Origin of the sequence: Pseudonocardia asaccharolytica DSM 44247 = NBRC 16224 (genome assembly GCF_000423625.1) — a bacterium.
GTDB lineage: Bacteria > Actinomycetota > Actinomycetes > Mycobacteriales > Pseudonocardiaceae > Pseudonocardia > Pseudonocardia asaccharolytica.
Genome location: NZ_AUII01000002.1, coordinates 230687 through 346029, shown reverse-complemented (window position 1 = coordinate 346029; position 115343 = coordinate 230687). Strand labels below are relative to the sequence as shown.

General features: G+C 71.6%; 99 protein-coding genes and 7 pseudogenes (2 of these 106 running past the window's edge). 54 read left to right on the top strand and 52 right to left on the bottom strand.

What is annotated here, in order from left to right:
• The 4 genes in view from G567_RS26620 to G567_RS0103725 are tightly spaced (at most 52 nt apart) and all read right to left on the bottom strand, a layout consistent with a single transcriptional unit that may run on beyond the window.
• Positions 1-1614 carry the 5' portion of an MFS transporter gene (locus G567_RS26620; RefSeq protein WP_084795821.1) on the bottom strand. The gene continues 219 nt to the left of window position 1, outside the view, so 1614 of the gene's 1833 nt are visible here — the first part of the coding sequence; it begins with the start codon at positions 1612-1614; its stop codon lies off the left edge, out of view.
• Positions 1615-1665: 51 nt separating this feature from the next.
• On the bottom strand, positions 1666-2814 hold the full coding sequence (locus tag G567_RS0103735) for an acyl-CoA dehydrogenase family protein (RefSeq protein WP_186814189.1): 1149 nt from the start codon (positions 2812-2814) through the stop codon (positions 1666-1668).
• Between the two features lie 2 nt (positions 2815-2816).
• Entirely contained in the window at positions 2817-4832 is a 2016-nt protein-coding gene (locus tag G567_RS0103730) for an ATP-binding protein (protein WP_028928913.1), read from the bottom strand.
• A gap of 52 nt (positions 4833-4884) precedes the next feature.
• On the bottom strand, positions 4885-6459 hold the full coding sequence (locus G567_RS0103725) for a carboxyl transferase domain-containing protein (RefSeq protein ID WP_211223844.1): 1575 nt from the start codon (positions 6457-6459) through the stop codon (positions 4885-4887).
• A 222-nt stretch (positions 6460-6681) separates the two neighbouring features.
• On the opposite strand from G567_RS0103725, the gene G567_RS0103720 reads away from it, so the two are divergent.
• The 6 genes from G567_RS0103720 (at position 6682) to G567_RS0103695 (ending at position 14068) form a co-directional block, all read left to right on the top strand.
• Positions 6682-7929 carry an ATP-grasp domain-containing protein gene (locus G567_RS0103720; protein WP_028928911.1) on the top strand — a complete coding sequence of 416 codons (1248 nt, stop codon included), beginning with the start codon at positions 6682-6684 and terminating at the stop codon, positions 7927-7929.
• Positions 7926-9725 carry an IucA/IucC family protein gene (locus G567_RS0103715; RefSeq protein ID WP_028928910.1) on the top strand — a complete coding sequence of 600 codons (1800 nt, stop codon included), beginning with the start codon at positions 7926-7928 and terminating at the stop codon, positions 9723-9725. The genes G567_RS0103720 and G567_RS0103715 overlap by 4 nt, the downstream gene beginning before the upstream one ends.
• Entirely contained in the window at positions 9722-11539 is a 1818-nt protein-coding gene (locus tag G567_RS0103710; RefSeq protein WP_028928909.1) for an IucA/IucC family protein, read from the top strand. Before G567_RS0103715 ends, G567_RS0103710 begins: the two co-directional genes overlap by 4 nt.
• Positions 11536-12771: an alanine racemase gene (locus tag G567_RS0103705; protein WP_028928908.1), complete on the top strand. Its 1236-nt coding sequence runs from the start codon at positions 11536-11538 to the stop codon at positions 12769-12771. Before G567_RS0103710 ends, G567_RS0103705 begins: the two co-directional genes overlap by 4 nt.
• A 90-nt stretch (positions 12772-12861) precedes the next feature.
• Positions 12862-13530 carry a hypothetical protein gene (locus tag G567_RS35925; protein WP_028928907.1) on the top strand — a complete coding sequence of 223 codons (669 nt, stop codon included), beginning with the start codon at positions 12862-12864 and terminating at the stop codon, positions 13528-13530.
• The gene (locus G567_RS0103695) at positions 13427-14068 is read left to right on the top strand and encodes a winged helix-turn-helix domain-containing protein (protein WP_245585531.1); all 642 of its coding nucleotides are present in this window, start codon (positions 13427-13429) and stop codon (positions 14066-14068) included. The genes G567_RS35925 and G567_RS0103695 overlap by 104 nt, the downstream gene beginning before the upstream one ends.
• Here the strand turns inward: G567_RS0103695 and G567_RS26615 are convergent.
• Positions 14044-15534 carry a sensor histidine kinase gene (locus G567_RS26615; protein ID WP_147200967.1) on the bottom strand — a complete coding sequence of 497 codons (1491 nt, stop codon included), beginning with the start codon at positions 15532-15534 and terminating at the stop codon, positions 14044-14046. The two genes, G567_RS0103695 and G567_RS26615, sit on opposite strands and share 25 nt — an antisense overlap.
• 126 nt (positions 15535-15660) lie before the next feature.
• Here G567_RS26615 and G567_RS0103685 point away from each other — a divergent pair, with 126 nt between their 5' ends.
• The 4 genes from G567_RS0103685 to G567_RS0103665 all read left to right on the top strand — a co-directional run bounded on the left by G567_RS0103685 (position 15661) and on the right by G567_RS0103665 (position 18927).
• Positions 15661-16278 (top strand): SACE_7040 family transcriptional regulator, encoded by a 618-nt coding sequence (locus tag G567_RS0103685; RefSeq protein WP_051232208.1) that lies wholly within the window; start codon positions 15661-15663, stop codon positions 16276-16278.
• A gap of 139 nt (positions 16279-16417) precedes the next feature.
• On the top strand, positions 16418-17062 hold the full coding sequence (locus G567_RS26610) for an AmiS/UreI family transporter (protein ID WP_051232206.1): 645 nt from the start codon (positions 16418-16420) through the stop codon (positions 17060-17062).
• A gap of 33 nt (positions 17063-17095) precedes the next feature.
• Entirely contained in the window at positions 17096-18349 is a 1254-nt protein-coding gene (gene fmdA, locus G567_RS0103675; RefSeq protein WP_028928904.1) for a formamidase, read from the top strand.
• 323 nt (positions 18350-18672) lie between these two features.
• Positions 18673-18927 (top strand): hypothetical protein, encoded by a 255-nt coding sequence (locus G567_RS0103665; protein WP_028928903.1) that lies wholly within the window; start codon positions 18673-18675, stop codon positions 18925-18927.
• Positions 18928-18935: 8 nt separating this feature from the next.
• On the opposite strand, the gene G567_RS0103660 is transcribed toward G567_RS0103665, so the two are convergent.
• The 9 genes from G567_RS0103660 to G567_RS0103620 all read right to left on the bottom strand — a co-directional run bounded on the left by G567_RS0103660 (position 18936) and on the right by G567_RS0103620 (position 31454).
• Positions 18936-22595: a hydantoinase B/oxoprolinase family protein gene (locus tag G567_RS0103660; protein WP_211223833.1), complete on the bottom strand. Its 3660-nt coding sequence runs from the start codon at positions 22593-22595 to the stop codon at positions 18936-18938.
• Between the two features lie 51 nt (positions 22596-22646).
• Positions 22647-24296: a chaperonin GroEL gene (groL, locus tag G567_RS0103655; protein ID WP_028928901.1), complete on the bottom strand. Its 1650-nt coding sequence runs from the start codon at positions 24294-24296 to the stop codon at positions 22647-22649.
• 16 nt (positions 24297-24312) lie between these two features.
• On the bottom strand, positions 24313-25338 hold the full coding sequence (locus G567_RS0103650; RefSeq protein WP_028928900.1) for an NAD(P)-dependent alcohol dehydrogenase: 1026 nt from the start codon (positions 25336-25338) through the stop codon (positions 24313-24315).
• A complete protein-coding gene (locus tag G567_RS0103645) occupies positions 25335-26096 on the bottom strand; it encodes an iron-sulfur cluster assembly protein (protein WP_028928899.1) in 762 nt (253 codons plus the stop codon). Before G567_RS0103645 ends, G567_RS0103650 begins: the two co-directional genes overlap by 4 nt.
• Positions 26093-27118, bottom strand: a complete 1026-nt coding sequence (locus G567_RS0103640; protein ID WP_028928898.1) for an amidohydrolase family protein — start codon at positions 27116-27118, stop codon at positions 26093-26095. The genes G567_RS0103645 and G567_RS0103640 overlap by 4 nt, the downstream gene beginning before the upstream one ends.
• 71 nt (positions 27119-27189) lie before the next feature.
• The gene (gene mimD / locus G567_RS0103635) at positions 27190-27546 is read right to left on the bottom strand and encodes a propane 2-monooxygenase effector subunit MimD (protein WP_028928897.1); all 357 of its coding nucleotides are present in this window, start codon (positions 27544-27546) and stop codon (positions 27190-27192) included.
• Positions 27543-28643: an aromatic/alkene monooxygenase hydroxylase subunit beta gene (locus G567_RS0103630; RefSeq protein ID WP_028928896.1), complete on the bottom strand. Its 1101-nt coding sequence runs from the start codon at positions 28641-28643 to the stop codon at positions 27543-27545. Before G567_RS0103630 ends, mimD begins: the two co-directional genes overlap by 4 nt.
• A 36-nt stretch (positions 28644-28679) precedes the next feature.
• A complete protein-coding gene (locus tag G567_RS0103625; protein ID WP_028928895.1) occupies positions 28680-29732 on the bottom strand; it encodes a 2Fe-2S iron-sulfur cluster-binding protein in 1053 nt (350 codons plus the stop codon).
• Positions 29733-29825: 93 nt separating this feature from the next.
• Positions 29826-31454, bottom strand: coding sequence for a ferritin family protein (locus G567_RS0103620; RefSeq protein ID WP_211223843.1), 1629 nt, complete (start codon positions 31452-31454; stop codon positions 29826-29828).
• Positions 31455-31689: 235 nt separating this feature from the next.
• Here G567_RS0103620 and G567_RS0103615 point away from each other — a divergent pair, with 235 nt between their 5' ends.
• Positions 31690-33480, top strand: coding sequence for a sigma-54-dependent Fis family transcriptional regulator (locus G567_RS0103615; protein ID WP_051232204.1), 1791 nt, complete (start codon positions 31690-31692; stop codon positions 33478-33480).
• A gap of 9 nt (positions 33481-33489) precedes the next feature.
• Here the strand turns inward: G567_RS0103615 and G567_RS0103610 are convergent, their stop codons facing one another.
• The 3 genes and pseudogenes from G567_RS0103610 to map all read right to left on the bottom strand — a co-directional run bounded on the left by G567_RS0103610 (position 33490) and on the right by map (position 36335).
• Positions 33490-35103: an acyl-CoA synthetase gene (locus G567_RS0103610; protein WP_028928892.1), complete on the bottom strand. Its 1614-nt coding sequence runs from the start codon at positions 35101-35103 to the stop codon at positions 33490-33492.
• A 181-nt stretch (positions 35104-35284) separates the two neighbouring features.
• Positions 35285-35461: pseudogene (locus G567_RS37020) on the bottom strand (DUF222 domain-containing protein); the annotation flags it as partial.
• A gap of 97 nt (positions 35462-35558) precedes the next feature.
• Complete coding sequence (gene map, locus G567_RS0103605; RefSeq protein ID WP_028928891.1) at positions 35559-36335, bottom strand: type I methionyl aminopeptidase; 777 nt, start codon at positions 36333-36335, stop codon at positions 35559-35561.
• Between the two features lie 65 nt (positions 36336-36400).
• Here map and G567_RS26605 point away from each other — a divergent pair, with 65 nt between their 5' ends.
• Positions 36401-36730: a helix-turn-helix domain-containing protein gene (locus tag G567_RS26605; protein WP_051232202.1), complete on the top strand. Its 330-nt coding sequence runs from the start codon at positions 36401-36403 to the stop codon at positions 36728-36730.
• A 56-nt stretch (positions 36731-36786) separates the two neighbouring features.
• Positions 36787-37092: a MerR family DNA-binding protein gene (locus G567_RS26600; protein WP_051232199.1), complete on the top strand. Its 306-nt coding sequence runs from the start codon at positions 36787-36789 to the stop codon at positions 37090-37092.
• On the opposite strand, the gene G567_RS34735 is transcribed toward G567_RS26600, so the two are convergent.
• The gene (locus G567_RS34735; protein WP_161631664.1) at positions 37075-37320 is read right to left on the bottom strand and encodes a DUF2795 domain-containing protein; all 246 of its coding nucleotides are present in this window, start codon (positions 37318-37320) and stop codon (positions 37075-37077) included. The genes G567_RS26600 and G567_RS34735 overlap by 18 nt on opposite strands.
• 215 nt (positions 37321-37535) lie before the next feature.
• On the opposite strand from G567_RS34735, the gene G567_RS0103585 reads away from it, so the two are divergent.
• Positions 37536-39029: a SulP family inorganic anion transporter gene (locus G567_RS0103585; protein WP_028928889.1), complete on the top strand. Its 1494-nt coding sequence runs from the start codon at positions 37536-37538 to the stop codon at positions 39027-39029.
• 32 nt (positions 39030-39061) lie between these two features.
• Here G567_RS0103585 and G567_RS32755 read toward each other — a convergent pair whose 3' ends face one another.
• The 3 genes from G567_RS32755 to G567_RS0103565 all read right to left on the bottom strand — a co-directional run bounded on the left by G567_RS32755 (position 39062) and on the right by G567_RS0103565 (position 42479).
• Positions 39062-40270: a glycosyltransferase family 2 protein gene (locus tag G567_RS32755; RefSeq protein WP_051232198.1), complete on the bottom strand. Its 1209-nt coding sequence runs from the start codon at positions 40268-40270 to the stop codon at positions 39062-39064.
• A 247-nt stretch (positions 40271-40517) separates the two neighbouring features.
• Positions 40518-41234 (bottom strand): hypothetical protein, encoded by a 717-nt coding sequence (locus G567_RS33870; RefSeq protein ID WP_028928888.1) that lies wholly within the window; start codon positions 41232-41234, stop codon positions 40518-40520.
• Positions 41235-41312: 78 nt separating this feature from the next.
• Positions 41313-42479, bottom strand: a complete 1167-nt coding sequence (locus G567_RS0103565; RefSeq protein ID WP_028928887.1) for a pyridoxal phosphate-dependent aminotransferase — start codon at positions 42477-42479, stop codon at positions 41313-41315.
• A gap of 145 nt (positions 42480-42624) precedes the next feature.
• Between G567_RS0103565 and G567_RS0103560 the strand changes: the two genes are divergently transcribed.
• Positions 42625-43998: a type I glutamate--ammonia ligase gene (locus G567_RS0103560; RefSeq protein ID WP_147200970.1), complete on the top strand. Its 1374-nt coding sequence runs from the start codon at positions 42625-42627 to the stop codon at positions 43996-43998.
• On the opposite strand, the gene G567_RS0103555 is transcribed toward G567_RS0103560, so the two are convergent.
• Positions 43992-45701: an SDR family oxidoreductase gene (locus G567_RS0103555; protein ID WP_028928885.1), complete on the bottom strand. Its 1710-nt coding sequence runs from the start codon at positions 45699-45701 to the stop codon at positions 43992-43994. The two genes, G567_RS0103560 and G567_RS0103555, sit on opposite strands and share 7 nt — an antisense overlap.
• Positions 45702-46334: 633 nt before the next feature.
• Here G567_RS0103555 and G567_RS0103550 point away from each other — a divergent pair.
• Together G567_RS0103550 and G567_RS0103545 are read left to right on the top strand one after the other, a co-directional pair.
• The gene (locus G567_RS0103550) at positions 46335-47477 is read left to right on the top strand and encodes an RNA-guided endonuclease InsQ/TnpB family protein (protein ID WP_028928884.1); all 1143 of its coding nucleotides are present in this window, start codon (positions 46335-46337) and stop codon (positions 47475-47477) included.
• A gap of 19 nt (positions 47478-47496) precedes the next feature.
• Positions 47497-48789: a multidrug effflux MFS transporter gene (locus tag G567_RS0103545; protein ID WP_084795815.1), complete on the top strand. Its 1293-nt coding sequence runs from the start codon at positions 47497-47499 to the stop codon at positions 48787-48789.
• A 14-nt stretch (positions 48790-48803) separates the two neighbouring features.
• Here G567_RS0103545 and G567_RS0103540 read toward each other — a convergent pair whose 3' ends face one another.
• Entirely contained in the window at positions 48804-49346 is a 543-nt protein-coding gene (locus tag G567_RS0103540) for a PadR family transcriptional regulator (protein WP_028928882.1), read from the bottom strand.
• A 107-nt stretch (positions 49347-49453) separates the two neighbouring features.
• On the opposite strand from G567_RS0103540, the gene G567_RS0103535 reads away from it, so the two are divergent.
• Together G567_RS0103535 and G567_RS0103530 are read left to right on the top strand one after the other, a co-directional pair.
• Positions 49454-50821, top strand: coding sequence for a carotenoid oxygenase family protein (locus G567_RS0103535; protein ID WP_028928881.1), 1368 nt, complete (start codon positions 49454-49456; stop codon positions 50819-50821).
• A 78-nt stretch (positions 50822-50899) separates the two neighbouring features.
• Positions 50900-52777 (top strand): ABC transporter ATP-binding protein, encoded by a 1878-nt coding sequence (locus G567_RS0103530; protein ID WP_211223842.1) that lies wholly within the window; start codon positions 50900-50902, stop codon positions 52775-52777.
• 148 nt (positions 52778-52925) lie between these two features.
• On the opposite strand, the gene G567_RS0103525 is transcribed toward G567_RS0103530, so the two are convergent.
• Positions 52926-53414 (bottom strand): bifunctional nuclease family protein, encoded by a 489-nt coding sequence (locus G567_RS0103525; RefSeq protein WP_028928879.1) that lies wholly within the window; start codon positions 53412-53414, stop codon positions 52926-52928.
• Between the two features lie 374 nt (positions 53415-53788).
• Here G567_RS0103525 and G567_RS35920 point away from each other — a divergent pair.
• Positions 53789-54059, top strand: a pseudogene (locus G567_RS35920) (uL11 family ribosomal protein); the annotation flags it as partial.
• Here the strand turns inward: G567_RS35920 and G567_RS0103510 are convergent.
• Positions 54005-54826 (bottom strand): IclR family transcriptional regulator domain-containing protein, encoded by an 822-nt coding sequence (locus tag G567_RS0103510; protein ID WP_028928878.1) that lies wholly within the window; start codon positions 54824-54826, stop codon positions 54005-54007. The pseudogene G567_RS35920 and the gene G567_RS0103510 sit on opposite strands and share 55 nt — an antisense overlap.
• Positions 54827-55026: 200 nt before the next feature.
• Here G567_RS0103510 and G567_RS0103500 point away from each other — a divergent pair, with 200 nt between their 5' ends.
• The 7 genes from G567_RS0103500 (at position 55027) to pcaD (ending at position 60854) form a co-directional block, all read left to right on the top strand.
• The gene (locus G567_RS0103500; RefSeq protein ID WP_028928877.1) at positions 55027-55605 is read left to right on the top strand and encodes a flavin reductase family protein; all 579 of its coding nucleotides are present in this window, start codon (positions 55027-55029) and stop codon (positions 55603-55605) included.
• A gap of 54 nt (positions 55606-55659) precedes the next feature.
• Positions 55660-57234, top strand: a complete 1575-nt coding sequence (locus G567_RS0103495) for a 4-hydroxyphenylacetate 3-hydroxylase family protein (RefSeq protein WP_028928876.1) — start codon at positions 55660-55662, stop codon at positions 57232-57234.
• Positions 57235-57253: 19 nt separating this feature from the next.
• A complete protein-coding gene (gene catA / locus G567_RS0103490; RefSeq protein ID WP_028928875.1) occupies positions 57254-58099 on the top strand; it encodes a catechol 1,2-dioxygenase in 846 nt (281 codons plus the stop codon).
• 84 nt (positions 58100-58183) lie between these two features.
• Positions 58184-59305, top strand: coding sequence for a muconate/chloromuconate family cycloisomerase (locus G567_RS0103485; protein ID WP_028928874.1), 1122 nt, complete (start codon positions 58184-58186; stop codon positions 59303-59305).
• Between the two features lie 13 nt (positions 59306-59318).
• On the top strand, positions 59319-59606 hold the full coding sequence (gene catC / locus G567_RS0103480; protein ID WP_028928873.1) for a muconolactone Delta-isomerase: 288 nt from the start codon (positions 59319-59321) through the stop codon (positions 59604-59606).
• Positions 59603-60088: a nuclear transport factor 2 family protein gene (locus G567_RS0103475; RefSeq protein ID WP_028928872.1), complete on the top strand. Its 486-nt coding sequence runs from the start codon at positions 59603-59605 to the stop codon at positions 60086-60088. The genes catC and G567_RS0103475 overlap by 4 nt, the downstream gene beginning before the upstream one ends.
• 4 nt (positions 60089-60092) lie before the next feature.
• Positions 60093-60854: a 3-oxoadipate enol-lactonase gene (pcaD, locus tag G567_RS0103470; protein WP_028928871.1), complete on the top strand. Its 762-nt coding sequence runs from the start codon at positions 60093-60095 to the stop codon at positions 60852-60854.
• Here pcaD and G567_RS26585 read toward each other — a convergent pair.
• Both G567_RS26585 and G567_RS37015 read right to left on the bottom strand, forming a co-directional pair.
• Positions 60855-61271: pseudogene (locus G567_RS26585) on the bottom strand (SDR family oxidoreductase); the annotation flags it as partial.
• Between the two features lie 131 nt (positions 61272-61402).
• Positions 61403-61501, bottom strand: a pseudogene (locus G567_RS37015) (helix-turn-helix domain-containing protein); the annotation flags it as partial.
• A gap of 157 nt (positions 61502-61658) precedes the next feature.
• Between G567_RS37015 and G567_RS0103460 the strand changes: the two are divergent.
• A complete protein-coding gene (locus G567_RS0103460; protein WP_028928870.1) occupies positions 61659-62375 on the top strand; it encodes a Mut7-C RNAse domain-containing protein in 717 nt (238 codons plus the stop codon).
• 3 nt (positions 62376-62378) lie between these two features.
• Here the strand turns inward: G567_RS0103460 and thpR are convergent, their stop codons facing one another.
• Complete coding sequence (gene thpR / locus G567_RS0103455; RefSeq protein ID WP_051232195.1) at positions 62379-62933, bottom strand: RNA 2',3'-cyclic phosphodiesterase; 555 nt, start codon at positions 62931-62933, stop codon at positions 62379-62381.
• Between the two features lie 250 nt (positions 62934-63183).
• Here thpR and G567_RS26580 point away from each other — a divergent pair, with 250 nt between their 5' ends.
• Together G567_RS26580 and G567_RS0103445 are read left to right on the top strand one after the other, a co-directional pair.
• Positions 63184-65214 carry an ATP-dependent Clp protease ATP-binding subunit gene (locus tag G567_RS26580; protein ID WP_051232193.1) on the top strand — a complete coding sequence of 677 codons (2031 nt, stop codon included), beginning with the start codon at positions 63184-63186 and terminating at the stop codon, positions 65212-65214.
• A 113-nt stretch (positions 65215-65327) separates the two neighbouring features.
• Positions 65328-66287 (top strand): ABC transporter substrate-binding protein, encoded by a 960-nt coding sequence (locus G567_RS0103445; protein ID WP_147201334.1) that lies wholly within the window; start codon positions 65328-65330, stop codon positions 66285-66287.
• A 10-nt stretch (positions 66288-66297) separates the two neighbouring features.
• Here the strand turns inward: G567_RS0103445 and G567_RS26575 are convergent, their stop codons facing one another.
• From G567_RS26575 to G567_RS36575, 6 genes are all read right to left on the bottom strand, one after another.
• Positions 66298-67122 carry an ABC transporter ATP-binding protein gene (locus G567_RS26575; protein ID WP_051232191.1) on the bottom strand — a complete coding sequence of 275 codons (825 nt, stop codon included), beginning with the start codon at positions 67120-67122 and terminating at the stop codon, positions 66298-66300.
• On the bottom strand, positions 67119-68207 hold the full coding sequence (locus G567_RS0103435) for a FecCD family ABC transporter permease (RefSeq protein WP_028928867.1): 1089 nt from the start codon (positions 68205-68207) through the stop codon (positions 67119-67121). Before G567_RS0103435 ends, G567_RS26575 begins: the two co-directional genes overlap by 4 nt.
• A complete protein-coding gene (locus G567_RS0103430) occupies positions 68204-69238 on the bottom strand; it encodes a FecCD family ABC transporter permease (RefSeq protein WP_028928866.1) in 1035 nt (344 codons plus the stop codon). The genes G567_RS0103435 and G567_RS0103430 overlap by 4 nt, the downstream gene beginning before the upstream one ends.
• A gap of 239 nt (positions 69239-69477) precedes the next feature.
• The gene (locus tag G567_RS0103425; RefSeq protein WP_028928865.1) at positions 69478-70278 is read right to left on the bottom strand and encodes a class I SAM-dependent methyltransferase; all 801 of its coding nucleotides are present in this window, start codon (positions 70276-70278) and stop codon (positions 69478-69480) included.
• Between the two features lie 56 nt (positions 70279-70334).
• Complete coding sequence (locus G567_RS31750) at positions 70335-70802, bottom strand: acyl-CoA dehydrogenase family protein (protein WP_161631663.1); 468 nt, start codon at positions 70800-70802, stop codon at positions 70335-70337.
• 481 nt (positions 70803-71283) lie between these two features.
• Positions 71284-71418, bottom strand: a complete 135-nt coding sequence (locus G567_RS36575) for a hypothetical protein (protein ID WP_281169637.1) — start codon at positions 71416-71418, stop codon at positions 71284-71286.
• Positions 71419-71652: 234 nt separating this feature from the next.
• Between G567_RS36575 and G567_RS0103410 the strand changes: the two genes are divergently transcribed.
• Positions 71653-72408 (top strand): ABC transporter permease, encoded by a 756-nt coding sequence (locus G567_RS0103410; RefSeq protein WP_028928863.1) that lies wholly within the window; start codon positions 71653-71655, stop codon positions 72406-72408.
• Positions 72409-72437: 29 nt separating this feature from the next.
• Here the strand turns inward: G567_RS0103410 and G567_RS0103405 are convergent, their stop codons facing one another.
• Positions 72438-73610, bottom strand: coding sequence for a pyridoxal phosphate-dependent aminotransferase (locus G567_RS0103405; RefSeq protein WP_028928862.1), 1173 nt, complete (start codon positions 73608-73610; stop codon positions 72438-72440).
• Between the two features lie 343 nt (positions 73611-73953).
• On the bottom strand, positions 73954-74457 hold the full coding sequence (locus G567_RS0103395; RefSeq protein ID WP_028928861.1) for a DoxX family protein: 504 nt from the start codon (positions 74455-74457) through the stop codon (positions 73954-73956).
• Between the two features lie 241 nt (positions 74458-74698).
• On the opposite strand from G567_RS0103395, the gene G567_RS0103390 reads away from it, so the two are divergent.
• On the top strand, positions 74699-75796 hold the full coding sequence (locus tag G567_RS0103390) for a lysylphosphatidylglycerol synthase transmembrane domain-containing protein (protein WP_028928860.1): 1098 nt from the start codon (positions 74699-74701) through the stop codon (positions 75794-75796).
• Position 75797: 1 nt separating this feature from the next.
• Here G567_RS0103390 and G567_RS0103385 read toward each other — a convergent pair whose 3' ends face one another.
• Positions 75798-76199 (bottom strand): hypothetical protein, encoded by a 402-nt coding sequence (locus G567_RS0103385; protein ID WP_028928859.1) that lies wholly within the window; start codon positions 76197-76199, stop codon positions 75798-75800.
• A gap of 71 nt (positions 76200-76270) precedes the next feature.
• The gene (locus G567_RS0103380; protein ID WP_028928858.1) at positions 76271-77317 is read right to left on the bottom strand and encodes an alpha/beta fold hydrolase; all 1047 of its coding nucleotides are present in this window, start codon (positions 77315-77317) and stop codon (positions 76271-76273) included.
• Positions 77318-77445: 128 nt separating this feature from the next.
• Between G567_RS0103380 and arfA the strand changes: the two genes are divergently transcribed.
• A complete protein-coding gene (gene arfA, locus G567_RS0103375) occupies positions 77446-78924 on the top strand; it encodes an arabinosylfuranosidase ArfA (protein WP_028928857.1) in 1479 nt (492 codons plus the stop codon).
• A 43-nt stretch (positions 78925-78967) separates the two neighbouring features.
• Here the strand turns inward: arfA and G567_RS0103370 are convergent, their stop codons facing one another.
• Together G567_RS0103370 and G567_RS33855 are read right to left on the bottom strand one after the other, a co-directional pair.
• A complete protein-coding gene (locus G567_RS0103370) occupies positions 78968-79372 on the bottom strand; it encodes a type II toxin-antitoxin system VapC family toxin (protein WP_028928856.1) in 405 nt (134 codons plus the stop codon).
• Positions 79372-79659 (bottom strand): type II toxin-antitoxin system Phd/YefM family antitoxin, encoded by a 288-nt coding sequence (locus G567_RS33855; protein WP_147200893.1) that lies wholly within the window; start codon positions 79657-79659, stop codon positions 79372-79374. The genes G567_RS0103370 and G567_RS33855 overlap by 1 nt, the downstream gene beginning before the upstream one ends.
• A gap of 342 nt (positions 79660-80001) precedes the next feature.
• Between G567_RS33855 and G567_RS0103360 the strand changes: the two genes are divergently transcribed.
• The 3 genes and pseudogenes from G567_RS0103360 (at position 80002) to G567_RS35915 (ending at position 81356) form a co-directional block, all read left to right on the top strand.
• Positions 80002-80409, top strand: coding sequence for a YciI family protein (locus G567_RS0103360; protein WP_028928855.1), 408 nt, complete (start codon positions 80002-80004; stop codon positions 80407-80409).
• Positions 80410-80414: 5 nt separating this feature from the next.
• Positions 80415-80864: pseudogene (locus G567_RS26560) on the top strand (DUF6596 domain-containing protein); the annotation flags it as partial.
• Positions 80865-81068: 204 nt separating this feature from the next.
• On the top strand, positions 81069-81356 hold the full coding sequence (locus tag G567_RS35915) for a helix-turn-helix domain-containing protein (RefSeq protein WP_307724116.1): 288 nt from the start codon (positions 81069-81071) through the stop codon (positions 81354-81356).
• Between the two features lie 108 nt (positions 81357-81464).
• On the opposite strand, the gene ltrA is transcribed toward G567_RS35915, so the two are convergent.
• On the bottom strand, positions 81465-82868 hold the full coding sequence (gene ltrA / locus G567_RS0103345; protein WP_245585519.1) for a group II intron reverse transcriptase/maturase: 1404 nt from the start codon (positions 82866-82868) through the stop codon (positions 81465-81467).
• A 388-nt stretch (positions 82869-83256) separates the two neighbouring features.
• Between ltrA and G567_RS26550 the strand changes: the two genes are divergently transcribed.
• Together G567_RS26550 and G567_RS35910 are read left to right on the top strand one after the other, a co-directional pair.
• The gene (locus G567_RS26550) at positions 83257-83967 is read left to right on the top strand and encodes a transposase family protein (RefSeq protein WP_307724115.1); all 711 of its coding nucleotides are present in this window, start codon (positions 83257-83259) and stop codon (positions 83965-83967) included.
• A gap of 240 nt (positions 83968-84207) precedes the next feature.
• Positions 84208-85167, top strand: coding sequence for an AraC-like ligand-binding domain-containing protein (locus tag G567_RS35910; RefSeq protein WP_028928852.1), 960 nt, complete (start codon positions 84208-84210; stop codon positions 85165-85167).
• Between the two features lie 37 nt (positions 85168-85204).
• Here G567_RS35910 and G567_RS32730 read toward each other — a convergent pair.
• The 5 genes and pseudogenes from G567_RS32730 to G567_RS0103305 form a co-directional block, all read right to left on the bottom strand.
• Positions 85205-86371, bottom strand: a pseudogene (locus G567_RS32730) (molybdopterin molybdotransferase MoeA); the annotation flags it as partial.
• A gap of 14 nt (positions 86372-86385) precedes the next feature.
• Positions 86386-87372: an NAD(P)/FAD-dependent oxidoreductase gene (locus G567_RS0103325; protein WP_028928850.1), complete on the bottom strand. Its 987-nt coding sequence runs from the start codon at positions 87370-87372 to the stop codon at positions 86386-86388.
• Positions 87372-87683, bottom strand: coding sequence for a ferredoxin (gene fdxA, locus G567_RS0103320; RefSeq protein ID WP_028928849.1), 312 nt, complete (start codon positions 87681-87683; stop codon positions 87372-87374). Before fdxA ends, G567_RS0103325 begins: the two co-directional genes overlap by 1 nt.
• A gap of 76 nt (positions 87684-87759) precedes the next feature.
• The gene (locus G567_RS0103315; protein WP_028928848.1) at positions 87760-89916 is read right to left on the bottom strand and encodes a molybdopterin-containing oxidoreductase family protein; all 2157 of its coding nucleotides are present in this window, start codon (positions 89914-89916) and stop codon (positions 87760-87762) included.
• A 408-nt stretch (positions 89917-90324) separates the two neighbouring features.
• Positions 90325-90566 (bottom strand): annotated as a pseudogene (locus G567_RS0103305) (aldehyde dehydrogenase family protein); the annotation flags it as partial.
• A 161-nt stretch (positions 90567-90727) separates the two neighbouring features.
• Between G567_RS0103305 and G567_RS0103300 the strand changes: the two are divergent.
• Positions 90728-92374: an AMP-binding protein gene (locus G567_RS0103300; RefSeq protein ID WP_037055597.1), complete on the top strand. Its 1647-nt coding sequence runs from the start codon at positions 90728-90730 to the stop codon at positions 92372-92374.
• Positions 92375-92395: 21 nt separating this feature from the next.
• On the opposite strand, the gene G567_RS0103295 is transcribed toward G567_RS0103300, so the two are convergent.
• Positions 92396-92878 (bottom strand): methyltransferase family protein, encoded by a 483-nt coding sequence (locus G567_RS0103295; protein ID WP_051232249.1) that lies wholly within the window; start codon positions 92876-92878, stop codon positions 92396-92398.
• Positions 92879-93158: 280 nt separating this feature from the next.
• Between G567_RS0103295 and G567_RS0103290 the strand changes: the two genes are divergently transcribed.
• Positions 93159-94355 carry a luciferase domain-containing protein gene (locus G567_RS0103290; RefSeq protein ID WP_051232183.1) on the top strand — a complete coding sequence of 399 codons (1197 nt, stop codon included), beginning with the start codon at positions 93159-93161 and terminating at the stop codon, positions 94353-94355.
• Between the two features lie 186 nt (positions 94356-94541).
• Here the strand turns inward: G567_RS0103290 and G567_RS0103285 are convergent, their stop codons facing one another.
• From G567_RS0103285 to G567_RS0103275, 3 genes are all read right to left on the bottom strand, one after another.
• Positions 94542-95213, bottom strand: coding sequence for an HAD family hydrolase (locus G567_RS0103285; protein ID WP_028928842.1), 672 nt, complete (start codon positions 95211-95213; stop codon positions 94542-94544).
• Positions 95214-95280: 67 nt separating this feature from the next.
• Positions 95281-96381 carry an LLM class flavin-dependent oxidoreductase gene (locus tag G567_RS0103280; RefSeq protein WP_028928841.1) on the bottom strand — a complete coding sequence of 367 codons (1101 nt, stop codon included), beginning with the start codon at positions 96379-96381 and terminating at the stop codon, positions 95281-95283.
• A 61-nt stretch (positions 96382-96442) separates the two neighbouring features.
• On the bottom strand, positions 96443-97987 hold the full coding sequence (locus tag G567_RS0103275; protein WP_028928840.1) for a PucR family transcriptional regulator: 1545 nt from the start codon (positions 97985-97987) through the stop codon (positions 96443-96445).
• 178 nt (positions 97988-98165) lie between these two features.
• On the opposite strand from G567_RS0103275, the gene G567_RS0103270 reads away from it, so the two are divergent.
• The 10 genes from G567_RS0103270 to G567_RS0103225 all read left to right on the top strand — a co-directional run bounded on the left by G567_RS0103270 (position 98166) and on the right by G567_RS0103225 (position 109885).
• Complete coding sequence (locus G567_RS0103270; protein ID WP_028928839.1) at positions 98166-99164, top strand: LLM class flavin-dependent oxidoreductase; 999 nt, start codon at positions 98166-98168, stop codon at positions 99162-99164.
• Between the two features lie 40 nt (positions 99165-99204).
• Positions 99205-100281, top strand: coding sequence for an S-methyl thiohydantoin desulfurase family protein (locus G567_RS0103265; RefSeq protein WP_028928838.1), 1077 nt, complete (start codon positions 99205-99207; stop codon positions 100279-100281).
• Positions 100274-101839, top strand: coding sequence for a hydantoinase/oxoprolinase N-terminal domain-containing protein (locus tag G567_RS0103260; RefSeq protein WP_028928837.1), 1566 nt, complete (start codon positions 100274-100276; stop codon positions 101837-101839). The genes G567_RS0103265 and G567_RS0103260 overlap by 8 nt, the downstream gene beginning before the upstream one ends.
• 21 nt (positions 101840-101860) lie before the next feature.
• Positions 101861-102733 carry an FAD binding domain-containing protein gene (locus G567_RS26545; protein ID WP_051232181.1) on the top strand — a complete coding sequence of 291 codons (873 nt, stop codon included), beginning with the start codon at positions 101861-101863 and terminating at the stop codon, positions 102731-102733.
• Between the two features lie 5 nt (positions 102734-102738).
• Positions 102739-103206, top strand: a complete 468-nt coding sequence (locus G567_RS0103250) for a (2Fe-2S)-binding protein (protein ID WP_028928836.1) — start codon at positions 102739-102741, stop codon at positions 103204-103206.
• A complete protein-coding gene (locus G567_RS0103245) occupies positions 103203-105524 on the top strand; it encodes a xanthine dehydrogenase family protein molybdopterin-binding subunit (protein ID WP_028928835.1) in 2322 nt (773 codons plus the stop codon). The genes G567_RS0103250 and G567_RS0103245 overlap by 4 nt, the downstream gene beginning before the upstream one ends.
• Positions 105521-107914, top strand: a complete 2394-nt coding sequence (locus G567_RS0103240; RefSeq protein WP_037055594.1) for a xanthine dehydrogenase family protein molybdopterin-binding subunit — start codon at positions 105521-105523, stop codon at positions 107912-107914. Before G567_RS0103245 ends, G567_RS0103240 begins: the two co-directional genes overlap by 4 nt.
• Positions 107911-108786 (top strand): FAD binding domain-containing protein, encoded by an 876-nt coding sequence (locus G567_RS0103235; protein ID WP_028928833.1) that lies wholly within the window; start codon positions 107911-107913, stop codon positions 108784-108786. The genes G567_RS0103240 and G567_RS0103235 overlap by 4 nt, the downstream gene beginning before the upstream one ends.
• Entirely contained in the window at positions 108783-109259 is a 477-nt protein-coding gene (locus G567_RS0103230; protein WP_028928832.1) for a (2Fe-2S)-binding protein, read from the top strand. Before G567_RS0103235 ends, G567_RS0103230 begins: the two co-directional genes overlap by 4 nt.
• Before the next feature lie 71 nt (positions 109260-109330).
• Positions 109331-109885, top strand: coding sequence for a YybH family protein (locus tag G567_RS0103225; protein WP_028928831.1), 555 nt, complete (start codon positions 109331-109333; stop codon positions 109883-109885).
• 262 nt (positions 109886-110147) lie between these two features.
• On the opposite strand, the gene G567_RS0103220 is transcribed toward G567_RS0103225, so the two are convergent.
• Positions 110148-110735: a hypothetical protein gene (locus G567_RS0103220; protein ID WP_028928830.1), complete on the bottom strand. Its 588-nt coding sequence runs from the start codon at positions 110733-110735 to the stop codon at positions 110148-110150.
• Between the two features lie 639 nt (positions 110736-111374).
• On the opposite strand from G567_RS0103220, the gene G567_RS33850 reads away from it, so the two are divergent.
• From G567_RS33850 to G567_RS0103205, 4 genes are all read left to right on the top strand, one after another.
• The gene (locus G567_RS33850; protein WP_161631662.1) at positions 111375-111758 is read left to right on the top strand and encodes an ATP-binding protein; all 384 of its coding nucleotides are present in this window, start codon (positions 111375-111377) and stop codon (positions 111756-111758) included.
• A 257-nt stretch (positions 111759-112015) separates the two neighbouring features.
• Positions 112016-112957, top strand: a complete 942-nt coding sequence (locus G567_RS31730; RefSeq protein ID WP_051232174.1) for an amidase — start codon at positions 112016-112018, stop codon at positions 112955-112957.
• Positions 112958-113300: 343 nt separating this feature from the next.
• A complete protein-coding gene (locus G567_RS35075; protein ID WP_169338702.1) occupies positions 113301-113474 on the top strand; it encodes a hypothetical protein in 174 nt (57 codons plus the stop codon).
• 971 nt (positions 113475-114445) lie between these two features.
• Positions 114446-114748, top strand: coding sequence for a BMC domain-containing protein (locus G567_RS0103205; protein ID WP_028928829.1), 303 nt, complete (start codon positions 114446-114448; stop codon positions 114746-114748).
• A gap of 41 nt (positions 114749-114789) precedes the next feature.
• Here G567_RS0103205 and G567_RS0103200 read toward each other — a convergent pair whose 3' ends face one another.
• A protein-coding gene (locus G567_RS0103200; protein WP_245585518.1) for a helix-turn-helix domain-containing protein crosses the window boundary here: on the bottom strand, positions 114790-115343 show its final stretch. The gene runs 1660 nt beyond the window's last position; only the last 554 of its 2214 coding nucleotides appear in the window; the start codon falls outside the window, past its right edge; the stop codon is at positions 114790-114792.

Below are 115343 nucleotides of genomic sequence, written 5' to 3'. Positions count from 1 at the left end.
CGAGGCGATCTGCGCCCACGGGTGGCCGTCGTCGCCGGTGACCTTCCGCACCACAACCAGCTGCGTCCGGTCACCGGTGGTCGGGAGGTTGAACCACAGCTCCTCCCCGTGGGCGCGCATGATCTCGTATCGCACTCGGACGTAGGACACCAGATCGTCCCAACTTGCCACCGTCGGCTCCTCCCGGTCGTCGAGCCGGACCGTACCGCTCTGCCCCGGTCGCGTATACGCGGGCATCCGCCGCCATACCAGCACGGCCGCCGCCGTGCAGACCGCCGCGGCAACGAACACCGCGGCCCGGAAGCCGTCGACCAGCCCCCGATCACCGTCGACGAGGATCTGGCCGTGCGCGGCGATCGACGCGGTCGTCGTCAGCGCCACGCCGAGCACCGCACCGAGCTGGCGGGCCTCGGTGACCACGCTCGCCGCGAACGCCCGGTGTGCGGCGCCGAGCGTGCGCAGCGGCCCGATGCTGGCCGGGGTGAACACCATGGGCCGGGCCAGCGCGAGCACGAGCAGCCCCGGGATGAGCGCCGCCACCCCGCCGAGGCCGGCGGCCCAGCCCAGCGCGGCGAGGCCCACCGCGGCCAGCACCAGCCCCGGCAGCACCAGCGCCCGCGGTCCGCGCCGATCGGCGAGTCGTCCGGTGTGGATCGACAACAGCGGCGTGCCCAGCCCGGCCACCGCGATCACGACACCGGCCCGCAACGCGTCGAGCCCCAGCCCGTGCTGCAGGTACAGCGCCAGGGACACGGTGGCGCCGAAGACCGCGAACTGGATGGCGAACAGCGCGGCCACCGAACCGGCCAGCATCCGGTCGCCGAACAGCCGGAAATCGATCACCGGGTGCCTGCTGCGCCGCTGGCTCCAGCCGAACAGCCCGAGCACGGCCAGCCCGCCCGCGATCGGCGCGATCGCCGGCGTCCCGAGGTCCGCGACCCCGACGACCCCGACGACCAGCGCGGCGAGGCCCACCAGCAGCAGCCCGATCCCGGGCCAGCCGACCGGCTGCGCAACCGACTCCCGCGAGGGGGTGATGTACCGCCATCCGAGCACCAGTGCGAACACCACCACGGGCAGGTTGACCAGGAACAGCCACCGCCAGCCGACCGTCAGCAGCGCCCCGGCGAGCAACGGGCCCAGCACGAGCAGCGTGGTGCCGCCGGTGGACAGCACACCGATCGCCCAGCCGCGCCGGTCGTCGCCGACGGCGCGGCTCGTGGTGCTCAGCGCCAGCGGCTGGACGATCGCCGCGCCGATGCTCTGGACGAACCGGGCCGCGAGCAGCAGTCCGAGCGTCGGTGCCGCCGCGCACAGCGCCGACCCCAGCCCGAAGACGGCCAGCCCGCCCAGAAACACCCTCCGTCGTCCCCAGTGATCGGCCAGTCTGCCCGCAACCGCCATGAACACGGCCATCGCCAGCAGGTAGCCGGTGATCGTCCATTGCAGCTCGTCGAGCAGTGCTCCGAACTCTCGCCCGATCGCGGGCAGGGCGACGGTCACCGCGGTCTGGTCGAAGAACACCAGCGCGTTCGCCGACAGGGTGCAGGCCAGCACGCGATGGCTGTGGCGCTCCAGCGACCGCCACCCGTCCGCTCCGGTCCGGCCGCCCATCGCGTGCCCCCGTCGTGAGCCGAGGTACCGGTGGGGACGCGGACTGCCCGGTCAGAGGCCCAGTAGCCGGGCGATCAGCATCTTCTGCACCTCGGAGGTGCCCTCCCCAATTTCCAGGATCTTGGCGTCGCGGTAGAAGCGGCCGACCGGGTACTCGTTCATGAATCCGTAGCCGCCGAAGATCTGGGTGGCGTCGCGGGCATTGTCCATCGCCGCGTTCGAGGCGACCAGCTTGGCAATGGCCGCCTCCTTCTTGAACGGCTCACCGCGCAGCATCTTGGCCGCGGCGGCGTAGTAGGCCAGCCGCGCGGTGTGCGCCCGGGCCTCCATATCGGCGATCTTGAACTGGATCGCCTGGTAGGCGCCGATCTTCTGGCCGAACGCCTCGCGCTCCTTGGCGTAGCGGATGGACTCGTCGATACAGCCCTGGGCCAGCCCGACCGAGAGCGCGGCGATCGCGATCCGGCCCTCGTCGAGGATGGACAGGAACTGCGCGTAGCCGCGGCCGCGCTCGCCGAGAAGGTTCGCCGCGGGCACCCGGCAGTCGTCGAAGAACAGCTCGCGGGTGTCGGAGGCGTTCCAACCGACCTTCGAGTACTTCTCCGACACCCGGAAACCCGGGGTCCCGGCCGGGACCATGATCGCCGAGATCTCCTTCTTGCCGCCCTCCCGCTCGCCGGTGATGGCGGTGACGGTGACGAGCGAGGTGATATCGGTGCCGGAGTTGGTGATGAAGCACTTGGAGCCGTTGATCACCCATTCGTCGCCGTCGAGCCGTGCCGTGGTGCGGGTGGCGCCGGCATCAGAGCCGCCGCCCGGTTCGGTGAGCCCGAACGCGCCCAGCTTCTCGCCCGCGGTCAGCGCCGGAAGCCATTTGCGCTTCTGCTCCGGCGTGCCGAAGCGGTAGATCGGCATGGCGCCCAGCGAGACCCCGGCCTCCAGGGTGATCGCGACCGAGGAGTCGACCCTGGCGAGCTCCTCGAGGGCGAGGCACAGCGCGAAGTAATCCCCGCCCATGCCCCCGTACTCCTCGCTGATGGGCAGGCCGAACAGGCCCATCGCGCCCATCTTCGCCACCAGGTCGTAAGGGAACTCGCAGCGCTCGTAGTACTCCCCGATGACCGGGGCGACCTCCTTGTGCGCGAACTGCTCCACGGTCGCCCGCAGCGATTCCTGCTCCGTGCTGAGCTCGAAGTCCATGATCACTCCATTTCCGAAATGTGCTCGACGACGGCCAACACGGCGTCCTTCGCGACGGTTCTGCCCGCGCGGGCGCGCAGCTCGCGGACCACCCCGTCGACCGGGGCGGTGAGCACGTGCTCCATCTTCATTGCCTCGACGACGACGAGCCGCTGACCGGCGACCACGTGGTCGCCATCGGCGACCTCGACGACGGTGACCGTGCCGGGCATGGGCGAGAGCACGGGCCCGCCGGCGGCGGCGTCGGCGTGCCGGGCGGCCTCGAGCGGCTCCTGTTCGCGGAGGGCCCACGCCTGCCCGTCCCGGGCCAGCCACAGCGTGGCCCCGTCCTGCGCCACCGCATAGGCCCGGGTGACATTCCCCCGGGTCACGAGGCACTGTGAGTGCGCAACAGTGTTGGAACACTGTTGCGCGCTCACAGGAGAGAAGGGGGCGTCGCCGACCGAGACCTCGGCGGCATGGGCCCGCCCGCGGACCCGGACCTCGGCCGGCTCGTGGCCGGCCACGAGCATCCGCCAGGTGGTCACGGCGGGCTCGCCGATCCGCCAGCCGCCCGGCACGTCGAACGGGTCGACCATCGGCCCGGCGGGCTCCAGCCGCGCCAGTGCGTGCAGGGCGGCGGCGACGAGCACGTCGTCGGGCAGCCCCCCGGCCACCAGAGCGGCTGCCCTGCGGCCGACGAGCCCGGTGTCCAGCCGTCCCGCGCGGACGTCGGCGTCGGCGAGCAGCGCGCGCAGGAATCCGATGTTCGTGCCCAGCCCGAGCAGGACCGTGTCGCCCAGCGCGGTGTCCAGCCGCCGCAGCGCCTCGTCCCGGTCGGCGCCGTGGGCGATCACCTTGGCGAGCATCGGGTCGTAGTCCGAGCCGACGATGCCACCCGCCGCGATACCGGAGTCGACCCGGACTCCCGGGCCGCCGGGCTCGCGCAGCGCCAGGATCCGGCCGCCGGTGGGCAGGAAGCCCGCGGCGGGGTCTTCGGCGTAGATCCGGGCCTCGACCGCATGTCCGGTGAGCTCGACGTCGTCCTGGGTGATCGGCAGCCGCTCGCCCGCGGCGACCCGCAGCTGCAGCTCCACCAGGTCCAGTCCGGTGACCATTTCCGTGACCGGGTGCTCGACCTGCAGCCGGGTGTTCATCTCCATGAAGAAGAACTCGTGGTCCTCTCCACCCGCCCCGGCCTCGACGATGAACTCGACGGTGCCGGCGCCGGTGTAGCCCACCGCGCGGGCCGCCTCGACCGCCGCGGCCCCCATCCGTTCCCGCTGCGCGGGCGTGAGCAGCGCCGACGGCGCCTCCTCGACGATCTTCTGGTGGCGCCGCTGCAGGCTGCATTCGCGCTCGCCGAGATGCACGACGTTGCCGTGGACATCGGCCATGATCTGGACCTCGATATGCCGCGGCGTGGTGATCAGCCGCTCGACGAGCAGCGTGTCGTCCCCGAAGGAGCCGCGTGCCTCACGTCGCGCGCTCGCGATGGCGTCCGCGAGGTCGTCGGCGCGATGCACCGCACGCATCCCCTTGCCACCGCCGCCCGCGCTCGGCTTGAGCAGCACCGGGAAGCCGACATCCTCGACGGCGAGCGCGAGCTCCGCGTCGGACAGCCCCGCTCCGTTCGAGCCGGGCACGACCGGGACGCCCGCCTTGGCCACGGTCGCCTTGGCGCGGATCTTGTCGCCCATCGCCTCGATCGCGGCGGCCGGCGGGCCGACGAACACGATCCCCGCCTCCTCGCACGCGGCCGCGAAGGCGGTGTTCTCGGAAAGGAAGCCGTATCCAGGGTGGATCGCCTGCGCCCCGGTGGCTCGCGCCGCGTCGATGACGGCCGGGATCGACAGGTAGCTCGCGGCCGCGGCGGCCGGGCCGATCCGGACGGCGACGTCGGCGGCGGCGACGTGCGGCGCATCGGCGGTGTCGCCGTCGGAGTAGACGGCCACGGACCGGACGCCCATGGCGCGCAGCGTGCGGATCACCCGCATCGCGATCTCGCCGCGGTTGGCGATCAGGACGGTGTCGAACATGCGAGGCTCCTGGGCGGGACGGGGGCGGGAGTGGGCACGGCGCGAGCGGGCGTCACATCCGGAAGACGCCGAAGGCCGGATCGCCCAGCGGGGCGTTCGCCGCCGCCGACAGGGCCAGCCCGAGCACCGTGCGGGTGTCCGCGGGGTCGATCACGCCGTCGTCCCACAGCCGGGCCGTCGAGTAGTAGGGATGGCCCTGTGTCTCGTACTGCGCTCGGATCCGGTCCTTGAACTCCTCCTCGGGCTCCGGATCGTTCGGCGAGCGGACGGTGGACAGCACCATCGCCGCCTGTTCGCCGCCCATCACCGAGATCCGCGCGTTGGGCCACATCCACAGGAACCGCGGCGAGTACGCCCGCCCGCACATGGAGTAGTTCCCGGCGCCGAAGGACCCGCCGATGATCACCGTGAACTTCGGGACCCGGGTGGAGGCCACTGCCGTGACCATCTTCGCGCCGTGCTTGGCGATCCCACCCGCCTCGTACTCACGGCCGACCATGAATCCGGAGATGTTCTGCAGGAACACCAGCGGGACCCCGCGCTGGTCGCACAGCTGGATGAAATGCGCGCCCTTGAGCGCGGACTCGGCGAACAGGATCCCGTTGTTGGCCACGATCCCGACCGGATGGCCGTGCAGCCGGGCGAAGCCGGTGACCAGGGTCGTCCCGTACTCGGCCTTGAACTCGTGGAACCGGGACCCGTCGACGATCCGGGCGATCACCTCGCGCACGTCGTACGGGGTCCGCGAGTCGGTCGGCACCACGTTGTAGAGCTCGGCCGGATCGGCCTGCGGCTCCTCGGTGGGCCGCACGTCCCACGGCCGCGGGGCGCGCGGGCCCAGCGTCTCGACGATGGAGCGGACGATCTGCAGCGCATGCGCGTCGTCGGCGGCGAGATGGTCGGTGACCCCGGAGACCCGCGAGTGCAGGTCGCCGCCGCCCAGCTCCTCAGCGCTGACGACCTCGCCGGTGGCGGCCTTCACCAGCGGCGGCCCGCCGAGAAAGATCGTCCCCTGGTTGCGGACGATCACGGCCTCGTCGCTCATCGCGGGCACGTACGCGCCGCCCGCGGTGCACGAGCCGAGCACCGCGGCGATCTGCGGGATGCCCAGCCCGGACATCGTGGCCTGGTTGTAGAAGATCCGGCCGAAGTGCTCGCGGTCGGGGAAGACCCGGTCCTGCTCGGGCAGGTAGGCGCCGCCGGAGTCGACGAGGTAGATGCACGGCAGCCGGTTGTGCAGGGCCACCTCCTGCGCGCGCAGGTGCTTTTTGACCGTCATCGGGTAGTAGGTGCCGCCCTTGACCGTGGCGTCGTTGGCGACGATCACGCATTCGCGACCGGCCACCCGGCCGACGCCGGTGATCATTCCGGCGCCCGGGGCCTCGTCGCCGTACATCCCGTTCGCCGCCAGCGGGGAGAGCTCGAGGAACGGGCTCGACGGATCCACCAGCGCGTCGACCCGGTCGCGCGGCAGCAGCTTGCCGCGCTCGACGTGCCGGGCGCGAGCCCGCTCGGAACCGCCCAGCCGAGCTGCCGCCAGCCGGGCGTTCAGGTCCGCGACCAATGTGCGGTGCGACTCGGCGTTGCGCGTCGCCGCCTCGTCACTCGGGTCGACGGCGCCGGACAAGGTCGCGGTCACAGGCCCCTCCTCGGTTAGCGGTCATTAACAGGTTAGCGGTCATTAACACGATGCGCCAGACCCCGGTCCGCGAGCCTCCGACCAGGCTCGCCTTAGTTAGGGCAGCCTGCGCTGTATAAGAGACGGTAAGTAGTCGATCGTGTTCCCAGAGTCATCGGCACGTGCCCTTGACCAACAGTGCCGGGACCACCAAGTGCCGGGAGACGCTCCGTGCCGCTATACCTGACCGCACTCAACCCGACCGACGCCGTGACCCACGGCCTGCTGCCCGCCGCCGCCCGGGTCGGGACCGAGGTCGTGCTGCTCACCGACAGCCCCGACGCCCACCGGGCCGCCTACGCCGGCCACCCGCACCCCCCGCGGGCCGTCGTGCCCGTCGCGGTGCGCGACGCCGCCGCGGTCGCCGCCCGGGTCCTCGCGCTACGCAGGCGGTTCGGGGCCGCGGAGGCACTGTTCAGCAACAGCGATCACCTGCAGACCCCGACCGCGCTCGCCGCCGAACTGCTCGACCTTCCGGCCAAGCCGTGGCGGGCGGCGCAGCGCTGCAAGCACAAGTTCCTGACCCGCCGGACGCTGGCGGCCGCCGGCCTGGACACCGTCGCCTGCGTCGAGATCGACGATCAGATCGACGTGGACGATACGGCCGCGATCGCCGCGGGGCTGCCCTACCCGGTGGTGGTCAAGCCGTGCGAGGGCGTGGCCAGCGAGGACGTCGTGCTGGTCCCCGACCCCGGCGCGCTCCGGACCCGGGTCGCCCAGATCCGCGCCCACCGCCCCGGCGCGGCCCTGCTGGTCGAGGAGTACCTGCCGGGGCCGGTGCGTACCTACGAGACCCTCGGCGACGGCGCCGCGCTGCACCACCTCGGCTCGTGGCGGACCGCGCTCGGGCCGCCGCCGCATTTCGCCGAGACCCGGCTGGACTGGGACCCGCTGCTGCCCGAGCCGGTGCACGCGCATCTGCGAGCCCAGCTCGCCGCACTCGGCGTCGGCCTCGGCGCCTGTCACACCGAGTTCGTCGTGCACGGCGACCGGGCCCGGATCATCGAGGTCAACTACCGCCTCATCGGCGACACCATGGATCTGGTCTGCGCCGAGCTGCTCGGCATCGATCTGTTCGCCATCCTGATCCGGCTGCACCGCGGCGAGTCGCTGCCCGCCGACCTGCCCGATCCGGCCCCGCTGGACCGCCACGCCCGGGTCGACTACGTCCTCGCCGACCGCGCCGGACGGCTCGCCGACGCGCCCGCGGAGGGCGTCGTCGACCTCCCCGAGGGGGTCCGGCTCGGCCACCGCCTGCTGCGCGCGGTCGGGACCAGCGCCGGATGGCACGGCACCAACCGGGACTACGTGGCCGTCGTGCACGCGATCGGCCCGGACGCCGCTCGGGTGAACACCGCACTGGACCGCTACCGCGCCGCCGCGGCCTGGCCGATCGAGCCCGCGGCGGCATCCGCGTGACCGCCACGGTGCCGGGCCCCGACGTCGCCGAACGCGACCTGCTGAGGCGGGTGCTCGACGCCCTGCTCCGGGAGGACCACCTCGGCCTCGCCAGCACGGGAGCACTGGTCCGCGACCCCGCGCTGCCCGCGGACCAGACCTGGTGGCGGGCGCCGCTCCGCGACGGGCGCCGGGTGGCGCTGCCGGTCCGGCCCGACGGGTTCCTCGCCGAGCACGCCGTCGCGGCCCCGATGCTCGTGCTGGACGGCCCGGACGCCGCGGCAGGCCCGGCGGTCGTCGACACCATGGCCGGGGCGCTTGCCGCGCTGGCCCCGGACGACGCCGAGGCGCGGGCCGGCTGGGCCGACTTCACCGAGGAGTGCGCGCAGGCCCTGGCCACCGCGCGGCTGCACGAGCGCGCCGGTCCGCGGCTGCGCGCCCGGCTGGCCGGCGAGGCCCCGGTCGCGGGGTTCGCCGGGCTGTTGCGCCACGAGGCGCTGGCCGCGCTGCGCGACCACCCCGTGCACCCGACCGGCCGCTGCCGCTGGGGGCTGAGCGAGGCCGAGCTGCGCCGTTACGCCCCGGAGTTCCGGCCGTCGTTCCCGCTGCGCTGGGCCATCGTCCCGAGGGCCCGGCTGCGCCTGTCCCCCGCGTTCGAGGCCGCCGGACCGCCGCGCTGGTGGCCGTACCCGTCCCAGCTGGGCGCCGAGCCGGGAGCCGACCGGGACCACCTCGCGGTGCCCGTGCACCCGCTCACCGCCGACCGCGGGATACCCGGCCTGGTCGCGGCCACCGGACCCGCCGTCACCCCCACCCTGTCCACCCGCACGGTCGCCCTCGACGCCGAGCCCGGCGTGCACCTGAAGCTGCCGTTGCCGACCGCGACCCTCGGGCGGCGCAACCGGCGCACGATCGCCCCGGGCACGCTGGCCGACGGCGACACCGTGCACCGGCTGCTCGCGGCGGTCCTGCGCCGGGAGCCGCGGCTGCGCCGCCGGATCCTGCTCGCCGACGAGTCGCAGTGGCTCGACAGCCCGGACGAGCTGCTGGCCGTGCTCGTCCGCCGCTATCCGGCCGAGCTCACCGGCGACACCCTCGTCCCCGTCGCCGCGCTGCTCGCCGCCGACCCGCACCACCCCGGGAGCACCCTGCTCGACAAGCTCGCCGCCCGGCACACCGGCGCGGACCCGGTCCTCTGGTTCGACGCCTACTTCTCCGCCCTGCTCGACTGGCACCTCGCGCTGTGGCTGCGTTACGGCATCGCGCTGGAGGCGCACCAGCAGAACATCGTCATCGCCACTCGTGACGGCGAGCCGGACTGGCTGCGGCTGGTCTACAAGGACGACGACGGCGCCCGGATCGACTGTGCCCGGCTGGCCGCCGTGCTCGGCCCGGATGCGCCGCTGCCGGTCGAGCCTGCCGCGTTCCACGACCGGCGGATCGCGGTATCGGACCCGGCGGAACTGGCCGATCTGGTCGTGACCATCACGCTGCACCTGTGCGTCGGCGCGCTCGTCGTCGAGCACGCGGGCGCGGACACCCACCGCCGTGCGCGGCTGTTCGCGCTGGCCGGCACCCGCATCGAGGAGGCGGCCCTGCGGTGGTGCGACCCGGGCGACCCCGGCTCGGTCGCCGCGGCCGGGCTGCTGCGCCGGCACGTGCTTGAGGCCGACCGCTGGCCGATCAAGGCGATGGTCACCGCGGGCACCCTGCTGCCCAAGCACCGGCTCGGCTGCGCCGATGTCAACAAGCACTACCGCCGCAGCGGACCCAACTACCTGCGCACGGGACGACGAACAGAACGGAGCGCACCGTGACCCTCTCCCTCACCGATGCCGCGGACCCGCGGGAATCCGCCACGGCCGGAGCGGACGCCGATCTGATGGCCGCGCACACCCTGCTCGGGGTGCTGGTCCGCGAGGTCGCCGGGCCGCAGCAGCAGACCACGGTGGCCGGGGAGCACCTGGTCGTCCGGCTGCCGCATACGGGTCGGCTGCTGCGCGCCCGGCTGCGCCGCTGCTCGCCGGTGGCCGTGCACCGCTTCGCTCCCGCCCCGGTGGAGCTGCGGACAGATCATCGGTGGGACCCGGTGGATCTCGAGCGGCTGGCGGCCATGGTCGGCGCGGAGCTGACCGTGCACACCGGACGGCGCAACGACGAGTTCATGCCCCAGGTGACCGCGAGCCGGGACGCGCTCGCCGAGATCCTGCGGACCCGGCCGGCCCGCCCGGCCCTGGTCGTCGCCGGGGTCGCGGGCGCCTACCTCGACTCCGAGCAGGCCCTGCTCGCGGGCCATCCGCGCCATCCCGCGCCGAAGTGGCGCCCGGGCGAGCACCGCCATTGGCGGCGCTACGCGCCGGAGGCCCGGACCGCGTTCCCGCTGCGCTGGCTCTCCGTCCCGGCCGAGCACGTGCTCGACCACTCCGTCGACGCGCACGCCGGGTTCGACGAGCACGCGTGCACCGCGGCATTGCTCGCCGGGCACCAGGAACGGATCGGCGCGGACCGCCGCGCGGTCCCGGTACACCCGTGGCAGTACCGGCTGCTGGCGGCCGACCCCGAGCTGGGACCGGTGCTGCGGGCCGCGCTGGCCCGCGGCGCGCTGCGGGACCTCGGCGAGGTCGGTGTCGCGTGCCATCCGACGGCGAGCGTGCGGACGCTCTACCAGCCCGAGGCCGACCGGTTCCTCAAGACCAGCCTCAACGTGCGGATCACGAACTGCCTGCGCAAGAACGCGGCATACGAGCTGGCGGGGGCCGTCGCGCTGACCCGGCTGCTGGAAGGCCCGTGCGCCGAGGTGGCCGCCGCGCATCCGGACTTCGCCGTACTGGCCGAGCCCGCCGCGCGCTCGGTGGAGCTGCCCGATCTCGAGCCCGGACCCCGGTATCGGCTGCTGGAGGCGCTGGGCACGATCGTCCGGTCCGGGCTGCGCGAACACGTGCGTGCCGGGGAGCGCGTGCATCTGGCGGGGACGCTGGCGGCGGAACATCCGGATCCGGCGGGCACCGGCACCCGGCTGGTCGATCTCGCCGCGCGGGCCGGGGCCGCCGATCCGGCCGGCTGGGCCACCCTGTGGTGGCGGCGCTACCTGTCGCTGCTGGTTACGCCGGTGCTGCGGTTGTGGGCCGAGCACGGTGTCGTGCTCGAACCACATCCGCAGAACGTGCTGGTCGTGGTGGGCCCGGACCAGCTGCCGGTCCGGGTGTTGGCGCGCGACCTGGAGGGCACCAAGCTGGTCGCCGACCGGCACGCCGACGCACTGGCGGCGCTGCCCGCCGACGTCGCGCGCGCCGTCGGCTACGACGAGGCGCGGGGCTGGAACCGGATCGCCTACTGTCTGTTCGTCAACCATCTGGCCGAGGTCGCCGGTGCGCTGACCGATCTGTCCGTCGCGGCCGGACCGGACGCGGGCCGGTTCGAGCAGCGGCTGTGGGAGATCCTCGCCGAGGTTCTGGCCGCCGCCGGCGCGGAACTCGGGGAACCCCCGCGGCTGCGCGCGCTGCTCGCCGGGGCGCCGCTACCGGCCAAGACGAACCTCCTGTTGCGCTGGGAGCGGGCGGCCGACCGGCACGCGGGCTATGTGCCGTTCCCGAACCCGATGGGCCGCAGGCTCGCCGAGGGTCCGCGATGAGCACCCTGCTGACCGGGGCGGTCGCCGCGACGGCGGTCGACCTCGCCGGCCGGGACGCGCTACCGGCCTACGTCTACGACCTCGACCATCTCGACGCGCACACCGCGGCGCTGTGCGCGGACGTGCGCACGGCCGGCGCCGCCGCCGGGCTGCGGCTGGAGGTGCTGCACGCGGTCAAGGCGAACCCGGACCCGGGCGTGCTCGCGACCGCCGCCCGGCACGTCGACGGGCTGGAGGTGGCCAGCGGTGGCGAGCTCGCCCACGTCCGGCGGCACATGCCCGGGGTGGAGCTGGCGTTCGGCGGGCCCGGCAAGACCGACGCCGAACTGGCCGCGGCGGTGGCCGCCCGGGTCGCCCGCTACCACGTGGAGAGCCGCACCGAGCTGCGCAGGCTGGACGCGGCCGCCCGCGCGGCGGGTGCGGTGGTCACGGTGCTGTTGCGGGTCAACATCCCGGGCGGCCCGGTGCAGGGTGCTGCGCTGACCATGGGCGGGACGCCGAGCCCGTTCGGCATGGACCCCGCGGAGGCGGACGCCTGCGCCGCCGCGCGCGCCGCGCTGCCGGGGGTGCGGATCGCCGGGGTGCACGCCCACCTCGCGAGCGGTCTGGACCCGGTGGGGTGCGCCGCCCAGGGGGCCGCGGTGCTGGGCTGGGCGCTGGACTTCGGGCGACGGCACCGGATGCGGCTCGACGAGGTCAACGTCGGCGGCGGTATGGCGGTGGACTACCACCGCCCTGACCGGTTGTTCGACTGGGCGGAGTACGGACGCCTGCTCGCCGGGCACGCCGCCGCGCACCGCGACGGGGGGGCCGAGCCGGTGCTGCGGATCGAGCCGGGCCGCGCGGTCAGCGCCTATTCCGGCTGGTACATCACCCGCGTGCTGGAGCTCAAGCGCAGCCACGGTGAATGGTTCGCGGTCTGCCTCGGCGGCACGCACCACCTGCGAACCCCCGCCGCAAAGGGCCACGACCAGCCGCTGGTGGTGCTGGCCACCGACGGCTGGGACCGGCCATGGGCGCGCCCGGACACCGGTGCCGAGGCGGCGGTGACCTTCGTCGGGCAGCTCTGCACGCCCAAGGACGTGCTGGCCCGCCGGGTCCGCGCGGGCCGGGTCCGCGCCGGAGACGTCGTGGTGTTCGCGCTGGCCGGCGCCTACGCGTACAACATCAGCCACCGCGACTTCCTGCTGCATCCGGGCCCGCACGTCGTGCACCTGGGCACGGCCGGATAGCCGGGCGCCCACCCCGCGGGCCGGTCGTCCTCAGCGTGGCTTCAGCGGCCGTCCGGACACTCGATCGCGTTCCCGGCCGGAGGAGAACGCATGATCAGAGAGTCCGACCTCGGGTCCGTCGACCGCGAGGCGCCGCCGCCCGTGCTCGGGGTCGTCCGCTACAGCCTGTCCGCGCTCTGCACGCTGGGCATCCTCGGGGCGATCGCCGAGGTCGGCGCTCCGAGCGGGCAGCACGCGGTGCCCTGGATCGCCGCGGCGCTGCTCACGGCGGCGCTGGTCATGCTGTTGCTTCCGGCCCGGTCCCGGCTGCTGCCGATCGCGCGGCTGCTCGGCCTCGTCGTCGTCGGCCTCGCCGCCTACGGCGTGGTCGAGCATCTGATCGCCAACCCGGCCCCGGAGGGTTTCGACCACGAGTTCAGCGCCTACTGGGCAAGCCTGTCCCCGCTCACCCGGTCCTGGTACGGCAGCGGCGACAGCCCGCTCGCACCCGGCATGCTGGGCCAGGCGGCGCTGCTGCTGCTGCTCGCGACGGCCGGGGTGGACCGCGGGTTTCCCCGGCTGCGGCGCGGGTTGCGCCGGTCCGCCCGCTGGGCGGCGGCCACCACGATCTACCGTCTGGGTCGTGCGGGTGCTGCTGGTCGAGGACGAACGTCCGCTGGCCGAACTGGTCCGGCGCGGCCTGGTTGCGGAGGGCCACTCCGTGGAGATCGCCTACGACGGCCCATCGGGGTTGGCGGCGGCGACCGAGGGCGAGCATGACGTCGTCGTGCTGGACATCATGCTGCCCGGGCTCTCGGGCTACCGGATCCTGGAACGGCTGCGCGCGGCCGGGGTCTGGACACCGGTGCTCATGCTCACGGCCAAGGACGGCGAGTACGACGAGGCCGACGCCTTCGACCTCGGCGCCGACGACTATCTGACCAAACCCTTCTCCTTCGTCGTGCTGCTCGCCCGGCTGCGCGCGCTGCTGCGCCGCGCCGGCGACGCGCGCCCGACCGTGCTGACCGTCGGCGATCTGCGGCTGGACCCGGCGCGGCACCGGGTGCACCGCGGCGACGTGGAGATCACGCTCACCCCGCGCGAGTTCGGGGTGCTCGAGCACCTCATGCGCCATGCGGGGGAGGTCGTCACCAAGACCGACATCCTGCGTTCGGTGTGGGACGCCCACTACGAGGGCGAGGTCAACGTCGTCGAGGTCTACGTCGGCTACCTCCGGCGCAAGATCGACTCCCCGTTCGGGACGCGGAGCATCGAGACCCTGCGCGGGGTGGGCTACCGCATGATCGAGCCGGGCTGAGCCCGGGCCCACGGCACGCCGACGGTTTCGGCATCGGCCGGGACCCGGTCGGACTCGGGGATCGCGGGCAGCCGCACCCGGAACAGCGCACCGCCGCCCGGCGCGTCCTCCACCCCGACGTCGCCCCCGTGCGCGGCCACCACCTCGGCCACGATCGCGAGGCCGAGCCCGGCGCCGCCGTCGGACCGCGCGCGGGCAACGTCGAGCCGGACGAACCGTTCGAAGATCCGCGCCCGCTCGGCGACCGGTACGCCGGGCCCGTCGTCGGTCACCTCGATCACGGCATCCTGACCGCTTCGTGTCACCGTGACGAGAACACGCGATCGAGCGTGCCTGCGGGCGTTGTCGACCAGGTTGCGGACCACCCGCAGCAGCTGCCCGCGGTCGCCGACCATCCGCACCGGCTCGGCCCGCACCTGCGGGGCCACCCCGCCCACCTCGCTCGGGCGGGTGCGCTCGGCCTGGACGACCTCGTCCAGGTCGACCTCCTCGCGGCGCGGCTGCAGGCCCCGCTCGTCTGCGCGGGCCAGCAGCAACAGGCCGTCGACGAGCCGGTTGAGCCGCTCGGTCTCGCCGCGCAGCGTGCCGACCGTCGCCGGGTCGATCCCGCCGGGTCCCGCCATCAGCTCCAGGCCGGTCGCGATGGTGGCGAGCGGGCTGCGCAGCTCGTGGCTGGCGTCGGCGACGAACCGGCGTTGGATCCCCTGCGCGTTCTCCAGCCGGGCCAGCATCGCGTTCATGGTCTCGGCGAGCCGGGCGACCTCGTCGTGGGCGGGCGGCACCGGTACCCGGCGCCCGAGGTCGCGGTCGGTCATGTCGGCCACCTGCGTGCGCATGGCCTCCACCGGCCGCAGCGCGCGCCCGGCGAACAGATAGGTGATCCATCCGGTGACCAGGACCAGGATCGGCACGCCGATGAGCACCATGACGAACACGGTGTCGACGGCCCGGTGAACGGGATCGAGCCGCTGCGCGGCGAGCACGACGATGGGCCGGTACTTGGTGTCGAACCCCTGCACGACGATCAGCGCCTCGACGCGCATCCCGTCGGACAGTTCGATGGTCCGCGCCGGCACGACCTCGGTCTCGCCCGGCGCCGGCATCAGCTCGCTCATCCGCGGCCGGTCGCCGAGCACGTCGGACGACCCGATGATCTGGATGTCGCCGCCGGGATCGTCCCTGGCGGAGTAGTCGGTGACGACCTGGACGAGATCGGTGCGTTTCCCGGTGGCATCGACCGCGTTCTGTTTGAGCTCGCCCTGGAAGTTCGCGGCGACCCGCTGTCCCAGCTGGGTGGTCTGCAGGCTCGCCGTGTTCTCCAGGGAGGCGCGCATCGACCGGTCGAGCAGGAAGACCAGGGCGGCCCCGGCCAGCACCAGCACGACCGCCACCGAGGCCGCCGCGGCCAGCGCGGTCGTCGCGCGCACACCCAGACGCGCCCGCAGCCGCCTACGGAACAGAGTCACTCACCCAGCGTAGGCGGCGTCTGCTGTGTGGCCGCTGAGTGGAGCTTGCGGAACGAACATCAGCGCTGAGGGGCGGCGCCCGCCCATGTGTTAGGGATCATTAACCAATCGCGCTAGGCTGGCCGGATGGCGGCTTCCCCCGGCGCCGGCGCCGCTGTCCCCGACAGCCCCAGCCGACGCGAGCAGATCCTCGGTGTGGCCGCTCAGCTCTTCGCCCGGCACGGATTCCACGGGGTGAGCATCGCCGACCTCGGCGCCGCCGTCGGCGTCAGCGGACCCGCGCTCTACCGGCACTTTCCCGGCAAGGAGGCGCTGCTCGCCGAGATGCTCATCAGGATCAGCGAGCACCTGCTGGCCGGCGGTCAGGAGCGTGCCGCGGCCAGCGACGACCCGCGCGAGATGCTCGCCGCGCTCATCGACTTCCAGGTCGACTTCGCGCTGCGCGAGCCCGAGCTCATCGTCGTGCAGGACCGGGACCTGGCCAATCTGCCGCCCGAGCCGCGTCGCCGGGTGCGGCTGTTGCAGCGCACCTACGTCGAGATCTGGGTGGACGTGCTGCGCCGGATCAATCCCGACCTGACCGCCGAGGCGGCCCGGATCGCCGCGCACGGCGCGTTCGGGCTGCTCAACTCGACCCCGCACAGCCGCACCCGGGCCGGCACCGCCGAGGTCGCGGCGCTGTTGCACCGGATGGCCTGGACGGCCCTGACAAACCTGACCCCGGCTGAGTCCCGGAAAGCCTGACTCAACAAGGGCCCTTTGGCCCTAGCCGAGCATCGGATTTAGCGCCACGGTGTCCCGCGCGCCAGGCCATCCTCCGCGCGCCTGATCACGATCCGCAATTTCCGCCCGGACGAGTGGATCCCTTCGAGGAGGACTCCAGATGGCGATCGTCGGCCTGTTGTACGTGGGTGCGGTTCTGTTCATCAACGGATTGCTGCTCATCGGCAGAGTCGATCCGAAAGCCGCGGCACCGCTGAACCTCTTCGTCGGTGCGCTGCAGGTCGTCACACCCACCTATTTGATCATTGCCGCCAATGGGGACCCGGCGCTGATCGCCGCCGCTGCCGGAATCTATCTGTTCGGTTTCACCTACCTCTACGTCGGGATCGGACTGCTGGCCAATCTCGACACGACCGGTGTCGGATGGTTCTCCCTATTCGTCGCAATTGTCGCGCTCGGTTTCTCATATGTGAACTTCCAGGCCGTCGAGAACCGCCCCTTCGGCGTGATCTGGCTGTACTGGGCGTTCCTGTGGGCACTGTTCTTCGTCGTCCTCGGGCTCAAACGCGAGGCGCTGACCCAGTACACCGGCTGGGTGACGATCATCCAGTCCTGGGTCACCGCGGCGATCCCGGCCATGCTGATCTTCACCGGCAGGTGGACCAACCCGAACGAGACCGCGCTCGCCCTCGCGATCTTCGGCGTCGTGGTGTTCCTGGCCCTGCTGCCGCTCGCCCGCAGGCGGCGGGCTCCGGAGGAAGTGGTTCCCACACCCACCCCGACCGTTCCGGCGGCCACGAGCTGATCCGGCGAGGTTGTCAACGTAAGGAGAACTGACATGCCAGATGTGGTGTTCAGCGTTGACCAGTCCAAGTCGATGCACGATCAAGCGGTGCCGGGGCACAACCGGTGGCACCCGGACGTACCGTCGGCGGTGATGGTGCGGCCCGGGCAGATGATCCGGGTGGAGTGCCGGGAGTGGACCGACGCGCAGATCGGCAACAACGACTCGGCCAACGACGTCCGCGATGTCGACCTGACTCGTTGCCATATGTTGTCCGGCCCGATCGGGGTGGAGGGCGCCGAACCCGGCGACCTCCTGGTCGTCGACATCCTCGACCTCGGCCCGGTCCAGGCCCCGCAGGAGTACGGCGATGCTCCCGGCCAGGGCTGGGGATACACCGGCGTGTTCGCCAAGGCCAACGGCGGCGGCTTCCTGACCGACTACTTCCCCGACGCCTACAAGGCGATCTGGGACTTCGCCGGCCAAGTGGCGACCTCGCGGCACCTGCCGGGCGTCCGCTACACCGGTATCACGCACCCCGGCCTCTTCGGCACCGCGCCCTCGGCCGAACTGCTCGGGCGCTGGAACGATCGCGAGCGGGCGCTGATCGCCACCGACCCGGACCGGGTCCCGCCGCTCGCGCTCCCCCCGCTCGCCGACAGCACGCTCGCCGGCACCGCGACGAGCTCGGTGGCCGAGGCGATCGCCCGCGACGGTGCACGCACGGTGCCCGCCAGGGAGAACGGCGGCAACCACGACATCAAGAACTTCACCCGAGGCTCCCGGGTCTTCTACCCGGTGCATGTCCCGGAGGCGAAACTCTCCGGTGGTGATCTGCACTTCAGTCAGGGCGACGGCGAGATCACGTTCTGCGGCGCCATCGAGATGGGCGGGTTCATCGACTTCCAGATTGATCTGATCAAGGGCGGTATGGAGACCTACGGGATCACCACGAACCCGGTCTTCATGCCGGGCAACGTGGAACCGCGCTACTCGGAGTTCCTGACCTTCATCGGGGTGTCGGTGGACCGCGAGACCGACGAGAACTACTACCTGGACGCGACGGTCGCCTACCGGAGGGCCTGCCTGAACGCGGTGGAGTACCTGAAGAAGTTCGGCTATTCCGGCGAGCAGGCCTACCTGCTGCTCGGCTCGGCGCCCATCGAGGGCCGGGTGAGCGGGGTGGTGGACATCCCGAACGCCTGCTGTTCGCTGTACCTGCCGACGGCCATCTTCGACTTCGAGGTGCGGCCGTCGGCCTCCGGGCCGGTCAGGGCCGACCGGGGCCAGTGCGCGGTGAGCTCATAGTCGCCACCCGCCACTGACGGTGGCCCGCGTGCCGCGCACCGGCGGCGCGCGGGCCGCTACTCCGCCTCGCCGCGGACGGCGTCGAGGAACACGGTCGGCCGCGCGGTGACCGTCACCGCGCCGCCGCAGTTCCAGCAGGTCGGCTCGCGGTCCGGATCACGGCCCTCCACCTCGCAGGACCTGCAGAGCCAATGGGCAACCACCTGGGCTCGCACCGCCGTCTCCCTTCCGGCACCCACCTACCTCAACGCTGGGTGACCGATCGCATTCGTTGCGATTAAGTATTGGGTAAACGGCGCCGCACCGTCTTTACTTGGAGGCCTATGCCACACGAACATTCCGAAAAGATCAGCATTCATCCGAAGCACCAGGCGCGGGACCGGTTCGGCAAGGAGGCGTTGCACACCGCGCACGGCATCACCGAAGCGCTGGCCGAGGCTGGCGTGGCCGACGACGGCGTCGTCGTGCTGCGCACGGACGGCAAACGGCACAGCTTCGCCGAGCTGGAGAAGCTCATCGACGACGCCCTCGCCGAGGACGAGGCCGCCGCGGGCGGAGCGGATCCCGGCCCGCCGTAGCCCCGGGCTCAGGTTCGCCCGTACCCGCCGCCACCCGGTGTTTCGACCACCAGCACATCCCCGGGGCGCACCGCGACCGAGTCACAGCCGCGCATCGGCACCACGGTGCCGTCGGCCCGCTCGACCCGGTTGGCTCCGAGGGAACCGGGCGCGCCGCCCGCCATCCCGTAAGGGGGGCGCCTGCGGTGGCCCGACAGCGTGCTCACCGTCATCGGCTCCCGGAACCGGATCCGACGCACCGCGCCGTCGCCGCCGCGCCAGGCGCCGGTTCCGCCGCTGCCCCGGCGGATCCGGAACTCGTCGAGCAGTACCGGGAAGCGCCACTCCAGCACCTCGGGGTCGGTCAGCCGGGAGTTCGTCATATGCGTCTGCACGACCGAGGAGCCGGCGAAACCGTCCCCGGCGCCGGAGCCCGAGCCCACCGTCTCGTAGTACTGGTGGTGCTCGTTGCCGAAGGTGACGTTGTTCATCGTCCCGGAGCCCTCGGCCTGGACGCCCAGGGCGGCATACAGGGCTCCGGTGATCGCCTGCGAGGTCTCGACGTTGCCTGCGACCACCGCGGCCGGGTATTCCGGCGCCAGCATCGAGCCCGCCGGGATGACGACCCGCAGCGGGCGCAGACAACCGTCGTTGAGCGGGATCTCGTCGGCGACCAGGGTCCGGAACACATACAGCACGGCCGCCGTGGCCACCGAGCTCGGTGCGTTGAAGTTCGTGCCCAGCTGCGCTGAGGTGCCGGTGAAGTCGATCACCGCAGACCGCGCGGCGCGATCGACCGTGACTCGCACGACGATCTGGGCGCCGGAGTCCATCTCGTAGCGGTACTCCCCGTCGCCGAGGGCGTCGATGACCCGGCGGACGGCCTCCTCGGCGTTGTCCTGGACGTGGCGCATGTAGGCCGTCACCACGTCGAGGCCGTAATGCTCGATCATCTTCCCGACCTCCGCGACGCCCTTGGCGTTCGCCGCGACCTGGGCGCGCAGGTCGGCGAGGTTGGTTTCCGGGCTTCGGGACGGGTGGGGCGCGCCGGCGAGCAGCTCCCGGGTCTCGGCCTCCCGGAACCGGCCCCCGGTGCCGTCCCCGGCCGCCACCAGCAGCCAGTTGTCGAAGAGCACGCCCTCCTCGTGTACCTCCCGGCTGTCGGCCGGCATCGAACCCGGGGTGATCCCGCCGATCTCCGCGTGGTGGCCGCGGGAGGCGACGAAGAACAGGATCCGCGGCTCCGGACCCGCCGCGGAACCGAACACCGGGGTGATCACCGTGATGTCGGGCAGGTGGGTGCCGCCGTGGTACGGGTCGTTGACGGCGTAGACCTCGCCGGGCCGCATCCGTCCCCCGCTGCGGCGGATCACCTCCTTGACGCTCGTGCCCATCGACCCGAGATGCACCGGGATATGCGGGGCGTTGGCGATGAGGTTGCCGTCGGGGTCGAACAGCGCGCAGGAGAAGTCGAGCCGCTCGCGGATGTTGACCGACTGCGCCGTCGATTCCAGCGCCGCCCCCATCTGCTCGGCGATCGACATGAACAGGTTGTTGAAGATCTCCAGCAGCACCGGGTCGGCCGCGGTGCCGACGCCGGCGTCCCGGAGGGCCGCCACCCGCCGCAGCAGCAGATGTCCCTGCGGGTCCATCGTGGCCTGCCAGCCCTCGTCCACCACCGTGGTGGCGTTGGCCTCGGCGACGATCGCCGGTCCCTCTACGGTCGCGCCGGGTACCAGCCGCTCCCGCTGGTGCAGCGGCGCGTCGCGCCGGCGCTCGCCGGCATGGATCCGGACCGTCGCCACCGGCTCCGGGCCCGTGTCCGCACCGGGGTCGGCACCGGCTCCGGCGAGGTCGGAGAGGTCGGGCTGGTCGGTGCGGCCGACCGCCTCCACCGAAATCGCCTCCACGATCAGGGGACGGTCCATCAGGAACGAGTAGGTCTGCCGGTAGCCGTCCGCGAACTCGCTGCTCATCGCGCCGAGGTCGATCGGGTCCGGCAGGTCCACCAGCACCGCGGTGTCGGTGCCGTCGTAGCGCAGGTGCGCGCGGCGGACCACGCCGACCCGCTCGCCGGGCACGCCCTCCGCGCGCAGCTCGGCGCGCGCCGCGACCTCCAGGTCGTCGGCCACCTCGCGCAGCCGCGGCGTGACCGCCGGCTCCAGGCGGGCCTCCACCGACTGCTGGCGCATCACGGTGGTGTCGGCCAGACCGATGCCCAGCGCGGACAGCACGCCGGCCGCCGGTGGAACCAGCACGGTGTGGATTCCCAAGGAGTCGGCCACCGCGCAGGCGTGCTGGGCGCCCGCGCCGCCGAACGTGGTGAGCGCGTACTCGGTGACGTCGTGGCCCCGCTCGACCGAGATCCGCTTGATCGCTCCGGCCATGTTCGTCACCGCGATCGCCACATAGCCCTCGGCGACCTGTTCGGGCGTGCGATCGTCCCCGGTCGCCCGGCGGATCTGCTCGGCCAGCTCGGTGAACCGTCGACGCACCACGTCGGCGTCCAGCGGCTGGTCGCCGTCGGGCCCGAAGACGTGCGGGAAGTGGTCCGGCTGGATCCGGCCGAGCATCACGTTCGCGTCGGTGAGGGTGAGCGGGCCGCCGCCCCGATAGCAGGCGGGCCCCGGATAGGCGCCCGCCGAGTCGGGGCCGACCCGATACCGGCTGCCGTCGAAGTGCAGGATCGACCCTCCGCCCGCGGCCACCGTGTGGATCGCGAGCATCGGCGCGCGCAGCCGGACCCCGGCCACGAGGGTGTGGAACACCCGCTCGTAGTCGCCGGCGAAATGCGAGACGTCGGTGGACGTCCCACCCATGTCGAACCCGATGACCTTGTCGAACCCGGCCAGCTGCGACATCCGCGCCATCCCGACGATGCCGCCCGCCGGCCCGGACAGGATCGCGTCCTTGCCGCGGAAATGCCCGGCCTCGGCGAGACCACCACTGGACTGCATGAACATCAGCCGCACGCCGGGCAGCTGCCCGGCCACCTGGTCGATATAGCGGCGCAGCACCGGTGAGAGGTAGGCGTCGACGACGGCGGTGTCCCCGCGCGGGACCAGCTTCATCAGCGGGCTGACCTCGCTGGACAACGAGATCTGGGAGAAGCCGATCCGTTCGGCGAGCTTGCCGATCGCCTGCTCGTGGGCGGGGTGCAGGTGGCTGTGCATGCAGACGACGGCGAGGGCCCCGATGCCGTCGTCGTGCGCGCGACGCAGGTCCTCGCCGAGCCGCTCCAGGCCGGGGGCGCGCAGCACCGTGCCGTCGGCCTGGATCCGCTCGTCGACCTCGATGACGCGTTCGTAGAGCAGTTCCGGCAGCATGATCTGCCGATCGAAGATCCGCGGGCGGTTCTGGTAGCCGATCCGCAGCGCGTCACCGAAACCGCGGGTGATCACCAGCGCGGTCCGCTCACCCGTGCGTTCGAGCAGCGCGTTGGTGGCCACGGTGGTGCCCATCCGGACCTGCTCGAGCAGGTCCGCGGGCACCGGATCGTCCGCGGTGAGGCCGAGCAGCGTCCGGACGCCGGCCACCGCGGCGTCCGGATAGCGCGCCGGGTTCTCCGACAGCAGCTTGTGGGTGATCAAGCCGCCGTCCGGCCGCCGGGCGACGATATCGGTGAACGTGCCGCCGCGGTCGACCCAGAACTGCCACTGCCGCGCCGCCACGCCCGTCTCCCAGCTCACCGACCCCTGTGAGTGCGTAACAGCGTTAGAACACTGTTACGCACTCACAGGCTAGTAGATGTTGGAGGGGCGGACCATGCCCTCGGCGAGGTCGCCGAACTGCGGGTCGACAATCGCGCCGGGGTTGTTGATGATCTCCTCGACCAACAGGGTCTCCGTGGTCAGGATGAGCGCCGCGATCGAGGCCGCGCTCTGCAACGCGGAGCGGGTGACCTTCAGCGGATCGAGCACACCGGCCTCGAACAGGTCGACGCACCGCCCCGTCGCCGCGTCGAAACCCCGGCCGGGTGGCAGCTCGGCGACGTCGCGCAGGATCTGGTCGCCGTCGTGGCCCGCGTTGATCGCGATCCAGCGCAGCGGTTCGCCCAGGGCGTACCGCACGATCTCGGCCCCGCAGCTCGCGTCCTCGCCGTCGACCTGCAGCCCGTCCAGCGCGGCGCGGGCGTGCAGCAGCGCGGTACCGCCCCCCGCGACCACGCCCTCGTCGATGGCCGCGCGGGTGGCGGCCAGCGAGTCCTCGACGCGGTGCTGCTTCTCCTTGAGCTCGACGCCGGTGGCGGCGCCGACCTCGATCACCGCGACGCTGCCGGACAGCCGCGCGATCCGATCGGCCAGGAAGTCCTGGTCCTGCTCGTTCTGGGCGCGCTCGAACTCCCGCTTGAGCTGCTCGATCCGCCGCGAGACGCTCTCGGCCGAACCCGCGCCCCCCACGATCGTGGTCTCGTTCTCGGTGACGGTGATCCGGCCGCAGCGGCCGAGCTGGTCGAGCGTGACCGCCTCCAGGGTCAGCCCGGCGTCGCCGGTGATGACCTTGCCGCCCACGACCGCGGCCGCATCGGTGAGCTGGGCCAGCCTGCGGTGCCCGAAGCCGGGCGCCCGGACGGCGACCGAGCGGAACGTCTCGTGGACGTTGTTGGCCACCAGCATGCCGAGCGCGGGTCCGTCCATGTTCTCGGCGACGATCACGAGCGGCCTGCCGGTCGGCCGGACCTTCTCCAGGACGGGCATGAGGTCCTGCACCTTCGAGATCTTCTCGTTGGTGAGCAGGATGTACGGGTCGGTGAACACCGTCTCCATGCGGTCGGTGTCGGTGGCCATGTACGGCGAGATGTAGCCGTGGTCGAACACGAGGCCGTCGACGAAATGCACGTCCATGCCGAACGCCGCCGACTCCTCGACGGTGACGATGCCGTCCTGGCCCACCCTGCTCATCGCGGCGGCGATGACCCGTCCGATCCGCGGGTCGTTGGCGGCGAGCGTGGCCACCCGCAGCAGCTCGGCCTCGCCCTCGACCCGGCGGGCACCGGCCGCGAGCGCCTCGGTCACGGCCTCGACCGCGTCCTCGATACCGCGGCGCAGCGCGATCGGGTTGGCGCCGCGCTCCACGGCCAGCAGGCCCTCGCGGACCATGGCCTGGGCCAGCACGGTGGCCGTGGTGGTCCCGTCCCCGGCGACGCCGTTGGTCTTGGTGGCCACCTCCTTGACCAGCTGCGCGCCCATATTGGCGAACGGGTCGCGCAGCTGGATCTCCCGGGCGATCGTCACCCCGTCGTTGGTGATCGTCGGCGGGCCGGTCAGCTTCTCGATGACGGCGTTGCGCCCCTTGGGGCCCAAGGTCACCTTCACCGCGTTGGCCAGGGTGTCGACCCCGGCCTGCAGCAGCTGGCGTGCCTCGACGTTGAACCGCAGGTCCTTGGCCATGATGGGTCCTTCCGGATCAGGGGACGAGGATGGCGCGGCCCCGGACCTTGCCCTGGTCAAGGTCGTTGAGGGCAGCGGCGAACTCCTCGAGGGGGTAGCGAGCGGTGTGCAGGGTGACCAGGCCGCGGGCGGCCAGCACCATCAGCTCGGACAGGTCGCTGTAGGAACCGACGAGGTTCCCCACGAAGTTGATCTCGGTGGAGATGATGTCGATGGTCGGGACGTCGACCCGGCCGCCGTAGCCGATGACGTAGTAGCTCCCGGCCCGGCGCAGCATCGCCACCCCGTCCTCGACGGCGCCGCCCTCGCCGACGAAGTCGAGCACCGTCTCCGCGCCGTTGCCCCCGGTGAGGTCCTTGACCGCATCGACCTGGTCGCCGTCGGCGCGCACGATGTGGTGCGCCCCGACCTGTTCGGCGAGGGCCAGGGCCTCCCAGGAGCGGTCGACGACGACGATCTCGGCGGCGGACAGCGCCCGCAGCACCTGGATGCCGATGTGCCCGAGGCCGCCGGCCCCGATCACGACGACCTTCTGCGAGGGCCGCAGATGCGCGGCGGCCTTGCGCACGGCATGGATGGCGGTCAGGCCGGCGTCGGCCAGCGCCGCGACGGCCGCGGGCTCCAGCGACGGGTCGAGTTTGACCACGGAGCGAGCGTTGGTCTTCAGCAGCTCCGCGTAGCCGCCGTCGCTGTCGATGCCCGGAAACCGGGAGTTGGCGCAGTGCACGTCGTCGCCGTCCCGGCAGGCCGCGCACAGTCCGCAGGTCACGAGGGGATGCAGGATCACCGGATCGCCGACGGCGACGTTGCTGACCGCATTGCCGACGGCGTGCACCCATCCGGCGTTCTCGTGGCCGATCGTGTAGGGCAGCACCACGCCCGACTTCTGCTCCCACTGGCCCTCGATGATGTGCAGGTCGGTCCGGCAGACCCCGGCTCCGCCGACCCGCACGATCACATCCAGCGGCCCGGTGATCTCCGGCTCGGGAACCTCCACCAGCGCGGGCTGCTGGTCGTACTTGCTGAGCTGAACCGCTCTCATGGACGTTCCCTCTCCTCGCCGGCGGGACCGGTCTCGCCGGTGCCGGCTCCGTACCGTGTGGTCAGCAGCCCGCGGCAGAACGCCGAGTTGCCCTCGACGCTGACCCGGACCGCCTTGGCGAACCGCAGCCGCCGTGCCACCTCGGCGGACGGAACCGGACGGCCCTGCTCGTCGACGACGAGCAGGGCGTCCGGGTCCGTCGAGAGGCCGACGTCGCGGCGCCGCCGCAGCAGCCCGGACCGGCCCGCCGACTCGGGGACGTCGCGCAGCCGGACCTCGGCGAGGCAGTCGATCTTCCAGCCCTGCTCGACCAGGTGCCGGTACACCCGGTCGAGGCAGGCCAGATGCGCCTTCTGCCGGAAGGTGCGGCGCAGCTCGTCGAGCTCCGCGGTGGCCTGGCCGGGGAAGGAGCCGGCGAAGCCGGCGTCCGCCGCGACCCCCGCATTGATCTCCTCCGCGGCGAAGTGGTCCTCGAGCGCGACGTCGACCTCCACCACGCCGGCCAGCTCCTGGACCGCGTCGTGGGCGTCGGCCACCATCAGGTAGGCGAAGTTGGGGGCGCAGAAGTACGTGGGCAGCCGCAGCCGGACCCGCACTCCGCTGTCCGGTCCTCCCTGCTCGGTCGCATGGACCGACAGCTCGTGGACGAAACCGAGGTCGGTGATCGGTTCATCGAGCTCGGGATCGCGCACGGCGCCCAGCGCCCGCCAGACGGCCTCGCGGACGGCCCCCGGCCTGACTCCGGCTGCGGCAGTCACGCCGGCACCGCTCCCGCGACCCGCGACCCACCGTTCATCGACGCGGTGACGCTCGCCGGCACCTCGAGGTCGTAGAGCCGGGCCGCGTTGAGCCCCAGGATCTTCTTCTTGACATCGGTGGTCAGCACGCCGTACTCGGCCTGCATGTCCTCGGGGATCTGGAAGTCGACGAACTTCTCGACCAGCCACTTCGGGTGCCAGATCGCGTAGTCGCTGGAGAACGTCAGCCGGTTCTCGTCCAGCCAGTACAGCAGCTCACCGATGATCTGTGCGAAGTACCGCGGGCGGGTGTGGATGAACGGCATCGCGACCGACAATCCACCGTAGACGTTCGGCTCCTGCGTGGCGATCCAGCAGAAGTCCTCCAGCCGGGGCAGGCCGACGTGCTCGATGATGAAGTTCAGGTCGGGGAACGCCGTGGCCACATCGTCGACGTCCGCGACGTCGAATGCGTCCCGGTTGAGCGGGTAGATCGTCGGGCCCTTGTGAATGTGGATATTGCGGATGCCGAGCTGCTCGCAGCGCTCCAGGTAGCGGTAGCACCACGGGTCGGTGAGTTTGTAGCCCTTGGACTCGCCCTTCCATTCGGCGGTGTAGAGCTTCACGCCCTTGAGGTTCCACCGCGCGGCCTGCCGGTCGAAGGCCTCGAGGCCGCCCTCACCGTCGCGCGGGTCGAAGGCGCCGTTGGCGATGAGCCGGCCCGGATGCCGCTCGGCCACGGCGCCGTTGCGCTCGGTCGTGTTGAACCCGTTGATGTAGAAGTCGGTGAGATAGGTGGGCTGGAAGATGCCCACATCGACGTGGCCCTCCTCGAACAGGTCGCGCACCAGGTCCTGCTCGGTATAGGCGGCGAACTTCTCCGGTGACCAGAGGTATTCCTCCGGCGAGAGATTCTTGTGGTAGTCGTAGAAACAGTTCGTGAACCCCTCCCCATAGCGGTTTCGCTGGTTCGCGGGGGTGCCGTCCCAGAAGTGGATGTGGCTGTCCACGACGAAGTAGTTCTCGCCGTCCTTGGCGTACATGTCGCTACCCTCGGTTTCTGCGTGTATGTGGGATTCGGGGCCGACCCGCACCACAGGTCGGCCCCGACGACTCAGTCGACCGGCCGGAGATCGAAGTCGATGTACTCGGCGGCGTCCTCGGGATTGGCGAAGAGCATCGTGCGGTCGTCGAAGTGCACCATGCGCCCGTAGTGGGTCGACATGATCTCCTCGAAGTCGGTCTGGTCGAACTCCGAACCCACGATGTCAGTGATCTCGTCGAAGTCGAAGATCAGCACGTTCTTCGCGTCGACCCGGATCATCGAGGGGAACTCCTCGACCGTGACCCCCTCCTTGCCGCGCAGGATGTCGGCGACGATGTAGCCGATCTGGTTGTTCATCAGGGTGACCCCGCACATGTTCGACGACGCGGTGGCGGCGCCGAACTGGGGCTTTTGGGTGCTGGTCACAGGGACAACTCCTTCGGCTCGGGCAGGTCGAGGTCGGCGAGGAAGGTGCGGAAGCCGTCGGCCGCGGCGGCCCACGAGTCGGCGAAGGTCATCACCTTCTCGTGCGGCTGCGACCAGATGGGCTGCAGTTCATGGGCAGCGCGGACGGAAAGCGGCACCCACCGCGACAGCCATTCCGAGAGCAGCGCCTTGTTGTGCTCGCCGTGGTTCTCATCGGCAGTGAGCATCCGGAACAGCACCCGGGTGTAGCGCTGGTCGCGGTCGTAGTCGTTCTCACCGGCGCCGACGAGGGCCGGAGTCACGTAGTCACCGTTGCGGGCGGCGACCTGCATCACCAGATGGCTGCGGAACAGCACGCCCACCAGGGACTCGAAGATGACGTTGGCCGCGAACAGTGACTCGGCCCAATCCCCGATGGCCGTCAGTCGCTCGACGTTCTCCCGCACGCCCTGCCACACGGGGTCGCCGTGCCAGGTCTGCCGGTGGATCTTGCCGTCGAAGTCGATGTCGGACTCGGAGAGGTCGAGGTTGTAAAGCGCCAGGTCCTGGGCGAACCGCAGCTTATGGGTGCTGTTCACCGCGATGGCGTTGTTGATCATGTTGGTGGGCGCCGACCGCTGCTCGGACAGGAACACGTGCATGCCCAGCCCGTGCTCGGCGTGCATCCACGCGCCGAGGTGCTTCTCGACGAACCTGGTCCAGCTCGTCGACCAGTTCTTGTAGGCGCCCGCCTTCTTGGCATTGTTCAGGTTCAGCTGGATCTGACGCACAACGTTGGCGTTGTTGCGCAGGATCGTCTGCTCCCATTCCTCGTTCGGGTCGAGGAACGTGTGCCAGTCTGTCGACCGAAGTGCGGTCCATTCCTTCGGATAGCCGCCGGGTCCGTCACCGAATCCGTAGATCCACCCCTGGGTGAGGTGCCGGTCGGGGTCGGGCTGAACGTCGACGGTGACGTCCTCATACATCGTGGAACGCAGCTTGGCGGGCTTGAAGTAGTTATAGGTACGACTCTTCGAGCTCGGGAACTCGAGCAGTCCAGCCTCGGCACCCGTGAATTCGGGCTTCGGGAAGCTGCGCTCTGTGGTGGGGCTCGCCATCGAGCTCTCCTCTCAAGGTCGGTCGTGGAAACCGGGCTATTCGGCGGCGGCCGCGGTGATCGTGAACTTGTCGTAGAAGACCTGGTCCTTGGGCACCCCGAGGCTGTCCAGCAGCGGCAAGGCGGCGTCGATCATCGGCGGCGGACCGCACAGGTAGACGTCGCATTCGGCCAGGTCCGGCTCACGGTCCGCGAGGACCTTGGTGACCAGGCCGGTGGCACCGCCGGGATGTGCCGCCGGCCAGTCGTCCGGCCAGCTCTCCGAAAGGCACGGAACGAACGTGAAGTTGGGCAGCCGCTCGACGAGTGCGGCGATCTCGTCGTTCATAATCAGGTCACGCTCGGTCCGGGCGCCGTAGTAGTAGACGACCTCGCGGTCGCTGCCGCTGGCGGCCATCTGGCGCAGCAGGGCCAGCAGCGCCGACATGCCGGCGCCCCCGGCGGCGAAGACCAGCCGACGGTCCGACGCCACCCGCAGGGTGAACGCGCCGTACGGACCGGTGAGCATCAGCGGGTCGCCGACGGCCAGCTCGCCCGCGAGCTTCTCGGAGAACAGCCCGCCGGGGTAGCGCTTGATGATGAACTCCAGCGCGCCGTCGCCCGGCGATGCGCAGGCCATGGAGAACGAGCGCCGCTCGTCTGTCCCCGGTACCGAGACGTCGATGTACTGGCCGGGGTGGAACCGGAAGCCCGATGCGTCCTCCAACGCCAGCCGGACATAGGAGATGTCGTGGCTGAGGTCTGAGATCTCCGCGATCCTCGCCTGGGTGGTGACCACCGGCAGGCCCGAGCGGATCATGTCTTCGTCGAAGTTCTCGAGCTCGATCTCCAGGTCGCTGAACGCGTGTGCCCGGCACATCAGCACGTAGCCCTCGTCGCTCTCGTAGTCCGCGAGCGCGAACGTCGAGTAGCGGCCCATCTGGACGTCGCCGTCCAGCACGAAGGCCTTGCACGCCGAGCACTGGCCCTCTCGGCACCCGTGCATCAGCGAAATCCCCTGACGGAACGCGGCGTCGAGGACGGTCTCGTCCTCCGCCGCCTCGATCTCGATCCCGACCGGCTCGAACCGGATGGTGTGTTTGTCGCTCATCGGAACGCACTCCTCACCGTGCGTGATGGGTGGTGGCCGGCCGGCAGCCGCGAGGTACCCTGCGACGTGCCGGCCGACCACCTCCCACGAGGATCAGGCGACCGAGGGGGTCACGTTCGGGTTGGCTTTGTAGGCCGCGACGTGCGCCTCGCGCTCCTCGTCGGACATCTGGTTCAGCAGCACGTTCGGGCTGGAGAACTCGATGCCCCGCAGGTTGTCCAGGGTCCAGAGCTTCTTCGGGTCGTCGAGGTCCAGGTGCGGCTGCGGGATGAGGGTGTTGCCGTCGTCCCGGACGTAGCCCAGCTCCTTGACGATGTCGGCGAGGTCCTGGCCGTGGTGCAGCGTCTCCCATTCGCGCTTACCGGTGAGCCGACCCATGTTCGGGGTCGCCCGGCCCTCGTACTCGGGCCGGAACGCCACGGTGTCGGTCCAGTGGCAGGTCTCCGAGCAGTAGGTGCGCCACTGGTCGTCGACCTTGTCGGTGACCATGTCCTCGCGGATGAGGCAGGGCACCATGCAGGTCCAGCAGCGGTGCGGGTACTGGTAGCCGACCTCCTCGAACGCGATCGGCTTGTGCCCGTTGGGCTTGCTCAGCCGCGCGTAGGCCTCCCACCACTTGCCGAACTGGTTGTACCAGCCCGGGTACTTGTGCTCGAACCACTCGAAGTCGTCGTCGGTCATCGGGTCGATGCGCCAGTAGTTGACCGGCCATCCGGTGGCGAAGAACTGGGCCACCCGGTGCACGTAGAACCCGTGGTTGATCCGCTCCCAGGCCCTCTCGACCAGGTCGTGCGGGATGACCAGGCCGTACTTCTCCAGCGGGATGAGGTAGCTGCGGTAGTAGTCGTCGTAGATCCACCGCTGCCACATCTCGGCGTAGCTGTCCCGGTCCTTGCGGCGGTCCTTGCTGCCGTACTCGATGAACGTGCCGATCGCGGCGTCGACCACGCAGTGGTTGTTCCACCAGGCGTAACGCAGGTCGCGCTCGAGCAGCTTGCGGTTGTCCTCGTCGGCGAGCGCCATCAGCAGGATCGAGTAACCGTTGCTGATGTGGCGGGACTCGTCGGACTGCACCGAGTGGAACACCGTCGGCAGCAGGTAGTCACCATTGGCCGCAGCCTCGCTGGGCATGGCGACGAACAGGGTGTTGGTGAATGCCGTCTCGGCCACCACCGTGAGGTAGATGTTCGCCGCCGTGATCGCGTCCCCGGTGATGAACCCCTCGCCGAACTGCCGGCCGATGGTGCCCGCGTAGTTGTTCGCGAACGCCTTCTCGGTCATATCGAACCCGGCCGGGTCGATGTAGTGGTTCATGTAGAGGCGCTTGAGGTTCATCTGGATCGTGCTGTGCCGAACCTCGTCGATCATCTGGACCGCGAGCCCGTTGTGAATCTCCGGGTTGGGCACCGCGTCGATAGCCATCGGCATGGCCCGGGCCGCCGAGATCTCCGGGAACGGGATGATCGACAGGAACAGCTTCTGCCACTCCATCCAGCGCTCCTGGACCTGCCGGAACATATTGCCCCGGATGGCACCGTCCATCGCGCCGAAGACGCGGTTGTCCTTTTCTTCCTCCATCGGGAAGTACGACCGAAGGATCTGCTTCAGCGGGTCCTTCTTCGGGGCCTTGTCGAACGTGTAGTCCGTGCCGAAACGCTTCGCGGGCGTCGCGAACGTGGGCTCCCAGGACAGCTCCGTGATCTTCTTGTGGGCCTTGCTCATGCTTTGCCGGCTCACGCCAGACCTCCTGCGTCGGGTGTAAGGGATTCGGTGCGAAGGGCCGCGTCTGACATCCAGCGGCTCGGATGTCCGCTGTTGCCCACCGTTCGGTGCCAGCAATCACACATGAGTTCGGCAACACCGACCGTCTCAAAGCTGAGAACCGCAGGTCCGAGGCGAGACACCCGCGGCGGGCGTGGCCCAGACTGGTCGCGGCAACCGACCCGGTAGGAGAGCGATGTCGCATCCCCGACCTCACCACGCAGGGCCGCAGCGGCTGGTCGCGGCGGCGCGCGAGGGATTCCTCGCGCTGGACGATGTCGACACCGCCGCGGTGCGCGCCTCGATCCTGGAGTCCTGGCGGCGGTCGATGGCGTCGAGCGTGGCCGCGGACCGGGTCGCGGTGCGGTACGCCGGAAGCCCCAACCTGGAGATGCCGCTGGTCCAGAGCGCCACGCCGATCCTCGAGCACCTGCGTGACCTGCTGGCCGACGAACCGGTCAGCATCATCCTGACCGACCCCGCCGGGGTGGTGCTGAGCCGGTCGGTCGACGACGCCGTCCTCGAGCGGCATCTCGACTCGGTCAGCCTCGCGCCCGGTTTCAGCTACGCCGAGCAGGACGTCGGGACCAACGGTATCGGCACCGCGCTCACCCAGAACACGGCGCTCGGCGTCTTCGGCACCGAGCATTTCGCGGCGGGGCTCGACCAGCTGGCCTGCTTCGGAGCGCCGATCCACCACCCGATCACCCGAACCACGGTCGGGGTCCTCGACCTGACCTGCTGGAACCCCGACGCGTCGGTCATGCTCCGCACGCTCGCGACGAACACCGCGTACCAGATCGAGGACGCGCTACTGGTCGCCTCCGGGCGGCGCGAGCTGGCCCTGTTGCGCCACTACACGACGGTCTGCCAACACACCGATCGCCCGGTTCTCGCCACGAACAACGACGTCATGATGATGAACCAGGCCGCCCGCACCATGCTGAGCGTCGACGACCAGACCCGGTTGCTCGACCAGGCGGCCGAGGCCATCGCCAGCGGCCGGCCGCAGCGGCTGAGCGCCGAGCTCAGCGACGGTACCGAGGTTCACGTCGACTGCACTCCCGCCCGGACCGGCGGGGGACGTCTCGCCGGCTGCGTGCTGGCCGTCGACCTCATCGCGCCCGTGATCGGTCTCGCGCCGCGCCGCCGCTCGCGCAGCCTCGTCCTGTCGGGGCTCGCCGGCTCCAGCCCCGCGTGGCGGAAATGCTGCGAGGACGTCATCGAGGCCCATGCCTCCGGGGAGCCGCTGCTGCTCACCGGCGAGGCGGGGGTGGGGAAGCTCAGCCTGGCCAAGGCCGTCCACCACCTGCACCGGCCGGGCAGCTTCACTCGGATCTTCGACACCGAGGCCGCGACGACGACCGAATGGTTCTCCGCGGTCGCCGAGGCCCTCGGCTCGGACGGGGAAACCGTCATCCTGCCTCGTCTCGAACGGCTGCCCGAAACGTCGGCCCCGCCGCTGGCGGCCCTCCTGCGCAGCGTGTTGACGGGCCGACCCGACGCGCCGCCGCGCCTGATCGTCACCGCCCAGACGCCGCAGCTCCCGGACCCGCTGCGTGATCTGCTCCACCGGGAGGTGACCGTTCCGCCGCTGCGGCAACGCACCCACGATCTCAACGAGATCATCGGCGCGCTGCTCCGCCGGATCCGCCCGCGCGGCGTCCTTCGCTGCTCCTCGCAGGCCCGCAACATTCTGCTGCGGGGGCGGTGGCCCGGGAACGTCGCCGAACTGCTCGGCGCCCTCACCACCGCGGCCAGACGCTGCCAGGGCGGCATGATCGAGCCCGAGGATCTCCCACCGCGGTGCCGGGCCGTCGCCCGCAGGCTGCTCACCCCGCTCGAGTCGCTCGAACGGGACGCGATCATCAACAGCCTCCGCGCGGCCGACGGAGACAAGGCCGACGCCGCACGGACATTGCAGATCTCCCGGGCAACGATCTACCGGAAGATCCGTCGCTACGGCATCGACCTGTGCGAGGAATAGACCGGCCGGTCAGCGGTCCGCGGCGAGGTCGGCGTGCTGGGCCCGCAGGTCCCGCTTGAGGATCTTGCCGCTGGGGTTCTTCGGCAGCGCGTCGACGAGCACCACGTACTTGGGCCGCTTGTAGCCGGCCAGGTGCTCGCGGGCGTGCGCGTGGACCCGCTCGACGGACAGCCCGGCCCCCGGCTTCGGCACCACCACCGCGGTCACCGCCTCGATCCAGTGCGGGTGGGGGATCCCGAACACCGCGACCTCGGCCACCCCCTCCAACAGGTAGAGCGCCTCCTCGACCTCGCGGCTGGCGACGTTCTCCCCCCCGGTCTTGATCATGTCCTTCTTCCGGTCGACCACCGAGAGGTAGCCGTCCGCGGTCATGACCCCCAGATCGCCGGAGTGGAACCAGCCACCCCGGAACGCCGCGGCCGTCTTGGCCTCGTCGTTGTAGTAGCCCAGCGCGGCGTGCGGGGACCGGTGCACGATCTCCCCGACCTCCCCCGGCGGCACCGGGTTGTCCTCGTCGTCGACCAGCCGGGTCTCGACGTTGAGCGCCGCCCGGCCCGCTGACCCGGCGTACGACAGCTGCTCGTGCGGGCGCAGGATCGTGGCCAGCGGTGCCATCTCGGTCTGCCCGTAGAAGTTCCACAGCGCCACCTCCGGCAGCCGCTGCCGCATCTCGCGCAGCACCTCCACCGGCATCGGCGAGGCCCCGTAGTAGCCCTTGCGCAGGCTGGACAGGTCGCGGCGGTCGAAGTCGGGGTGACGCAGCAGCGAGATCCACACCGTCGGCGGGCAGAACAGCTTGGTGACCTGCTCGCGCTCGATGGTCGCCAGCAGCGTGGCCGGGTCGGGTCCGGGCAGGATGACGCTGGTCGCGCCCAGGTAGACGTCGACGGAGAAGAAGCAGTCCAGCTGCGCGCAGTGATACATCGGCAGCGAATGCACCTCGACGTCGTCGCCGCTCATCCCGCCGTCGATCGTGCAGCTCACGTACTGGCCGATGAGCGAGCGACTGGACAGCATCACCCCCTTGGGCCGCGACTCGGTGCCGGAGGTGTACATCAGTCGCAGCGGATCGTCGTCGCCGACCGCCACCCCCGGCTCGCCGGCCTCGCCGGGGCCGTCGATCCAGTCATCCACGTCCTCCCAGCCCGCGGCCGGCGTCGCCGATCCGGACAGCCCGATCCAGCCCCGCACCCCGCCGGCCAGCCCGGCCGAGGCCAGCGCCTTGGCCGCGGTCGGGGCCAGCGCGTCCTCGGTGACGATTCCCGAGGCCCCGGAGTGGGTCAGGATGTAGGCGATCTCCTCGGCGCCCAGCATGAAGTTCACCGGCACCAGCACCACACCCAGCTTGGCCGTGGCGAAGGCCAGCACCGCGAACTGCCAGCTGTTGTGGCTCAGCAGCGCCAGCCGGTCGCCCTTGCCCAGCCCGCGCGCGCTCAGCGCGTGCGCGGCCCGGTTGACCGCGGCGTCGAACTCGGCGAAGCTCATCCGCCGCTCGCCAGCCACCACCGCCAGCTTGTCCGGATAGCGCAGCGCGGTACGGCGCAACAGATCGCCCACCGAATGCTGGCGGGCCGTGGCGATCGCCTCGGCGGTGTGGCTGCTGAACGGGATGACGTCCGACATGCTCCGCATCCTGCCGGACGGAGCGTCCCGGTTCGAGGGCCAGTAGGCCCTCGGGAGCCGCGCAAGGCGGCACTGGGTTGTGCGACTCCCCCGGGGCGTCGCGCCTTCCCGGCCCCGCCGCTCCCGTCGTGCCCCTTTCGGTGGTCAGAAAGCGGGGTGGGCCGTCGTCTGCGTCCGGGGCGGACAGCAGCACCCACAGCGAGGCCATGCCGTCCTCGCGGGGGGACACGGCGACCCGCCGGTCACGCCGGGCGCGGCGGTGGCGGTTCGCGGCCCCGTCCGGGTCGACCGCGATGATCGCCCGGCGCAGCGCGGCGCGCAGCTGGGCCAGGCTCTGCCCGCCCGCGCGGTGCAGCACGCGTTCGGCGACCGCGGTGGCCTCGGCCGGGTCCAGATACAGGGTGGTCTCGTAGAGGGCGCGGACCTTGGCCGCGTCCAGGACAAGGACCTGCGGCTCAGGGCGCGGTCAGGACCCGCGGCCCGTCCTCGGCGATCCCGATCGTGTGCTCGGCGTGCGCGGCCCGGCTGCCGTCCGCGGTCCGCAGCGTCCAGCCGTCGGGGTCGTGCCGATAGTCGTCGACACCGCCGGCGATGAGCATCGGCTCGATGGCGAAGGTCAGGCCCGGACGCAGCAGCAGGCCGTGTCCCGGGCAGCCCTCGTTGGGTACGTGAGGCGCCTCGTGCATGGCCCGGCCGATGCCGTGCCCACCGTGACCGGCCAGCATGCCGAACCCGGCACCTCGCGCGACGGCGGAGATCGCGGCTCCGACGTCGCCGAGCCGCCGCCCGGGACGGGCGGCATCGATACCTGCCTGCAGCGCCCGCTCGGTCGCGTCGATGAGGGCGAGGTCAACCTTGGCGGCGTCGCCGTTGCCGCCGACGACGAAGCTGATCGCCGAGTCGGCGCACCAGCCGTCGAGGTGCACGGCAAGGTCGATGCTGAGCAGGTCACCCAGGCCCAGCCGTTCCCGGCCGGGGATGCCGTGCACAACGGCGTCATTGCGGCTCGCGCAGATCACCGCGGGATACGGGGTCGGCGCGAAACGGGGATGGTATCCGAGGAACGTCGGTTTCGCGCCGGCCTCGCGAATCAGGCCGGCCGCCAGTTCGTTGAGCTCGCGCAGGCGCATTCCGTGCCGGGCGTGGTCGCGCAGCGCCGCGAGGGTCCGGGCGACGACCCTCCCGGCCGCGGCCATGGCGTCCAGTTCGCCCGGTGTCTTCAACTCGATCATGCGCACCTTCCCCGATGGATCATGCACAGCTTCCCGATAATAATACCGGTATTATTATCACTCCTATGGTGCGTGAACCGCTGACCCCCGCTGACCGCGCGCGGGGCGAACGCCTCGGCAGGCTGCTGCGCCAGGCGCGGGCCGGACGCAGCCTGCTCGACGTCGCAGGCGCGGCCGGGATCTCCGCCGAAACCCTGCGCAAGATCGAGACCGGACGGATCCCCACCCCGGCGTTCTTCACCGTCTCGTCGCTGGCCGACGTGCTCGGCCTCTCGCTCGACGTGCTCGTGACCGCCACCGAGCAGGCGAGCAACTCCCACCGCCTGGACTCACCGGAGCGCACCCCGGCCACCCTGCGTAAGCTGTCGCACCTGCCTCGCCGGGAGGACCCCTGAGCCGGATAGCGTTCCGCTGCTCCGGGCAGGGGTTCCGGCTCTACACCGAGGCCGACGTGGAGCGGCTCGCCCTGATCAAGACGCTCAAGCCCCTCGACTTCACGCTCGAGCAGATGCGCGAACTGCTGGCCACGGTGGACGCGGTGCGCAACGACCATGAGGATCCGGAGCGGACGGGGGACCTGCTGGGCAAGCTGGCGATGTTCCGTGCCGCGGCAGACAGCCGCATCGAGGCGCTGCGGGCGCAGATCCAGGGTTCGGAGACGCTGTCGCAGGAGCTGAAGTCGCTGGCCGCAAGCAGCAAGCGACGATCGTCCAGGCGGCGCAGCGAGGACGGAACCGGCTCAGCGGCGCTGCGGTAGCGATTCCGGAACCTCGCTCAGGTAGTCCCACAACTGCTGCGGCTCCCGCAGTTCGACATCGGGTAACCGCCCCAGCACGGCGATCACCGCGTCGCGGGCGCCATTCCGAACGGCAACCTCGACGAGGGTGTGCGGCCGTGCGGGGACAGTGTCGAAGGCCTCGGCGACGAAATCGAGGACCTCGATCCGGGTCACCGGAACGGCTCCGGGGTCATTGGTCACTGCCACAGAACCAAATCCTACTCTCACGTAAGGGTCGCATGTGCTGCTGGACCAACTGGCACAGCCGGTCGGTATCCCGGGCGGTTCACCCGAGCGCAGGCCAGCAATCCTGTTCGGAAGATCACACCTCCGCCAAACCTCTCCTCTCGTGAGGCTAGGTTTCCTGAGGCCCGGAGCCCCCAGCGCGTGTGGCTCCTCGTGTCCCTCGGCGAAAGAAAGCAATGTCTCTTCCTGACGTTCTGACGGTCCGGCGGGCCCGTCCGGCCTGGTTCGCCCCGCGGGTTCTGCGCACGGAGGTGCTGGCCGGCCTCATGGTGGCGCTCGCGCTGATCCCCGAGGCGGTGGCGTTCTCCATCATCGCCGGAGTCGATCCCCGGATCGGGCTGTTCGCGTCGTTCACGATGGCCCTGACGATCGCGGTCACCGGCGGGCGCAAGGCGATGATCTCCGCCGCCACCGGGGCGATCGCGCTCGTGGTCGCGCCGCTGGCCCGCGAGCACGGGGTGGAGTACCTGATCGCCGCGGTGATCCTGGGCGGGGTGCTGCAGATCGTGCTCGCCGCGGGCGGGGTGGCCCGACTGATGCGGTTCCTGCCGCGTAGCGTGATGATCGGATTCGTCAACGCACTGGCGATTCTGATCTTCGCGTCCCAGCTTCCGCATCTGATCGGCGTGCCGTGGACGGTCTACGCACTGCTCGCAGCCGCTCTCGCGATCATCGTCGGGCTGCCCCGGTTGACCCGCGTGGTACCGGCCCCGCTGGTGGCAATCGTCGCGCTGACCGCGTTCACCATCCTCGCCGGCGTGGCGGTGCCGACCGTCGGGGACCAGGGCGCCCTGCCCGACAGCCTCCCGGTGCTCGGCCTGCCGGCCGTTCCGCTCACCCTGGAGACGCTGCGGATCATCGCGCCCTACGCGCTCGCGTTGGCGTTGGTCGGGCTGCTCGAGTCGCTGATGACCGCGAAGCTCGTCGACGACATCACCGACACCCACTCCGACAAGACCCGGGAGTCCTGGGGCCAAGGCGTCGCCAACATCGTCACCGGCCTGTTCGGCGGGATGGGCGGCTGCGCGATGATCGGCCAAACCATGATCAACGTGAAGGTGGGTGGCGCCCGCACCCGGCTCTCGACCTTCCTGGCCGGGGTGTTCCTGCTCGTGCTGGTCGTCGCGCTCGGGCCGGTGGTGGCGCTGATCCCGATGGCCGCGCTGGTCGGTGTCATGATCATGGTGGCGGCCGGCACGTTCGACTGGCACAGCGTCCGGCCAGCCACGCTGCGGCGGATGCCGCGCAGCGAGACCGCGGTGATGGTCAGCACCGTCGCGGTCACCGTCGCCACGCACAACCTCGCCTACGGGGTGGGCGTCGGGGTGCTGGTCGCGATCGTGCTGTTCGCCCGCCGGGTCGCGCACCTCGTCGAGGTCACCGGGGTGCTCGACCCGGACGGCGGCACGAAGATCTACCGGGTCAGCGGCCAGTTGTTCTTCGCCTCCAGCAACGACCTCGTCTTCGCCTTCGACTACGCGGGCGACCCCGCCGAGGTCATCATCGACCTGTCCGCCGCACACATCTGGGACGCCTCCACCGTCGCCGCCCTCGACGCGGTCACCACGAAATACCGGGCCCGCGGCACCACCGTCACGATCACCGGCATGAACGAGCCCAGCGCCGCCCGGCACGCCGCCCTCGCCGGTCACCTGACCGCAGCGCACTGACTCGCACCACCCCAAACGCTCGATCGTCCGGCTCAGTCCGTCGAACGGTCGGTGGGCTCGAGTAGCTGCGGGACCGCCCCGCCCGCGCGCCGGACGGCGCGCCGGGCGCGCAGATAGGCGACCGGTCCGGAGACCAGGGCCCGCAGCCTGCGCAGGCGGGACGCCCGGGGCACCTCGGCGGCGACCTCCCGGGACTGGATCTGACGCAGCCTGCGCAGCGCGGCCGGGATCCGGCGCAGCGCCGCGGACCGGCCCACCGGATCCACCATGATCTTCGTGAGCAGCCCGCCGAGCCCGACGGCATACCCGTGCAGCTGATCGTCCAGCTCCTCCAGCGAGGGCCGGTGGTGATGCCACACATAGGCCGACGGTTCGTAGCGCAGCACGTGCCCTGCCAGCACCAGGCGGATCATGAACTCACAGTCCTCGCCGCCGCACGTTCCCGTTCCCGGGCCCAGCGCGGCGTCGAACCCGCCGAGCTCGCCGGCCACCACCGCGTTCACCGCCAGGTTCGCGCCCACCCCGAACAGACCCGGCGAGAACGGGAACACCGCCGAGTCCGGCGGGGGTTCCGCCAGCGAGAACCGGCGCCGCGAGAACCCCTTCTGCCAGCCGAGCGCCTCCTCGGCGCGCAGCTGCGCCACGGTGTCGAGCCGAGCCGCCAGCACCGGCCCGCCCACGCCGGCCACCCCGGGCTCGGACAACGCCGCCACCATGCGGCCCGCCCACGCCGGATCCACCTCCACGTCGTCGTCGATGAACGCGACGCACTTCTCGCCGCGCACCCTCGCCTCCCGCAGCCCACGGTTGCGCCCGACCGACGTTCCCCGGCGGGTCTCGCGCACGTACTCCACCCGCGGATCGGCCAGCCGCCGCACCGCGGCGGCGGTCCGGTCGTCCTCCGGATCGTTGTCCACGACCAGCACCCGCAGCCGCGCATGGTCACTGCGCAGCACGCTGCGCACGCACCGGACCAGGCTGTCCGGCCGGCCGCGCGTCGCGATGACCACGGTGAGCGGGCCGGTCACCGCCGGAAGCGGGGGCACGCCCACGTCGAGCGCGCGCCCGAGCTGGTCGCGGATCGCGGCCCGTACGACGTCGGTGGCCGCCCGGCCTCCGGAAAGGGGCACGATGACCTGACCGACCGGAACCCCGTCGATGGTGACCAGCAGCCGCGCGGCCGAGAACCGCGCATCGACACACAGTGCCGAGATCGGGCCCCGGCCGTCGATCTGGCCCACCCAGATCGGCGCCGGCAAGACCGCCGCGGCCGAAGACCCCGAGGGCCGGCACGGACCAGATGTGAGAGTGGGAGCGGACATGCCCGTCACTCTGCGTGGCGGCGGCTGTGAGGACGCTGTGGACCACCTCGGGCACCCTGCAGCAACGGCACGGTTCGACGCGCGACTGCGCCGAGGGGCGGGCGGCGTTCGTCGAGAAACGGCCCGCCGCGTTCGAAGGGCGCTGAGACCTCGCAGGGCGCCGGGACTACGCAGGGCGCTGGGTGAGCATCCCGCGGGCCCCCCGTTCGAGCACGCCGGATGCCTGCCGCGGCAACCGCCAGCCGGTCCTGCGCTCCAGTTCGACGAGCCTGTGGCGGGCACGCTGGTAGGCGCTGCGCCGCTCGTCCTCGTGCTCGGTGTCGCCCGCCACCGCGAGCAGCGCCGTGACCTGGTCGAGCAGCGCGCGCTCGCCCGGCGCGAAGCGCGCGGTCCGGGCCCGCTCGGCGGCCTCCTGGGCGGCCTGCCACGCCCGCTGCGCCCGCTCCGCCGCGTCGATGAACCGCTGCGCATGTCCCGCGCCGGGATAGTCGTCGGTGGCCAGGGCACCGGCCTCGGCGAACGCATCCACGAACCGGCCAGTGGCCGGACGGCTGACATCAGCGAGCTCCGGACGGCGCAGCACCGCGCCGGGGTCGCACTCGTAGGCGGCGAACTCGCGGGCGGTGGCCGCATAGGCTCGGGCCGCGGCACGCCAGCGTGTCCGGATCGGGTCGAGTGCCTGCCGCGGCCCATCGGCGGACCCTCCCGGGGCGGCCGCGAGACCGCGCAGCAGTAACAGCACGACCGCCAGGGCCAGCAGCGCTCCGGGCAGCACCGGCAGCCAGCCGAACAGCTGGTGCAGTCCGGAACCGTCACCAAAGACGGGACCGTCGAAGCCGTGGTGGTGATGATGGTGGTGATGACCGTCGAAGACAGGCCTCATTCCGCTCCTCCTACCGCTGTCGCGGCGTCGGCGCCAGCCGCCGAGCGGCTGGTACCGGATGAGCGGTGGACCTGGCTCTCAGCCGGCCCTCAGCCGCAGGCCCGCGAGCCGCTCGGCCGCCGCGGCCAGCACCGCGTCGCGCTTGCAGAACGCGAACCGCACGAGCGAGCGGGTCGCCTCGAGACCCGCGGGTGAGTCGGCGAACACCGACACCGGGACGGCCGCCACCCCGCACAGCTCGGGGAGCGCCCGGGCGAGCTTGGCCCCGTCATCGAAACCGAGCGGGGCACCGTCGGCGACGATGAAGTAGGTGCCCGACGGCCGGAACACCGTGAACCCCGCGGCGCGCAGGCCCTCGACGAGGAGGTCACGCTTGGCCTGCAACGACGCGGTGAGACCCGCGTAGAAGGCATTCGGCAGCGCGAGCGCGCCGGCGACCGCGGGCTGGAACGGCGCCCCGGCGGTGAACGTGAGGAACTGTTTGACCGCCCGCACCGCCGCCACCAGCTGGGCCGGCCCGTGCACCCAGCCGATCTTCCACCCGGTCACCGAGAACGTCTTGCCCGCCGAGGAGACGGTCAGGGTGCGTTCGGCCATTCCGGGCAGGGTCGCCATCGGCAGGTGCGCCTTGCCGTCGAAGACCATGTGCTCGTACACCTCGTCGGCGACGACGACGGCGCCGTGCTCGGCCGCCAGCTCCCCGATCCGCGCGAGCTGCGGCCGGGAGAACACCGCGCCGGTGGGGTTGTGTGGACTGTTGAGCAGCACCATCCGGGTACGGGCGGAGAACGCCGCGCGCAGCTCGTCGTCGTCGAACCCGAAGGCCGGGGCGCGTAGCGGCACGGTCCGGCGCGCGGCCCCGGCCAGCGCGATCACCGCGGCGTAGGAGTCGTAGTAGGGCTCGAAGGTGACGACCTCGTCGCCGGGCTCGCACAGCGCCAACACCGCGGAGGCGATGGCCTCGGTGGCACCCACGGTCACGAGCACGTCGTCCGGGTCGACCTCGAGGCCGTAGAACCGGCGCTGGTGCTCGGCGACCGCGGAGCGCAGCTCCGGCGTGCCCGGTCCTGGCGGGTACTGGTTCGCCCCGGCCGCGATCGCCGCGGCGGCGTCGGCCAGCAGCGACGGCGGGCCGTCAGTGTCGGGAAAGCCCTGGCCCAGGTTGATCGCCCCGGTGCGCACCGCGAGCTGAGTGATCTCAGCAAAGATCGTCGAGGTGAAGGCGCCCATGCGCTCGACCAGCATGGGCTGACGTTATCTGCGCGCTTCCGCGCCCGTGAGCGGGGATGCTCGTTCCAGCGGTACTGCGCGCTCACGGGGCCTTCCGGCCGGCCCGGTGCCGTTCCATGCTGGACCACGACCGAAAACTCCGGAGTAGACGGAGGCAGCCATGGCATCGAACACGCAGGAACTGCGGCGCAAGGCAGAATCGCTGGCACGCGATCTGACCGCCGCGGGCGTTACCGGGGTGACGATCAGCTGGGCGGACAACAACGGTATCCCCCGCTCGCGCACGGTGCCAGCGGCCGCGCTGCCCGACGTCGCGGTGCAGGGCGTGGGGGTGACCTCGCTGTTCGCGGTGTTCGACAGCGCCGATGTGATCACCTACGCCCATGAGGGGCTGGCCACCCCCTCCGGCGACGTCCGTCTGCTACCCGTGCTCGACGGTCTGGTCCGGCTGATCGGACAGCCCGCGCTGGCCTGGGCGCCCGGGCGGCAGGTCGACGCCGACGGCGGCCCATGGCCCTACGACCAGCGCAGCGTCCTGGAACGGCAGGTCGACCGGCTCGCCGACACCGGGCTCAGCGCGCTGGTGGGCTATGAACTGGAGTTCGGCGTCTACCTCGGCGACCGCGCCGACCCGCCGGTGCCCGCCCATTCCGGTCCGGCCTACAGCCCGCACGCGCTGATCGCGATCGACGAGTTCATCGCCGCGGTGCTGCGCGACTTCGCCGGTAACGGGCTGCGGATCAGCCAGCTGCACGCCGAGTACGGACCGGCCCAGGTCGAACTGTCCCTGGTCGCGACCGACCCGCTCACCGCGGCCGATCAGCAACTGCTCGCCCGGCAGACGTTGCGCGCCGCAGCGCGCGCGCACGGGCTGCGGCTCAGCTTCGCCCCGTTGCCTGCCACGACCGCGGCGGGCAACGGCTGGCACGTGCACAGCTCGCTGTGGCGCAACGGGGCGAACCTGCTGACCGGCGGGCCGGAGGGACCGGGCACCGAGGGCGCCGCGTACATCGCGGGCCTGCTGCGGGACCTTCCCGCGGTCGCCGCCATCAGCGCGCCGACGCTCGGCTCGCTGGCCCGGTTGCGGCCCGGGTTCTTCGCCGGGGCCTACGCCTTCTGGGGCGTGGAGAACCGGGAGGCGCCGCTGCGCTACGTCCCGGGGTCGACGCTGCTGGGCGCCGATCACGCGAACGTGGAGTTCAAGACGTCCGATGCGTCGGCCAATCCCTATCTGGCGGTGGCCGCGATCCTCGCCGCCGGTGCCGCCGGGGTGACCGAGGGGTTGACACTGGAACCGCCGGTCCAGTCCGATCCCGGCACATGGACCGTCGAGCAGCGGGCCGAACGCGGGATCGCCTCGCTGCCGAGCACACCCACCGAACACGAGGCCGCGCTCAGCGGGAACCCCCGGTTGGCCGAGGTGCTGGGCAAGGAGCTGCTCGGTGCGTTTCTCGCGGTGCGCCGTTCGGATGCCGCCGCGGCCGAGGGCCGCGATCTCGACGACGTCCTCGCGGGATTGCGCTGGCGCTACTGACCCCGACGCGGCGAACCGTCCCGGTCCGGGCGGACCGTGCGGCGGGCCAGCGAACGCAGCAGCCCCGGAGTCAGCCGCGACGCCACCAGCCCGATGTGCGCCTCGGCCGTCACCGGGGCGAGCGCGATATCGCGTTCGACGGCCCGCACGAGATGCGCGGCGACCCGTTCGGGCCGGTAGTTGCGCCGCCGGTAGGCCGCGGTCGCGGACCGCTGCAACCGGCGTTCGGTGACCTCGTCGACTCCGACGAACCGGGTGGTCGCGGTGATGTTGGTGTGCACGAAGCCCGGGCACACCGCGGTCACGCCGATGCCGTGGGGCGCGAGCTCGGCACGCAGGCACTGCGAGAGGGTCAGCACCGCCGACTTCGTGGTCGCGTAGGCCGGGAGCGCCGGCAGCGGCAGGTACGCGGCTGCCGAGGCGACGTTGACGAGATGGCCGCCCTCGCCGTGCGCGCGCAGCTGCGCGCCGAACTCCCGGCAGCCGTGGATGACGCCCCACAGGTTGACGTCGATGATCCGCTGCCACTCGTCGGCGGTCGTCTCGGCGAACGGTCCGGCCATCCCGATGCCCGCGTTGTTGACCACGACGTCCGGCACCCCGTGCTCGGTCGCGACGTGTTTCGCGAACCCCGCCATGGCCGGGCCGTCGGACACGTCGACCTGGTAGGCGACGCCGCCCGCGCGCTCGGCCGTGTCCTGCGCCGACGCCCGGTCGCGGTCCGCGACGACGACCAGGGCGCCACGCTGGGCGAAGGCCAGCGCGGTGGCCCTGCCGATGCCGCTGCCGGCCCCCGTGACGACGACGAGCCGGTCGGCCCAGCGACCCCGGCCCGCCCGGGCCCGGCGCAGCGCCGGGGCCTCCGGCCCGCCCTCGGCATGCGCGGCGAGCTCCCGGACGCAGCGCGCGACGACGTCCGGATGGGTACGGGGCAGCCAGTGCCCGCCGGGGATCCGGCGCACCCGCAGGTCCGCGACGAACGGCTCGATCTGCGTCTGCATCGGCACCGTGACGTACCGGTCGGCGGTCGGGGCCAGCACCTGCACCGGGACCGAGGTCCGGCGCTGCTCGGGGGTGGCGAGCCGGGCCGGGATGTTCTCCCGGTACAGCCACAGGCCGTTGATCCCGTCGCGTGCCGAGGGTCGCGGGCCGCCCGCCCGGCGGGCCAGCACGGCGCCGAGCACCCCCGAGCGCCAGGCCAGCTCGGCGAGCACCGGAACCCGGAAGAACCCGATGTACCAGGATGCGGCCGTCTGCCGGATCCGGTCGCGCCGCCGGGCCCGGCGCAACCAGTGGGCCACGTGGTCGAGGCAGGGCCCGGAGATCGAGGTGTAGGACGCGATCCGGGCGCGCAGTCGTGGCTCGGTGACCGCATGCCAGGCCTGGATGGCGCCCCAGTCGTGCCCGAGCAGGTGCACCGGCCGGTCGGGGCTCACAGCGTCGAGGACGGCGACGAGATCGGCCACGAGCCGGTCGAGCCGGTAGCCGGCCGGGGTCGGCGGCGTCGCGGAGGCACCCGCGCCGCGGACGTCGTAGGTGACCACGTGGTGGGTCTCGCGCAGCGCCGCGACCACGCCGTCCCAGACCGTGTGGTCGTCGGGATAGCCGTGCACGGCGACCACGGTGGGCGCCGCCGGATCGCCGTGCTCGTAGACCGCGAGCCGCTGCCCGTCAGGGGTCGCGACGGGCAGCGGGCGAGACATGGCCTCATGGTAGGTAGGTCGGTCGCCGTGCTGCCCCGGCCGGCGCCGGCGGCGTGCTCGACCCGGACCAGGTCGTGCGCCAGCATGTGCAGCCAGCCCCAGGTGTCGAGCACGCGCAACGCGGCGGGCGGATCCGCGGCCCACCGCACCGCCGGTGGATGCCCACGTAGCCGCGCCTCCAACGCCGTGGCGTCGCCGCCCGGCGGGCGGTGCGCGGCCACCGCCTCCGCAGCCTTCCGGTAGCCGGCCGCGACCTCGCGTGCCGCGTCGCGCACCCGCGCGGTGACCCCGGGCCATGGCACCGGATCCGGTGCCGGGTACCGGGCCGCCAGCAGCTGGCGTCGCCGGAGAGGCGGTGCACCACCGCGAGCACCGCCATCCAGTCGACCTCGTCGCTCCGGCCACCCGGTTCGGACAGGATCGTGAACCCCGCCAGCCCGATCCCCAGCCGCACGGCGGGCCGCAGTGCTCCGCATCACATCCGTTGGGGCGGGGGAACACCCCCTGATCGGGTGTGTTGGACGGACGAGGGGGGATCCGTGACCGTGGGACGTAGCGCGCAGGCTCTGGCCGTCAGGCCGGTGGCAGCGCGTCGAGGAACGGAGGGCGGAGCCATGCGCCATCCTCTCGAACATGGGTTCGAGGGTGGCGCGGCGGGCGTACCGCTACCGCTTCTACCCGACCCCGGAGCAGGCCGAGCAGCTGGCGCGCACGTTCGGGTGCGTCCGGTATGTCGACAACCGGGCCCTGGCGGAACGGTCGAGGGCGTGGACCCAGGAGCAGCGCCGCGTCACCTACGCCCAGACCGACAAGTGGCTCACCGCCGGGAAACGCGACCCGGACACCGCCTGGCTCACCGAGCCGCCCAAGGGGCCCCTGCAGGCGGCGCTGCGGCACCTGCAGGCCGCGTACGTCAACTTCTGGACCAAACGGGCGGGGTACCCGAGGTTCAAGAAGAAGGGCACGACCACCGACTCGGCCACCTACTTCCGGGGCCGCTTCACCTACCGCGATGGGAAGCTCACCCTCGCCAAGCAGGACCGGCCGCTGCGGATCGGGTGGTCCCGCCCGCTGCCGGAGGGGGCGGTGCCGTCGCAGGTGACGGTGTCCCGCAACGCGCGGGGCCAGTACCACGTCTCGACCCTGGTCGAGACCACGGTGCACGACGGTCCCCGGACCGATGCTGCGGTCGGGATCGACGCGGGGATCACCTCGCTGGTCACGCTCTCGACCGGGGAGAAGATCGTCAATCCTCGGCACGAACGCCGCGACCGAGTGAAACTGGCCCGGGCGCTGCGGGCGCTGGCCCGCCCGCAGCGGAGTTCGAAGAACCGGGCGAAGGCGCGGGCCCGGGTGGCGAAGGTGTACGGCCGCATCGCCGACCGCAGGCGGGACCTGTTGCACGAGCTGTCCACGAGGATCATCCACGAGAACCAAACGGTGGTCATCGAGGACCTATCGGTCCGCAACATGGTGCGCAACCACTCGCTGGCGCGGGCCATCTCCGACGCGTCGTGGGCGGAACTGCGCCGGATGCTGGAGTACAAGGCCGCCTGGTACGGCCGGGACGTCATCACGATCGACCGTTTCTCTCCGTCGGGCAAGACCTGCTCGGCGTGCGGGCGGATCGTCGACACGCTGCCGCCGGGTGTCCCCGAGTGGACCTGCCGCTGCGGGGCGGTCCACGACCGGGACGTGAACGCAGCCAAGGTCATTCTGGCGGCCGGACGGGCCGTTGCAGCCTGCGGAGACGGAGTGAGACCGCCCCGCACGTAGTGCAGGGAGGCGTCCGTTGATGAACCAGGAATCCCCCACCTTCAGGCGGGGGAGCGTCAACACGACCGAACCGGTAACCACCGGCCGATCGGCACCGGTCCAGGGCCGGGCCAGACTGGCGCTGACGCTGGGTGTCTTCGTCGCGCTCGGACCGCTGACGATCGACATGTACCTGCCGGCGCTGCCGACCATCACCACCGACCTGCGGACCTCGTCGAGCACCATCCAGCTCACGCTCACCGGCACCCTCATCGGCCTGGCGTTCGGACAGTTGCTCATCGGACCGGTCTCCGACGCGGTGGGTCGCCGCCGGCCGCTGGTCATGGGGGTCTCGCTGCACGTCCTGGCCTCCCTGCTGATCATGGTGGCGCCGAGCGCCGAGGTGCTCGGCGCGTTGCGCGTCGTGCAGGGGGTGGGCGCCGCGGCCGGTGCGGTCGTGGCGCTGGCGATCGTCCGCGACCTCTACACCGGCCGCGGCGCGGCGACCCTGATCTCCCGGCTCATGCTGGTCATGGGCGCCGCGCCGATCCTCGCCCCGACGATCGGCAGCGAGGTGCTGAGATTCACCAACTGGCGGGGGGTGTTCGGCGCGCTGGCCATCTATGGCCTGCTACTGATCCCACTGGCCGTCTGGGGCCTGAGGGAGACGCTGCCGCCGGAGCGGCGCCGCAGCGCCCGGGTCGGACGCACGCTGCGCACCTACGGCCGGCTCCTGCGCGACCGGACGTTCGTCGGTCTCGTGCTGGTTGCCGGGCTGGTGATGGCAGCGCTGTTCGGCTACGTCTCCGGCTCACCCTTCGTCTACCAGCAGCAGTTCGGGCTCGACCAGCAGCAGTTCGGGCTGCTGTTCGGCGCGGGCGCGTTCTGGCTGATCGCCGGCACCCAGTTCAACCCGGTGCTGCTGCGCCGGTTCGCCCCACGGCAGATCCTGCTCGCCGCGATCGTTGCCGGGACGTTCTCCGGACTGGTGCTCGTCGGCGTCGCGGCGAGCGGCATCGGCGGGCTGGTCGGGGTGCTCGTGCCGCTGTGGGCCGTGCTCGCCGCCGGCGGGCTCGCCCTGCCCAACGCTCCCGCGCTGGCGCTTTCCCGGCACGGCGAGGCGGCCGGCACGGCCGCGGCGCTGCTCGGCGCGGTGCAGTTCGGCGTCGGCGCGGCCGTTTCGCCGGTGGTCGGCATCCTCGGCAACGATGCCACCGCGATGGGGGTGGTCGTCGGGGCCGCGCTGCTGTTGGCGCTGTTCGTGCTGGTCACGGTCGTACGTCCGTGGCGGCTGACCGAGCCGGAGGAGAGCCCGGTGCCAGCGGTCGCGTGACGGCCCGAGGCCGGTCAGCTCGCAGCCGCAGCCCGCGATTCGAGCTGCTCGATGGCCCACAGCGCCCAGGAGTGCACGGCCTCGTACTGGCGCAACCCGTACTCCGCGGCCAGCTGCCCGAACCCCTCGGCACCGGGCGCGACCACCGGACCGGCATCGGAGCGGATCCGGCGCAGCTCGGCGGCCTCGGCCGCGGTGTGCTCGGTGATCCGGCGCAGCACCTCCAGCGCGTCGGCGGGATCGAGCACGGACAGCAGGAACATCCGCAGCACCCGCTCGTTGCGCACCTTCGCGGCCTGCCGGGGCGGCGTGAGCAGCCAGGTCCGCAGCTCGTCGCGCCCCTCCGGGGTCACCGCGTAGGTGCGGCTGCCGCGCGGGCCCTCGTGCGTCACCTCGACCAGCCCGCGCTCGGCCAGCTTGCCCAGCTCGGGATAGATGCTCGTATGCCCGGCCTGCCAGGCGTAGCGGCCGAGATCGCCCTCGAACGCCTTGGCGAGCTCGTACCCGCTACTCGGCCGGACCGCGAGCAGGCCGAGCAACGCATGCGGAAGCGACATTCCTGCACCCTACCTGTCGTCGCTGACATGTAAATGTTGACATGTCAGAGACGACAGGTGCACGCTGTTCGCGACGCCGAGCGACACCGAGAGAAGGGGAAACCGCCATGAGCACGACCAGCCCGTCGCTGCGCCTTTCGGGCCACCTCGCCCCGGTTGCCGACGAGATCGACGCCACCGACCTGCCCGTCGAGGGCACCCTGCCGCCCGAGCTCACCGGCCGCTACCTGCGCAACGGCCCGAACCCGCTGCCCGGCGAGCAACCGGCGCACTGGTTCACCGGCCACGGGATGATCCACGGCATCAGGCTGCGCGCGGGCCGGGCCGAGTGGTACCGCAACCGCTGGGTCCGGACCAGCGCGCTGGAGGGCGAGCAGATGCTGCGTCCCGACGGCACGATCGACCGCTCCGTCGGCGTGGCCAACACCCACGTCATCGCGCATGCCGGGCGGATCCTCGCGCTGGTCGAGAGCAGCTTCCCGCAGGTGATGACGCCGGATCTGGGCACCATGGGCCCCTGCGACTTCGACGGCAGGCTCACCACCGCCATGACCGCCCACCCCAAGACCGATCCAGTCACCGGCGATCTGCATTTCTTCGGCTACGACTTCCGGCCGCCGTATCTCACCTACCACCGGCTCTCGGCCGACGGCGAACTCGTGGCCAGCGCGGAGATCGACGTCCCCGGCCCGACGATGATGCACGACTTCGCGATCACCGACCGGCATGCGGTGTTCCTCGACCTGCCGATGACCTTCCAGATCGAGCGGCTGGCCTCCGGGATGCCGTACGGCTGGGACGATCGCTACGACGCCCGGCTGGGGATCATGTCGTTCGAGACACCCGGCGAGGTGGCCTGGTTCGACGTCGAGCCGAGCTACGTCTTCCACGTCGGCAACGCGCACACCGATTCCGCGGGCCGGGTGGTCCTCGACGGCGCCCGCTACGCCGCCGCCGACGCGCGGGTGATGTGGGAGGCGCTCGGCCACGACCCGGCCGGGCTCGCCGCCGACGCCGCCGCGACCGGCGCCGCCCGGTTCCACCGCTGGACGCTCGACCCGGCCACCGGCACCGCGACCGAGACCGCTCTCGACGACCGGGTCGTCGAGTTCCCCACCGTCGACGACGAGCGGGTCGGTCGCGAGGCGCGCTACCGCTACGCCGTCTCCGACGCCCGCGGCCGGGCCGCGATCGTCAGGTTCGACGCCGCGCGCGGTACCGCCACCGAGCACGTGCTGGGCGCCGACACCGTGGCGGGCGAGGCGGTGTTCGTCCCGTCCGTCGCGCCCGGCCGCGCCGAGGACGACGGCTGGTTGCTCAGCATCGCCACCCGCCGCGACGGCAGCGCCTCGCGGCTGCTGGTGCTCGACGCGACCGACGTGGCCGGCCCGCCGGTGGCGGCCGTGACGCTGCCCCGCGGGGTGCCGTCGGGCTTCCACGGTTCCTGGATCGACGACTCGGAGATCGGGGGCTGAGTCGTCGGACGCGGGCATCGTCCGGGCCCGAGTCTTGACCTAAAGGAAGGTCTAGCTCCTACGGTCGGCGCCATGAGCATGGACATGAACGCCTGGATGGCGCTGCGCAGCGCGTCGACGACCCGGCAGGCCAGCCGAGCCCCCGCGGGCGCGACGCTGCGCCGGATCGCCGCCTTCGCCCGGCCGCACCGTCGCCGGCTCGCGTTGTTCCTCGCGCTCAGCGTGGTCGCGGCGATGCTCGCCGTCGCGGCCCCGTTGCTCGCCGGTCGGGTCGTGGACGGGATCGTCTCGGCCGCGCCGGTCTCGACCGTCGTCGGGCTGGCCGGGCTCATCGCCGCGATCGCGGTGGCCGAGGCCGGGATCGGGCTGCTCACCCGCCGGCTCTCGGCGGGCATCGGAGAGGGGCTGATCCTGCAGCTGCGCACCGCGGTGTTCGACCACGTGCAGCGGATGCCGATCGCGTTCTTCACCCGGACCCGCACCGGCGCACTGGTCAGCAGGCTCAACAACGACGTCATCGGGGCGCAGCGGGCGTTCAGCGACACACTGTCCGGGGTCGTCGGCAACCTCGTGACGCTCGTGCTCACCCTGGTCGTGATGCTCAGCATCTCCTGGCAGGTCACGCTGCTGGCTCTGGTGCTGCTGCCGGTGTTCGTGGTACCCGCGCGGCGGATGGGCACCCGGCTGGCCCGGCTGCAGCGCGAGGGCGCCGACCACAACGCCGCCATGACCGCGCAGATGACCGAGCGGTTCTCCGCGCCGGGCGCCACCCTCGTCAAGCTGTTCGGCAGGCCTGCCGAGGAGTCCGCGGAGTTCGCCCGCCGGGCCCGGCGGGTCCGCGATATCGGGGTGCGCACGGCGATGGTGCAGTGGGTGTTCATCACCGCGCTGACCCTGGTCTCGGCGCTGGCGCTCGCGCTGGTCTACGGCCTCGGCGGCACCCTGGCGCTGCGGGGGGCGCTCGACCCCGGCGCCGTCGTCTCGCTGGCGCTGCTGCTGACCCGGCTCTACGCCCCGCTGACCGCGCTCGCCGGGGCGCGGGTCGAGGTGATGAGCGCGCTGGTCAGCTTCGAGCGGGTCTTCGAGGTACTCGACCTGCCCCCGCTGATCACCGACGCGCCCGATGCCCGCCCGGTGCCCGACGGCCCGGTCGCGGTCGAGTTCGACGGTGTCCGGTTCGCCTACCCCGCGGCCTCGGCGGTCTCGCTGGCCTCGCTCGAGGAGGTCGCCGCGCTCGACACCCGCGGTGGGGTTGAGGTCCTGCATGACGTGTCGTTCCGGGCCGAGCCCGGGCAGCTCGTCGCGATGGTGGGCTCCTCGGGGGCGGGCAAGTCGACGATCGGGCAGCTGCTGCCGCGGCTCTACGACGTCGACGCGGGCGCGGTGCGGCTGTCCGGGATCGACATCCGCGAGCTCACCGCCGAGTCGGTGCGCGCGACGATCGGGATGGTCACCCAGGACGGACATCTGTTCCACGACACGATCCGCGCGAACCTCCTGCTGGCCCGCCCCGAGGCGACCGCGGATGAGCTGTGGGAGGCGCTGCGGCGGGCCCGGCTTGACGCGCTGGTCGCGGACCTGCCCGACGGGCTGGACACGGTCGTCGGCGAGCGCGGGTACCGGCTGTCCGGCGGCGAACGGCAGCGGTTGACGATCGCCCGGCTGCTGCTGGCCCAGCCGCGGGTGGTGGTCCTCGACGAGGCCACCGCGCATCTGGACTCGACCTCGGAGGCAGCCGTGCAGGCCGCGCTCGGTGAGGCCCTCGCAGGCCGGACGGCGCTCGTCATCGCGCACCGGTTGTCCACCGTGCGCGAGGCCGACCTCATCCTCGTCGTCGAGGAGGGTCGGATCGTCGAGCGCGGAACCCACGAGGAGTTGCTCGCGGCCGGCGGGCGCTACGCCGAACTGCACGCCACGCAGTTCGCCGAGCCGGCACCCGCCACCGCTGCCGCGTAGCTCCCGGCCCGTCCCCGCCCCACCAGCCCGCTACCAGAGCGCGTTATGGCTCCATAACGTCGTTCGAGGCTGGGGACCCTGCGCGTTATGGAGCCATAGTGCGCTGGTGGCGGACGGAGGGTGGGGGCGGGGGCCCCGGCGGACGCCCTCAGCGGTCGCGGAAGTCCTCGGGCGAGACGTCCTCGATGAACTCCCGGAACTCGCGCAGCTGCTGATCGGGTGGGGCCGCGCCGCCCGCGGGGAACAGCTCGGCGATCGACTGCCCAACCTCGTCGAGGATCTCGTCGGCCACCCCGATCGGCAGCTGGTCGCGGACGGCGACGGCCAGCGCGTCGCTGGGCAAGGCCGCGATGCGGGTGCCCTGATCGAAGACGAGCTCGGCCGAGAACGTCCCGTCGCGCAGCTCGGTGATCTCGGCGCCCTCCAGCCGCCTGCCGAGCCCCGCGACGATCGGGCCGATCAGATCCTGGGTCAACGGCTGGTCCCGGTCCCCGCGCGGCCCGACGGCGATCACCTCGGCCTGCGGACGGCGCAGGAACACCGGCAGGCAGCGATCGCCGTCGATCTCGCCGAGCAGCAGCACCGGTTCCCGGGTCCGCGTGTGGACGACCAGCCGCAGCACCCGCATCGCACGCATCCCACCAGTGTCGGGCACCGGCGGCATCCGGCCCCAGCCGACACCCCCAATGATCGCGTGTTGACCCTCCAGCCGCTGGAAGCCATAGCGTCCCGCGCCGCAACCGACCGGAACCGGAGGAGTGGAACGGGATGCCACCGAAGGGCACGGACGACCGCATACCGGGTGAAGATCGACCTCGCCCGCCGCACCAACCACCTGATGCGCCAGCTCCAGGCCTTGGGCTACCAGGTCCAGCTCACCCCCACCGCGGCCGCCTGACCCACGTCCTCTCCGGGTCACCTCCCGGCGGTCCCGTCTACCCGTTCCCGACTCAGCATCCCCAGCCCGCTCAGCCGGTGATCCCGTTTGCCCGTCCCCGGCTGTGTTTTCCGGTCAGGACCCCGCCCACGGCGTTCCTGATCCGCCAAGCCCTCGGGCGCGAAGGGCGCCTCCCGGCCCGGCCATGAGAACGGCCGCGCCCTCACCTCGGCCCAGCTGCGCGCGGTCGCCGAGCGCAAGCTCCCCGACCTCAACTCCCTCGACGTCGAGGCAGCGATGCGCCTCGTCGCGGGCACGGCCCGTTCGATGGGCGTCGCCGTGCCCGACCATCAGAAGAAGCCGTCGCGCCCCTGGATGATCGGAGGGGACGCGGCGGTCCGGTGACCGAGGTCGGCGCTGATCTGCTCCGCGGTGCGCAGCAGCAGCGGCACGACCTCCGCCTCGACCCGGTCCGCGTTGGACCGCCCCGTCGACGTCGATGACGCGAGCGCGGCGATCACCGCACCGGACTGGTCGCGGACCGGCGCGGAGGCCGAGATCAGCCCCTCTTCGAGCTCCTCGGCGACCAGCGCCCAGCCCTGGTCCCGGACCGTGCGCAGGACCGCTCGAAACCGGGTCGGATCGATGACCGTCTTCGGGGTGCAGGCCCGCATATCGGACGTGTTGATCACCCGTTCGACCTGTTCCGGGGGGGCCCAGGCGAGCATGACCCGGCCCATGGACGTCGCGTACGCGGGGACCCGGGTGCCGACGGCGACGTTGATGCTCATGATCCGGCGAACCGGGACCCGCGCGATGTAGACGACCTCGGTGTCGTCCAGCGCGGCGAGCGAGGCCGACTCGTGGGTCTGTTCGGCCAGCCGGAGCAGATGCGGCTGCGCGACCTCGATCAGTGCGTTCGACGCCGCATAGTGCTGGCCGATGCTCAGCACGCGCGGGGTGAGCCGCCATCGCCCACTACCACCCTCGACATAGCCCAGCCCTTGTAGCGTCAACAGGATCCGGCGCACCGCGGGCCGGGACAGCCCGGTGACCGAGGCCAGCTCCGCCAGCGTGGGGTTGGGGTGCTCGTCGTTGAAGGCGAGCAGGACCGCGAAGCCGCGCTCGATGCTCTGAATGCGGTCGCGATCGGTCCCGGTCCTCGGAGTCATCGTGCTCCTCTTCGTCAAGGCCTTTGAGGCGGCTCGCGGGGACGACACGCTCTTCGTCGTGCCCATCGTCCCTCCCCAGATGGAGAGGGCGGGCTTGACATCCCTCTGTGGTGCCCGGCACAGTGCCTCGTGAACGCAAAGCGTTCAATTTGAACGCATAGCGTACATAATGCATGGGCCGTACCAGGAGGTCACGAGCGATGGCGATCGACCCGCGCGAGCTCCGCCGCTGCCTTGGGCACTTCGCCACCGGGGTCACAGTGGTCACGTGTCGCGGCGCCGACGGCGGCCCGCACGGCGCGACGGTCAACTCGTTCACCGCCGTGTCGCTGGATCCGCCCCTGGTCCTGGTCTCCCTCGACCGGCGCTCGAAGGTCTGCGCGATGCTCGAGGCGGAGCCGTTCACGGTGAACGTCCTCGAATCCACCCAGCACGACATCGCGCTGCATTTCGCTGGGCGTCCGTGCCTCGACGAGGTGCCGTGGGATGCCGACAGCGGCTGCGGGGCGCCTCGGCTGGCGGGCTGCCTGGCCCACGTGTCCTGCACCCCGTGGCAGCACTACGACGGTGGCGACCACATCCTCTACCTCGGCGAGGTCCAGGAGTTCCGGATCCATCCGGGCCGGCCGTTGCTGTTCCACACCGGCAAGTTCCATCACCTCGGCGACGATTTCGACCCGGTGCCCTGGGAGGGATCGGCCGACGCTCCCTTCGGGACGAGCTGGTTCTCCGACGTCTTCGTCGACCGGCCCGCACCACGTCCCGGCTCTCGGCGCTGAGGCGTGAGCCCGGCGGCACCACCGACATCCGAGCCTCTACGAGAGGAGTCAGCGATGACCCTGCAACAGGACGCCGTTCCGGCCGAGGAGGCCGGCAACGGCCGGGTGACCCGGCCGATGACCGGTGACGAGTACATCGAGAGCCTGCGCGACGGGCGCGAGCTCTACCTGTACGGCGACAAGATCGACGACGTCACGACCCACCCCGCGTTCCGCAACGCCGTCCGGATGACCGCGCGGCTCTACGACGCGATGCACGACCCGGCCAAGAAGGACGTCCTCACCACGCCGACCGACACCGGCAGCACGGGCTTCACCCACCCGTTCTTCCGCACCCCGCGAAGCGTCGAGGACCTGCGGGCCGACCAGGCCGCGATCGCCGAGTGGGCGCGCATGACCTACGGGTTCATGGGCCGCAGCCCCGACTACAAGGCCAGCTTCCTCGGCACGCTCGGCGCCAACTCCGACTTCTACGACCCCTACGCGGCCAACGCGCGCCACTGGTACACCGAGTCGCAGGAGAAGCTGCTCTACTGGAACCACGCCATCATCAACCCGCCCGTCGACCGGCACCGCCCGCCGGACGAGGTGTCGGACGTCTTCATGCATGTCGAGGAGGAGAACGACAACGGCGTCGTGGTGAGCGGCGCCAAGGTCGTGGCGACGGGCTCGGCGATCACCCACTTCAACTTCCTGGCCCACTACGGCCTGCCGATCAAGAAGCGCGAGTACGCGCTGGTCTGCACCGTGCCGATGGGCGCCCCGGGCATGAAGCTGATCTGCCGCCCCTCGTACTCGCACCAGGCCGCCGTCACCGGAAGCCCGTTCGACTACCCGCTGTCGAGCAGGCTGGACGAGAACGACACGATCTTCGTCCTCGACAAGGTGCTCATCCCGTGGGAGAACATCTTCATCTACGGCGACCCCGAGAAGGCGAGCACGTTCTTCCCCGGATCGGGTTTCCTGCACCGCTTCACCTTCCACGGCGTGACCCGGCTGGCCGTCAAGCTCGACTTCATCGCCGGTCTGCTGATGAAGGGCCTCGAGGTCACCGGCACCAAGGACTTCCGCGGCGTGCAGTCCCGCGTCGGTGAGGTCATCGGCTGGCGCAACATGTTCTGGGCGCTCGGCGACGCGATGGTGGCCAAGCCTGCCGAGTGGAAGGACGGGGCACTGCTGCCCAACCTCGACTACGGCCTCGCCTACCGCTGGTTCATGACCGTCGGATACCCGCGCGTCCGCGAGATCATCATGCAGGACCTCGGCGCCTCGCTGATCTACCTGCCCTCGCACGCCGCCGACTTCACCAGCCCGGAGATCCGTCCCTACCTGGACAAGTACGTCCGTGGCTCCAACGGCTACGACGCCGTCGACCGGGTGAAGCTGATGAAGCTGATCTGGGACTCGGTCGGCTCGGAGTTCGGTGGGCGCCACGAGCTCTACGAGCGCAACTACTCCGGCAACCACGAGGGCGTCCGCGCCGAGCTGCTCTTCGCCGCCGAGCAGGCCGGGACGGCCGCCGCGATGAAGGGCTTCGCCGAGCAGTGCATGGCCGAGTACGACCTCAACGGCTGGACCGTCCCGGACCTCATCAACAACGACGACACGTCGATCTTCGGAACTCGCTGACCGCCACAAGGGAGTGCACATGACCACCACTCAGAATCCGACGGCTGCGGGGTCGGGGGCCTCGGCCACCGAGGCGTTCCGCGCGAGCCGGCAGCAGACCGAGGGTGCGGCGGTGTCCGCCGAGCGGGTCAGCGCGGTCGTGACCGCGGTGCTCGACGGGGTGCGTGCCGCGGTGCGCGAGCACCAGGTGACCTACCCGGAATACCAGGCCGCGAAGCAGTGGCTGATCGATGTCGGTGAGGGCGGGGAGTGGCCGCTGTTCCTCGACGTGTTCGTCGAGCACGTGGTGGAGCAGAACGCCGCCCAGACCCAGGAGGGCACCAAGGGCACCATCCTCGGCCCGTACTACCTGCCCGACCAAAAGCGGCTTCCGGCCGTGACCGCGCTGCCGATGCGCCCGGACGAGCCGGGCACCCCGCTGGTGTTCGCCGGGCAGGTCCGCGACACCGCGGGCACGCCGCTGGCCGGAGCCGAGGTGGACATCTGGCAGAACGACACGGCCGGCTACTACTCCGGGTTCGCCCCTGACATCCCGGAGGGCAATCTGCGCGGGGTCGTCGTCACCGACGACCACGGCCGGTTCGAGATCACCACGATCCACCCGGTGCCCTACCAGATCCCGACCGACGGACCGACCGGGGCGCTGATCGAGGCGGCCGGGTGGCACCCGTGGCGGCCCGCGCACCTGCACCTGCTCGTGCGCGCGCCCGGGCACCGCCAGATCACCACCCAGCTGTATTTCACCGGCGGTGAGTGGCTCGAGTCCGACGTGGCCACCGCGACCAAGCCGGAGCTGGTGCTGGCGCCGGCCGAGCGCGACGGGCGGCTGCGGGTGGACTACGACTTCGTCCTCGAGCCCGCCTGAGCTCCACCCCAGATGCCGGGTCCGGCCCGGTCCGCCCGCGACGGATGCGGGCGGACCGGGCCGGGCCGTGAGGAGAACGAAACGATGAGCGATCTGAGGATCGACCGGGTCGAGACCGTGCTGGTCGACATCCCGCTGCGGCGGGCACACCGCTTCGCCCGCACCGGGATGGAGGCTCAGCCGGTGCTGTACGTGTTCGTGCGCACCGCCGGCGGGATCACCGGGGTCGGGGAGGGGGTGGTGCCCGGCGGACCGTGGTGGGGCGGCGAATCGGTGGAGACCATGCAGGTGGTCATCGAGCGCTACCTGGCCCCGCTGCTGGTCGGCCGCGCCGTCGACGACATCGCCGGGATCGGCCGGGCGATGCACGACGTGGTCGCGGCCAACCTGTACGCCAAGGCCGCGATCGAGGTGGCGCTGCACGACGCCTGGGCGCGCTGCCTGGACGTGCCGGTGCACACCCTGCTCGGCGGGCTGGCCCGCCGCTCGGTCCCGGTCACCTGGGCGCTGGGCACCGAACCCGCACCGGCCGTGGTCGAGGAGGCCCACGGCAAGCTCGAGGCCGGGCTGCACCGCAGCTTCAAGCTCAAGATGGGTGCCCTGGACCCGGCCGCGGACGTGGCCCGGATCTGCGCGGTCGCCGAGAAGCTGGCCGGGGTGGCCGGGGTCCGGGTCGACCTCAACGCACGCTGGGACCGGCTCACCTCGCTCACCCACCTGCCGCGGCTGGCCGAGGCCGGGGTGGAGCTGGTCGAACAGCCCGTCCCCGGCGCCGAGGTGGACGCGCTGGCCGAGATCAACGCCGCGCTGCCGATCCCGGTGATGGCCGACGAGAGCCTGCGCACCCCGGCCGACGCGCTGCGACTGGCCACCTGCCGGGCCGCGGACGTCTACTCGCTCAAGACCACCAAGTCCGGCGGGTTGCGCGCCACCCGCGCCATCGCCGAGATCGCGGCCGCGGCCGGGATCCCGTGCCACGGCGGCACCTCGATCGAGTCCCCGATCGGCACCGCTGCCTCGCTGCAGCTGGCCTGCGCCTCCCCCGCGGTCACCTGGGGCAGCGAGCTGTTCGGCCCGCTGCTGATGCGCGAGGAGATGCTCACCCGCCCGCTGCGCTACGCCGACGGCGAGCTGCACCTGCCCGACGGCCCCGGCCTCGGCGTGGAGCTCGACCCCGACGCCGTGCGCGCCTGGACCAGGAAGTAGAGGGAGTACACCGATGCTGTTCCACGTCAAGATGGACGTCGCGATCCCCCGCGACCTCGACCCGGCCGAACGCGACACGCTGCTGGCCACCGAGAAGGCCCGCGCGCTGGAACTGCAGCGCGCCGGGGTCTGGGTGCACCTGTGGCGCATCGTCGGCCAGTACAGCAACGTCAGCGTCTTCGACGTCGAGTCCACCGACCAGCTCCACCAGATCCTCTGGACGCTGCCGCTGTTCCCGTTCATGACCGTCCAGGTCACCCCGCTGGCCCAGCATCCGTCCGCACTGGCCGCCCAACCATGACCGGATCCATCGAGCGCCGGTTGCAACGGCTGGAGGACCTGGAGGCGATCCGCGCGCTGGACGCGCAGTACTGCCGCGTCCTCGACGACGGCGACTGGCCCGCCCTCGTCGCGCTGTTCACCTCCGACGGCGAGTTCATCGGGTTGAACCACCCCCGCGGGCGTGCGGAGCTGCTCGCGTTCTTCTCCGGGCTCGCCGACAGCGGGTTGACCGCGTTCTGGCATCACGTCACCAATATCGAGATCGAGCTCGCCGGCGACACCGCGACGGTGCGGTCGTTCCTGTGGCAGCCCTGCGTCCAGGACGGCGAGCCGCAGGTGGCCGCCGGGCGCTACCTCGACACCGTCGTCCGGGTGGACGGGCGCTGGCGCTACCGGCGCAAGCGCATCCGGTTCGACTACTTCACGCCGCTGGCCGCGGGCTGGGACCGCGGCCGGTTCAGCCTCGACGCCGCGCGGGCGACCCGATCCGAAATGAGATGACGACATGACCGAGCTGCACCATGTGATCGACGGACCGGACCACGCCCCCGTCCTGGTGCTCGGCCCCTCGCTCGGCACCGACCTGGGGCTGTTCGACGCCCAGGTCGCCGCGCTGGCCGACCACTTCCGGATCATCCGCTTCGACCTGCGGGGGCACGGCTCCTCCCCCGCGCCCGACGGTCCGTACACGATGGCGGAGCTGGCCGGCGACGTGCTGGAGCTGGCCGATCGGCTCGGGGTCGGGCGGTTCCACTACGCGGGCGTCTCCATCGGTGGCGCCATCGGTCAGTGGCTGGGCATCCGCCACGGCGACCGGCTGGCGAGCCTGACCGTCCTCGCCTCCGCCGCGCAGTTCGCCGACCCGCCCTCCTGGCCGGTCCGGGCCGCGACCGTCCGCGCCGAGGGGACCGAGGCGATCCTCGCCTCCCGCACCGGCACGTGGTTCACCGAGCGGTTCGCCGCCGAGCGGCCCGATGAGGCGCAGCGGCTGCTCACCATGCTAGGTCAGACCACCCGGGAGGGCTACGCGGGCTGCTGCGAGGCCATCGCGACCTTCGACGTCCGCGCCGAGCTCGGCCGGATCGCCACCCGGACCCTGGTGATCGCCGGCGCCGAGGATCCGGCCACCCCGGTGGGGATGGTGCGCGCGATCGCCGAGGGCATTCCGGGCGCGACGTTCCAGGTGGTGCCGGACGCGGCGCACCTGCTCAACGCCGAGCAGCCCGCGGCCGTCAACGACGCGCTGCGCTCGCACCTCGGGCGGTGATCATCCGCGGCCGATGAACGGCATGGCCGTCGCGGTGATCATCAGGAACTGGACGTTGACCTCCAGCGGCAACCGGGCCATGAGCAGCACCGCGTCGGCCACGTGCGCGACGTCGAAGGTCGGCTCCGGGCGGATGGCCCCGTCGGCCTGCCGGGCGCCTGCGGCGATCCCTGCGGCCATGTCGGTGGCCGCGTTGCCGATGTCGACCTGCCCGCAGGCGATTCCGCAGGGGCGTCCGTCGAGCGAGATCGACTTCGTCAGTCCGGTGATCGCGTGCTTGGTCGCCGTGTAGGCCGCGCTGCCCGGGCGCGGGACATGCGCGGAGATCGATCCGTTGTTGTTGACGTCCTCCCCCGCCTGACGGCGGAGGATTTCAGCTCCCACGCAACCGAGGAAGGTCCGCGGTGCTGAGGTTCGCGGTTCACCGCGGCGGGCAACCCCGCCGCTCCCCGCGCGGTCACGGCCCGTCCGGCCGCGATGTTCCGGGCTGTGTTCAGATCGGCGTTGCTCATCTGCCCGCGGGTGCGGTAGCCGAGCTGTTCGACCGCGAGGTTCCACACGAACCGGGCGTGCCCGCAGTGCGCGAGCAGACCCTGCTCCTGCGCGGGGTGGGGTACAGCCAGAACCTCACGCGCGCACCGTCCCACGACCCACTGACAAAGCCGCGAAGGGAGGACGCGCCGTTTCCCACCCGCTCCAGCGGGCGGTCTCCTGGCGCAGAGGAACGACCCGGTCAAAACCCGCCTGTGAGTGCATAACAGTGTTCTAACACTGTTATGCACTCACAGGGGTAATCTACCGGCGGTGCTTGTCGTGCGCGCGGCCCGTGAGCTGTGGCTGTTCCTGCCGCCGCGGCGCCGGCGCGAGCAGTTCACCGCGCCCTACGACGGGGCGGCGTCACTCGGGCACGTCGTGCAGGCGCTGGGCATCCCGCTGACCGAGGTGGACCCCCTCGTCGTCGACGACGTGCCGGTCGGCACCGGCCACCGGCCGCCCGACCAGGCCACCGTGGAGATCAACCCGGTGCCGCGACCGCAGCGGGTACCCGGGGCGGACGGGTTCGTGCTCGACGTGCACCTGGGGACCCTCGCACGGCGGCTTCGGGTGCTGGGCATCGACGCCGCCTACCGCAATGACGCCGACGACGATGCGCTGGCTCGGCAGGCGTCCGAGCAGCGGCGGGTGCTGCTCACGCAGGACCGTGGCCTGCTGATGCGGCGCGCGGTCTGGGCCGGCGCGTACGTCCGCGGCCACCGCCCCGACGATCAGCTGGCCGACGTGCTGGACCGGTTCACACCACCGCTGCACCCGTGGACGCGATGCACCGCGTGCAACGGCCCGCTGGCCGCCGTCGGCAAGGCCGAGATCGCCGACCGGCTCGAACCGGGCATCCGGCGGCGCTACGACGAGTTCGCGCGGTGCCGGTGCTGCGGGCGGGTGTACTGGCACGGGGCGCATTCGCGCCGCCTCGACCCGATCGTCGCCGCCGCCCGCTCGGCGGTGTGCCCGCGCCGGAGGTAGCTCTCAGCCGGTCCCGAGCGGCCAGGAGATGATCCGCTCGTGGCGGGCGGTGTGCCCCGGCCCGGCACCGAGCAGGCTGCGCACGAGGTGGAGCCGGTCGGCGGTCCACGGCCGGCCCGCGAACCGGTCCAGCTGGGCAACGGCGGTCCGCAGGTCCTCGGTGTCGCCGCGGGTGCGAGCCAGCGTCAGGTGCGGCCGGTACGGCCGGTCTTCAACCGGCAGCCCGCAGCGCCGGCACGCCGCCCGCGCCGACGTCGCCAGCCGCCGCAGCCGGTCGGTCTCGCCCTCCACACGCGTCCACAGCACCCGGTTGCCGAACCGGCCGCCGGCGCCGAACGAGAGGGTGAGCGGTGGGTTCCGGGTGGCCACGCGCCCGACTCGCTCGATGAGCTCGGGCCGGGCGCTGTCCTCTACCTCGCCGAGGAACACCAGAGTCAGATGCCACTGCTCGGGAGTGGTCCAGCGCAGGCCGGGCTGGTTCGCGCGCAACACGGCCATCGCGGCCCAGAGCTCCCCGACCACCTCCGGTGGCGGAGTCAGCGCAACGAACAACCGCATCCTCCTCAGGGTATGGATCCGTGGTCGCACGGGGCAGCGTCGGTCGAGCGACAGCCTGGCCGGCTCGGCGCGGGAACTGATCCCGATCGCTCGGCGGGTGTCGCGCGGCCCGCAGCCCGTGGCTCTCCCTCGCTTTGCGGGCGAGCTGTCCTTTCCGGTGGTGCGCCGCCGCAATCGCGTCGTCCGAACACCGGCGCACGGCGTTGCGGTGGAGGAGGATCGAGGTAGCCGTACCGCCGGGGAGGTCGACGTGCCGGACGAGCAACCGGGATTCATCCCGTTCGACGATCTGTTCGGGCGGCTGATCGGGAACCTGGAGGCGACGCTGTCGGGCGGTGGCGTCCCCGGGTTCGCCCCGCCCGGACAGACCAGGGCCCGCACGCCGGGGCTGGACCGGTTCGGCCGGGACCTCACCGCCGCCGCCGATCAAGGACGGCTCGACCCGGTGATCGGCCGCGAGGCGGAGCTGGCGCAGCTGCTCGAGGTGCTGTCCCGGCGCACCAAGAACAACCCGGTGCTGGTCGGGGACCCCGGCGTCGGGAAGACCGCGATCGTCGAGGGCCTCGCCCAGCGGGTGGCCGCCGGTACCGTGCCCGCGGCGCTGCGCGGGGTACGGGTGGTCGCGCTGGATCTTGCGGGCATGGTCGCGGGCACCCGCTACCGCGGGGACTTCGAGCAACGCCTGACCGGGGTCATCGACGAGGTGGTCGCCGCTGAGCGCTCGGTCGTGCTGTTCGTCGACGAGCTGCACGCCGTGGTGGGCGCCGGGGCGGCCGAGGGCGGGGCGATGGATGCCGCGACCGTGCTCAAACCGGCGCTGGCCCGCGGTGACCTGCGGCTGATCGGCGCAACGACCGCGGTGGACTATCGCCGGCATATCGAGCGGGACCTGGCCCTGGAGCGACGGTTCGAGCCGGTCCGGATCGCCGAGCCGTCGATCGCCGAGACCATCACGATCCTGCGCGGCCTTCGCCGCCGATACGAGCAGCACCACCAGGTGCGGATCACCGATCCGGCGCTGGTCGCGGCCGCGCAGCTGTCGGTCCGCTATCTCACCGACAGGTTCCTCCCGGACAAGGCCATCGACCTGGTCGATCGGGCGTGTGCCCGGGCCCGGGTCGACGGGGCGGAGCCCGTGGCCGAGCAGCCCGCGGCCGAGCGCGCCGAACAGCTGCGCCGGGCCCGCGACGTCGCGGTGGACGCCGAGGACTATGAGCGCGCGCATCTGCTCTCCGGGGAGATCGAGGCCGTCGAGGCCGCGTTGCGCAACCCGACCGAGCCGGCCGAGATCACCGGCGAGGACATCGCCGCGGTCGTCGCGCGCAGCACCGGTATCCCGGTCGCCCGGCTCACGACGAGCGAGCGGAACCGGCTGCTGGATCTGGAGGCGTTGCTGCACCGCAGGGTCATCGGTCAGGACGATGCGGTGCGCGCGGTCGCCGACGCGGTGCGGGCCGGCCGGGCCGGGCTCGCCCAGCCGGATCGCCCGGTCGGCTCGTTGCTGTTTCTCGGCCCGACCGGGGTGGGTAAGACGGAGCTGGCCAGGGCGCTAGCCGGGGTGCTGTTCGGTACGGACGATGCGCTGCTGCGCTTCGACATGAGCGAGTACGCCGACCGCAGCAGCGCGTTGCGGCTGGTCGGGGCGCCGCCCGGGCATATCGGGTACGAGGATGCCGGGCAGCTCACCGAGGCGGTCCGGCGCAGCCCGTACGTGGTGCTGCTGCTGGATGAGATGGACAAGGCGCATCCGGAGGTCACCGCGACGCTGCTGGGCGTGCTCGACGCGGGCCGGCTCACCGACGCCCACGGTCGCACGGTCGACTTCAGCAACGCCGTGGTGATCATGACCAGCAATCTGGGCGCCGATCTGGTGCTCACCGCCGCGGCCGCGGGCAGGCCGGTGACGGAGGTCCGCGAGGCGCTGCTGGCTGCCGTGCGCGGCCGCTTCCGGCCGGAGTTCCTCAACCGCCTCGACGACATCGTGCTCTTCCACGCCCTCGGCCGGGCCGACCTGCGCAAGATCACCCGTCTCCTGCTCGCGCGGACGGCCGAGCGGCTCGCGGGGCAGGACATCGGGCTGGACGTGTCGGAGGCGGCGCTCGACTGGATCGCCGAGCGGGGATACCAGCCCGAGCTGGGCGCCCGGCCGCTGCGCCGCACGATCGCCCGCGAGCTGGACAGCAGGCTCTCCCGAATGATCATCGGTGGCGAGCTCCGGGCGGGCCGGCGGGTGCGTGTCGACGTCGCCGACGCGGAGCTGGTGCTCGCGGTCCGGGACTGAGCCGGTCGACGGCCCGACTTGACGACGGCGCCTCCGGAAGTTTAGATAGCCTAACTTTTCTAGAGGTTTACCAAACTTGACGCTGAGGGCGTCCGTCGAGGAGGTCCACCCGCATGAGACGACCGGCTTCGGGCCCGGCGTGGCTGCGCCGCATCCGGTTGACGGTCACCGCCGTGGCCGTCGCGCTTGTCGCGACCGCCTGCGCAGGCGGCACGGGCGACGATGGCGAGGCGGCCGCGCAGGCCGGCCGCACCATCACCCATGCGATGGGCAGCAGCGTCGTCCCCGCCGACCCGAAGCGGGTGGTCGTGCTCGACACCCAGGAGCTCGACGCCGCGTTGTCCCTCGGGGTGGTCCCGGTGGGGGCGGTGAGCACCGCTGTCGACGAGAAGCTCCCGGCGTTCCTGCAGGGCAAGGCCCCGGCCGAGAAGATCGAAAACGTCGGCACCATCCAGAGCCCGAACCTGGAGGCCATCGCGGCGCTGAAACCGGACCTGATTCTGTCGAGCAAGCTGCGCCACGAGGACATCTATCCGCAGCTGTCCGCGATCGCCCCCACGGTGTTCGCCGAACGCACCGGCGACGCCTGGAAGGACAACCTGCTGCTCTTCGCCGAGGCCCTCGGCCGTAAGGCGCAGGCCGAGCAGCAGCTGGCCGCCTACGAGAGCCGGGCGAAAGCCATCGGCGAGCGGGTCGGCGCCGTGGACACCTCGGTCGGTATCGTGCGTTTCAATCCCGGGGAGATCCGCCTCTACAGCCCGCGGTCGTTCATCGGCACGGTCCTCGCCGACGCCGGGTTCGCCCGTCCGGACATCGTGCGCAACGCCGAGCGGACCTTCGTCAAGATCAGCCCCGAGGAGATCGGCTCCGCCGACGCCGACGTGATCTTCACGTCGGTCTACGGGCCGGCCGAGGACACCGGCAGGGCGCAGGCCACCGAGCTGTGGGGCACCCTCGCCGCGGTGCGGGCCGGCAAGGTCTTCGAGGTGTCCGATGACACGTGGATGCTGGCCATCGGACTGACCGGCGCCAATCTGGTGCTCGACGACATCGAGCACCTGCTCGGCTCCTGACCCGCGGCGATCAGCCCGCGTCCGCGGCGACGACCTCCAGCGCGCGGTGCCGCCGCCCGATCGGGACGACGAGCGGAGTGCCCGCGACCGGATCGAGGACGATCTGGGCGTCGAGATCGAAGACCGTGCGGAGCATGTCCTCGGTGAGTACCTGGTCGGGTGGGCCGTCGGCGACGACCTTGCCGCCGCGCATCGCCACCAGGCGCTTCGCGTAGCGCGCGGCGAGGTTGAGGTCGTGCAGGACCATCACCACGGTGCGCCCCGCCTCGGTGTGCAGCCGCTCCACCAGGTCGAGCACCTCGACCTGGTGGGCGAGGTCGAGGAACGTGGTGGGCTCGTCGAGCAGCAGCACGTCGGTGCCCTGGGCGAGCGCCATCGAGATCCACACCCGCTGGCGCTGCCCGCCGGACAGCGCGTCGACGGTGCGTTCGGCGAACTGGTCCATGCCGGTCCAGCTCAGCGCCTCGGCGACGACGTCCTCGTCGTCGGAGGACCACTGCCGGTACCAGGCCTGATGCGGATGGCGGCCGCGGGCGACCAGGTCGGCGACCGTGAGCCCCTCCGGCGCGATCGGGTTCTGCGGGAGCACCCCGAGCACCTTCGCCACCTCGCGGGTGGGCGTCCGGTCGATCCGCCGCCCGTCGAGCAGGACGTGGCCGCGCCGAGTCGGCATGAGCCGGGCCAGCGCGCGCAGCAGCGTGGACTTGCCGCACCCGTTCGGGCCGATCACCGCGGTGACGGTGCCGTCGAGAACGTCGAGGTTCAGCCCGTCGACGATGACGTGGTCGCCATAGCCGAGCTGCAGGTCGCGGGCCTCGAGCCGGGGGGTTGTCATGCTGTGACTCCTCGGTTGCGGCGGGCGAGCAGGTGGAGCAGATAGGGCGCGCCGAGAACGGCGGTGACGATGCCGACCGGCAGTTCGGTGCCCAGCGCGGTGCGGGCGATCAGGTCGGCACCGACCGTGAGCAGCGCCCCGTGGACCGCGGAGGCCAGCAGCGGGGGACGGGACGAGCCGACCAGGCGCTGGCAGATCTGCGGCACCACCAGCGCGACGAACGCGATGGGGCCCGCGCTCGCCGTCGCGACCGCGGCGAGGGCGACCGCCACCAGGATCAGCGCGCCGCGGGATCGGTTCAGGTTCAGCCCGAGGCCGCGCGCGGTGTCGTCGCCGAACTGGAGGCCGCCGAGCACGAAGGCCAGCAGCAACGCGACCGGAACGAGGACCACCAGCGCGAACCCCACCGGCACGACATGCTCCCAGCCGCGGGCGTTCAGCGATCCGGTGAGCCACACCGTGGCCTGCGCCGCCTGGTACACCTCGGCCACCACCAGCAGCCAGGAGGTGATCGCCATCGCGACCGCGCCGACCCCGACCCCGACCAGCACCAGCCGGTAACCCTCGATGCCGCGCCGGAAGGACAGCGCGTAGACCAGCGCCGCGGTGAACAGGCCGCCGAGCAGCGCGGCGACCGGCAGACCGGCCGCGGACAGCAGGCCGGTGATCACCCCGTTGCCGCCGCCGAGCACGATCACCGCCGCCGCGGTAGCACTGGCGCCCGCGGTGACGCCGAGAATGTCGGGGCTGGCAAGCGGGTTGCGCGCGATGGCCTGGGTGATCGCACCTGAGAGGCCCAGTGCCGCACCGACGAGGATCCCGGTCAGCGTCCGCGGCAGCCGAAGCTCCAGCACGATGAACTGCTGGGCCTCGTCACCGCCACCGACGAGCACGGCGAGTACCTCGGCGAGCGAGATGGGGAAGTCACCGCGGCCGATGTTGACGGCCGCGACCAGCACCAGCAGGGCGAGGCCGGTGAGCGTCACCGCGATCACGCGCGGACGCCACACCCCGGAGAACGGACCCAACCGGACCGGCGTCCGACCGGCCAGCCGACCCGGTGGCCGCTCCAGCAGGCCGGTCACAGCGAGGCCGGCCTGCGACGGCGGACCAGCGCGATGAAGAACGGCGCTCCGACCAGGGCCAGCACGATGCCCACCTGCAGTTCGGCCGGCCGCACGAGCACGCGGCCGATGACGTCGGCGGCCAGCAGCAGCACCGCGCCGGCAAGCCCGGACGCGGGAAGCAGCCACCGATGGTCCGGGCCGGTGAGCGACCGGGCGACGTGCGGCACGACGAGGCCGACGAACCCGATCGGCCCGCACGCCGCCACCGCGGCCCCGGTCAGCAACGTGATCGCGATCAGCCCGACCCAGCGGGTGAGTTGCACCGGCTGGCCGAGACCGCGCGCGATGTCCTCACCGAGCGCGAGCAGGTTCAGCCCGGGGGCGTTGACGGCCGCCAGCAGCAGTCCGAGGCCCAGGAACGGGGCGACCTGTACGACGGTTCCGGCGTCGCGCCCGGCGACCGATCCGACCGCCCAGAACCGGAACGCGTCGAGCGTGTTGGTGTCGGCCAGCACCAGCGCCGAGGTCAGCGCGGTCAGCAGGGCGCTGACCGCGACCCCGGCGAGCGCCAGCGTCACCGGCGTCGGCCCGCCCCGGCCCAGGGAGCCGAGCACGAACACCAGCACGCTGGCCGCCAACGCCCCGGCGAAGGCGAACCAGACGTAGCCGAACAGGGAGGTCACGCCCAGCGCATAGATCCCGATCACCACGAGGAACGCCGCGCCGGCGCTGACCCCGAGCAGGCCGGGATCGGCGAGGGGGTTGCGGGTATGTCCCTGCATCAGCGCGCCGGCCACCCCGAGCGCGATGCCGACGCCGATCCCGAGGACGGTGCGCGGCATCCGCAGGGAGCGGACCACGATGCCGTCCTCGGTACCGGTCGGGAAGAAGATCGCATCCCACACGACGGGCAGCGGAATCGGCTTCGCCCCGACGGCGAGGCTCGCCAGCGCCGCGACGGCGAGCAGGGCGAGCAGCCCGAGGATGACGAGCCTGCGTCGACGACGCAGCGCGACCGCCCCACGCTGCCCGGCCGGTGCCCCCGGCAGCCCTGCACCGGCGGGCGTCGCCGTCGCTGTGGTCACCGTCCGCCGTTCCCTTACTCAACTGTGGCTGCCCTAGACTTAGCGAAGGCTAACAAGACAGCCGTCGGAGGGGAAGGCGACCGCTCCGCGCATTTCTCCGCGCATTATGGAGCCATAACATCGTCGAAGGTGGCTCCCCCCGCGTGTTATAGAGCCATAACGTGCACCGAGCGCGCTCAGGTGGCAGTCCTACCGGCCCGTTCTCACCGGACGCGACCCCGGACCGTCCAGGCCCGGGCTTCGAGCGGGATCGCGCCGTCGGGCCGCCGCGGCAGCATCGCCCGCAGCCGTTCCCGCAGGGCGTCCCGGCGGTCCCCGGACAGCCCGGCGCAGTAGCCCGGTGCCGGGCCCTGGCCGCCGAGGAACGGCTCCCACAGATCGTCGAAATCGGCAAACACCGTGGGAACCGTGACCTCTCCGACGTCCACCTCGACCAGCCCGGCCGCGACGAACAGCGCACGCAGCGGGTCCGGGCGGCAGATCGGGAAGCGGCGTCCCTCGTCGAGCTCGGCCGCATCCGTATCCAGCGCTGTCGCGGCGTCCCAGAACAGACGGATCAGCCGCATCCCCTCGGCGTAGTCCCAGACGTAGCCGCCGATCAGGCCGCCGGGCCGGGTGATCCGGCGCATCTCGGCGAGTGCCTCGGCGGGTTGCGGCACGAAGTTGAGCAGCAGCGCCGAGACCACTCGGTCGAACTCGCCGTCGCGGGCCGGGATCGCCGTGGCGCCGCTCGCCGCCGTGTCGAAGCGGAGGTCCGTGGCGGCCCGCCGGGCGGCGGCGAGGTAGGGCTCGGCGCGGTCGACCCCGAGCACCCTCACCGGGTTCTGCGTGGCCAGGATCGCGTGCGCCAGCGCGCCGGTCCCGCAGCCGACGTCGCACCACACCGCCGATGACTCGCCCGGCAGCCACGTCAGGAACCGCGGCGCGACCAACCGGCTCCACCGCCCGACGTAGCGTTCGTAGGCATCCTCGCTGGTCCATGCCTCGGTGGGCCGGTCCGTCATCGGGTCGCCTCCCGTCAGCCACCGGCGCCCGCGTGCTCCGCCAAGCCTGGGCCGTGTCAGAAGACCATGACATCGACGTCCTGGCCAGCGAGAATGGCGCCCGCCGTGGTGAGCGTGTCGGGTTTGACGAGGAAGTGCTGCGTGATGACGTGGACGTCGCGGAGACGGCGCTGCAGGGCGCAGTCAGCGTAGAGGGAACGGCCGCCGCCCGCGTCGGTCCATTCCGCCGCGCGGCGCAGGTCGCATCCGTCGATGCACGCCTCGATCACCGCGCAGTACACGATCCCGGTGGTGATCGGAGAGACCTCGGCCGTGGTCACCGACACCATGACCTCGTCGAGCAGTTTCCTGCCGCTGCTGGTCTCACCCAGCGCGAGCGACGCCTGGCCCCGACAGAGCAGCCCGAACGCCAGGAGGTCGTTGTCGCCGAACCGCTGCGCGATCTCGACGATCTGCCTGGCCATCGCGGACGCCGTCGCGTGATCGCCGTCCTCCAACGTCTGGAGGAATGCCGGGACGAGCACGAAGCCGCGCATTCGCCGCCGAGCGGCTCGACGAGCCGCTCGGCGCGCGCCAGCCAACTGCCCCCCTGGGTCATCTCACCCCGCAGCAGCAGCGTGAGGCCCAGCCAGAACGCACACCGGATCGCGCGCTCCGGCTCACCGAGGCGGACACACTCGAGGTAGGCGCGCCTCCATGCCTGCGTGCTCTCGTCGTCGCGGCCCGTGAGATGGGCCGCGAGCGCGAGACGTTCGAGATCGTCGACGTCCACCGATCCGCCGCCACCGAGCAGGGCGTGGGCTTCGTCCGGGGGCTCGTGCCCTGGCTGGACCGTGGCCACGCCCGACATTGTCGTGCATCCGGCTGGCCAGGGAGTTGCGCCTCTCGGTGAAGTCGATCCAGCGCTACTATCGGGACGGCAAGATCACTCCGACCTACACGACCGCGGGCGGCCATCACCGCTGGAGGCTGGACGACGTCCAGGCACAGCTCGGGGGACCAGCCTCATTCGGTGGTGAGTAGGTGGTACAGCTCCGGGCAGAGCAGCGCGCTGTAGCGGCGGGCAGCCTCTTCCGCGGTCTGGTGAGCCGCCAGGGCCGTGCCGAGGTAGGTGCGGACGTTTCCGGCCTGAATGTCCACTCGGCGCCGCAGCATCCGCCGAGCTGGCCCAGATGGTCGCCCACTACGTGCACCGTCATTGCAGGTATGCAAGCGCCTGACGCTGGCCGCACTCGGGCGAGCCGACCGGAAGCCATGGCCTGGCTGGTCGACCGGTGGCCGCGCTTGACGCCGACGACCGCCGCCACCACGTCGAGGGGGTGGTGTTACTCCGTTCGGGCGCGTCCGGCAGCCTTGCCCGACCAGGAGGTGGGCATGGGCGAACCGGGCGTGATCGTCGGATGGCAGCTCGCGGTCGCGCTGGTCGCACTGGTCGCGCTGGCGGCACTGACCAGTGCACTCGGCGGTCTGCGGACCTCCACCGCGTCCGTCGTCGCAGCCGTTCGCGCGGTCGTCCAGCTCGCCGTCGTCGCCACGCTCATCCTCGCCGTGGTGCGCGCGTGGTGGGCGACCGGACTGTTCGTCCTCGTCATGTTCGCCGTGGCGACCTGGACCTCCGGGCGGAGGATCACCCCCGCCCGCAGCGGCCTGCACGCCGGGCTCGCCATCCTCACCGGGGCCGTCCCGGTGATCGCCATCATCCTCGCCACCGGAGCCGTCCCGCTCGTCGGCATCGCCGTCGTCCCCATCGCGGGGATCGTGATCGGCGGAGCCATGACCGCGACCTCCCTCGCCGGGCGCCGAGCGCTCGACGAACTCCATCACCGGCGCGGAGAGTACGAGGCCGCGCTGTCGCTCGGCCTTCTCCCACGCGACGCCACCCTCCTCCTGATCCGGCCCTCGGCGCGCGACGCCCTCGTCCCGGCCCTCGACCAGACCCGCACGGTCGGGCTCGTCACCCTGCCCGGCGCATTCGTGGGAGTGCTGCTGGGCGGCGGCGAGCCGCTCCAAGCCGGATCCGCCCAGGTGCTGGTCCTCGTCGGCCTGCTCGCCGCCGAGACCCTCGCCGTCCTCGTGACCGTCGAGCTCATCGCCCGCGGCCGGATCCGCCGAGGCGACGATCACGGTTGAGTTGATCAACGAGGCGCCGCAGCGCCACCTCAGATCCGCAGTTTTTCGAGCCGCTCGATCGCGGCGCGCAGCGTCTCCAGACGTTTGGGGAACGCGAAGCGGACCATGCTTCGGCCGGACGCGGCGTGCTCCGGGCACCAGAAGGACGCCGCGGGAACGCAGGACACCCCGATCTCGGTGATCAGTCTCCGGGCGAACACCACCCCGTCGCCAGACGGGTCGAGCGGGCGCGTGTCGCACAGGACGTAGTAGGACCCGTCCGGGTGGCGCAGGTCGAACCCGATGCGCTCCAGCGCGTCGCACAACAGATCGCGCCGCTCGAGATAGTCGGCCGCCAGTTGCGTGTAGTAGGACGCGGGCAGCCCCATCGCCGCGACACCCGCGGCCTGCAACGGGGCGGGGGCCGCGATCGTGAGGAAGTCGTGCACCTTCCGGATCGCGGTGGTGAGCCGTGGCGGCGCAACCGTCCAGCCGACCCGCCACCCGGTGACGGCGTAGGTCTTGGAGAGCGCGTTGACGGTCACGGTCCGGTCCTCGAGGCCCGGAACGAGCGCGGGCGGCCGATACTCGCCGGGGCCGAGGTAGTGGATGTGCTCGTAGATCGAGTCGACGACGAGGACCGCGTCCCAGCGCCGGCACAGCTCGGCCAGGACGGCGAGCTCCTCGGCCCGGTAGATCTTCCCGGTCGGGTTGTTCGGGTGGCAGAGGAAGACCGCCCTCGTCCGCGGACCGAACGCCGCCCGCAGCTCCGCCTCGTCGAACGACCAGTCGGGCCGGTGCATCCGCACCAGCCGGGGCACGGCACCGGCCAGGATCGCGTTCGGCCGGTAGTTCTCGTACCACGGCTCGAACAACACGACCTCGTCGCCGGGATCCAGCAGCGCGAACGTCACCGCGACCAGCGCCTCGGTCGCCCCGCAGGTCACGCAGAGCTCGGTGTCCGGGTCGATCTCCCACCCCGGGTAGGTCCGGGCGGTCTTCACCGCGATCGCGGCGCGCAGCTGCGGCGTCCCGAACGTCATCGGGTACTGGTTGTCGTCGGCCTCGATCGCCGCGCACGCCGCCGCCTTCAGCTCCGGCGGACAGGGATGGTCGGGGAAGCCCTGGCCGAGGTTGATGGCGCCGTACCGGGCGGCGAGCCGGAACGTCTCCCGGATCACCGACTCGGTGAACCGGTCCGCCTTGTCGCTCGTCCTCGGCACCGGACGCCTCCTCGCCGTCGCTGCATCCTGCCGCCCAACTGTGCTGCCCACCCGGATGCCGCGCGGGCGGCACCCGCGACGATCCCCCGGCAACGGTGCCATGTCGAGCCGCCACGCACACCGCGCCCTTCCGGTGCCGGGCGGGAGCCGGGTCAAGCACGAAGTCCCCCACCTGGTGGGGGACGGAGCTCGCGCGCGAGCTCACCGGGTTCGACCAGCCGAGTTGCTCATACGTTTCGACGGCTACCGCGGCAAGTACGTCTTCCACCGCCGCAACCTCGGACACGAGGACATGATGACGGCCAATTTCGAAGTGATCTGAGACGAAAGATGGGCACATTCCTCAGATCCGCTGGACAGTGCGGGCCGGTGTGGTCTCGACGGCCGTACGGCGGTCCTGCCGGCCCCGCACGTAGTGCGCCACGACGGCGAGCGTCGCGGCCAGGAAGACCACCTGCATCGCAGTGCGCGGCGCGAGCTGGTCGAACGTCCCTGCCAGCACGCCCGAGACCGCGGCGTACACGTTCGCCGGGAACACTGCGACGAGCAGCGCGCTGAGGCCCGCGGCGGCGATCGGCGCGGTCGGCCCCAGTAGCAGCCCCACCGCACCCGCCAGCTCCAGCACACCCGTGACCGTGACCATCAGGTCCGGCGCCGGTATGCCCGGCGGGACCATGCTGATCAGTTCGGCGCGCATCCCCACGAAGTGCGCCACGCCGGTCAGCACGAACATCGCCGCGAGCCCGCCGCGGAGGGCGACCGGCCATCCCCTCAGCTTCTTCACTCCGGCGCGTCCGGCGGCCAGCACCGCCAGTGTGACGACGACGAGCGTGATCAGCGGTTCCATGTCGGTTCCCTTCTCCGAACCCCGTAACTTGACACTGACAAGATGGCCCGTGAGGTGCCATCTTGTCAATGACAAAATCGGCTCGCCGAGCCGTGCGTGGCGAGCGACCCACGAACCCCGGAGCGGCGACAGCGAGGGCTACCATGCTCCTGCTTCCATGCCGCCAGCACCGGCCCGTCGGACAGGGCCGTTGGAGGTTCCCGCCGCGCCACGATTGCGGCGCCTCCGGGGAGGACCTGACATGGCAGATCGCTGGATCGTCGTCCGAGACGCGGCCGCCGGCTGGTTGGCGCACCACTGGAAGTCCCTCGCGCACTGGGCCGTCGTGCTGGCCGCCATGGGCTACCTCGTATGGCAGCTGCCGGAGCTGCGCCGCTCCGCGGTCGAGGCAGGCACGCCGCTCGAACACCTGGACTGGGTGTGGGTGGCCGCGGCCGTAGGGCTCGGCGTTGGCGCGCTGATGCTGTACGGGGAGCTGCACCGGCGGCTGCTGGTCATCGGTGCCGCGTCCGTGCCGGTCAGCACCGTGCAGGCCATCACGTTCGCCGAGAACGCCATATCGAACACGGTGCCCGTGGTGGGCGGAGCAGGTTCCATCGCGTATGCGATCACGCGGCTGCGCCGCCGCGGCGTCGACGCCGCCCTGGCGTCCTGGTCGGTGTTCCTGCCGGGGGTGATGTCGATGCTCACCCTGGTGGTCCTCGGTATGATCGTGACGGCCGTGGGAGGCTCGCTCCCCGTCGCGGTCGCCGTCCCGCTCATCGCGTTGACCGTCACGGTGGCCGTGGCCTTCTGGGAAGTGCTGACCCACCGCGCCGTGCTGCGACGGCTTCTGGTGCTACTGGTGCACGTCGGTCGGCGGCTTCCCTGGCTCTGCCACCACTGCCGCCGCGTCTGGACGGTCGACCCCGACGGCATCTCGGCCCGGCTGGCGACCCGCATCGGCCTGCTGCGGCCCACCCCCGGCCAGTGGGTGGCACTGATCGTCGTCTCGGTCCTCACCTGGACGCTGGACTTCCTGGCCCTGCACGCCAGCGCCGCCGCCGTGGGCGTCCCCGCGTCCTGGACCGTTCTTGCGCTGGGCTTCCTCGCCGTCCAGGCCAGCATCGCCCTGCAGGTCCTGCCCGGCGGTGCGGGCCTGGCCGAGGCCGGTTTGCTCGGCGTCCTCGTCGCCTCCGGCGTCGCCGTCGCGCCCGCCGCGGCCACCGTGCTCATCTACCGCGCCATCAGCTGGCTCGGTCTCTCGTTGATCGGCTGGGTGGTCTATGCCGCGGAGATCCACCTGGCGCCACCCCACCGTCATCGCCATGCGCCCGAGACCGCCCCGCACGCGTCGTGAACTACCGGTGGAGCCGCAGGAACGTATCGGGCCGGATGACCCGCTGGACCACGGCCCAGGTGACGGGTCCGAAGTACGGTTTCGCGTCGGCCGTCCCGATCAGTTCGGGCTGGGTGACGAGGTGATCGACACCCTTCCACCGGACGACGCAGTCACCGGCCGCCAGCACGTTCTGTGCCCAGTTGGTGCGCGGCCCCCCCGGCAGGGTGATCACGAAGGTGTCGGCCCTGGCCCGTACGGCCACCGGCACGGACAGCGCCCGGCCGGTCTTGCGACCACGGTGGTGCACGACCGCCCAGAGGGGGAAGAAGCGGCGGCCGGCGAGCACGCGGGCCACGGGGGCCGTCACCCGGGCCGCCCGCCAGGGGCGAGTGGCGGGCGAGATGGCTTGCGTTGTCGTCATGCCCGTCATCGTCGTGCCGCCACGAGCCCCGTGCATCCAGGTCACCGGGTAGACCCGGTGACGGGAATCCGTCAGGCGATGCCGCGGCGCACCGCGTAGGCCGTCGCATCGGTCCGGCCCCGGGCTCCGATCTTGCGATACAGGTTGGCGGTATGCCGCTCGACGGTGTGCACGGTGATGCCCAGACTGCGGGCGATCTCGGCGTTCGAGTCCCCTGCGGCCAGCAACCGCAGGACGTCCAGCTCACGGTCGGTCACCCCGTCGGCCGAGGCGGTGACGGGTGTCGCGGGTGGGACGACGTCACCGCTGGTCAGGAATCGGGTGACCAGATCCAGGTCCGCGCGGGCGTCCTCCACGAACAGCGTCGGCGACGAGCCGGCCAGCTCCACCAGCCGGCCGCGCGGGAGGGCGTCGGCGAGCCGGCGTGATACCTCCACCGGTATCTGCCGCTCCCCCTGGCGGTGCAGGACCAGTGTCGGCACGACAACGTCGGGCAGGCGGTCGGTGACGTCGATGTCCGCGGCGGCCGCGAACCACGCCTTCGCCACCGCCGGAGCCGCTGCGGTGCGGAACGCGTCGGCAACCAGCCGCCCGGACTCGCCCGCGCCCCAGCCCAGCCAGGCGTGCGCCGCGGTATCGACGAACAGGTCCCAGTCCTGGTCGACCAGCGACAGCAACGCCTGGGTCTGCGCCGGGCTCATCGCATCGCGAATCCGGGCCGACCCGCCGAACAAGATCATCCTTGTGACCTGTTGCGGACGCTCGGCGGCGAACGCGATCGCCGTTGCCGTGGAGTGGTAGTAGCCCAGCAGCGCGGTGGACTCCAGCCCGGCCGCGGTGAGGACCGCGTCCAGATCGCGCAGATGCGCCGCAAGCCCCAGATCGCCCGGATCGACCCGACGGTCGGAGCTGCCCATCCCGCGCCCGTCGTAGAGGACCAACGTCACCGACCGCGCGAGGTGCTCGTAGGCGGCCCGCAGCACCGGGACCCGCCACTGGGCGCGCAGGTTGCCCAACGACGGCAGCCAGACCACCGCCGGTCCCCGGCCCAGCACCTGGTAGGCGATGGTCACGCCGTCACCGGTGCGGGCGTAGTCCAGGTCGGGACCGGCCTCCACACGACAAGTATCAACGCGCCCGGGCTCGCCGGCCTGAGCACCTTCGAGGCGAGGCACCGCCGCCTGAGCGGCGCAAGCGTCGCTGGTTGGCGCTTGCGCCGCTCACGTGTCAGCGGTAGGGCCTGACCGTGCTCACCGCCCGCCTGTCGTTCAGCCCCGCGTTTCCGCTCGCCCCGGTCCGGAGGCGGTTGTTCGGCGGGTTCGTCGAGCACATGGGTCGTTGTGTCTACGGCGGCATCTACGATCCTGCCCACCCCAGCGCCGGCGCCGACGGCTTCCGCGGGGACGTGCTCGCGCTCGTCCGTGAGCTGGGCGTCACGGTCGTGCGCTACCCGGGCGGCAACTTCGTCTCCGGCTACCGCTGGGAGGATGGGATCGGCCCGCGGGCGAACCGGCCGGTGCGGCTGGACCCGGCATGGCACAGCGTCGAGACCAACGAGGTCGGCCTCGACGAGTTCAACCGGTGGACGCGACGGGCCGAGGTGGAGCCGATGCTCGCGCTCAACCTCGGCACCCGAGGCGTGCAGCACGCTCTCGACCTGCTGGAATACGCCAACCATCCCTCCGGCACCCGGCTGTCGGACTTTCGGACGGCGAACGGCACGCCGGTGCCCCACGGGATCCGCCTGTGGTGCCTGGGCAACGAGATGGACGGGTCGTGGCAGATCGGGCACAAGACCGCCGACGAGTACGGCCGGCTCGCGGCCGAGACTGCACGCGCCATGCGGATGGTCGACCCCGGGCTGGAGTTGGTGGCCTGCGGCAGCTCGCATTCCCGGATGTCGACGTTCGGCGCCTGGGAGTCCACGGTCCTCGAGCGGGCAATCGAGCAGATCGACCACATCTCGGCCCACGCCTACTACGCGCCCGCGGACGATCTGGGCAGCTTCCTGGCCTCGGCCACCGATATGGATCGCATGATCTCGTCGGTGGTCGCGACCGCGGATGCCGTCGCGGCCCGGGCCGGCAGCCGTCGGAAGATCACGGTCGCCTTCGACGAGTGGAACGTCTGGCACCAGCCGTCCGAACCGCCCGACGAGTGGACCCGAGCGCCGCGGATCAGCGAGGACACCTTCACCGTCGCCGACGCCGTGGTCGCCGGCGACCTGCTGATCACGTTGCTGAACCACGCCGATCGGGTGGCGGTGGCTTGCCAGGCCCAGCTGGTGAACGTTCTCGCACCGATCCGGACCGAGCCCGACGGGCCGGCGTGGCGCCAGACGATCTTCCACCCGTTCGCCCTCACGGCCCGGCTGGCCCGCGCGACGGTGCTGCGCACCGAGTTCGAGGCCCCGGAGTACGACACCGCGCGATACGGCCGCGTCCCACTCGTCAGCGCCACGGTGACGCACCAGCCCGACGGGGAGGCGGTCGTCTTCGCGGTCAACCGCCACCGGCACGAGCCGATCGAGCTGACCGTCGATCCCGCCGCCGTGGCCGGGCACGCCATCGCCGAGCACATCGTGCTGACCGATGCCGACCTGACCGCCACCAATACCTGCGACGCCCCCGAACGCGTCCGCCCGCGGAGGCTCTCGCCACCGCCGGGCGCGGCTGTGGAGCTGCCGCCGGTCTCGTGGAACGCGCTTCGGCTCCGGAAGGCCTGATACGGCAGCGGCCCAGGCACGTCCTGCGTCCCGCCGTTCACCGTTAGTCCAGCGCCTCCGGGTAGGTGATGTCGATCTCGGAGATCGAAGTCGGGAAGTCCCGGCGGTTGTTCGTGACGAACCGATCGGCCCCGCCCACGACCGCCGTCCCCAGATGCACCGCATCGACCACCCGAAGCCGATGGGCGACGGCCAACGAGGTCGCCACCTCGGCCGTCACCGAGTCAACCACGCGCAGCTCGAGCCGGCTCAACAGCCCGACGAGCGCGGCAACCTCCTCCGTCGCGCCCTCCCGCATCGGCTTCGCGAGGACCTCCGGCAACAGCAGGACCGAACCGATTCCCGCGATACCTCCGGCCTCCACCGGGAACAAGGATCGCACCCGCCGGCCCAGCGGATGCCCGACAGCGCCGGCATAGATCAACACATCGGCGTCGAACGCATCCATCAGGGCCGATCACGATCGGCGCGGACGGCGTCGACCAGTTCCTCCGCCCGCTCCAGCGAGACCCCGGCGGACCCCAGCGGCTGCTCACGCGCGGCCGTGAGCAACTCACCGATCTCCCGCGCGCGCTCGATCGTCTCCTCGGCCCGGCGGGTGCGAACCGAGTCCGGACGCAGCAGCACCGCGACCGGCCTGCCGTGACGGGTGATCGTGATCTCCTCACCGCTGGCTACCCGATCGAGAACCTCGGGAAGTATCGCCCGAGCCTCGCTCACACTCAGCCGCGTCATGTACAAGACTGTACGCTGATGGACAATTTTTGTCTGTCCGCGTTCCGTCGCGTGGCCGGACAGATCGTCCGCACCGCACGGAGCCGCATCCTCGGTGCCGAGTTGCCGGTTACGAGGCTCGCGAGGGGGCGACCTCGTCCTGGACGGTCGCTGCTGATCTTGGAAGGCCTCGTTCCGTCTCGCCGTCGCGCCACGCCATGGACCGGACATCGCGAGACGGCTCACCCAGGCTCATCTACGAGAGCCAAAATTTCGGACGGCGATGTCGAGAACCCGGGTCTGGCTCCGTCCCCGCGGTGAACGTGACCGAAATGGGTCGCACCAGCATCGAGGAGAAACACGATGGCCAAGTACTTGCTGCTCAAGCACTACCGCGGCGCTCCGGCTTCGGTCAACGACGTGCCCATGGACCGGTGGACGCCGGAGGAGATCTCGGCGCACGTGCAGTACATGCACGACTTCGCGACCCGGCTGGAGGGGACCGGCGAGTTCGTCGACAGTCAGGCGCTCGCCCCTGAGGGGACGTTCGTCCGGTACGACGGCGACGGACGCCCGCCGGTCACCGACGGCCCATTCGCCGAGACCAAGGACCTCATCGCCGGCTGGATGGTGATCGACGTCGACAGCTACGAGCACGCCATCGAGCTGGCCGGGGAGCTGTCGGCCGCCCCGGGGGCGGGCGGGAAGCCGATCCACGAGTGGCTCGAGGTGCGCCCGTTCCTGGCCGCGCCGCCCACCATCACGGAGTGACCGGGCCTGCGGTGGACGACACGCTCCAGCTCTACTTCCTGTGCGCCCACCTGACGCTGACGCCGTCGTCCGCGGTCGCGCTCACGCTGCGAGCCGTCGGCGGGCTGACCACCCGCCAGATCGCCCAGGCCTACCTGGTGCCCGAGGCGACCATGGCGCAGCGCATCAGCCGGGCCAAGCGCACCGTCTCCGGCGTGCGGTTCGACCGGCCCGGCGACGTCGCCACCGTGCTGCGCGTCCTCTACCTGGTTTTCAACGAGGGCTACTCCGGCGACGTCGACCTCGCCGCCGAGGCCATCCGGCTCACCCGGCAGCTCGCGGCCGCGATCGACCACCCCGAGGTGGCGGGGCTGCTCGCCCTCATGCTGCTCCACCACGCCCGGCGCGCCACCCGGACCGCGCCCGACGGCAGCCTGGTGCCGCTCGCGGAGCAGGACCGCGGCCGGTGGGACACTGAGCCTTTGCCAACCTGCCTGAGCAGGTCGGGAGTGTGCGGCGTGGCGTGACCTTGAATGGGTGAAGCTCCTGGTAGACGGGCGATTGCCTAGATCAACTCGTCCAGCCAGGAGCTTCATGTGTTGTCCTACCCGTCCGGGATGAGCGTGTCCACCCGCGCGCTGATCATGCTCACCGACGCGCTATGACAGCGCCGCACCCAGATCGGCACCCGATGGCGACGCCTGGACCCCGGCCGCCAGGCCCTGCTGGTGGTGGCCTACCTGGGCAAGGGCGAGACCTACGCCGATCTGGCCTGCGGATTCCGGGTCGGCACGTCGACGGTGTACCGGTACGTGCGCGAGGCCCTCGCGCTGCTCGCGGCGATGGCGCCCACGCTGGAGCAGGCGATCGAGGTCGCCTCGCGCAAGGCGTTCATGATCGGCGACGGCACCCTGCTGCGCATCGACCGGGTCGGCATGGCCAGCGGGTACGACCGGGCGTTCTGTTGAGTCGGCACGGAGCGCGGTGCCGGTGTTGCCACCGGTCCGTTTCTCCGTGCCGCTCGCCGAACCCGGCGTGCGACTCTCACCGCACCGGGCTCTCCACGGTCTCTGCCTTCAGGCGTGGTTGAGGCTCCAGGGGGTGGGGATCGTGTTGCCGCGGTAGCGGTACCGGGTGACCGGCATCGACACCGTGGCGAAGAGCTCGATCCCGTCCGCCGAGAGTCTTCTCCACCGGCCGTCGCGGTCGGTGAAGCGTCGCCGGAGGTCGGTCCAGTTCCAGCGGTGCAGCACCATCCACCAGCTGGAGACCCGCCGCCACACGAAGTGGTCGAGGGCCTTCAGGGTGGTCTTGCATACCGCGTGCCGGAAGTAGGCGACCCAGCCGCGCATGATCTGGTTGAGCCTGACCAGCACGGCCCTGGGGGCCTGTTGCGATGTCCTGTTCGTCAGGGCACGGATCTTGTCCTTCAGCTGCCGCAGCGGACGCTGGGCGATGAAGGTGTAGACGTACCAGCGGTTCGAGCCTCGCTTGCGGCGCCACTGGATGTGGAAGCCGAGGAAGTCGAACCCCTCCGACATGTGCACGATCTGGGTCTTGGCCGGTGAGAGCCGCAGTCCCAGAGGGCGCAGGATGTCGGTGATTTCCTCGCGCAGCCGGGCGACGTCGTCGCTGGCGCCGTCACCGGTGCTGTCGACCAGCACGACGAAGTCGTCCGCGTAGCGCACGATCCGCCAGTTCGGTCGACGGTAGCGGCGTCGATGCGCCCGTCTGCCTCTGGTCGACATCGTCCCGCCGGGCTTCCACGGCTCCATCAGCGCCTCGTCGAGTGCTGATAGGGCGATGTTGGCCAGCAGCGGGGACAGGATGCCGCCCTGCGGGGTGCCGGTCATGGTCGTCTGGTCCTGGCCGGTCTCGGTGAGGACACCGGCCTTGCAGAACGCCTTGACCAGCCCCACCACGCGCTTGTCTTTGACTCTGGCGCGCACGCGGCCCAGCAGGGCCGTGTGGTCGATGGAGTCGAAGCACGCCTCGATATCCGCGTCCAGCACCCAGCGGTAGCCGTGGGTGCCGTAGTAGTGGATCTCGGCGATGGCGTCGTGGGCCCGCCGCAGGGGCCGGAAGCCGTAGGAGACCGGCTCGAAGTCGGCCTCGAAGATCGGCTCCAGCACCAGCTTGAGCGCTGCCTGGACCACCCGGTCGGTGACGGTCGGGATGCCGAGGCGGCGCACCTTCCCGCTCCCGCCGGGCTTGGGGATCGCGCGTTCGCGCCCCGGCAACGGGCGGAACTGTCCCGTTTTCAGCGCGTGGCGCACGTCGTCCAGGAAGCCCGGGAAGCCGATCTCCCGCTCGACGTCGGCGACGGTGAGGCCGTCGACTCCGGCGGTTCGGGCTCCCCGGTTGCCCGCGACCCGCTCGAACGCCACGAGCAGCGTCGCCGGGTCGCACACGAGGTTGAACAAGTCATCGAACCTGCGGCCGGGGTCGGCCGCCGCCCAATGGTGAAGCTTGGCCTGCATCCCCGATACCCGCCGGCGAGGACCGAGATTCTCAGCCGGCGCGGCGCTGCTGTTCAGCGGCGCGTCTTTCGGCATTGCAGCCTCCTCCCTTCTCGATACCGCTGCCGCCCTTCCCCATGTGCCGGGCTCTCCCCGACTCGGAGTACTACAGCGGCTCCGCCCCGCCCCGGACCGATCGGCCGACGGTGGGCCCAGCCCCACGCCGCGCCGGATACGCGGGGAACGGGGCAGATCCGGGACGGTTCCCGTGTTCACTCGCTGTTCGATCGACGAAGGAGGAGCCCGGCTATACCCCCGCGGCCCTCGCCACGGCTACCCCGCAGCACTTCACCGTGGCCTCCCCGCGCGACCGCAGTAGACCGCCCGGGGAAGTCCCCACCGACCGAATATTCGGCGGGGACACACCGCATCCAGCCCAGATCCACCAGGTTCGAGCTGGCGTGCCTTAAGGAGGCGTAGACGCCGGTTCCTCGCGTACTCCTCTCCGTCTCGCTCGCCGGACCCGCGCCATCTGGCAGCGCTGGCACGTCCCGGCTTCGTCAGGGCTGCTCCCACCCACCCCGGCACCTCCCGGCGCGGGCTGCCCCCAGCTTCAACCGCCCTGCTGCGACAGGACGACGATGGCGGTCTCTCACCTCCACTCGAACAACAAGCGCCTCACGGCGCACACAGCGGCAAACACACGTGCCACGGGCTGAACGTGCAGGTCATCGCCGACCCGGCCGGACGGCCGGTGTGGATCTCCCCGCCGCTGCCCGGCGCCCGGCACGACATGGGTGCCGCCCGCGAGCACGGCATCCTCGACGCGCTGGCCGAGGCCGGGGTCCGGGCGGTCGCCGACACCGTCTACCAGGGCGCCGGACCCACCGTGGCCGTGCCCCAGCGGCGACGTCGCCTCGCCCCCGACACCGGCCGCTACCGGCCGCTGTCGCGCAACCAGCGCGAGGTCAACGCCGCGCACGCTCACCGACGCGGCCCGGGCGAGCGGGTCAACGCCGAGCTGAAGCACTGGAAGATCCTGCGCAAGATCCGCTCCAGCCCCGGCCGGGCCGCGGAGCTCGTCGCCGCCGTCCAAACCCTCATGATCGCGAGCGCTTGATCCAGGTTGGCAAAGGCTCATTGCCGGGCGCGCGCGAAGGCGCGGGTCGGCCGACTTCCGACAGCTCCGCAATGCCAATAACTCCGAGTATGTGGATATTCATGGAATATTTCTCCGCAGATACGGAGCCAAGCAGCCGTGCGCGACGAGGACTTACCGGCTCATCAAGACGGGATGCGCCACTGTTCATGTTAGATTCTCGCGCTGAATGCCATCGCCACATGACACGTGGAGAGTCCCATGGCAACCACCACCATCGACGTCTCGGCGGTCGCTCGTGGGGAACGACTGGACTTCTGGTGCTCCGCAGTATGCGACCAGTTCGTGACCCTCGACGTCGTGCCGTCCGACGGTGATCGGATGCACGGGCAGGTCGTCGCCAGTTCGGTCGGTGACGTCCGGCTTCGCGGGATCGGTGCGAGCGCTCACCGCTTCGAGCGCACCCCCGGCCTGATCCGCGGCGCGGACGAGGACTACTACCAGATCGCACTGGCCCGCCGCGGCAGCACACTCGTCACCCAGGACGGCCGGGAGACGATCATCCGGCCCGGCGAGTTCGTGCTCTACGACAGCAGCCGTCCGTTCACCTTCGTGACCGACGACGACTTCGAATACGTGGTCTGCCTGTTCCCGAAGCGCCTGATCCCGCTGCCGGCCGCCGATCTGGCCGCGGCGACAGCCGTGCGGTTCAATGGACGGCACGGTATCGGCGCCATGATTCCTCCGCTCCTGTCGGCCATGCGTCGACTCGGAGACGATCTGAACGAAGCCACCGAGATCGCCATTACGCAGACCGTGGGCGATCTGCTCGTCGCCGTGGTGACCAGCGAGATACCCTCCGCGGCCCCGGACAACGTGCATCTCGAGCGGGCCCAGGCGCACATTGCCGAACACATTTCCGACCGTCGGCTCAGCCCGCAGTCGGTCGCTGCCGCGTGCGCGATCTCCTCGAGTTACCTGCACAAGCTGTTCAGGGAGTCGGGCACGACGGTCACCGCATATATCCGGGAGCAACGTCTCCAGGGGTGCTGGCGGGACCTGCGCGCGCCCCGGTACGCCGGGCTCACCGTGACCGCGATCGGGGCCCGGTGGGGGTTGCCCGATCCCGCCCATCTGAGCAGGCTGTTCCGCGCGCGCTTCGGGATCTCACCCAGTGAGCACCGGCTGCAGAACTCGGGGATGGTCGTTCGCCCGCCCTGACCAGCGGTTCCTCCTCGCCGGTGGCGAGGAGCAGGACGTCGACCGGATCGCCCGCCCGCGCGCCGCGGCCGCTCGCGTCGAACTCGCGCAGACAGTTCACTCCCGCCAGCGCCCGGTAGGAGTGCGGCCCGGGAGCATCGACCGGGCGGGCTTCGTCCACGGCATCGTCGAGGACCGTGGGTACATACTCCCACCGTCCGGCCCGGGAGCGCAGCGCCACCCCGGACCGGACGCTTCGCCGGGGGCGGCCCGCCGGCAGGCCCATCGCCGCGCGCACGGCCGGCCGGACGAACAGCTCGAACGACACCCAGCAGGCCACCGGGTTGCCCGGAAGGGCGATCACCGGCGTTCCGTCGAGGATTCCGAGGCCCTGTGCGCCACCGGGTTTGAGCGCGAGGTGCCCGAACCCGACGCCGCGCGGACCGAGGGTGTCCTTGACGACCTCATGGTCACCGGCGCTGATCCCGCCGGACGTGACCAGCAGGTCGAGCTCCCCGAGGTACCGGGCGAGTAACGCGGCGAGCTCACCCGGCCGGTCGGCGACGAGCGGCAGCTGGACGGGCTGCGCTCCTGCTTCCGCCAGGGCCGTGACGAGCAGGATCCCGTTGGTGTCGTGAATCTGGCCGTGCCGACGGGTGCGCCCGACCGCCTCCAGCTCCGATCCGGCGGAGAGCACACCGACGCGCAGCCGCCGGTGAACCGCAAGCGCCGTGGCATCGGCCGCCGCCGCGGCGGCCAGCTGCGCCGGCCCCATCCGGGTGCCCGCAGGCAGGACCACCTCGCCCGCGGCGATGCCCTCACCGCGCCGCCGGGACGTGCCGGCCCGCGGTGAACGGCCCGGCCCGGTCACGCGCACGATGTCCCGGCCGCCGTCGGTCAGCCCGACGGGCACGACGGAGTCCGCTCCGCGGGGCAGCGGGGCCCCGGTCATGATCCGGTGCGCGGTGCCGGGCGCCAGGGGTGGCGGGACGCCGTGGCCTGCCGGGATCTCGGCGGCCACCGGCATCCCGGCCGTATCGATATCGGCGACGCGCAGCGCATAGCCGTTCATGGCTGAGTTGTCGAAGGCGGGCAGGTCGTCCATGGCGTGCACCGGCTCGGCCAGCACGCGTCCCGCACACGATCCGAGCGCTCGTCGCTCCACCCCGCTCGGCCCGACGAGTGCGGCGGCCAGTGCCGCGTGCTCGGCCACGGAGCGAGCCATCGCGTCCCTCCTCGTCAGGCCGCGTCGCTGGAGTGGCCGGGCACCGTCGACAGGCCGGGCCGCACCAGGGGCGTGAGGTTGTTGACCGCCAATGCGGCCTCGCCGAAGCCCACCGAGATCAGCTTCACCTTCCCGTCGAAGTCGGTGATGTCCCCGGCGGCGAAGACGCGGGGCCGGTTGGTGCGCATGGAGCGGTCCACCAGGATGTGCCGCCGTCGCAGGTCCAGCCCCCAGGTGGCCAGCGCGCCGAGATCGGCGTGGAACCCGAGCGCGGCGACCACCTCGGTGACGGCGAGCGTCGTGGCGGTGCCGCCGGCGTCGACGACGTCGACCTCCTCCACCCGGTCACCGCCGCGGATCTTCGCGACCTGGAGCGGGGTGAGGACGCGGACCGAGGACGCACGGAGCCGGGCGACGCTGTGCTCGTGAGCCCGGAACGCCTCGCGCCGGTGCACCAGGGCGACGCTCCGGGCGACCGGCTCCAGGCTCAGTGCCCAGTCGACGGCCGAGTCCCCGCCCCCGACCACCAGGACGTCGTGTCCCGCCAGCTCGGCCAGGCGCGGCACGAAGTACCGCACCCCCCGCCCGACGAACTCCCCACCCACCGGGAGCGGCCGGGGTCGGAAGCCGCCGATCCCCCCGGTGATCAGCAGCGCACCGGCGCGGACGACGGCACCCTGGTCGGTGGTCACCACCACCTCCTCGGGCGTCTCGTCGAGTTCGACGGCGCGGTGCCCCAGCAGGTAGTGCGGCTTGCCGAGCGACGCCTGCTCGACCAGGGAGTCCACCAGATCCTGGGCCTTGATCCGGGGAAACCCGGCGACGTCGAACACCGGTTTCTCGGGGTAGAGCGCCGCCATCTGACCGCCTGGCTGCTCGAGAGCGTCGATCACGACGACGGACAGCCCACGGAAACCGGCGTAGTAGGTGGCGTAGAGCCCGCACGGGCCGGCCCCGACGATCACCAGATCCGCATCGAGCGCGTCCGCGTGCCCCGTCATCAGCGGGGCTTCCGCTCGTCGACGATCGGATGGTCGACACCCACGCTCGTGTCGGCCGCGCCGCCGCCCAGCTGCTGCGCCCGGACGAACTCGGCCGCGGCGGCGGTGAACACGGCCAGCTCATCCGGGATCTTGTGTTCCCAGTAGATCGCGTCGCTCGGACAGGCGGGCATGCACTTGCCGCAGTCCACGCACTCGTCCGGGTGGATGTACATCATCCGGTCGCCCTGGTAGATGCAGTCGACGGGGCATTCTTCGACACACGACCGGTCGAGGACGTCGACGCACGCATCGGTGACGACGTAGGCCATCGGGGTCCTTCCTGAAGGTTGGCGCAACCGCGGCCCGCCGGGATCGGTGCGGGCCGCGGAGCGTGGTGAACAGCGGTCAGGCGATCTCGACCTCGACCAGCGTGTCCGAGAACGTCGGGGCGTTCCCGAGGTCCGCGAACGCGGTCGGAGTCACCGCGGCGAGGGTCGCGCTGGCCTTGGAGTGCTTCCGCCAGCCACCCAGGCTGGACACGACCACTCCGGGCAGCACCGCGTCGTCGATCTTGGCGAGCACGGTGAACTCACCCCGGTCGTTGAAGATCCGCACCGGGTCGCCGTCACCGATGCCGCGCGCGGCGGCGTCGTCGGGATGGATCAGGACGTTCGGCTCCTTCTGCACCTGGCGGTGGAAGGTGAGGTTGCCGAAGCTGGAGTTGAGGTAGGCATGTGCCTTCGGGGTCAACAGGTTGAGGGGGTAACGCGCGGCCAGCTCGGGGTCCGTGTGGACCGACTCGCGCGGCGGGATGTAGTGCGGGAGCGGGTCGACCGGCTGACCGGGCTGGTGGTCGTTGGAACCCTGGCGGAACAGCGGGAGCACGAAGTTGCCGCCCGCCGCGGCGGAGGCGACGAACTCGGCCTTGCCCGACGCCGTCGGGAAGTTGCCCTCGGCGTGCGGCGCGTAGGACTCCGGAGGTGCGACGTTGAGCCGCTGCCAGCCCCTCTCCTTCAGCGACTCGACAGTGATCCCCGCCATGTGCGGGTGGGACCAGTCGAACGCCTCGGCGATCATCTCCTGGTCGGTCCGCCGGAAGACAGGTTCGGTGTAGCCCATCCGCGCGGCCAGCCGACGGAACAGCTCGGTGTTGGGGACGGCCTCACCGATCGGGTCGATCGCGCGATGGTTGTAGGTCACGTACAGGTGGCCCCAGGAGAACATGATGTCGTCCTGCTCGAGCTGGGTGGTGGCCGGCAGCACGATGTCCGCGTATTCCGCGGTGTCGGTCATGAACTGCTCGCTGACGACGGTGAACAGGTCGTCGCGTTTCAGTCCCTCGATCAGCGTGTCCTGGTCGGGGCACACCACGACCGGGTTGGAGTTGTAGACCATCAGCGCCGTGATCGGCGGGTCCAGGGCCAGCCCGCCGGTGAGCGCCTCGCCGAGCTGGAACTGGTTCACCACGCGCTTGCCCGGCGTCAGCATCTCGGGATGCATGAACGCGCCCCAGTTCACCGGGAACGCCCACAGCGGCAGCTGCAGGATCCCGCCGCCGGGTTTGCGCCACGCACCGACCAACCCGGGCAGGCAGGCCAGCGCGCGGACGGTCTGACCGCCGCCGGCGTGCCGCTCGATGGCGACGCCGATGCGGATGACCGACGGCTGGGCGCCGGCGTACTCGCGGGCGAGCGTGCGGATCGTGTCGGCGGGGACGCCGGTCTCGATCTCGGCCCACTCCGGGGTGTACTGCGCGACCCGCTCCACGAACGCGTCGTAGCCGACGGTGTGGTTCGCGATGTAGTCGTCGTCGGTGAGGCCCTCGGTGATGATCACATTCGCCATGGCGAGCGCCAGCGCGCCGTCGGTGCCCGGGCGCAGGGCGATGTGTTGGTCCGCGGCCGCGGCGGTACGGGTCCGAACCGGGTCGACCACCACGACCTTCGCGCCGCCCCTGCGTGCCTCGGCGATGTAGGGCCACAGGTGCAGGTTGGTGCTCATGATGTTGCAGGCCCAGACGAGGATGAACCTCGAGTGCACCAGGCTCTCGGGGTCGACCCCGGCGGTGTCGCCGATGGTCATCGCGTAGGCGGTGCAGGCACCGGAGTCGCAGTAGGTGCGTTCGGCCACCGTCGCGCCCAGCTTCGCGAAGAACGGGTCGCCGACGTTGAGCCCGTTGAGGATGCCCTGGGTGCCGAGGTAGCTCACCGGCATGATCGCCTCAGGGCCGTGTTCCTCGGCGATCGCGGTGAACCGCGCCGCGATCTCGTCGAGCGCGGCGTCCCAGGTGATCCGCTCGAACCGGCCGCTGCCCTTCGGACCGGTGCGGCGCAGCGGAAACAGCACCCGGCCCGGGTCATAGACCTTGTCGAGATAGTTGTTGACCTTGACGCAGAGGCCGCCGTTGGTGAACGGGTGGTCCGGGTCGCCCTTCACCTCGACCGCCTTGCCCTCGGCGACGGTCACGAGCATGGCGCAGGTGTCGGGACAGTCCTGCGGACAGGCGGCGCGAACGGTGGACCTCTCGGCCGGGGTCACGGGGGAATCAGCGACAGCCGTCATCGGGGCTCCTACGCCACCGGCCTGGACACCCCGGCCGGCGGGCGGTGCGTGGTGGTTGGGTGTCCTGGCTGTCAGCATCGGCGCCACCGCCGGGTGTGGCTTGGACGTCCGAGCACTGCTGTTGCCGATCCCGGCACTGCTCCGGTCCTTCATGGTCCGGAGCGCGGGCGAGCCGCAAGAACAGATTCACGCCCTGAGTTCGGGGAACTGGTCGTCGCGCCACTCGGTCCGCGCCGCCGCGGCCGGATCGTCCTGCTCACGCGCCCGCAGCTCGACCCGGCGGATCTTCCCCGAGATCGTCTTCGGCAGGTCCCAGAGCTCGAGGCGACGCACCCGTAGGTAGGGGGCCAGGTTCTCCCGGCCGTGGTAGCCGGTCATGAGGTTCGTCGGGCGGCTGGTGATGCCCGAGGCGATCGCGGCGCCCGCGACGCCGAAGCCGGTCACGATGTTGACCACGCCCGGCGGAAGCCCGCCTCCTCGAACAAGGTACCGAGCAGCAGCGCGGTCAGCGGCGTCTTCTCCGCGGGCTTGGGCACGACGGTGTTGCCCGCCGCGAGCGCCGGCGCGATCTTCCAGGCCGCCATGAGCAGCGGGAAGTTCCACGGCACGATCTGGCCGCACACACCCACCGGCTCGCGCAGCGTGTAGGCGCCGAAGTCGAGAAAGCGGCGGTACCTCGATGCCCGGGCCAGACCCGTCGAGGAGTGCGAGCAGGCGGTCTACTCTCGCTGATCCGGTGGTGAACCGCAGGCATAGCGAGGGGTCCCAGCGATCCCGAGGTAGATCTGACGACTGCGAGGTGCCGACAACGATGTCCGCAGAACAACGTGTCGAGCAGTTGCTGAGTGAATACGGCGAGGCCGACCTGTCCGTGGCCGCCGTCCTGTGCGACCGCCATCCCACCGACGCCGTGGCCGTCACGATCGCGCACGAGACCGGCCGGACCGATCTGACGTACGGCGAACTGCGGGACCGGTCCGAGCGGCTCGCCGCCGGCCTGGCGTCGCTGGGGGTCACGCCCGGCAGCCGGGTCGCCACGCTGCTGCCCAAGGGCGAGGAGCTGCCCGTCGTGCTGCTCGCCATCTGGCGGCTCGGGGCCGTGTACGTGCCGCTGTTCACCGCGTTCGCCGCGCAGGCGATCGCGATGCGGCTCGAGTCGAGCGCAACCGCCGTGGTCGTGTGCTCGTCCGATCAGCGGTCCAAGCTCGAACCCGGCCCCGACATGCCCGCCGACGCCCCCTGGCGGATCGTCACGGTGGACGAACAGGTGCCGGCCGGCGACATCGGCTACGCCGACCTCGCCGACGGCTACAACCGGATCTCCATCCCGGCCGTCCAGGGTCCCGACGGCGGGTTCATCCAGCTCTACACCTCGGGAACGACCGGCAGACCCAAGGGCGTCGTGGTCCCGGCCCGCGCGCTCGCCGCGTTCGTCGCCTACCTCGAGCTCGGTCTCGACGTCCGCCCGGACGATGTCTACTGGAACGCCGCCGACCCCGGCTGGGCCTACGGCCTGTACTACGCGCTCTGCGCCCCGCTCGCCGCCGGCCGTCGCAGCGTGCTGTCGACCGGCACCTTCAGCCCCGCGAGCTTCTGGACGGTGCTGACGTCGCTCGGCGTCACGAACGTCGCCGCGGCGCCCACGGTGTTCCGCGCCCTGCGCGGCTCCGGGCTCCAGGTCCCTCCCGGCGTGGCGCTGCGGGTCGTCTCCAGCGCCGGCGAGCCCCTCACCCCGGACGTCGTCGAGTGGGCCAAGGACGCTCTCGGGGTCCCGGTGCTCGACCACTACGGCCAGACCGAGCTCGGCATGGCCGCGATCAACGGCCACCACGAGTCGGTGCGGGCCGAGGTCAAGCCCGGGTCGATGGGCCGGGCCATGCCCGGGTTCCGGCTGACGATGTTCGGTCAGGACAAGGACGTGCCCGCCGCGTCCGGCACGACCGGCCGCCTCGCCGTCGACGTCGCGGCCAGCCCCCTGTTCTGGTTCGCCGGCTACGCAGGGGACCCGGAGCGGACCGCCGAACGCTTCACCGCGGACCGCGCCTACTACCTGACCGGCGACGCCGCCTTCATGGACGCCGGCGGCCATGTCTTCTTCGGCGGGCGCGACGACGACGTCATCATCATGGCCGGCTACCGGATCGGCCCGTTCGACATCGAGTCCGTGCTGTCGAGCCACCCTCGGGTGGCCGAATGCGCCGTCATCGGCGCCCCCGACCCGGTGCGGGGGGAGGTCGTCGAGGCGTTCGTCGTGCCCCGCCCGTCGCCCGAAGGGAATCCGCCGGACACCGGGGAACTGGCCGTCGAGCTGCAGGAGCTGGTCCGCACCCGGTACGCCGCCCACGCCTACCCGCGGCGGGTGCACTTCGTCGACCAGCTGCCGAAGACGCCGAGCGGCAAGATCCAGCGGTTCCTGCTCCGCAAGGCGCGGTCGGAAGCCAGGGGTGAGGCTCGCTGACCGGCACCGCGCAGGCAACCCTCATCGGCCACCGGGCGGGGCGGCGGGGCGCCAGGGACGTAGCCGCGGCAGCCACCCGGGCACGTTGCGGCGGTACTCCTCGTACTGGGCGCCGAACCTCCGGACCAGCACCGGTTCCTCGTGCAGGCGCACGAAGGTCGCGACCGGTACCGCCGCGATCACCGGGTAGAGCAGAAGCCTCGGACGGCCGAGCAGCAGCGCCTGCCCGGCGACCGCGGCCCCCATCGCCACGTACATCGGGTGGCGGACGTGCCGGTAGATCCCGCCCACGACCAGCTTCTCCGGCGGCGCCATCGGCGCCGGCGTGCCCACCCCCTCGGTGACGAAGCGGACGAAGGAGGAGGCCAGCACCACCGCACCGCCCCCGACCAGGAGGGCACCGAGCGCGCGGGCGGGCGTCCCGCCGGGCACCGGGCGGCGGACGCGCCATCGGGTCAGCAACCACGGGATCACCCCGGCGAACACCGACGGGCCGACGGCCATCAGCACGGTGCCGGCCGCGGCCGCCGCCTGCGGACGGCCAGCTCAGGGGAATCCGCCATGGTTCATTGTCGGTCCATCGCACCCGCCGTCAACGCCGCCGCGCTCATGACGTTCGTTCGTGGGAGCTCGCGCGCGGCTTGGTCACCCGCCTCGGCGAGCGAGCCGATGTCCGTGAGGCGAGGGACGACGGCCCGCGGACATCCAGCTGAGGCTCTTGTCCGCTCCCGGCCCGCGGCGGGAGCCTGTGCGGTGCAGCTCGGGCGCCGGCGGGTGGAGGGCGATGGTGTTGCAGGACCGACGATCAACCGGCCCCGGCGATGCCCCGATGGTCGCCCGCTGGGGCACGGAGCACCCGTCGGCGCCGCTCGTGGTCGCCCTGCACGGCAACGGCACGAGCGAGCACTCCATGATCGAGCTCGCGCCGTGGCTGCCGCACGGGCCGGTCGCGTACGTGGCCGTGCGGGCCCCGCTCGTCGTGGGCACCGGGTTCTCCTGGTTCCTCGACGCGGGCGACGGCCGCCCGGATCCCGCCAGCCTGGCCGCGACGTGCCGATGGTTCCTCGGCTGGCTCGACACCGAGGGTGATCCGGGCCGGCCGGTCCTGCTGATGGGGTTTCGCGGTGGCGTGACATTCGCCGGAGCGCTGATGCTCGGTGCGCCGCATCGCTTCTCGGGTGGGGTGCTGCTCTACGGGGCGCTGCCGTTCGATACCCCGTCGCCCGATTTCCCCGCGCCGATGACCCGCGGCGGGCTCGCCGGGATGCCGGTGTTTCTCGCCCACGGCGCCGACGACACCCGCACCCCGGCGCACCTGCTCAGCCGCACCTGGGACTGGCTGGCCAAACAGAGCGGCGCCCCGCTGTGGGCCGAGCGCGCGCCCGGCGGCGAGCAGTTGGCCGGCAAGGTCGTCGGCGACGTCGGCACCTGGCTCGCCGACCGGCTCGACCACCTGCGCGCGCACGGCGAGAACCCGGTGCCCGACGGCGACGAGCCGCCGTGGCCGACCCTGCCGGGTGGTCGGCTTCCGGTCCGGGCCGGAGAGCTGCCCGAGGTCACCGCACGAATCCCGCAGCACCAGCAGTCCCAGAACGCGCCGGCGCACCTGCAGGCGCAGCTGTGGTCGCGGCTCGCCGCGCTCGACTCGGTGTCGACGGCGCCGACGACGGTGGGCGGGGCGGGCACCCGCGCGCTGCTGCTCGACCGCAACACCGCCGCGGGACCCGACGCGGCGTTCATCCTCCCCGACCTCGGCGAGTTCGCCCACCTGCACCCGGACCCCGACGGCAGCCTGCACCTCGTGCTGCCCGACGCGCTGGCCTACGACGCGCTGGCCAAGGGCTGGGCCATTGCCCATCCCCTCGCCGGGCTCCGCCTCAGTCCCGGAATGGTGCTGGTCCCCGGGCCGCGCGATGCCGTCGAGGTGGAGATCGTCGCCGGCATTGCCGCCGCCTCCCACCGGTACGCCGCCATTGGCTGATGCGTCGACCACGCACCGTCGCCGGGCTCGGCGTCGACGCCCGGAGCGGTTTTGGAGCCCGACCCCGTGGTAACCCGGTCGAGAGGAAGAGGAGGCCGACCGGCTCCTGGCCGGCCTGGAGAAGATGGACACCTCGAGCGCGGAGTTCGATCGCGCGTTCGCCGCGTTCGAGCATGAGGCGCAGGCTCAGCGCTCGGCCAGCACGGCCTCGATGAGCTCCGGGGTGAGATCGTCCAGCCGGTCGACCCGGGCCGCGGCGAGGTCGAGAGCGTCGTCGACCGGTGGGAAGTCGGGATTGGGTAGTGCGATGACGACGAGCCCGGCTGCGGCCGCCGATCGAAGCCCGTTGCTGGAGTCCTCGATCGCGACCGTCCCGTGTGCCGGCACCCCGAGGCGGGCGACGACGGCCTGATAGACGGCCGGTGACGGCTTTCCTGCCTCGACCTCCTCGGTCGAGATGGTGACCGAGAACTCGCCCCGCATCCCGCCCGCCGCCAGCACGGCGTCGATCAAGCGCCGCGGTGAGGACGACGCCAACCCCAGCCGCCAATGCGCGGCCAGGCGGCGAACCGCCGCGACCGCGCCAGGCAGCAGCGGCACGTGCTCGGCGTAGCGGGAGGCCATCCGTTCGATCACTGCGTGTGCCACGTCGTCGGCGGAGCCGGGCACACCCACGGTCTCGACGAGGTACCCGGACCACTCGGCGGTACTCATGCCCTGCATCGCGGCGGTGGCCTCGGCCGGCCAGGGCCGATGCGCGCGGGCAGCCAGCTCGCGTCGCACCCGGTCCCAGAGCTGCTCGGATTCGAGAAGCACGCCGTCGAGATCGAAGACGACGGCCTGCCGGCCGCGGGTCACCGTCGTACCCGAACATCGGCCCGAATCGGGTCCGAGACCCGGGCTCGGTCGAGATTGCTCATCGCCGTCATGCCACCCGCGGCTCCTCCTCGTCGGTCTCCCGCGCGGCCGTCAGGCTCGCGTGCGTGGGCGCGTCCGGGACGTGCGCCGGCTTGAGCGCGGCGAACTCCCGGCGCAGCACCGGCACGACCTGCCCGCCGAGCAGGTCCAGCTGCTCCAGCACCGCCTTCAGCGGCAGCCCGGCGTGGTCGAGGAGGAACAGCTGCCGCTGGTAGTCGCCCACGTAGTCGCGGAAGCCCAGGGTGCGGTCGATCACCTGCTGCGGGCTCCCGACGGTCAGCGGGGTCAGCTCCATGTAGTCCTCCAGCGAGGACCCGCCGCCGTAGACCGGGGCGTTGTCGAAGTACGGGCGGAACTCGGCGACGGCGTCCTGCGAGCGCGGACGCATGTACACCTGCCCGCCCAGCCCGACGATCGCCTGGTCGGCCGCGCCGTGCCCGTGGTGCTCGAACCGGCGCCGGTACAGCTGCACCATCCGCCGGGTGTGCTCGGCCGGCCAGAAGATGTGGTTGTGGAAGAACCCGTCGCCGTAGTAGGCCGCCTGCTCGGCGATCTCCGGGCTGCGGATCGAGCCGTGCCAGACGAACGGTGGCACCCCGTCCAGCGGCCGTGGGGTGGACGTGAAGCCCTGCAGCGGCGTGCGGAACCTGCCGTCGGCGTCCACGACGTCCTCGCGCCACAGCCGGCGCAGCAGCGCGTAGTTCTCCACCGCCAGCGGGATCCCGTCGCGGATGTCCTGGCCGAACCACGGGTAGACCGGCCCGGTGTTGCCCCGGCCCAGCATCAGGTCGACGCGCCCGTCGGCGAGGTGCTGCAGCATCGCGTAGTCCTCGGCGATCTTCACGGGGTCGTTGGTGGTGATCAGTGTGGTCGCCGTGGACAGCAGCAGCCGTTCCGTGCGTGCGGCGAGGTAGCCGAGCAGCGTGGTCGGCGAGGACGGCACGAACGGCGGGTTGTGGTGCTCGCCGGTCGCGAACACGTCCAGCCCGACCTCCTCGGCCGCCGTCGCGATCGCGACCATCGCCTGGATGCGCTCGGCCTCGCTCGGCGCGCGGCCGGTTGTCGGGTCGGGCGTGACGTCACCGACGGAGAAGATCCCGAACTGCATCCCTGCACCTCCGGTCGTTCAACTCTCAACTGTTGCTGGTGCAACGTGGCCCGCCCGGGGTTTATGCCGGGGACTGGGCGACGCGATGTTGGGAGCCTCTGGAGCTGTGCGGCATCGACTGCGCATAGCAGGCGAGGTAGAGGGCGAGGAATTGGTGGGGATCGTCGAGGTCGACCTCGAGCACAGCGAGCACCTTCCTTATCCGGTACGCGACCGTGTTGCGGTGCAGATAGAGTTGCTGCGCGGCTCGGCTTACGGAGCGGTTGGACTCCAGATAGACCCGTAGCGTGGCGGTGTACTCCAGCTTCTTGTTCGCCCCGAAGACAGCCAGCGGGGAGAGCAGGTCCTCGATGCTCTCGCGCACCGAGCTGGAGGAATACCACTCCACCAGGAGCCGGCTCAGGCCGGGCGCGTCGAACAGGATGGGCTGGTTGAAGGCGCCGCGCAGCCGGGCGCTCTGCAGGGCCGAGTCCGCCTCGGCCTTGGAGGCGCGCAGACCCTGCAGGCCCTCGTGCGAGCCACCGATGCCGCACAGGACGTGCAGGCCGGGAACGGACTCGGCGATCCGGTCGAGCACCGTCTGCACACCCGAGCGCAGCCGCCGCAACCCGGTCGGCCCGTCGGGGTGGTTCCCGGTCCGGAGCAGGAGAACACCGCCGGCTCGGGGTGCCATGGACCAGCACCCCTCCTGACGCGCCGCCGTCTGCGCGGCGACGCGACCGAGGGTCTGGGTGTGGTGGTAGGCAGCGACCGCGTCGCCCTGCACCATGCCCAGGAGATTCGTGAACTCCACGTTGACGACCTGGTTCCACGCCTCGACGTGGATGCCGATGTCCGCTGCCCGGCGCAGCAGGGGGCCGCTGTCCTCGTCGCCGCTGTCGAGCAGCTGGTTCACCAGCTCGCCTGCCGACAGCATCGACAGCTGCTCGGCCCGGTCGGTCTCGATGGAGCGCTTCGTCATCGCGGCCGACAGCCGCCACATGGACAGCTGAGCGAGGGAGTCCTCGGAGGTGGTGGTCGGGACCCGCTGCAGCCACGGGCCGTCCGCGTCCGTCATCACGGCCGGGATGCCGACCAGCCCGGGGTCGCGGTCGCCCAGCGTCAGGCCGAACAGATCGGCCGCTCCGGATCGCCGCAGCAGATCGTCGTCGCCGCAGCCCTCGGCCTCGATCCGGTCGACCTCCTGACAGACGCGGATCGCCCGCTCGAGCAACGTGGGGAGCTGGACGTCGAGCATCCGGACGATGGTGGTGAGCAGCTCGGTGACGTCCGAGGACCTCGTCAGCCGGACCAGTACCAGTTCCTCGCGCCGCGCCAGGGCGAGAGCGCTGAGCGAAGGTCGTGGCGCGCCGGTCTGCAGGACGAGACCGGTGACATTGCCGAGCCGGCGCAGGGCGACGTCGAGCTTGTACCCCTGGGCGTGCCGTGATGCGGCCCGGCCCAGGAGGACGAGTGCCTGCTCGGGAGCGTCACCGACCTCCGCGAGGTCCTCGGCCAGCCAGACGGCCCGGATCTCCCGGTCGGGCGACCCGGCCATGAGCTCGACGAGTCCGGGGTGACGCCGCTCCAGTTCCGTGAGCACGGCCGCGACCGTCAGCGTCTCCATGCCTCACTGTGCATTGTGCCAACAAGACAATCAACACCCGAATGTTGTGCAGGATGCCCATGGCTCCTCGGGTCCCGCCTCATTAACGTGACCTGCGTCACGGTGACCGACGAACCCGGCGCGGGATCGGGTTTCGGCCCGGGCTCGGGAGTCGACGGCAGGACGTGAAGGGGGCCTCGTGGCGAACGATCACCGACTCGGCATCCTGCTGATCAGCACCACCCCGCCCGAGCGCCTGCCCGAGCTGGCCAGGCTGTGCGAGGAGCTCGGCTTCGACGAGATCTGGCTGGCCGAGGACTACTTCTTCTACGGCGGCTTCACCGGGGTCGGGCAGGCTCTCGCCGCCACGGAGCGGATCCGGGTCGGCCTCGGGGTGGTCTCCTGCGTCGCTCGCCACCCCGCGGTGGCGGCGATGGAGATCGCCTCGCTGGGTCGGGCGTTCCCGGGGCGGTTCCTGTCGGGTATCGGCCACGGTGTTCCGGCCTGGGTGCAGCAGATGGGGTTGGCGCCGCGATCACCGATGCGCGCGCTCGAGGAGGCGGTCACCGCGATCCGCACGCTCCTCACGACCCGGGAACCGCAGACCTCGGAGGGGACCTACTTCACGCTCCGCGACGTCGCCCTGTTCCACCCGCCGCTCGCGAACGTTCCGCTCTACCTCGGGGTGATCGGCGAGAAGGGCTGCGAGCTGGCCGGCCGGATCGCCGACGGGAACGTCCTGTCCGTGCTGGCGCCGACCGAGTACGTGAGCTGGGCGCGCTCGCTCGGGCTGCGGGGCATGAGTCAGGCCGGCCGCAGCGGCTCGTTCAGCGTGCCGACCTTTGTACTGACCGCCGTCGACCACGACCGCGCCCGGGCCAGGACCGCGGTGCGACAGTCGCTGGCCTTCTACCTCAACGCGGTCGGGCCGACGCCGCTCACCGGCGTCATCGGCATCAACGACATGGTCGCGGAGCTGATCGCCGCGGGCGGCTACGAGGCGCTGCTGGACGGCATGCCCGACGACTGGGTCGACGTGCTGGCCATCTCCGGCACCCCCGACGAGGCGGCGGCCAGGATCGAGCAGTACTGGGCGGCCGGGGCGGACAGCGTGATCCTCTCCCCGCAGCCCGCCGAGTCCGCGGAGAGCCAGCTCAAGCTGATCGCCGGCGACGTGTTGCCGAGGCTGAACCGGTGATGGACGCGCGCCGAACCGCGGACGTCCCGGTCGCGAGGGGATGACGACGTTGCACATCGACCTGGGCAACCTGCCCGCGCTCGCGCTGGGCTGCACGGTGTTCGCCGGGGGCGGCGGCGGCGACCCGCGGATCGGCGAGCAGATGGCGATGGAGGCGATCCGTGAGTTCGGTCCGGTCGAGATCAGGTCGCTCGATGCGTTCGACGACGACGACCTGATCATGCCTTGCGGCATGATCGGGGCCCCGACCGTCATGGTGGAGAAGATCCCCAACGGCGCCGAGGGGCGCGCCATCCGGGAGACCTACGAGCGTATGTTCGGTCGACCGGTCACCGCCGTGATGCCGTTCGAGATGGGCGGCATCAACGGCGTCCTGCCGGTGGCGTGGGCCGCCTACGCAGGTCTGCCGCTGCTGGACGCGGACTTCATGGGGCGGGCCTTCCCCGAGCTGCAGATGCTCACGCCGCACCTGTACGGGATGTCGGGTTCACCCGCGGTGATCACCGACGAGCGGATGCAGACCGTCGTGTTCAACACGCGCGACAACATCTGGTTGGAGAAGCTCGTCCGCAACTGCGTCGCCTCGCTCGGGGGGTCGGCCTGCGGCGGGCTCTACCCGATGAGCGTCGGTCAGGCCCGCCGCCCGGCCATTGCCGGGACCGTGAGCAAGGCGATCCGGATGGGGGAGACGATCCGGCGCGGCGGCGGCGACCCCATCGACTCGATCGTGCGGGTCGCCCCGGTGGTGCGCCTGGGGCAGGGCAAGGTGGTCGACATCGAGCGCCGCACCAGCGGCGGATTCGTCCGCGGCTCCGCCCTGATCGAGGGCCTCGGCACCGACAAGGGACGACTGTTTCGGCTGGAGTTCCAGAACGAGAACCTCGTCGTGCTCGAGGACGGCGAGCCCCTGGCGACCGTCCCGGACATCATCACGCTGCTCGACATCCACACCGGGCACGGAATCGTGACCGAGGGGACGCGATACGGGCAGCGCATCCAGATCGTCGCGTTCCCGTCACCGCCGGTGTGGACCACCGCGGAGGGCCTCCGGGCGGTCGGGCCCCGGGCGTTCGGCTACGACTTCGACTTCCTCTCCGTGGCGGACCGGCATGCGTGAGGGCGGCGGACTGCGGGTCGGAATCGACGTCGGCGGCACCAACACCGACGCCGTCATCATCGATGCCCAGGACCGGCTGCTGGCGAAGGTCAAGCACCCCACCACCCCCGACGTGACCACGGGGATCCTGACGGCGCTCCAGTTCGTCCTCGAACAGCAGGACGGGGCCGCAGCGAAGGTCAGCCACGTCATGCTGGGGACGACGCACGCCACCAACGCGATCCTCGAGCGGCGCAACCTCAACCGGGTCGCCGCGATCCGGCTCGGCGGTCCGGCGACGCACTCCATCCCCCCGCTGTCGAACTGGCCCGTGGACCTGAAGGCCGCGATCTCGTGTGGGGGGACGATCGTCGACGGCGGGGTCGAGATGACCGGCGAGCCGATCGTGCCACTCGACGAGGACGCCGTGCGCCGATTCCTCGACAGCGTCTCCGAACAGGCCGAGGCGGTCGCGATCTCCGGGGTCTTCTCTCCGGTGTTGTCCGACCAGGAGTATCGGGTCGAGGAGCTGGTCCGCGAGGTGCTCGGCGACGTCCCCGTGTCGCTCAGCCACGAGATCGGCTCCCTCGGCCTGCTGGAGCGGGAGAACGCCTGCGTCCTCAACGCCGCGCTGGTCGCGGTCGCGGGCCGGGTCACCGCCGGCCTGAACAACGCGATGACCGCCAACGGCGTCACCGCCGAGGCGTACATCGCGCAGAACGACGGCACCCTGATGAGCCTGGACTACGTCCGCCGGTACCCCATCCTGACCATCGGTAGCGGACCGACCAACAGCATGCGTGGCGCCAGCTACCTGACCGGCGCGACGGACGCTCTGGTCGTCGACGTCGGTGGGACATCGACCGACATCGGGATCCTCAGCGCGGGCTTCCCGCGGGAGTCGTCGACCGCCGTGGAGATCGGCGGAGTGCGGACGAACTTCCGGATGCCGGATCTGGTGTCGCTGGCGATCGGCGGCGGCACGATCGTCAGCGAGTCCGATGGCACGGTGGCGCTCGGTCCGGGCAGCGTCGGCTACCGGCTGACGACCGAGGCGCTGGTGTTCGGCGGAGCGGTTCCGACCCTCACCGATGCGATTGTGGCCTCCGGGCGCGGCAGCGGGATCGGCGACGCGCGCCGGACGGCCGGTCGCGAAGACCTGCTGCAGCGGGCCATCGCCGCCTGCGATGTGCGGATCGAGGATGCGGTCGACCGGGTGAAGACGTCCGGTCGCGAACTCCCCCTGATCGCCGTCGGCGGCGGCAGCGGGTTGATCCCCGAGACGCTGGCCGGGGTCGCCGGTGTCCACCGCCCCGAGAACCACGACGTCGCCAACGCGATCGGCGCGGCCATAGCCTCGGTGTCCGGTGAGCTCGACCGTGTGTTCGCCTACGGCAAGGAGGGCCGTGACGAGGCCATCGCCGAGGCCGTGCGGCTGGCCCGCGACGAGGCGATCCGCGCCGGCGCCGACCCCGCGCACGTGGAGGTGGTCGAGATCGAGGAAGTGCCGCTGGCGTACCTCACCGACCCGGTCGCCCGCGTCCGCGTCAAGGCGGCCGGGCCGCTGAAGACGCATTGACCAACTGCGAAAGGAGGCGCCATGGAGCTTCGCGCCGTCGAGACCCTCGACGCAGCCCTCGAGGTGCTCTCCAGCGAGGGCGACCGGTGCCAGGTCCTCGCGGGCGGCACCGACGTGATGATCCAGCTCGCCCGCCGCGAGATCGCTCCCTCGGTCCTGCTCCACATCGAGAAGATCGCCGCACTGAGAGGGGTCGAGGGCAACGGCTCAGCTCGCTTCGGCCCGCTGGTGACCCACCGCGACCTGGCCAAGGGTGTGCTGGGCGAGCGGTTCCGCGCGCTGGCCGAGTCCGCCGCGACCTGCGGCGGCCTGCAGACGCAGGTGGTCGGCACGATCGGCGGGAACATCTGCAACGCCTCACCGGCCGCGGACACCCTGCCCGCGCTGCTCGTCCACGACGCCGAGGTGACGCTGCGCAGCACCGCGGCGACCCGGACGCTGCCGTTGCACGAGTTCATCGTCGGCCGGCGGGCGACGACGCGCCGAGCCGACGAGCTGCTCACCGAGATCACCCTGGTCCAGCCCGGCGAGGGCAGCGGCGACGTCTACCTGAAGGTCGGCCGGCGCAGCGCGATGGAGGTGGCGATCGTCGGGCTGGCGATGCGTCTGCGGTTCGACGGCGGCGGCACGGTGACCGAGGTCAGGATCGCCCTGGCCTCGGTCGGGCCCCGCCCGGTCCGGTCGGTCGAGGCCGAGGCGGCGCTGGTCGGCGGCCGGCTCGAACCGGACGCGATCGACGCGGCCGCGAGCGCCGTGCTGCGTGACATCACGCCGGTGGACGACGTGCGGGGAACCGCGGAGTACCGGCGCCGGGTGATCCCCGGGCTGCTGCACCGGGCGGCCGCGATCTGCACGCAGCGAGCGGGATGGACCTCCCCGGGGGGCGAAGGGTGAGTGCGGTGGAACTGACGTTCACGGTCAACGGCAGACCGAGGGTGGTCGAGATCGACCCCGCGGAGACCCTGCTCGGCGTCCTGCGTGACCGCCTGGGCCTGACCGGGACCAAGGAGGGCTGCAACGAGGGCGAATGCGGCGCCTGCACCGTCCTGGTCGACGGCCTTCCGGTGGACTCCTGCATCTACGCCGCGGCCGCGACCGCCGGACGCCGGGTGGAGACAGCCGAGGGATTGACCCACGACGGGCTCGGTCGCGAGCTGCAGGCCGCCTTCGTCGCGGCCGGGGGCGTGCAGTGCGGGTTCTGCACGCCGGGCTTCATCACCACGCTCGTCGCCGTGCTGCGCGAGGACGACAAGCCGTCGGAGGAGGACGTACGGACCGCGCTCGCGGGAAACATCTGCCGCTGCACGGGCTACAGCCAGATCCTCGACGCGGTCGCCGCGACGATCTCCGGGAGGAACGAGCGATGACGGTCATCGGGGAGCGGGTGCCCCGCTCGGACGGGCAGACGAAGGTCAGCGGCGAGGCGATCTACGGGGTCGACTACGCCGAGCCCGGCATGCTCTGGGGCGCGCTGCTGCGTTCCCCGGTCAGCGCCGGCCGGATCACCCGGCTCGACACCACCGCGGCCGCGGCGATGCCCGGGGTCCACGCCGTCCTGACCGCCGCGGACGCCCCCGACGTCCACGCGGGCTGGGTGCTGCGGGACCAGCGGCTGTTCGCCACCGACGCGGTGCGCTACGAGGGCCAGCCCATCGCCGCCGTGGCCGCCGACACCCTGGCGCAGGCACGCGCGGCGGCCGCGGCGATCGTCCTGGAGATCGAGCCGCTGCCGGCCGTGGTCGACCTGGTCCGGGCGATGGCGCCGGACTCGCCGCTGGTCCATCCGGGCTGGGAGAGCTACGTCCCGGCCGCCGGCCCCGACTTCCCGCGTCGGGGCAACATCGCCGCCGAGTGCATCGCCGACCCGCCGGGCGTCGACGAGGCGTTCGCGCGGGCGCACCGGGTGATCTCCGACGAGTTCGTCGCCCAGCGCCAGTACCAGGCCTACATCGAGCCCAAGAGCGCGGTCGGCATCTTCCGCGACGGGCGCTACACCGTGCACACCGCCCACCAGTTCCCCTACAACGTGCGCGATCGGGTGTCCCAGTTCCTCGACGTCCGACCGTCGGCGGTGCGGGTGGTCGGGCACACGATCGGCGGCGGGTTCGGCGCCAAGCTCGACGCGAGCCTCGAGCCCTACGCCGCCCTGCTGTCGAAGGTCGTGGGCGGGTCGGCGGTCAAGCTGGTCAACACCCGCACCGAGGACCTCCTGACCTGCCCCTGTCGCGAGAACGCGCTCACTCGGCTGCGCTCGGCGGTCGACGCCGACGGGAACATCCTCGCCCGCGAGCTCGAGGTGATCGCGGACAACGGCGCCTACAGCGGCGAGATGCCGTGGCTGGCCAGCATCGCGCTGCACTGCGCCCGCGGCGTCTACCGGTGCGGGCCGACCCGGGTCGTCTCGCGGCTGATGTACACCAACACCGCCCCGACCGGCGCGTTCCGCGGCGTCAACGGCACCTACCTGTACCACGCGGTCGAGCGGCACATGGACCACATCGCCACCGAGTTGGGGCTCGACCGGCGGGACTACCGGCTGCAGCAACTGATCACCGACGGCGCGGAGATGCCGAACGGCCAGGTGCTGGCCGACGCGGGCATCCTGCGGGAGGGGTTCGACGCCGTCGAGTCCGTCGCGCCCTGGGCGGAGCTGCAGGCCGGCCGGCGCCCCTACCGGGGCATCGGGATCGGGGCGGCGTGGTGGGTGACCAACCCGATGCCCGGCACCGCGGTCGTGAAGCTGCACGAGGACGGCACCGTCGCGGTGATCACCGCCGCCACCGACAACGGGTCCGGCGCGGTGTCGATGGGCGTCACCCAGATCGTCGCCGAGCGGCTGGGCATCCCGCCGACCGACGTGTTCGTCACCATGCCGGACACCGACGTGGCCGGGTTCGACGCGGGATCGCAGGGCAGCCGGACCACGCGGATCGTCGGCAAGGCCTCCCAGCTCGCCGCGGACGAGGTCGTCGAGAAACTCAGGGGTGTGGCGGCCGGGCTGCTCGAGGCGGCCGCGGACGATCTCGAGGTCGCCGACGGGACGGTTCGGGTCAAGGGCGTACCGGGCAACAGCATCCCGATCGCCGAGGTGGCGGTGGCGGCGACGAACACGGTCGGACCCGTGCAGGGCACCGGCTCGTTCGTCACCCCGTTCCCGGACTTCAACCCGGGTTGCGCGACGGGCCTGATGTTCCCGTCCTTCCCGACCCCGACCTACCACGTGCACCTCGCCGAGGTCGAGATCGACCCGGTCACCGGCAACGTGCGCGTGCTGCGGTACGTGGTGGCCCAGGAGGTGGGGCGGGTGATCAGCCCGGACGGCACATACGGCCAGGTGATGGGCGGGGTCACCCAGGGCATCGGCTACGCCCTGCACGAGAGCCTGCGGATCGGCGAGGACGGCCGCTACCGCGAGCGAACCCTGGAGAGCTACCGGCTGCCGCTGGCCACCGACATCCCGCGCGTCGAGTTCGTCCCGCTCGAGCATCCCGATCCCGACGGCCCGTTCGGCGCGAAGGGAGTGGCCGAAAGCCCGGTCCTGCTGCCCGCCGCCGTCATCGCCAACGCGGTCAGCGACGCGATCGGCGCGCCGTTGAACCACATCCCGATCATCCCGGAGGACGTGCTCGCGGCGATCCAGGGCAGTGCTGGCGACGTGAGGAGCGACGAGGAGGTCGCGCCATGACCATCATCGAACCCGTCGAGAGTCAGACCAAGTACACCGGCACGCGCGTCAGGCGAACCGAGGATCCCCGCCTGCTGGCCGGCCGGGGGCAGTACATCGACGACGTCACGGTCCCCAAGATGATCGAGGCGGCGGTGCTCCGCAGCCCGCTCGCACACGCCCGGATCACCAACATCGACGTCAGCCGGGCGCGGGCGCACCCCGGCGTGTTCGACGTCCTCACCGGACAGGACCTCGCCACCGTCGCGGGCCAGCAGCCGGTGATCTGGTTCCCGATTCCCGAGCAGCGGATCGCCAAGACGCACGCGCTCGCCGTCGACCAAGTCCGCTGGGTCGGGCAGGCGGTCGCGGCGGTGGTCGCGGTCGACCGCTACGTCGCCGAGGACGCCCTGGAGCTCATCGACATCGACTACGAGCCGCTACCGGTCGTGGCCGACCTCGACGCGGCGCTGGCACCCGACGCGCCCAAGCTCTACGACGATTGGCCCGACAACGTCAGTGGCTCGCTCACCTACACCGCCGGCGATCCCGATGCCGCGTTCGCCTCCGCCGACCTCGTGGTGAGCGCCAGTTTCCGGCACGGCCGCGCCTTCGGCTGCCCGCTCGAGCCGCGCGGGTGCATCGTGAACTGGGACACGTTCGCGGGGAGCCTCGATGTCTGGCTGTCCACGCAGTCCCCCAACCTGGCTCGCGACCTGCTGGCGGAGGTCTTCGGGATCCCGGTGCACAAGATCCGTGTCCGGACGCCGAACCTCGGCGGCGGCTTCGGCAACAAGTTCGACTTCTACGGCGAAGAGGTCATCGCTGCCGTCCTGTCCCGACGCACCGGCCGCCCGGTCAAGCTGATCGAAGACCGCGCCGAAAGCTTCGTCGCGACCTCGCACTCGCGAGACCAGCGCCTCGACTTCGAGATGGCCCTGCGCAGCGACGGGACCATCCTCGGGCTCCGCGGTGTCTCGTACGGCGTGCTCGGCGGCGCCTTCGGCACCGTCGGCTCCGGGCCGCCGTGGGCATCCGTGCTGACGTGCATGGGACCGTACAAGATCCCCAACATGGACGTGACGGTGAAGGCCGTCATGACAAACCGGTCGCCATACGGCTCCTACCGCGGTTGGGGCGTCCCCAAGGGCAACATCGTGCACGAGCGGCTGATCGAGCTCGCGGCCCGCAAGCTGGGCATGGACCGGACCGAGATCCGGCGCAAGAACTTCCCCGCGCCCGAGGAGTTCCCGTTCTTCACGGGAGTCGCCTTCACCTACGACAGCGGTCGCTACGCGGACTGCCTCGACCTGGCGACGAGCAAGATCGACGAGCTGGGGTGGCGGGAGCGGCAGGCGCGAGCCCGGGCCGAAGGCCGCTCCGTGGGCATCGGCTACTCCTTCCACGTCGAGCCGAGCGCCTACGGGCCGAGCCGGATCCTCAACCTCGTCGGCCTCGCGCACTCCGGGTTCGACGAGGTGACCGTTCGGATGGACTCCATCGGCAAGGTCACGATCTACTCCGGCCAGATCAACATGGGGCAGGGCACCCACACCATCTACGCCCAGCTGGCCGCGGACACGCTCGGCATCCCGATGGACGACGTGGTCGTGATCACCGGGGACACCGACTCGTGCCCCTACACCGGGTACGGCACGGGCGGCAGCCGAGCCGCACCGCTCGGGGGTGCAGCGATCCTTCGGGCAGGCGAGCGACTGCGTGCGAAGATCCTCAGAATCGCCGCCGAACTGCTCGAAGCCTCCCCGGAGGACCTGCAGATCCAGGATGGCCAGATCAGCGTCAAGGGCACGACCGGCCGATCGGTGTCCACCCGCGACGTCGGGGACGCGGCCTACCGACGGCTGCTGAACAGATTGCCCGAGGGGGAGACGCCGACGCTCGAGGAGGTCGACGTGTTCGACCCACCGAACATGGCGACCTCGTACGGCTGCACCGCCCTGCTCGTCGAGGTCGACCGCGAGACCGGGACGGTGTCGCTGCTGGACTGTCTGCAGGCCCACGACTGCGGCACCGTGATCAATCCGATGCTGGTCGACGGCCAGCTCGCGGGCGGGCTGGCCCAGGCGTTGGGGGGAGCTCTTCTCGAAGAGCTGGTGTACGACGAGGAGGGCCAGCTGAAGACGGCCAGCTTCATGGACTACCTGCTGCCCACCGCGATGGAGATCCCGCCGTTCCACTTCTACCACCAGGAGACCCCGGCCCCGGACATCCCGGGCGGCATCAAGGGCGTCGGCGAGGCCGGCCCGATCGCCGGGGTGTCGCTCGTCGGCAGCGCCATCGACGACGCGCTGAGCGACCTCGGCGTCGCGGTGACACGCTTCCCGTGCACTCCACCCCGGCTCCTGGAACTCATTCGTGAAGCCCAATCGCGGAAGGAGGGGTCGGCGTGAAACCCCCGCCCGTCAAGTACGCCCGTGCCGGTGACGTCCAGGAGGCGATCGCCCTGCTCACCGAGCACGGGAGCGACGCCAAGGTGCTCGCCGGCGGGCAGAGCCTCATTCCGCTGATGAACTTCCGGCTGGCCCGCCCGTCGATCTTGATCGACATCAACCGCGTCCGCGAGCTGGACTACGTCCGCGAGGACAACGGCACGCTCGCGATCGGGGCGATGACCCGGCAGCGCGACGTGGAGACCAGCTCGGTGGCCGCCGCCTCGGTGCCGCTGCTGCCCGAGGTGCTCCGCCACGTCGGCCACATCACCAACCGCAACCGCGGGACCGTCGGCGGCAGCCTGGCCCATGCCGACCCGGCGGCCGAGCTTCCGGCCCTGGTCACCGGGCTGGGCGGCGAGCTGGTCGTGCAGGGCCCGAACGGGGTGCGCACGATTCCGGCCGAGGACTTCTTCATGTCCACGTTCACCACGGCGCTGGAACCCGACGAGGTACTCATCGGCGTCCGGCTGCCGCGGCTGCCCGGCGGAACCGGCGTCGCCGTCGAGGAGCTGGCCCGCCGGCACGGGGACTTCGCCATCGTGGCCGCCATGGCCGCCGTCCATCTCGCCCCGGACCGCTCGGTCGACCTGGTCCGGCTGGCCGTGAGCGGGGTGGACTCGGTTCCGGTCCGGCTGCATGCCGCGGAGGACGCGCTCACCGGCGGCCGACCGAGCGCCGAGGCGATCGAGGCCGCGGCGGCAACCGTCGCGGACGCCATCCACCCGGCCGACGACGTCCACGCGCCGGCGTCCTACCGCCGGGACATGGCCCAGTTGCTGGTCAAGCGGGTCGCGAAGGCCGCGCTCGAGCGAAGCGAGACGAAATCATGAGCGACAAGCTGACGGTCTCGATGACCATCAACGGCCACACCTACACCGCCGACTGCGAGCCGCGGCTCACGCTGGCGGACTTCATCCGCCACGGGTGCGGGCTCACCGGTACGCACCTGGGCTGCGAGCAGGGGGTGTGCGGCGCCTGCACCATCATCGTCGACGGCCGGACCGTGCGGGCGTGCCTCGTGCTCGCGGTCCAGGCGGACGGCAGCACCATCACGACGGTCGAAGGACTCGCCCGCGGCGACGAGCTCAACCCGCTCCAGGAGGCCTTCTGGGCCAACCACGGCCTGCAGTGCGGCTTCTGCACACCGGGGATGCTGATGTCGGCCACCGAGTTCCTGAAGGCCAATCCGGAGCCGACCGCCGAGGAGGTCCGCGAGTGTCTCTCGGGCAATCTCTGCCGCTGCACCGGATACGACTCGATCGTGAAGTCGGTCCTGGACGCCGCACAGAAGCTGCGGGCCTGACCGACCAGCTGTGCGCCCAGGCCGTGCTACCCGAGAGGGCGGCCTGAGCCGCCACACGGGAAGGACGAGATATGCCGGACACCGAACACGATCGCAACGACATCCTCAAGCTGCACAAGGACTGGTGGGAGGCCAACGCCGGACTCGACATCCCTCGCATGAAGTCCGTGTTTCCGTCGGGAATGAGCTACCTCATGTTCAACCTGAACGGGCACCCCTACTTCGGGATCGACGAGAAGACCCGGCTCTGGGAGTGGTACCAGGAACAGCTCGACATCCAGATGCCGGACATCAGGATCATGCGGCTGACGATCTCGGGCGACATGGCGTGGCTGGCCTGCGAGGGCGTCTTCCCGCTCCGGCTGATCGGGCAGTCGGGCACCGGATCGCAGACGTGGAAGGTCGGCGAGGCCGGCGAGGCCGCATACGACCCCTTCCGCCTTCGCGCGACCGAGCTCTACCAGCGCGACGACGGCACCGGCCAGCCGATCTGGAAGATGTGGCACTTCCACTGTTCGCCGCTCCCGCCCGCGAACGAGCCACGGCCATGCTTCGGCGACACCGCACAGGAGAGAGGACTCGGCTGGATTCCCGACGGGCAGCCGGAGCGGGTGGTCGGCGTCTGACCCTCTGCTGCGCACGTGGAGGAGGAGGCACGACGGTGACCGTGGCGGAACCGTTCACGATTCTTGGGCCGGTCGGCACGGTGGCCGGCTCCCATGGGCCGGGCATCACGACAGCAGCTTCACGCTGCGGCAGTATGTGCACGCCGACCACATCGAGGATCTGGCGCTGGGCGCCGAGATGCTCGGGCGGTGAGCAGTGCCACGTTCGCCCCCGACCGGGCGAACCGCGCTCGTACCGATGTCGGGAGCGTCACCGCCGCCGTCACGAGCCGATGCGACCCCGCGGCCAGTGCCCGGCGGGCAGTTCCGGGGGCGCCGGCCCGATCAATTCGGCAAGCCGCCGCAGCCGCCGCGCCCCGCTGATCCGCAGGCCGGGCCGGCGGGCCAGGAGCACGGGTCCGAGGCCCGCCCCGGTCGCCGCGGCGACCAGCGGCCGGTGGGTTCCCGGGGCGTGCGGGTCGAGCGCGAGCAGGTACCCGCCGCAGTCATCCGGGCGGCCCGCGGCGAGCGCCCACAGCCGCAACAGCGGTCCGTCGAGCCGCATTCCGGCCGGCACGGCCTTGGTCACCCCGCGAGTCCAGGCCGCGGCCAGGGCGGTGAGGTCACGCCGGAACGCGGTACGCACCGCCGTCGCCCCGCTCTCGGTCGTCGTGACCTCGACGATCACACCGGCCTCCGCGCAGGCCGCGACCACGGCGGCGGCGCTGGATGGGTCGGGCAGCACGATGCTGAGCCGGGCCATGTCTCCCGCACCGAAGCGGACGATCTGGCCGGGCCCGCAGAGCAGCCCGGCCAGGCCCGCGACCCGGGCCGGGCGCGCGGCGTCGGGGAGTAGCGGCCGCGGCGACACGACACACATTCTAGAACACTTGTTCGACTTCGGGGGGTGGATGCGCCGGGGCGCGTCGGCCCGGCGGGGCGAGTTCAGCGTGTTCAGCTGCTGGTGTTTGGTTCGCCTGCCGCTTCGGTCGCGGCGAGGAGGTCGAGCAGGTTCTGCACACATAGCCCGAGGACTTGGTGCCGGTCGAGCGTTCGGTGGTCCAGCCAGTCCAAACAGACGGCGATGACGAACGAGCCCCGCGTCCCGCTCCGGAGGGCCGTCGGCCCGCTCCCCGGGGGGCGGCGGGTGGCCGTCCCCGCCGCCGGGAGGCGCTCCGCGCACGGCCGGCGAGGGCTCGGGGGCCGGGGGGCCGCCGACGGCCGCCGCGCCGCGTCGTGGCGCAGGGAGCACCGGCTGCTCCCGCGACGCGGCGGGGGTGGTTCTCGGACGCGGGCCAGACCCGGCCTCGACCCCGTGAACCCGCCGGGCGCACGAGCCGCCGGACGAGCGGCGCGACCGAGGGCGGCCTGCCCGGCCATGGCGAGGCCGTCGGGGCGGGCCGGCGGCAAGACGCGGCGGGTCCCGGAAGCGGCGGTCGACCGATTGGGCCGATCGGCGGACGGGTATGACCGCGGCATGTGCCCGGGCCGAACCGAGTGTGCGCAGGCGGTGAGCGCCCGGCCGGAGGCGCCCAGAGCGGTGCGGGCGCACCTGCGCGGCTGGCTGACCGAGATGCGCTGGCCGGGCCGAGCCATCGACGATATCGCGCTGGCGGTCAGCGAGGCGGTCACGAACGTCGTGGAGCACGCGTACCGCTCGGTGACCGTGGGCGGGATCGTGGAGGTCGACTGCGAGGCCATCGGAGCCGACCGGCGACAGCTGCGGATCTGGGTACGCGACCGGGGCCGGTGGCGTCCTCGGCGCCTCGACCCGGGGTTTAGGGGATGGGGGCTGGAAGTGATCGCCGCGCTGATGCTCGAGCTGCGCATCCAGCCCCGCGAGGGGGGCGGCACCGAGGTCATGATGCTGACCCGGCCGATCCCCCCGATCTGACGACCCCGGTCCCCGGTGACCGGGATTTCGCCCGGTTCCACGCGCGCGCCCGAAGGATCGCGGGCCCAGTCCGTGATCGCCGTGTGCTTTCACGGCTGATCTTTCGCGAACCAGATGGGCGGGCCGGACGGGCTGCGGGAATGGCGCAGCTGACCGGTGCAAGCCGCGCCACCCGGTTCTAGCATCGTGGTTCACCCAATCGAGCGGCCCGCACGTCAGGGTCCCGCCCTGGCGGCGCCAAGGGGATTGGAGGAGCGGTGGACTACACCGACTCAGACCTTCACTACATCTCGACGTCCGAGGCGATCGCCGGCTTCCGCGCGAAGGAGCTGTCGCCCGTCGAACTCCTGCAAGCGGTGATCGACCGCATCGGGCAGGTGAACGATCAGCTGAACTGCTTCACCCACACCTCCTTGGACCGGGCGATGGAGCAGGCCCGGCAGGCGGAGCAGACCTACGCCAACTCCCCGGAGGCCGCGCGGCCGCTCGAAGGCGTGCCGTGCGCGATCAAGGACTGGCACTCGGTCGCCGGCGCGATCACGACCTACGGCTCGCGCGCGTTTCAGGACTTCCGGCCGGATCAGTCCGCGCCCACCGTGGAGCGGCTGCTCGAGGCCGGGGTGGTGATGCACGCGCGCACGACCACGCCGGAGTTCGCCCACTCCGGCGCGACGCACAGCCCGCTGTGGGGGATCACGCGCAACCCGTGGAATACCGAATACAGCCCGGGCGGATCGTCCGGCGGGGCAGGCGCGGCCGTCGCCTCCGGAATGACCACCATCGCCGACGGCACCGACGGCGGCGGCTCCATCCGCATCCCCGCCTCCGCCAACGGGATCTTCGGCTACAAGCCACCGTTCGGGCGCAACCCGACCGATCGCGAGCACCCGGGCGAAACTGTCCTTCACTACGGCCCGATGACGCGCACGGTGGCCGATGCGGCGCTCATGCAGAACGTGATGTCCGGGGCACACCCGGCCGACGTCTACACTCGCTGCGCGACGAGGTCAAGCTCCCGACACAGTTCGAGGACATCCGCGGCTGGCGGGTCGCCCTGTCGATGGACCTCGGGTACGTCGAAGTGGCCGAGACCGTCCGCCAGAACACCCGCACCGCGGCCGAGGCGTTCACCGGGCTGGGCTGCACCGTCGAGGAGGTCGATCTGGGCTGGGACGAGGGCGTCCTGGGCGCCTGGCTGACGAACTGGGAAGGGCTCTTCTGGGCGCTGCTCAAGGACATGTACCAGCGCTGGCGGTTCCAGCTCGATCCGTTCGTCGTGAAGATCCTCGAGGCGGGCGCGAAGCACACCGTGCCGGACTTCTACGCCGTCCAGCGCACCCGCTTCGAGATGTATCAGAAGCTCGCGCCGATCCTCGACGACTACGACATCCTCATCTGCCCCACGCTCGCCGTGCCCTCGGTGAAGGCGGATCACCGCAACGACGATCCGACGTTCGAGATCAACGGCAAACCGGTCTACCCCTACGTCGGGTGGCTGCTCACCTACCCGTTCAACCTGGTGAGCCAGTGCCGGTGGCCTCGGTGCCCAGCGGGCTCTGCCCGCAGACCGGGGTGCCGACCGGGCTGCAGATCGTGGGCAAGACGTTCGACGACATGTCGGTGTTCCGCGCGGCCGCGGCGTACGAGCGAGCGCGGCCCTGGACGGACAGGCGGCCACCCATCGGCGGCGAGCAGCCCACGGCGGTGCGGGCCTGAGCGGCCGCCACGGAGGAACTCCGCGCCGGCCGGGAGGCGTCGAGGCGGAGCGGACCCGCACCGCCAGCTCCGCCCGGCCACCGGACCCGGCTGCCAAGCCCCGGCAGCATCCGGAGCAGCACGGACTCCATCGGCCGTCAGCCCGAGGCTGCTCCTAGCTGCACCGCGGGTCGCTGCTCACACGGCCTGCTGCCATCGCTCGTTTGCGATGCCTTGGCCGCCGGCCCCGCGCTCGCTCAGCCGGGCTCGCCCGCTTATCGGTGCCCCGGCGCAATGTCGGGCCGGCGGCGGTCCTTACCGTCAGCGGAACGGATCGAGGCCGGTCACGGCCTTGCCGGGGACGAGGCTGTGCACCTCCTCGGAGCCCTCGACGCCCGACCGACGGCGTCGAGCAGCACGCTGTCATTCTCGTGGCGCGGTCGGACTGTCGTTCTACCCGTTCTACTGTCGCTCCACAGTGGGTTTCGCGATGGCGGGCCGGCACAATCCGGACACCAGCGCCCGAGGCCAGGGCGAACGGCTTGGGCTGGCGTGACGGAGGGCCCAGGCAGGTGTGCTCGAGCGGGAAATCGGCCCCAAACATAGGCCAGGCCCGAGAACGTTTCGCAATCTTTCGATCGCTAGGTCTTAGGCGGCCCTAAAGTCGTCAAGGCCACTGCGTCCTCGGGCTGGTCACCGGGTCTATTTGCCGGCCCGGTAGGCCAAACCAGTATGCTCCGCGCTCCTGCTATGTCAAGAGGCCGCACCAGGACTCAGCGGCGGATTCGGCGATCCCGCTGGCGACAGGCCATCGGCCCGCTGTGCGGCGGCGTCCGCGATCCGCACCAGCCGGCGCCGCGTCGCGCAGCACAGCGGACAACGCGCGCGCCATCCCTTATCTGCGGACGACAGGGACACCGGCGCCGCCCGCTTCTAGTTTCGGCACGCAAGGTCGCGGCGCCGACGCCGCATCGGACGAAGGGGACTGCAGGATGGCGGAGAGCTCTCGAAGCGGCGCTCTGGGTCTGATCGAGACGAAGGGGCTCGTCGGTGCGATCGAGGCCGCCGATGCCATGGTCAAGGCGGCGAACGTTGTGTTCGAAGGCTACCGGACCTTGCGCAACGGCCAGGTGTCGGTGCTCGTCCGCGGGGACGTCGGCGCGGTGAAGGCGGCCGTAGACGCCGGGTCCGCCGCCGCACGGCAGGTCGGTGAACTGTACGTCAGCCACGTCATCCCCCGCCCGCACGGGGAGACTGAGACCGTGGTCGACCAGGCGGTATCCCCGCCTGCCTGAGCGAGTGTTGCGCAGCAACCATCGGTGCCGAGCGACCATCCTCAGCGGGACTGGTACTCCTCCCCCGGCTCGTCGGTCCCGCCCTGATTGACCTGCAGGAGTCGCAGCGCGAAGTCCGCGCGCATGCGGTCCTCGTGTCGCGTGAGGTCCAGGCCGGTGAGCTGGCGGATGCGCTCGAGGCGGTAGCGCAGCGTCTTGTGGTGCACGAACAGCCGCTCAGCGGCCAAACGTTGCGAGCAGTCGGCGTCGAAGTAGGCGCGCAGCGTTCGCACCAGGGCGCCATCGTTCTCGCGGTCATAGGCGAGGAGTGGTCCGGTGACCTCGTCGATGAAGGTCTGCAGGTCGGGGTCGTCGCCGGAGCCGAGCAGGAGCCGGACGATGCCGAGCTCCTCGTACAGGAACACGTTCTCCCCGCCGAGCCGGCGGGCAGCCGAGGACGCGGTGCGGGCCTCGTTGAGTGCGATGGGCAGATCGAGGACGTCGCGGTGCTCGCGGCTGACGCCCCACGTCAATCTGAGCCCGGGCCGGGCGCGTTGGATTGCTGCGGAGAATCCGTTCACCAGGTCCTTGACCTCAGGGCGTCCGAGGTCGGCGG

Coding starts and splice junctions, on each gene's coding strand:
- G567_RS35910 (WP_028928852.1), top strand. CDS start 84,208: ATGGCAACCACCACCATCGACGTCTCGGCGGTCGCTCGTGGGGAACGA.
- G567_RS0103495 (WP_028928876.1), top strand. CDS start 55,660: ATGACCCTGCAACAGGACGCCGTTCCGGCCGAGGAGGCCGGCAACGGC.
- G567_RS0103240 (WP_037055594.1), top strand. CDS start 105,521: ATGACCATCATCGAACCCGTCGAGAGTCAGACCAAGTACACCGGCACG.
- G567_RS0103390 (WP_028928860.1), top strand. CDS start 74,699: ATGGCAGATCGCTGGATCGTCGTCCGAGACGCGGCCGCCGGCTGGTTG.
- G567_RS0103395 (WP_028928861.1), bottom strand. CDS start 74,457: ATGGAACCGCTGATCACGCTCGTCGTCGTCACACTGGCGGTGCTGGCC.
- G567_RS0103530 (WP_211223842.1), top strand. CDS start 50,900: ATGGACATGAACGCCTGGATGGCGCTGCGCAGCGCGTCGACGACCCGG.
- pcaD (WP_028928871.1), top strand. CDS start 60,093: ATGACCGAGCTGCACCATGTGATCGACGGACCGGACCACGCCCCCGTC.
- G567_RS33855 (WP_147200893.1), bottom strand. CDS start 79,659: ATGACGCGGCTGAGTGTGAGCGAGGCTCGGGCGATACTTCCCGAGGTT.
- G567_RS0103295 (WP_051232249.1), bottom strand. CDS start 92,878: ATGGCCGTCGGCCCGTCGGTGTTCGCCGGGGTGATCCCGTGGTTGCTG.
- G567_RS0103630 (WP_028928896.1), bottom strand. CDS start 28,643: ATGGCGAGCCCCACCACAGAGCGCAGCTTCCCGAAGCCCGAATTCACG.
- G567_RS0103555 (WP_028928885.1), bottom strand. CDS start 45,701: ATGTCTCGCCCGCTGCCCGTCGCGACCCCTGACGGGCAGCGGCTCGCG.
- G567_RS0103560 (WP_147200970.1), top strand. CDS start 42,625: ATGGCATCGAACACGCAGGAACTGCGGCGCAAGGCAGAATCGCTGGCA.
- G567_RS0103275 (WP_028928840.1), bottom strand. CDS start 97,987: ATGGAGACGCTGACGGTCGCGGCCGTGCTCACGGAACTGGAGCGGCGT.
- G567_RS0103545 (WP_084795815.1), top strand. CDS start 47,497: ATGAACCAGGAATCCCCCACCTTCAGGCGGGGGAGCGTCAACACGACC.
- G567_RS0103565 (WP_028928887.1), bottom strand. CDS start 42,479: ATGCTGGTCGAGCGCATGGGCGCCTTCACCTCGACGATCTTTGCTGAG.
- G567_RS0103685 (WP_051232208.1), top strand. CDS start 15,661: ATGGCGGCTTCCCCCGGCGCCGGCGCCGCTGTCCCCGACAGCCCCAGC.
- G567_RS0103290 (WP_051232183.1), top strand. CDS start 93,159: ATGGTGTTGCAGGACCGACGATCAACCGGCCCCGGCGATGCCCCGATG.
- G567_RS0103300 (WP_037055597.1), top strand. CDS start 90,728: ATGTCCGCAGAACAACGTGTCGAGCAGTTGCTGAGTGAATACGGCGAG.
- G567_RS0103535 (WP_028928881.1), top strand. CDS start 49,454: ATGAGCACGACCAGCCCGTCGCTGCGCCTTTCGGGCCACCTCGCCCCG.
- G567_RS0103650 (WP_028928900.1), bottom strand. CDS start 25,338: ATGAGAGCGGTTCAGCTCAGCAAGTACGACCAGCAGCCCGCGCTGGTG.
- G567_RS26575 (WP_051232191.1), bottom strand. CDS start 67,122: ATGACAACCCCCCGGCTCGAGGCCCGCGACCTGCAGCTCGGCTATGGC.
- G567_RS0103475 (WP_028928872.1), top strand. CDS start 59,603: ATGACCGGATCCATCGAGCGCCGGTTGCAACGGCTGGAGGACCTGGAG.
- G567_RS0103370 (WP_028928856.1), bottom strand. CDS start 79,372: ATGGATGCGTTCGACGCCGATGTGTTGATCTATGCCGGCGCTGTCGGG.
- G567_RS0103510 (WP_028928878.1), bottom strand. CDS start 54,826: ATGACTCCGAGGACCGGGACCGATCGCGACCGCATTCAGAGCATCGAG.
- groL (WP_028928901.1), bottom strand. CDS start 24,296: ATGGCCAAGGACCTGCGGTTCAACGTCGAGGCACGCCAGCTGCTGCAG.
- G567_RS0103385 (WP_028928859.1), bottom strand. CDS start 76,199: ATGACGACAACGCAAGCCATCTCGCCCGCCACTCGCCCCTGGCGGGCG.
- G567_RS0103640 (WP_028928898.1), bottom strand. CDS start 27,118: ATGTACGCCAAGGACGGCGAGAACTACTTCGTCGTGGACAGCCACATC.
- G567_RS0103445 (WP_147201334.1), top strand. CDS start 65,328: ATGAGACGACCGGCTTCGGGCCCGGCGTGGCTGCGCCGCATCCGGTTG.
- G567_RS0103735 (WP_186814189.1), bottom strand. CDS start 2,814: ATGGACTTCGAGCTCAGCACGGAGCAGGAATCGCTGCGGGCGACCGTG.
- G567_RS26545 (WP_051232181.1), top strand. CDS start 101,861: ATGGAGCTTCGCGCCGTCGAGACCCTCGACGCAGCCCTCGAGGTGCTC.
- G567_RS0103425 (WP_028928865.1), bottom strand. CDS start 70,278: ATGACGGACCGGCCCACCGAGGCATGGACCAGCGAGGATGCCTACGAA.
- G567_RS0103225 (WP_028928831.1), top strand. CDS start 109,331: ATGCCGGACACCGAACACGATCGCAACGACATCCTCAAGCTGCACAAG.
- G567_RS0103705 (WP_028928908.1), top strand. CDS start 11,536: ATGAGCACCCTGCTGACCGGGGCGGTCGCCGCGACGGCGGTCGACCTC.
- G567_RS0103245 (WP_028928835.1), top strand. CDS start 103,203: ATGACGGTCATCGGGGAGCGGGTGCCCCGCTCGGACGGGCAGACGAAG.
- G567_RS0103620 (WP_211223843.1), bottom strand. CDS start 31,454: ATGAGCAAGGCCCACAAGAAGATCACGGAGCTGTCCTGGGAGCCCACG.
- G567_RS0103325 (WP_028928850.1), bottom strand. CDS start 87,372: ATGACGGGGCACGCGGACGCGCTCGATGCGGATCTGGTGATCGTCGGG.
- map (WP_028928891.1), bottom strand. CDS start 36,335: ATGATCGAGTTGAAGACACCGGGCGAACTGGACGCCATGGCCGCGGCC.
- G567_RS0103625 (WP_028928895.1), bottom strand. CDS start 29,732: ATGAGCGACAAACACACCATCCGGTTCGAGCCGGTCGGGATCGAGATC.
- thpR (WP_051232195.1), bottom strand. CDS start 62,933: ATGCGGTTGTTCGTTGCGCTGACTCCGCCACCGGAGGTGGTCGGGGAG.
- fdxA (WP_028928849.1), bottom strand. CDS start 87,683: ATGGCCTACGTCGTCACCGATGCGTGCGTCGACGTCCTCGACCGGTCG.
- fmdA (WP_028928904.1), top strand. CDS start 17,096: ATGCCAGATGTGGTGTTCAGCGTTGACCAGTCCAAGTCGATGCACGAT.
- G567_RS0103360 (WP_028928855.1), top strand. CDS start 80,002: ATGGCCAAGTACTTGCTGCTCAAGCACTACCGCGGCGCTCCGGCTTCG.
- G567_RS0103265 (WP_028928838.1), top strand. CDS start 99,205: ATGACGACGTTGCACATCGACCTGGGCAACCTGCCCGCGCTCGCGCTG.
- G567_RS26610 (WP_051232206.1), top strand. CDS start 16,418: ATGGCGATCGTCGGCCTGTTGTACGTGGGTGCGGTTCTGTTCATCAAC.
- G567_RS0103615 (WP_051232204.1), top strand. CDS start 31,690: ATGTCGCATCCCCGACCTCACCACGCAGGGCCGCAGCGGCTGGTCGCG.
- G567_RS0103500 (WP_028928877.1), top strand. CDS start 55,027: ATGGCGATCGACCCGCGCGAGCTCCGCCGCTGCCTTGGGCACTTCGCC.
- G567_RS0103315 (WP_028928848.1), bottom strand. CDS start 89,916: ATGACGGCTGTCGCTGATTCCCCCGTGACCCCGGCCGAGAGGTCCACC.
- catC (WP_028928873.1), top strand. CDS start 59,319: ATGCTGTTCCACGTCAAGATGGACGTCGCGATCCCCCGCGACCTCGAC.
- catA (WP_028928875.1), top strand. CDS start 57,254: ATGACCACCACTCAGAATCCGACGGCTGCGGGGTCGGGGGCCTCGGCC.
- G567_RS0103550 (WP_028928884.1), top strand. CDS start 46,335: ATGGGTTCGAGGGTGGCGCGGCGGGCGTACCGCTACCGCTTCTACCCG.
- G567_RS0103410 (WP_028928863.1), top strand. CDS start 71,653: ATGGGCGAACCGGGCGTGATCGTCGGATGGCAGCTCGCGGTCGCGCTG.
- G567_RS0103260 (WP_028928837.1), top strand. CDS start 100,274: ATGCGTGAGGGCGGCGGACTGCGGGTCGGAATCGACGTCGGCGGCACC.
- G567_RS0103585 (WP_028928889.1), top strand. CDS start 37,536: ATGTCTCTTCCTGACGTTCTGACGGTCCGGCGGGCCCGTCCGGCCTGG.
- G567_RS33870 (WP_028928888.1), bottom strand. CDS start 41,234: ATGAGGCCTGTCTTCGACGGTCATCACCACCATCATCACCACCACGGC.
- G567_RS0103230 (WP_028928832.1), top strand. CDS start 108,783: ATGAGCGACAAGCTGACGGTCTCGATGACCATCAACGGCCACACCTAC.
- G567_RS0103665 (WP_028928903.1), top strand. CDS start 18,673: ATGCCACACGAACATTCCGAAAAGATCAGCATTCATCCGAAGCACCAG.
- G567_RS0103485 (WP_028928874.1), top strand. CDS start 58,184: ATGAGCGATCTGAGGATCGACCGGGTCGAGACCGTGCTGGTCGACATC.
- G567_RS0103610 (WP_028928892.1), bottom strand. CDS start 35,103: ATGTCGGACGTCATCCCGTTCAGCAGCCACACCGCCGAGGCGATCGCC.
- G567_RS0103280 (WP_028928841.1), bottom strand. CDS start 96,381: ATGCAGTTCGGGATCTTCTCCGTCGGTGACGTCACGCCCGACCCGACA.
- G567_RS0103540 (WP_028928882.1), bottom strand. CDS start 49,346: ATGTCGCTTCCGCATGCGTTGCTCGGCCTGCTCGCGGTCCGGCCGAGT.
- ltrA (WP_245585519.1), bottom strand. CDS start 82,868: ATGCAGGCCAAGCTTCACCATTGGGCGGCGGCCGACCCCGGCCGCAGG.
- G567_RS0103730 (WP_028928913.1), bottom strand. CDS start 4,832: ATGTTCGACACCGTCCTGATCGCCAACCGCGGCGAGATCGCGATGCGG.
- G567_RS0103205 (WP_028928829.1), top strand. CDS start 114,446: ATGGCGGAGAGCTCTCGAAGCGGCGCTCTGGGTCTGATCGAGACGAAG.
- G567_RS35925 (WP_028928907.1), top strand. CDS start 12,862: ATGATCAGAGAGTCCGACCTCGGGTCCGTCGACCGCGAGGCGCCGCCG.
- G567_RS26605 (WP_051232202.1), top strand. CDS start 36,401: ATGGTGCGTGAACCGCTGACCCCCGCTGACCGCGCGCGGGGCGAACGC.
- G567_RS0103525 (WP_028928879.1), bottom strand. CDS start 53,414: ATGCGTGCGATGCGGGTGCTGCGGCTGGTCGTCCACACGCGGACCCGG.